Source organism: Enterobacter cloacae complex sp. SYL003, from assembly GCF_049236925.1.
Lineage (GTDB): Bacteria > Pseudomonadota > Gammaproteobacteria > Enterobacterales > Enterobacteriaceae > Enterobacter > Enterobacter intestinihominis.
In genome coordinates this window covers 1-113,923 of the sequence record NZ_JBMKJK010000011.1, presented here as the reverse complement: position 1 = coordinate 113,923, position 113,923 = coordinate 1, and the positions used below count along the sequence as shown (strand labels likewise).

General features: G+C 55.4%; 103 protein-coding genes and 2 pseudogenes. 55 read left to right on the top strand and 50 right to left on the bottom strand.

Features of this window, described 5'->3' with window-relative positions:
• The first annotated feature begins 31 nt into the window (after positions 1 to 31).
• From ACOT1A_RS15410 to ACOT1A_RS15400, 3 genes are all read left to right on the top strand, one after another.
• The gene (locus tag ACOT1A_RS15410; protein WP_017382277.1) at positions 32 to 607 is read left to right on the top strand and encodes a helix-turn-helix domain-containing protein; all 576 of its coding nucleotides are present in this window, start codon (positions 32 to 34) and stop codon (positions 605 to 607) included.
• A 66-nt stretch (positions 608 to 673) separates the two neighbouring features.
• A complete protein-coding gene (locus tag ACOT1A_RS15405; RefSeq protein ID WP_276170147.1) occupies positions 674 to 1,708 on the top strand; it encodes an NADP-dependent oxidoreductase in 1,035 nt (344 codons plus the stop codon).
• Positions 1,709 to 1,964: 256 nt separating this feature from the next.
• The gene (locus ACOT1A_RS15400) at positions 1,965 to 2,633 is read left to right on the top strand and encodes a GntR family transcriptional regulator (protein WP_022648238.1); all 669 of its coding nucleotides are present in this window, start codon (positions 1,965 to 1,967) and stop codon (positions 2,631 to 2,633) included.
• Positions 2,634 to 2,765: 132 nt separating this feature from the next.
• Here the strand turns inward: ACOT1A_RS15400 and pqqU are convergent, their stop codons facing one another.
• Complete coding sequence (gene pqqU / locus ACOT1A_RS15395; protein ID WP_276170146.1) at positions 2,766 to 4,883, bottom strand: TonB-dependent receptor PqqU; 2,118 nt, start codon at positions 4,881 to 4,883, stop codon at positions 2,766 to 2,768.
• A 247-nt stretch (positions 4,884 to 5,130) separates the two neighbouring features.
• Here pqqU and ACOT1A_RS15390 point away from each other — a divergent pair, with 247 nt between their 5' ends.
• Entirely contained in the window at positions 5,131 to 6,192 is a 1,062-nt protein-coding gene (locus tag ACOT1A_RS15390; protein WP_206227662.1) for a YncE family protein, read from the top strand.
• Positions 6,193 to 6,284: 92 nt separating this feature from the next.
• Here the strand turns inward: ACOT1A_RS15390 and ansP are convergent, their stop codons facing one another.
• Positions 6,285 to 7,781: an L-asparagine permease gene (ansP, locus tag ACOT1A_RS15385; protein WP_022648235.1), complete on the bottom strand. Its 1,497-nt coding sequence runs from the start codon at positions 7,779 to 7,781 to the stop codon at positions 6,285 to 6,287.
• 327 nt (positions 7,782 to 8,108) lie between these two features.
• Positions 8,109 to 8,999: a LysR family transcriptional regulator gene (locus tag ACOT1A_RS15380; RefSeq protein WP_276170145.1), complete on the bottom strand. Its 891-nt coding sequence runs from the start codon at positions 8,997 to 8,999 to the stop codon at positions 8,109 to 8,111.
• A 112-nt stretch (positions 9,000 to 9,111) separates the two neighbouring features.
• Between ACOT1A_RS15380 and ACOT1A_RS15375 the strand changes: the two genes are divergently transcribed.
• The 12 genes and pseudogenes from ACOT1A_RS15375 to ACOT1A_RS15320 all read left to right on the top strand — a co-directional run bounded on the left by ACOT1A_RS15375 (position 9,112) and on the right by ACOT1A_RS15320 (position 20,092).
• Complete coding sequence (locus ACOT1A_RS15375; RefSeq protein ID WP_032624190.1) at positions 9,112 to 9,510, top strand: (R)-mandelonitrile lyase; 399 nt, start codon at positions 9,112 to 9,114, stop codon at positions 9,508 to 9,510.
• Between the two features lie 108 nt (positions 9,511 to 9,618).
• On the top strand, positions 9,619 to 10,620 hold the full coding sequence (locus tag ACOT1A_RS15370) for an MsnO8 family LLM class oxidoreductase (protein WP_023306275.1): 1,002 nt from the start codon (positions 9,619 to 9,621) through the stop codon (positions 10,618 to 10,620).
• Positions 10,617 to 11,738, top strand: a complete 1,122-nt coding sequence (locus tag ACOT1A_RS15365; protein ID WP_017382285.1) for an amidohydrolase — start codon at positions 10,617 to 10,619, stop codon at positions 11,736 to 11,738. The genes ACOT1A_RS15370 and ACOT1A_RS15365 overlap by 4 nt, the downstream gene beginning before the upstream one ends.
• Positions 11,739 to 11,754: 16 nt before the next feature.
• A pseudogene (locus tag ACOT1A_RS15360) lies at positions 11,755 to 14,018 on the top strand (NtaA/DmoA family FMN-dependent monooxygenase).
• A gap of 9 nt (positions 14,019 to 14,027) precedes the next feature.
• Positions 14,028 to 14,537, top strand: coding sequence for a GNAT family N-acetyltransferase (locus ACOT1A_RS15355; RefSeq protein WP_058646550.1), 510 nt, complete (start codon positions 14,028 to 14,030; stop codon positions 14,535 to 14,537).
• 9 nt (positions 14,538 to 14,546) lie between these two features.
• The gene (locus ACOT1A_RS15350; RefSeq protein WP_276170144.1) at positions 14,547 to 15,473 is read left to right on the top strand and encodes an amino acid ABC transporter permease; all 927 of its coding nucleotides are present in this window, start codon (positions 14,547 to 14,549) and stop codon (positions 15,471 to 15,473) included.
• Positions 15,457 to 16,230, top strand: coding sequence for an amino acid ABC transporter ATP-binding protein (locus ACOT1A_RS15345; protein WP_022648226.1), 774 nt, complete (start codon positions 15,457 to 15,459; stop codon positions 16,228 to 16,230). The genes ACOT1A_RS15350 and ACOT1A_RS15345 overlap by 17 nt, the downstream gene beginning before the upstream one ends.
• A 9-nt stretch (positions 16,231 to 16,239) precedes the next feature.
• Positions 16,240 to 17,127, top strand: a complete 888-nt coding sequence (locus ACOT1A_RS15340) for a transporter substrate-binding domain-containing protein (RefSeq protein ID WP_022648225.1) — start codon at positions 16,240 to 16,242, stop codon at positions 17,125 to 17,127.
• 166 nt (positions 17,128 to 17,293) lie between these two features.
• Positions 17,294 to 17,911: a glutathione S-transferase family protein gene (locus ACOT1A_RS15335; protein WP_022648224.1), complete on the top strand. Its 618-nt coding sequence runs from the start codon at positions 17,294 to 17,296 to the stop codon at positions 17,909 to 17,911.
• Between the two features lie 37 nt (positions 17,912 to 17,948).
• Positions 17,949 to 18,179, top strand: a complete 231-nt coding sequence (pptA, locus tag ACOT1A_RS15330) for a tautomerase PptA (protein WP_058646552.1) — start codon at positions 17,949 to 17,951, stop codon at positions 18,177 to 18,179.
• Positions 18,180 to 18,364: 185 nt separating this feature from the next.
• A complete protein-coding gene (locus ACOT1A_RS15325) occupies positions 18,365 to 19,366 on the top strand; it encodes a Kdo(2)-lipid IV(A) acyltransferase (RefSeq protein ID WP_045308161.1) in 1,002 nt (333 codons plus the stop codon).
• A gap of 90 nt (positions 19,367 to 19,456) precedes the next feature.
• Positions 19,457 to 20,092: a helix-turn-helix domain-containing protein gene (locus ACOT1A_RS15320; protein ID WP_032624847.1), complete on the top strand. Its 636-nt coding sequence runs from the start codon at positions 19,457 to 19,459 to the stop codon at positions 20,090 to 20,092.
• Between the two features lie 140 nt (positions 20,093 to 20,232).
• On the opposite strand, the gene ACOT1A_RS15315 is transcribed toward ACOT1A_RS15320, so the two are convergent.
• Positions 20,233 to 20,709 (bottom strand): GNAT family N-acetyltransferase, encoded by a 477-nt coding sequence (locus ACOT1A_RS15315; protein WP_022648220.1) that lies wholly within the window; start codon positions 20,707 to 20,709, stop codon positions 20,233 to 20,235.
• Positions 20,710 to 20,794: 85 nt separating this feature from the next.
• Between ACOT1A_RS15315 and ACOT1A_RS15310 the strand changes: the two genes are divergently transcribed.
• Complete coding sequence (locus ACOT1A_RS15310; RefSeq protein WP_276170143.1) at positions 20,795 to 21,730, top strand: LysR family transcriptional regulator; 936 nt, start codon at positions 20,795 to 20,797, stop codon at positions 21,728 to 21,730.
• Here the strand turns inward: ACOT1A_RS15310 and ACOT1A_RS15305 are convergent.
• Positions 21,725 to 22,027 carry an ArsR/SmtB family transcription factor gene (locus tag ACOT1A_RS15305; RefSeq protein WP_022648218.1) on the bottom strand — a complete coding sequence of 101 codons (303 nt, stop codon included), beginning with the start codon at positions 22,025 to 22,027 and terminating at the stop codon, positions 21,725 to 21,727. The genes ACOT1A_RS15310 and ACOT1A_RS15305 overlap by 6 nt on opposite strands.
• Positions 22,028 to 22,188: 161 nt before the next feature.
• Between ACOT1A_RS15305 and fusA the strand changes: the two genes are divergently transcribed.
• Positions 22,189 to 24,288, top strand: a complete 2,100-nt coding sequence (fusA, locus tag ACOT1A_RS15300; RefSeq protein ID WP_023330144.1) for an elongation factor G — start codon at positions 22,189 to 22,191, stop codon at positions 24,286 to 24,288.
• 48 nt (positions 24,289 to 24,336) lie between these two features.
• Here the strand turns inward: fusA and ACOT1A_RS15295 are convergent, their stop codons facing one another.
• The gene (locus ACOT1A_RS15295) at positions 24,337 to 24,909 is read right to left on the bottom strand and encodes a flavin reductase family protein (RefSeq protein WP_023300182.1); all 573 of its coding nucleotides are present in this window, start codon (positions 24,907 to 24,909) and stop codon (positions 24,337 to 24,339) included.
• Positions 24,910 to 25,014: 105 nt separating this feature from the next.
• Between ACOT1A_RS15295 and nhoA the strand changes: the two genes are divergently transcribed.
• Entirely contained in the window at positions 25,015 to 25,860 is an 846-nt protein-coding gene (gene nhoA / locus ACOT1A_RS15290) for an N-hydroxyarylamine O-acetyltransferase (RefSeq protein WP_276170142.1), read from the top strand.
• A 76-nt stretch (positions 25,861 to 25,936) separates the two neighbouring features.
• On the opposite strand, the gene narI is transcribed toward nhoA, so the two are convergent.
• From narI to ACOT1A_RS15260, 6 genes are all read right to left on the bottom strand, one after another.
• A complete protein-coding gene (narI, locus tag ACOT1A_RS15285) occupies positions 25,937 to 26,617 on the bottom strand; it encodes a respiratory nitrate reductase subunit gamma (protein ID WP_022648214.1) in 681 nt (226 codons plus the stop codon).
• On the bottom strand, positions 26,614 to 27,309 hold the full coding sequence (narW, locus tag ACOT1A_RS15280; protein WP_023306264.1) for a nitrate reductase molybdenum cofactor assembly chaperone: 696 nt from the start codon (positions 27,307 to 27,309) through the stop codon (positions 26,614 to 26,616). Before narW ends, narI begins: the two co-directional genes overlap by 4 nt.
• The gene (gene narH, locus ACOT1A_RS15275; RefSeq protein ID WP_022648212.1) at positions 27,309 to 28,853 is read right to left on the bottom strand and encodes a nitrate reductase subunit beta; all 1,545 of its coding nucleotides are present in this window, start codon (positions 28,851 to 28,853) and stop codon (positions 27,309 to 27,311) included. Before narH ends, narW begins: the two co-directional genes overlap by 1 nt.
• A complete protein-coding gene (locus tag ACOT1A_RS15270; RefSeq protein ID WP_276170141.1) occupies positions 28,850 to 32,590 on the bottom strand; it encodes a nitrate reductase subunit alpha in 3,741 nt (1,246 codons plus the stop codon). The genes narH and ACOT1A_RS15270 overlap by 4 nt, the downstream gene beginning before the upstream one ends.
• A gap of 67 nt (positions 32,591 to 32,657) precedes the next feature.
• On the bottom strand, positions 32,658 to 34,043 hold the full coding sequence (locus tag ACOT1A_RS15265; RefSeq protein WP_058646716.1) for a NarK family nitrate/nitrite MFS transporter: 1,386 nt from the start codon (positions 34,041 to 34,043) through the stop codon (positions 32,658 to 32,660).
• Between the two features lie 210 nt (positions 34,044 to 34,253).
• Positions 34,254 to 34,829 carry a TetR family transcriptional regulator gene (locus ACOT1A_RS15260; RefSeq protein ID WP_015570471.1) on the bottom strand — a complete coding sequence of 192 codons (576 nt, stop codon included), beginning with the start codon at positions 34,827 to 34,829 and terminating at the stop codon, positions 34,254 to 34,256.
• A 116-nt stretch (positions 34,830 to 34,945) separates the two neighbouring features.
• Here ACOT1A_RS15260 and ACOT1A_RS15255 point away from each other — a divergent pair, with 116 nt between their 5' ends.
• Positions 34,946 to 36,436 carry an MFS transporter gene (locus ACOT1A_RS15255; protein WP_276170140.1) on the top strand — a complete coding sequence of 497 codons (1,491 nt, stop codon included), beginning with the start codon at positions 34,946 to 34,948 and terminating at the stop codon, positions 36,434 to 36,436.
• Between the two features lie 44 nt (positions 36,437 to 36,480).
• On the opposite strand, the gene ompC is transcribed toward ACOT1A_RS15255, so the two are convergent.
• Positions 36,481 to 37,554 carry a porin OmpC gene (gene ompC, locus ACOT1A_RS15250; RefSeq protein ID WP_022648207.1) on the bottom strand — a complete coding sequence of 358 codons (1,074 nt, stop codon included), beginning with the start codon at positions 37,552 to 37,554 and terminating at the stop codon, positions 36,481 to 36,483.
• 625 nt (positions 37,555 to 38,179) lie between these two features.
• Positions 38,180 to 39,058 (bottom strand): aromatic amino acid DMT transporter YddG, encoded by an 879-nt coding sequence (yddG, locus tag ACOT1A_RS15245; protein WP_032624206.1) that lies wholly within the window; start codon positions 39,056 to 39,058, stop codon positions 38,180 to 38,182.
• A gap of 220 nt (positions 39,059 to 39,278) precedes the next feature.
• On the opposite strand from yddG, the gene fdnG reads away from it, so the two are divergent.
• Genes fdnG through fdnI form a run of 3 tightly spaced genes read left to right on the top strand, consistent with a single transcriptional unit; the run spans position 39,279 to position 43,871 of the window.
• Positions 39,279 to 42,326 (top strand): formate dehydrogenase-N subunit alpha, encoded by a 3,048-nt coding sequence (gene fdnG / locus ACOT1A_RS15240; RefSeq protein WP_105322756.1) that lies wholly within the window; start codon positions 39,279 to 39,281, stop codon positions 42,324 to 42,326.
• 11 nt (positions 42,327 to 42,337) lie between these two features.
• Positions 42,338 to 43,222 (top strand): formate dehydrogenase subunit beta, encoded by an 885-nt coding sequence (gene fdxH, locus ACOT1A_RS15235; protein ID WP_003857048.1) that lies wholly within the window; start codon positions 42,338 to 42,340, stop codon positions 43,220 to 43,222.
• On the top strand, positions 43,215 to 43,871 hold the full coding sequence (fdnI, locus tag ACOT1A_RS15230) for a formate dehydrogenase-N subunit gamma (RefSeq protein ID WP_003857050.1): 657 nt from the start codon (positions 43,215 to 43,217) through the stop codon (positions 43,869 to 43,871). The genes fdxH and fdnI overlap by 8 nt, the downstream gene beginning before the upstream one ends.
• Before the next feature lie 51 nt (positions 43,872 to 43,922).
• Here the strand turns inward: fdnI and ACOT1A_RS15225 are convergent, their stop codons facing one another.
• The 3 genes from ACOT1A_RS15225 to ppk2 are packed head-to-tail and all read right to left on the bottom strand — an operon-like array spanning position 43,923 to position 45,354.
• Positions 43,923 to 44,246: a CcdB family protein gene (locus ACOT1A_RS15225; protein WP_022648204.1), complete on the bottom strand. Its 324-nt coding sequence runs from the start codon at positions 44,244 to 44,246 to the stop codon at positions 43,923 to 43,925.
• A complete protein-coding gene (locus ACOT1A_RS15220) occupies positions 44,246 to 44,539 on the bottom strand; it encodes a hypothetical protein (RefSeq protein WP_126514228.1) in 294 nt (97 codons plus the stop codon). The genes ACOT1A_RS15225 and ACOT1A_RS15220 overlap by 1 nt, the downstream gene beginning before the upstream one ends.
• The gene (gene ppk2, locus ACOT1A_RS15215) at positions 44,536 to 45,354 is read right to left on the bottom strand and encodes a polyphosphate kinase 2 (protein WP_032671172.1); all 819 of its coding nucleotides are present in this window, start codon (positions 45,352 to 45,354) and stop codon (positions 44,536 to 44,538) included. Before ppk2 ends, ACOT1A_RS15220 begins: the two co-directional genes overlap by 4 nt.
• 161 nt (positions 45,355 to 45,515) lie before the next feature.
• Between ppk2 and araJ the strand changes: the two genes are divergently transcribed.
• Positions 45,516 to 46,691, top strand: coding sequence for an MFS transporter AraJ (gene araJ / locus ACOT1A_RS15210; protein WP_023306256.1), 1,176 nt, complete (start codon positions 45,516 to 45,518; stop codon positions 46,689 to 46,691).
• Between the two features lie 39 nt (positions 46,692 to 46,730).
• Here the strand turns inward: araJ and ACOT1A_RS15205 are convergent, their stop codons facing one another.
• Positions 46,731 to 47,933 carry an NAD(P)/FAD-dependent oxidoreductase gene (locus tag ACOT1A_RS15205; protein ID WP_276170139.1) on the bottom strand — a complete coding sequence of 401 codons (1,203 nt, stop codon included), beginning with the start codon at positions 47,931 to 47,933 and terminating at the stop codon, positions 46,731 to 46,733.
• Positions 47,934 to 48,063: 130 nt separating this feature from the next.
• Between ACOT1A_RS15205 and ACOT1A_RS15200 the strand changes: the two genes are divergently transcribed.
• The gene (locus ACOT1A_RS15200) at positions 48,064 to 48,573 is read left to right on the top strand and encodes an RrF2 family transcriptional regulator (RefSeq protein WP_022648200.1); all 510 of its coding nucleotides are present in this window, start codon (positions 48,064 to 48,066) and stop codon (positions 48,571 to 48,573) included.
• A 39-nt stretch (positions 48,574 to 48,612) separates the two neighbouring features.
• On the opposite strand, the gene adhP is transcribed toward ACOT1A_RS15200, so the two are convergent.
• The 9 genes from adhP to ACOT1A_RS15155 all read right to left on the bottom strand — a co-directional run bounded on the left by adhP (position 48,613) and on the right by ACOT1A_RS15155 (position 57,279).
• Positions 48,613 to 49,623, bottom strand: a complete 1,011-nt coding sequence (adhP, locus tag ACOT1A_RS15195; RefSeq protein ID WP_154051299.1) for an alcohol dehydrogenase AdhP — start codon at positions 49,621 to 49,623, stop codon at positions 48,613 to 48,615.
• Positions 49,624 to 49,828: 205 nt separating this feature from the next.
• Positions 49,829 to 51,538 (bottom strand): ABC-F family ATP-binding cassette domain-containing protein, encoded by a 1,710-nt coding sequence (locus tag ACOT1A_RS15190; protein ID WP_023300168.1) that lies wholly within the window; start codon positions 51,536 to 51,538, stop codon positions 49,829 to 49,831.
• A 586-nt stretch (positions 51,539 to 52,124) separates the two neighbouring features.
• Positions 52,125 to 52,607, bottom strand: a complete 483-nt coding sequence (locus ACOT1A_RS15185) for a DUF2778 domain-containing protein (RefSeq protein ID WP_022648196.1) — start codon at positions 52,605 to 52,607, stop codon at positions 52,125 to 52,127.
• The gene (locus ACOT1A_RS15180) at positions 52,604 to 53,089 is read right to left on the bottom strand and encodes an Hcp family type VI secretion system effector (protein ID WP_063148916.1); all 486 of its coding nucleotides are present in this window, start codon (positions 53,087 to 53,089) and stop codon (positions 52,604 to 52,606) included. The genes ACOT1A_RS15185 and ACOT1A_RS15180 overlap by 4 nt, the downstream gene beginning before the upstream one ends.
• Positions 53,090 to 53,390: 301 nt before the next feature.
• Positions 53,391 to 55,088 (bottom strand): NAD-dependent malic enzyme, encoded by a 1,698-nt coding sequence (locus ACOT1A_RS15175; RefSeq protein WP_022648194.1) that lies wholly within the window; start codon positions 55,086 to 55,088, stop codon positions 53,391 to 53,393.
• A gap of 176 nt (positions 55,089 to 55,264) precedes the next feature.
• Complete coding sequence (gene sra, locus ACOT1A_RS15170) at positions 55,265 to 55,402, bottom strand: stationary-phase-induced ribosome-associated protein (RefSeq protein WP_023300167.1); 138 nt, start codon at positions 55,400 to 55,402, stop codon at positions 55,265 to 55,267.
• A 95-nt stretch (positions 55,403 to 55,497) separates the two neighbouring features.
• A complete protein-coding gene (bdm, locus tag ACOT1A_RS15165) occupies positions 55,498 to 55,713 on the bottom strand; it encodes a biofilm-dependent modulation protein (RefSeq protein WP_022648192.1) in 216 nt (71 codons plus the stop codon).
• Positions 55,714 to 55,854: 141 nt separating this feature from the next.
• Entirely contained in the window at positions 55,855 to 56,376 is a 522-nt protein-coding gene (locus ACOT1A_RS15160) for a VOC family protein (protein WP_023306248.1), read from the bottom strand.
• A 51-nt stretch (positions 56,377 to 56,427) separates the two neighbouring features.
• Complete coding sequence (locus tag ACOT1A_RS15155; protein ID WP_276170138.1) at positions 56,428 to 57,279, bottom strand: Vmh family MBL fold metallo-hydrolase; 852 nt, start codon at positions 57,277 to 57,279, stop codon at positions 56,428 to 56,430.
• A gap of 111 nt (positions 57,280 to 57,390) precedes the next feature.
• Between ACOT1A_RS15155 and ACOT1A_RS15150 the strand changes: the two genes are divergently transcribed.
• Positions 57,391 to 58,278, top strand: coding sequence for a LysR family transcriptional regulator (locus tag ACOT1A_RS15150; protein WP_072201089.1), 888 nt, complete (start codon positions 57,391 to 57,393; stop codon positions 58,276 to 58,278).
• A gap of 69 nt (positions 58,279 to 58,347) precedes the next feature.
• Positions 58,348 to 58,776, top strand: coding sequence for an OsmC family protein (locus ACOT1A_RS15145; RefSeq protein WP_003857069.1), 429 nt, complete (start codon positions 58,348 to 58,350; stop codon positions 58,774 to 58,776).
• A gap of 30 nt (positions 58,777 to 58,806) precedes the next feature.
• On the opposite strand, the gene ACOT1A_RS15140 is transcribed toward ACOT1A_RS15145, so the two are convergent.
• Genes ACOT1A_RS15140 through ACOT1A_RS15110 form a run of 7 tightly spaced genes read right to left on the bottom strand, consistent with a single transcriptional unit; the run spans position 58,807 to position 65,635 of the window.
• A complete protein-coding gene (locus tag ACOT1A_RS15140) occupies positions 58,807 to 59,733 on the bottom strand; it encodes an oligopeptide/dipeptide ABC transporter ATP-binding protein (RefSeq protein ID WP_154051295.1) in 927 nt (308 codons plus the stop codon).
• Entirely contained in the window at positions 59,726 to 60,712 is a 987-nt protein-coding gene (locus tag ACOT1A_RS15135; RefSeq protein ID WP_022648186.1) for an ABC transporter ATP-binding protein, read from the bottom strand. The genes ACOT1A_RS15140 and ACOT1A_RS15135 overlap by 8 nt, the downstream gene beginning before the upstream one ends.
• A complete protein-coding gene (gene ddpC, locus ACOT1A_RS15130) occupies positions 60,709 to 61,605 on the bottom strand; it encodes a D,D-dipeptide ABC transporter permease (RefSeq protein ID WP_022648185.1) in 897 nt (298 codons plus the stop codon). Before ddpC ends, ACOT1A_RS15135 begins: the two co-directional genes overlap by 4 nt.
• Positions 61,602 to 62,624 carry an ABC transporter permease gene (locus tag ACOT1A_RS15125; RefSeq protein WP_003857077.1) on the bottom strand — a complete coding sequence of 341 codons (1,023 nt, stop codon included), beginning with the start codon at positions 62,622 to 62,624 and terminating at the stop codon, positions 61,602 to 61,604. The genes ddpC and ACOT1A_RS15125 overlap by 4 nt, the downstream gene beginning before the upstream one ends.
• A gap of 23 nt (positions 62,625 to 62,647) precedes the next feature.
• On the bottom strand, positions 62,648 to 64,180 hold the full coding sequence (locus ACOT1A_RS15120) for an ABC transporter substrate-binding protein (RefSeq protein WP_276170137.1): 1,533 nt from the start codon (positions 64,178 to 64,180) through the stop codon (positions 62,648 to 62,650).
• Between the two features lie 15 nt (positions 64,181 to 64,195).
• On the bottom strand, positions 64,196 to 64,768 hold the full coding sequence (ddpX, locus tag ACOT1A_RS15115; RefSeq protein ID WP_276170136.1) for a D-alanyl-D-alanine dipeptidase: 573 nt from the start codon (positions 64,766 to 64,768) through the stop codon (positions 64,196 to 64,198).
• A 12-nt stretch (positions 64,769 to 64,780) separates the two neighbouring features.
• Positions 64,781 to 65,635: a MurR/RpiR family transcriptional regulator gene (locus ACOT1A_RS15110; RefSeq protein WP_023300159.1), complete on the bottom strand. Its 855-nt coding sequence runs from the start codon at positions 65,633 to 65,635 to the stop codon at positions 64,781 to 64,783.
• A 267-nt stretch (positions 65,636 to 65,902) separates the two neighbouring features.
• On the opposite strand from ACOT1A_RS15110, the gene ACOT1A_RS15105 reads away from it, so the two are divergent.
• From ACOT1A_RS15105 to dsbG, 11 genes and pseudogenes are all read left to right on the top strand, one after another.
• Positions 65,903 to 67,378 carry an alpha/beta hydrolase gene (locus tag ACOT1A_RS15105; protein ID WP_276170135.1) on the top strand — a complete coding sequence of 492 codons (1,476 nt, stop codon included), beginning with the start codon at positions 65,903 to 65,905 and terminating at the stop codon, positions 67,376 to 67,378.
• An 87-nt stretch (positions 67,379 to 67,465) separates the two neighbouring features.
• Positions 67,466 to 68,677 (top strand): diguanylate phosphodiesterase, encoded by a 1,212-nt coding sequence (locus tag ACOT1A_RS15100; RefSeq protein WP_276170134.1) that lies wholly within the window; start codon positions 67,466 to 67,468, stop codon positions 68,675 to 68,677.
• Positions 68,678 to 68,765: 88 nt separating this feature from the next.
• Positions 68,766 to 69,662, top strand: a complete 897-nt coding sequence (locus tag ACOT1A_RS15095; protein WP_276170133.1) for an aminoimidazole riboside kinase — start codon at positions 68,766 to 68,768, stop codon at positions 69,660 to 69,662.
• A gap of 171 nt (positions 69,663 to 69,833) precedes the next feature.
• Complete coding sequence (locus ACOT1A_RS15090; RefSeq protein WP_276170132.1) at positions 69,834 to 71,351, top strand: carbohydrate porin; 1,518 nt, start codon at positions 69,834 to 69,836, stop codon at positions 71,349 to 71,351.
• A gap of 66 nt (positions 71,352 to 71,417) precedes the next feature.
• The gene (locus ACOT1A_RS15085) at positions 71,418 to 72,788 is read left to right on the top strand and encodes a sucrose-specific PTS transporter subunit IIBC (protein ID WP_038416083.1); all 1,371 of its coding nucleotides are present in this window, start codon (positions 71,418 to 71,420) and stop codon (positions 72,786 to 72,788) included.
• Complete coding sequence (locus tag ACOT1A_RS15080; protein WP_276170131.1) at positions 72,788 to 74,194, top strand: sucrose-6-phosphate hydrolase; 1,407 nt, start codon at positions 72,788 to 72,790, stop codon at positions 74,192 to 74,194. The genes ACOT1A_RS15085 and ACOT1A_RS15080 overlap by 1 nt, the downstream gene beginning before the upstream one ends.
• Positions 74,195 to 74,222: 28 nt before the next feature.
• Positions 74,223 to 75,239: a LacI family DNA-binding transcriptional regulator gene (locus tag ACOT1A_RS15075; RefSeq protein ID WP_017693400.1), complete on the top strand. Its 1,017-nt coding sequence runs from the start codon at positions 74,223 to 74,225 to the stop codon at positions 75,237 to 75,239.
• A 95-nt stretch (positions 75,240 to 75,334) separates the two neighbouring features.
• Complete coding sequence (locus tag ACOT1A_RS15070) at positions 75,335 to 76,885, top strand: methyl-accepting chemotaxis protein (RefSeq protein WP_276170130.1); 1,551 nt, start codon at positions 75,335 to 75,337, stop codon at positions 76,883 to 76,885.
• Between the two features lie 191 nt (positions 76,886 to 77,076).
• Positions 77,077 to 77,491 (top strand): annotated as a pseudogene (locus ACOT1A_RS15065) (hypothetical protein).
• Between the two features lie 5 nt (positions 77,492 to 77,496).
• Positions 77,497 to 78,054, top strand: a complete 558-nt coding sequence (locus ACOT1A_RS15060; RefSeq protein ID WP_276170157.1) for an RNA polymerase sigma factor — start codon at positions 77,497 to 77,499, stop codon at positions 78,052 to 78,054.
• 41 nt (positions 78,055 to 78,095) lie between these two features.
• A complete protein-coding gene (dsbG, locus tag ACOT1A_RS15055; protein WP_045308134.1) occupies positions 78,096 to 78,872 on the top strand; it encodes a thiol:disulfide interchange protein DsbG in 777 nt (258 codons plus the stop codon).
• A gap of 37 nt (positions 78,873 to 78,909) precedes the next feature.
• Here the strand turns inward: dsbG and ACOT1A_RS15050 are convergent, their stop codons facing one another.
• From ACOT1A_RS15050 to ACOT1A_RS15040, 3 genes are all read right to left on the bottom strand, one after another.
• Positions 78,910 to 80,199 carry a glycoside hydrolase family 10 protein gene (locus ACOT1A_RS15050; protein ID WP_276170128.1) on the bottom strand — a complete coding sequence of 430 codons (1,290 nt, stop codon included), beginning with the start codon at positions 80,197 to 80,199 and terminating at the stop codon, positions 78,910 to 78,912.
• A 7-nt stretch (positions 80,200 to 80,206) separates the two neighbouring features.
• Entirely contained in the window at positions 80,207 to 80,494 is a 288-nt protein-coding gene (locus tag ACOT1A_RS15045) for a VF530 family DNA-binding protein (protein ID WP_023300148.1), read from the bottom strand.
• A gap of 129 nt (positions 80,495 to 80,623) precedes the next feature.
• Entirely contained in the window at positions 80,624 to 82,105 is a 1,482-nt protein-coding gene (locus tag ACOT1A_RS15040) for a UbiD family decarboxylase (RefSeq protein ID WP_276170127.1), read from the bottom strand.
• A 111-nt stretch (positions 82,106 to 82,216) separates the two neighbouring features.
• Between ACOT1A_RS15040 and ACOT1A_RS15035 the strand changes: the two genes are divergently transcribed.
• Positions 82,217 to 83,101: a LysR substrate-binding domain-containing protein gene (locus tag ACOT1A_RS15035; protein WP_276170126.1), complete on the top strand. Its 885-nt coding sequence runs from the start codon at positions 82,217 to 82,219 to the stop codon at positions 83,099 to 83,101.
• Here the strand turns inward: ACOT1A_RS15035 and ACOT1A_RS15030 are convergent.
• The 4 genes from ACOT1A_RS15030 to ACOT1A_RS15015 form a co-directional block, all read right to left on the bottom strand.
• Positions 83,092 to 84,000, bottom strand: coding sequence for a LysR family transcriptional regulator (locus ACOT1A_RS15030; RefSeq protein ID WP_199008560.1), 909 nt, complete (start codon positions 83,998 to 84,000; stop codon positions 83,092 to 83,094). The two genes, ACOT1A_RS15035 and ACOT1A_RS15030, sit on opposite strands and share 10 nt — an antisense overlap.
• Before the next feature lies 1 nt (position 84,001).
• Positions 84,002 to 84,979, bottom strand: coding sequence for an MBL fold metallo-hydrolase (locus ACOT1A_RS15025; protein ID WP_063163034.1), 978 nt, complete (start codon positions 84,977 to 84,979; stop codon positions 84,002 to 84,004).
• Between the two features lie 107 nt (positions 84,980 to 85,086).
• The gene (locus tag ACOT1A_RS15020; protein WP_063163035.1) at positions 85,087 to 85,971 is read right to left on the bottom strand and encodes an SDR family oxidoreductase; all 885 of its coding nucleotides are present in this window, start codon (positions 85,969 to 85,971) and stop codon (positions 85,087 to 85,089) included.
• 111 nt (positions 85,972 to 86,082) lie between these two features.
• Positions 86,083 to 86,610, bottom strand: a complete 528-nt coding sequence (locus tag ACOT1A_RS15015; RefSeq protein WP_022648161.1) for a GNAT family N-acetyltransferase — start codon at positions 86,608 to 86,610, stop codon at positions 86,083 to 86,085.
• Between the two features lie 131 nt (positions 86,611 to 86,741).
• On the opposite strand from ACOT1A_RS15015, the gene treZ reads away from it, so the two are divergent.
• The 3 genes from treZ to glgX are packed head-to-tail and all read left to right on the top strand — an operon-like array spanning position 86,742 to position 93,085.
• On the top strand, positions 86,742 to 88,529 hold the full coding sequence (gene treZ, locus ACOT1A_RS15010; protein WP_063163036.1) for a malto-oligosyltrehalose trehalohydrolase: 1,788 nt from the start codon (positions 86,742 to 86,744) through the stop codon (positions 88,527 to 88,529).
• A complete protein-coding gene (gene treY, locus ACOT1A_RS15005) occupies positions 88,526 to 90,994 on the top strand; it encodes a malto-oligosyltrehalose synthase (protein WP_276170430.1) in 2,469 nt (822 codons plus the stop codon). Before treZ ends, treY begins: the two co-directional genes overlap by 4 nt.
• A 15-nt stretch (positions 90,995 to 91,009) precedes the next feature.
• On the top strand, positions 91,010 to 93,085 hold the full coding sequence (glgX, locus tag ACOT1A_RS15000) for a glycogen debranching protein GlgX (RefSeq protein ID WP_276170431.1): 2,076 nt from the start codon (positions 91,010 to 91,012) through the stop codon (positions 93,083 to 93,085).
• Here the strand turns inward: glgX and ACOT1A_RS14995 are convergent.
• Entirely contained in the window at positions 93,082 to 93,630 is a 549-nt protein-coding gene (locus ACOT1A_RS14995) for a winged helix DNA-binding protein (protein WP_022648157.1), read from the bottom strand. The two genes, glgX and ACOT1A_RS14995, sit on opposite strands and share 4 nt — an antisense overlap.
• Positions 93,631 to 93,854: 224 nt before the next feature.
• Between ACOT1A_RS14995 and ACOT1A_RS14990 the strand changes: the two genes are divergently transcribed.
• The 3 genes from ACOT1A_RS14990 to ACOT1A_RS14980 are packed head-to-tail and all read left to right on the top strand — an operon-like array spanning position 93,855 to position 96,565.
• Entirely contained in the window at positions 93,855 to 94,577 is a 723-nt protein-coding gene (locus ACOT1A_RS14990; RefSeq protein WP_022648156.1) for a DUF969 domain-containing protein, read from the top strand.
• Entirely contained in the window at positions 94,574 to 95,560 is a 987-nt protein-coding gene (locus ACOT1A_RS14985) for a DUF979 domain-containing protein (protein ID WP_038416071.1), read from the top strand. Before ACOT1A_RS14990 ends, ACOT1A_RS14985 begins: the two co-directional genes overlap by 4 nt.
• 9 nt (positions 95,561 to 95,569) lie before the next feature.
• The gene (locus ACOT1A_RS14980; protein ID WP_023300138.1) at positions 95,570 to 96,565 is read left to right on the top strand and encodes a DUF2891 domain-containing protein; all 996 of its coding nucleotides are present in this window, start codon (positions 95,570 to 95,572) and stop codon (positions 96,563 to 96,565) included.
• A gap of 3 nt (positions 96,566 to 96,568) precedes the next feature.
• On the opposite strand, the gene ACOT1A_RS14975 is transcribed toward ACOT1A_RS14980, so the two are convergent.
• The 4 genes from ACOT1A_RS14975 to ACOT1A_RS14960 are packed head-to-tail and all read right to left on the bottom strand — an operon-like array spanning position 96,569 to position 101,546.
• A complete protein-coding gene (locus ACOT1A_RS14975) occupies positions 96,569 to 97,642 on the bottom strand; it encodes a fimbrial protein (RefSeq protein WP_276170432.1) in 1,074 nt (357 codons plus the stop codon).
• Between the two features lie 15 nt (positions 97,643 to 97,657).
• Entirely contained in the window at positions 97,658 to 100,162 is a 2,505-nt protein-coding gene (locus tag ACOT1A_RS14970) for a fimbria/pilus outer membrane usher protein (protein ID WP_276170433.1), read from the bottom strand.
• A 44-nt stretch (positions 100,163 to 100,206) separates the two neighbouring features.
• A complete protein-coding gene (locus tag ACOT1A_RS14965) occupies positions 100,207 to 100,875 on the bottom strand; it encodes a fimbrial biogenesis chaperone (RefSeq protein WP_023300135.1) in 669 nt (222 codons plus the stop codon).
• Positions 100,876 to 100,934: 59 nt separating this feature from the next.
• Complete coding sequence (locus ACOT1A_RS14960; RefSeq protein ID WP_276170434.1) at positions 100,935 to 101,546, bottom strand: fimbrial protein; 612 nt, start codon at positions 101,544 to 101,546, stop codon at positions 100,935 to 100,937.
• 367 nt (positions 101,547 to 101,913) lie between these two features.
• Here ACOT1A_RS14960 and ACOT1A_RS14955 point away from each other — a divergent pair, with 367 nt between their 5' ends.
• From ACOT1A_RS14955 to ACOT1A_RS14930, 6 genes are all read left to right on the top strand, one after another.
• Positions 101,914 to 102,441, top strand: a complete 528-nt coding sequence (locus ACOT1A_RS14955) for a fimbrial protein (RefSeq protein WP_022648149.1) — start codon at positions 101,914 to 101,916, stop codon at positions 102,439 to 102,441.
• Positions 102,442 to 102,485: 44 nt separating this feature from the next.
• The gene (locus ACOT1A_RS14950) at positions 102,486 to 103,169 is read left to right on the top strand and encodes a fimbria/pilus periplasmic chaperone (protein ID WP_022648148.1); all 684 of its coding nucleotides are present in this window, start codon (positions 102,486 to 102,488) and stop codon (positions 103,167 to 103,169) included.
• A gap of 38 nt (positions 103,170 to 103,207) precedes the next feature.
• The gene (locus ACOT1A_RS14945; protein WP_276170435.1) at positions 103,208 to 105,790 is read left to right on the top strand and encodes a fimbria/pilus outer membrane usher protein; all 2,583 of its coding nucleotides are present in this window, start codon (positions 103,208 to 103,210) and stop codon (positions 105,788 to 105,790) included.
• Entirely contained in the window at positions 105,790 to 106,368 is a 579-nt protein-coding gene (locus ACOT1A_RS14940; protein WP_022648146.1) for a fimbrial protein, read from the top strand. Before ACOT1A_RS14945 ends, ACOT1A_RS14940 begins: the two co-directional genes overlap by 1 nt.
• Before the next feature lie 23 nt (positions 106,369 to 106,391).
• Positions 106,392 to 107,528: a type 1 fimbrial protein gene (locus tag ACOT1A_RS14935; protein ID WP_241512393.1), complete on the top strand. Its 1,137-nt coding sequence runs from the start codon at positions 106,392 to 106,394 to the stop codon at positions 107,526 to 107,528.
• A 120-nt stretch (positions 107,529 to 107,648) separates the two neighbouring features.
• Positions 107,649 to 108,206: an OmpH family outer membrane protein gene (locus ACOT1A_RS14930; protein ID WP_023300131.1), complete on the top strand. Its 558-nt coding sequence runs from the start codon at positions 107,649 to 107,651 to the stop codon at positions 108,204 to 108,206.
• On the opposite strand, the gene ACOT1A_RS14925 is transcribed toward ACOT1A_RS14930, so the two are convergent.
• Positions 108,185 to 109,573 (bottom strand): MFS transporter, encoded by a 1,389-nt coding sequence (locus ACOT1A_RS14925; RefSeq protein WP_276170436.1) that lies wholly within the window; start codon positions 109,571 to 109,573, stop codon positions 108,185 to 108,187. The two genes, ACOT1A_RS14930 and ACOT1A_RS14925, sit on opposite strands and share 22 nt — an antisense overlap.
• A 129-nt stretch (positions 109,574 to 109,702) precedes the next feature.
• Here ACOT1A_RS14925 and ACOT1A_RS14920 point away from each other — a divergent pair, with 129 nt between their 5' ends.
• The 3 genes from ACOT1A_RS14920 to ACOT1A_RS14910 all read left to right on the top strand — a co-directional run bounded on the left by ACOT1A_RS14920 (position 109,703) and on the right by ACOT1A_RS14910 (position 111,435).
• A complete protein-coding gene (locus ACOT1A_RS14920; protein WP_063148893.1) occupies positions 109,703 to 110,632 on the top strand; it encodes a LysR family transcriptional regulator in 930 nt (309 codons plus the stop codon).
• Between the two features lie 63 nt (positions 110,633 to 110,695).
• Positions 110,696 to 110,962, top strand: a complete 267-nt coding sequence (locus ACOT1A_RS14915; protein WP_003857131.1) for a DUF1778 domain-containing protein — start codon at positions 110,696 to 110,698, stop codon at positions 110,960 to 110,962.
• Positions 110,950 to 111,435 carry a GNAT family N-acetyltransferase gene (locus ACOT1A_RS14910; protein ID WP_063137753.1) on the top strand — a complete coding sequence of 162 codons (486 nt, stop codon included), beginning with the start codon at positions 110,950 to 110,952 and terminating at the stop codon, positions 111,433 to 111,435. Before ACOT1A_RS14915 ends, ACOT1A_RS14910 begins: the two co-directional genes overlap by 13 nt.
• Before the next feature lie 25 nt (positions 111,436 to 111,460).
• Here the strand turns inward: ACOT1A_RS14910 and ACOT1A_RS14905 are convergent, their stop codons facing one another.
• Positions 111,461 to 112,030: a hypothetical protein gene (locus ACOT1A_RS14905; RefSeq protein ID WP_154051269.1), complete on the bottom strand. Its 570-nt coding sequence runs from the start codon at positions 112,028 to 112,030 to the stop codon at positions 111,461 to 111,463.
• A 133-nt stretch (positions 112,031 to 112,163) separates the two neighbouring features.
• Between ACOT1A_RS14905 and ACOT1A_RS14900 the strand changes: the two genes are divergently transcribed.
• Positions 112,164 to 112,493, top strand: a complete 330-nt coding sequence (locus ACOT1A_RS14900) for a hypothetical protein (RefSeq protein ID WP_063849048.1) — start codon at positions 112,164 to 112,166, stop codon at positions 112,491 to 112,493.
• Here ACOT1A_RS14900 and ACOT1A_RS14895 read toward each other — a convergent pair.
• Entirely contained in the window at positions 112,468 to 113,271 is an 804-nt protein-coding gene (locus ACOT1A_RS14895) for a DUF4225 domain-containing protein (RefSeq protein WP_154051268.1), read from the bottom strand. The genes ACOT1A_RS14900 and ACOT1A_RS14895 overlap by 26 nt on opposite strands.
• A gap of 10 nt (positions 113,272 to 113,281) precedes the next feature.
• Entirely contained in the window at positions 113,282 to 113,572 is a 291-nt protein-coding gene (locus ACOT1A_RS14890) for a hypothetical protein (protein WP_232934494.1), read from the bottom strand.
• Positions 113,573 to 113,923: the final 351 nt, after the last annotated feature.

Genomic DNA, 113,923 nt, shown 5'->3' with positions numbered 1-113,923 from the left:
AAAAACCATCCGTACACTATAGTATGACGTCATGAATACAATGACAGACAATATGAATCAACGCATTAGCGCCCGCATACGCCTTGAACGCGAGTCGCGGGGCTGGTCATTAAGCGAACTGGCCGAACGGGCAGGTATCTCACGCGCCATGATCCACAAGATTGAACGGGGAGACAGTAGCCCAACGGCGACGCTGCTTGCGCGGTTATCCGGTGCCTTCGGTATTAGCATGTCTACGCTTATTGCGCGCGCGGAAATGCAGGAGGGCAAACTGTTACGTCTGGCGAATCAGCCCGTCTGGCGCGATCCGCAAACCCACTATTTGCGTCGCCATGTGTCGCCGCGCAGCGATATGCCTATCGACCTCGTCCAGGTGGAGCTACCCGCAGGTAGCGATGTGCCGATGCCCGCCTCCTCTTATGCGCTGGCACGACAGCTGATTTGGTTGCAGGCAGGTGAACTGGTCTTTCTGGAGGGGGATACTCGCCATGAAATGAAGGCCGGAGATTGTCTGGAACTCGGGCCGCCGAACGACTGCCGGTTTATCAACGAAACGGATGAATCGTGCCTTTATCTGGTCGTGCGGCTTAATCAGTCCGGCTCATAATGCACAGGCGATCCGCAGGATAACGTGCCAGACTTGAATGACATTTTCAGCAGTAAGGAGCGATGAATGAGTCAATCTACTACGCAAAACCGACGCTGGGTACTGGCTTCCCGTCCACACGGCGCGCCGGTTGCCGATAATTTCCGCCTGGAAGAGCAGCCGATCCCCGCGCCCGCAGAGGGGCAGGTGTTATTACGCACCGTATGGCTCTCGCTTGATCCGTACATGCGAGGCCGTATGAGCGATGCGCCATCCTATTCACCTCCGGTCGAGATTGGCGCGGTGATGGTGGGCGGCACGGTAAGCCGCGTCGAGACCTCCCGTCATCCGGATTATAAAGAGGGTGAATGGGTTCTGGGTTACAGCGGCTGGCAGGAGTATGAACTATCCGACGGGCAGGGGCTGGTTAAGTTGGGTCAAAACCCGTCGCATCCTTCATGGGCACTCGGCGTGCTAGGGATGCCGGGCTTCACCGCGTATATGGGGCTGCTCGATATCGGCCAGCCTCAGGCAGGGGAAACCCTTGTCGTGGCGGCGGCCACGGGGCCGGTCGGCGCAACGGTGGGGCAGATCGGTAAAATCAAAGGATGCCGGGTCATCGGCGTGGCTGGCGGGGAGGAGAAATGCCGTCATGCTGTCGACGTGCTCGGTTTCGATGCCTGTCTGGATCACCATGCGGATGATTTTGACGAACAACTGGCTAAAGCCTGCCCGCAGGGCATTGATGTGTATTACGAAAACGTCGGCGGTAAAGTCTTTGACGCCGTGCTGCCGCTCTTGAATACCTCCGCGCGCGTGCCGGTTTGCGGACTGGTCAGCGGCTACAATGCGACCAACCTGCCGGAGGGTCCGGACCGCTTACCGCTACTGATGGGGACCATCCTGAAAAAACGCATCCGTATGCAGGGTTTTATTATCGCGCAGGACTATGGTCATCGTATTGACGAGTTCCAGCAGGAAATGGGCCGCTGGGTGCAGGAAGGCAAAATTCACTATCGCGAGCAGGTTACGGAAGGGCTGGACGCGGCGCCGGACGCCCTGATTGGCCTGCTTGAGGGGAAAAACTTCGGCAAGGTTGTGATCCGCGTGGCGGCCGACTAAACAGAGCATCGGTTATGGCGGGCAGTGTCCGCCATAATTATTTGTGAAGATACGATATATTGTCTTTAATTAATCCATAAGCTTTGCGCGCCTCGGCCCAGCTGAGCCAGAAGTGAAAAATGCAATATTATTTGAGCGATTTTAATATTACGCGCGCCCCTCATACCAGGCATGACGATACAGGATATATCTAACCGGCGATGTTTTTTTAAACAGACGCTGAAAATGGCATTTTGTTTGGCTACGGGAATTAAACATGCTTGATTTGGAACATATGGAAAAAGCACAAAGAATCAGTCTGACTTTGCAAGTAGAGAACAGTTTAAAGGGAGCATTAATTACGGGCTCATTAAAACCTGGGGCTCGACTCGTTACAAAAGAGATTGCGGATAAATTGGGCACCAGTATCACACCGGTGCGCGAAGCCCTGCTGCGCCTGGTGTCGGCGGGGGCATTACAGGCCACGCCAGCGCAGGCGTTTTTGGTGCCAGAAGTGACGCTGGAACGCTATAACGAAATTAACGCCATCAGAAAGCAGCTTGAACCGATGGCCGTTGCGGCGGCGTGCCAGAATATGACCGAGACCAAACTGGATGCGTTACGCGCGCTGTCAGATAACTTCAGTGCCGCCATGCATCAGGGCGATGTACAGAAAGCGATCCATGCCAACCGCGTGTTCCGGTTCACGCTCTATCAGTATGCCGAGATGCCGACCCTTCACTCGCTGATTGAGCAGCTCTGGGTACGGATTGGTCCGTGCATTCACTATCTGCATGAAGAGTTAAGCGAGGTTCCCGCAGCGACCTATCATTATGACGATCTGCTTTCTGCGCTTGAGCAAAGGGATGTGACGGCCAGCCGGGAAGCGATCGACAAAGCCATTGATGAAGCCAATATTCTTCTGCAACGGCAATACTACAGTTAAGGATCCCTCTGGCGCACTTATTTGTTTATTTGTATCAAACGTCCTTGATTATATTCCCGGCGCATCAGGCAACCGGGAATGATGTTATTTTGCTTATTTTTTTACCGGCAACGTGCGCTGCCGGAGAATGGTTTACTCAAAACGATAAGAGACCGACAGGCCCACGCCATAGTTGCGACCAGGGGCAGGTTCGTAATAGCGGTTGTAGCCAGCGTTAACAATCTCTGAACCGGCGTAATCTTTATCGAACAGGTTATCGACGCGACCAAAGACGTCCATTCCCCATTTGCCGTAGTTGAGTTTATAGCCGGTATTCAGGCCCACAACGGTATAAGAGGGCGCTTTAGCGGTGTTGGTATCGTTGGCCATGACATCGCTCATGTAGCGGGCATCTGTCCCCGCGTACCAGCCTTCCTCAGGCTCCCAGCCAAACGACACATATCCCATGTTACGGGCGATCCCCGGCATCCGGTTGCCGCTACAGTCTGCATTGCTACAGACGTTGGTGCGGTAGGTGGCATCAAGATAGGTCCACGCCATCTTCAGCTTCCAGTTCTCGGCAAACTGCTGGTCGAGCGCAATTTCCACACCCTGGCGGCGCGTTTTCCCCGCGTTTTTATAAGTCGTGCGACCATCCTTGCTTTCGTCCACCACGATCTCATTGTCGGTATCCGTGCGGAACAGCGCCGCCGTCAGGATGCCATTGCCGATGCGGGTTTTGCTGCCAATCTCATAGGTGTTGTTGGTGGACGGTTGCAGGTTCATATTGAGGCCACCTTTGCCATCAGAACGGTAGGAAAGTTCGTTGATGGTCGGCGTCTCAAATCCCCGTCCTGCCGCGGCATACAGGTTCCATGCGTCGGTCACGGCGTATTTCACCGCACCTGCCGGGAGCCATTTGTGGTAGCTGGCGTCGCCGCTGTCATCACCGTTTTGCGGGGTAATGTAACGATCGTTGGAGTCAAACCAGACGGAGCTATAACGTACGCCCGCCTCTAAGGACAGTTTTTGCGTTAGCTGCCACTGGGTTTGCAGGTAGGGATCCAGGTTCCACATCAGATTGCGTTCGTCACGGCGTTTATTACCCTTCACGCCATAATCTGGCACGCCGTTGTCCATAACGAAGTTCTCATACCCGCGACGATTTTCGCTCATGTTTTCGTAGTTCAACCCGGTGGTAAATGTCACCGGAACCAGCAGTTCGCCGCGGTGGGTCCAGCGCGTATCAATACCCTGATAGTGACGCTGCATATCAATCACACCGCCCGAATGCGCAGGATTCTCGCGCTGAGTGGACGCCGGAATGGACTGGTACTGAGTCATTTCACGCTCACCGGCATACATCATCACGCTGAGGTCGTCCTGTTCGCTCAGCTGACGGTCGTAGCGGATCCCGGCCTGGGTCTGCTTAATGGTCTTACGCGTGTTGTACTGATCGCCACGTGGTGACTGGCGCGGGTTATTCTGCCACTCCTGATAGCTCAGTCCGCCTGGATCGTTGGCTTTCATGTCCACGCTGTTAAAAATCAGCGTCAGCTTGCTGACATCATTAATGCGCACGCCCAGTTTCGCGTTGGCGAGGTTTTTGCGCGCGCCGCTGTGGTCGCGATAGCCATGGGTGGTAAAACGGGTAGTGGATACGGCGTAATCCACATCGCCCGCCTGAGTACCATCACCCACCGCCCCGGTGGCCTTCATACCGTAACGCCAGGTGCCGTAGCTGCCGTAATAGCTGCTGGCTTCAATGGTGGCTGGCTGTTGTCCGGTCTGGGTGTTGATGTTGATCACGCCGCCGGAGGCATTACCGTACAGGGCAGAGAAGGGGCCGCGCAGCACGTCGACGCTCTCTATGCTGTTGAGGTCAATGTTTGATGTCTGCCCCTGGCCGTCGGGCATGGTTGCCGGAATGCCGTCCACGTACATGCGGATCCCGCGTACGCCGAAGGTTGAGCGCGCGCCGAATCCGCGAACGGAAAGTTGCAGATCCTGAGCATAGTTCTGGCGGTTCTGGATTTGCAGGCCAGGTACGCTCCCAAGGGATTCAGAAAGGTTGATGCGCGGCGTGGCATGTCGCATATCCTCGCCGCTCACCACGCTGACTGCGGCCGGGGTGTCCAGTTCTGAGACGGTTTGCGGCGTGGCGCTGACGATCAGGGTCTGTTCATCCGCGGCCATCGCACTCAGCGGGCCAAAAATGACGGGAACGAACAACAGGGGTAGTGAGGCCTTATGGGCAGTAATAATTTTCATGGAGTAAGCCGGTTAAGAGAAAATTCGAACCAAATCAACTGGAACCTGTGTATATATGTTAAATCCTTTGTAAATGTTATGAAAACTATAACCGCACATTTCGTGAATGTAAGGTTTTGCAGGAAAGAAATACTCCACATTCAACTCATTAATGATTACTATTCTCATTAAAATAACGGCAAAGCGATGACTTTGCCCGCCGGAAGCGATGTCAGCGGTAAATCTCCTCATTTAAAAAGGAATTGTTATGTCTTTACGTCATCTGTGCTCGCCGCGCCTGCGTGGGTCTCTGCTGTTGGGCTCTTTACTGTTTGCCGGTACGTTCCAGGTTCATGCCGCTGAAGAGATGCTGCGCAAAGCGGTCGGCAAGGGCGCGTATGAAATGGCCGTCAGCCAGCAGGAAAACGCGCTGTGGGTTGCGACGTCACAAAGCCGCAAAACCGATAAGGGCGGCGTGGTCTATCGTCTGGATCCGGTCACGCTGGAAGTGACGCAGGCGATTCATAACGATCTCAAGCCGTTTGGCGCCACGATCGATAACGCCACCCAGACGCTGTGGTTCGGTAACACCGTCAACAGTGCCGTGACGGCGATTGACGCCAAAACGAGCGAGGTGAAAGGGCGCCTGGTGCTGGACGATCGCAAACGTAGCGACACGGTGAAGCCGCTTCAGCCGCGCCAGCTGGTGGCCGATGACACGACCAATACGGTATACATTACCGGCATCGGCAAGGAGAGCGTGATCTGGGTTGTTGATGGCGCAACGCTGAAGCTGAAGGACACCATCACGAACACCGGCACGTTCAGCACCGGACTGGCGCTGGATTCGAAGGCAAAACGCCTGTATACCACCAATGCGGACGGTGAGCTGGTGACCATTGATACCGCGACCAACAAAATCCTCAGCCGTAAGAAAGTACAGGAAGACGGAAAAGAGCACTTCTACCTGAACCTGAGCCTGGACACTGCTGGCCAGCGTGCGTTTGTGACGGATTCAAAACAGCCTGAAGTGCTGGTGGTGAATTTGAAAGATGGCAGCGTAATGCAGAAAATCGCCGCGCCAGAATCGCTGGCCGTACTGTTTAACCCGGCGCGTAACGAAGCCTATGTGACGCACCGCGAGGCGGGCAAGGTGAGCGTGATTGACGCCAAAACTTACAAAGTGACCAAAACCTTCGATACGCCGGTTTACCCGAACAGCCTGGCGCTGTCTGCGGACGGTAAAACGCTGTACGTGACGGTGAAACAGAAGTCCACCCGTCAGCAGGAAGCCACTCAGCCTGACGATGTGATTCGTATCGCGCTTTAAGGTGGGAATTGCCCGGTGGCGCTGCGCTTACCGGGCCTGGAAAACAATGAAATGCAGGCCGGGTAAGGCGTAGCCGCCACCCGGCTTTTTTATTAACGCGACGTCTCTTCCACCAGCGGACCATCCTGTTTGTCATCTCCAGGATGAACCGGGGCGGTACTGTGGATTTCATTCACGCGTTTACGCACGCCAAACCAGCCAGCAATCAACAGCACCGCCAGCAGCGGGATTGTAGCGATGGTGTAGGTGCCGTTAGGGTAGTCGAACGCCATCAGCACCAGCACGCTCAACAGGAATAGCAGGGTAAGCCAGGATGTTACCGGCGCGCCCGGCAGCTTGAAGCTGACGTCAGCCGCTTTCCCTTCTTTAATTGCTTTGCGCAGACGCATCTGACACACCACGATAAAGGCCCAGGAGGCGATGATGCCCAGCGCAGCGACGTTCAGCACGATCTCAAACACCTGAGACGGCACGAGATAGTTCAGGAACACGCCAAAGATATACACCACCAGCGTAGCCAGAATACCCGCGTAAGGCACCTGCTGCTTGCTCATCTTCGACATAAACTTCGGCGCAGAGCCCCCCATCGACATGGAGCGCAGGATACGGCCCGTCGAATAGAGCCCGGAGTTCAGGCTGGAGAGCGCGGCAGTCAGTACCACGATGTTCATGATGCTGCCCACGTACGGCACGCCCAGCTTAGAGAAGAAGGTCACAAACGGGCTTTGCCCCGCCTGGTATGCATTCCACGGCAGCAGCAGTACCAGCAATACCACGGAGCCCACATAGAACAGACCGATACGCCAGATCACGCTGTTGATGGCTTTTGGCACCATCGTCTGCGGATCTTTACATTCACCTGCCGCCGTACCGACCAGTTCGATGGAGGCAAAGGCGAACACCACACCCTGGACCAGAACCAGCGCTGGCAGCAGGCCGTGCGGGAAGAAACCACCGTTATCGGTAATCAGGTGGAAGCCGGTGGCGTTGCCGTCCAGCGGTTTACCGGTGCCGAGGAATACGGTCCCGACCACCAGGAAGATCACAATGGCCAGCACCTTCACCAGCGCGAACCAGAACTCCATCTCGGCGAACCATTTCACGCCGATCATGTTCATGGTCCCGACGATTGCCAGCGCCCCGAGGGCGAACACCCACTGCGGCACATCGCCAAACGCGCCCCAGTAGTGCATGTACAGCGCAACGGCGGTAATATCGACGATACCGGTCATTGCCCAGTTAACGAAGTACATCCAGCCCGCGACATACGCGGCTTTTTCACCGAGAAATTCACGGGCGTAAGAGACAAAGCTACCGCTGGAAGGGCGGTGGAGCACCAGCTCGCCGAGGGCGCGAAGAATGAAGAAAGAGAAGATACCGCACACCAGATAGACCAGGGCGAGAGCGGGGCCAGCCATTTGCAGACGTGCGCCTGCACCTAAAAAAAGACCTGTACCGATAGCGCCGCCGATGGCGATCATCTGAACCTGACGGTTGCCCATCGCCTTGTGATAGCCCTCTTCATGAGAGTTCAACCAGCGACGTTTAGCAGCATGATGATCGGCTGCGCTTTTATTGCTTGTTTTCATTGAGTTACCTGTTTGCCTGTCTGAACCATTAACGTGATAGTCCTGCCTGGAAGAAGCCGAAACAAACGATTGCTTCTGCGCAGACACATGCTGCCTTTCCAGTCATTCTGTGTATGGATAAGGCAAAACATGGCGAGGCATCCTACCCGCAATTGATAAGCGACGCAAAATATAACCGTGCCGAAAGTGATGCTCGTCGAAGGAAATCGTGTGGTCAGAGCAGACTGCGATCACAACGCGCTGAATCGTGACGTTTTTTTAGGCAAAAAGGTCGGCGAATGCTGATTTAATCATCAGGTTTACTTAATAGTTACCTATAGGTAGAGCTTATGGATGCCGCAGAGCTGCGATAAGTAATGAAAACGCGGAAGTGTGCTGGCGGCGGCTCGGATAAAAGAGATGATAACCGGCAAAAGCCGGACACCAGGCTTCAAGCACACGCACTAACCGGCCCTCAGCAAGGGCGTCCTGAACCGCATCTTCCGGGACGTACGCCAGCCCCAGACCGTTTTCGGCGGCATCAATGCGTTGCGGCAGGCTGTTGAGGATCAATTGGCCGTCAACCCGCACGCGCAGCTCACGTCCGTCCCGTTCAAATTCCCAGGCATATAATCCGCCGCGTGTGGGCAGGCGCATATTAATGCAGCGGTGCTGATCAAGCTGCTCCGGCGTTTCCGGTACCCCGAAACGATGCAAATAGTCTGCCGACCCGACGACCGCCATGCGCATGTCCGGGGCAATACGTATCGCAATCATATCTTTCGCCACCTGCTCACCCAGACGCACCCCCGCGTCAAAGCGGCCATCGACAATATCTGTCAGCCCATCGTCCACCGTGACTTCAACGTTGATGTCAGGATACTGCGCCATAAAGGGTTTAAGCACAGGCCACAGCACGGCAGACATGGCGTGCTCCCCGGCGGTTAGGCGAATATTCCCGGCAGGTCTGTCGCGGGTATCACGCAGCGCGGTAAGTTCCTGCTCGATCTCCAGCAGATGGGGGCTTAAGCGCATGAAAAGTTGCTCGCCGGCCTCGGTAGGGGCCACGCTGCGGGTGGTGCGGGTTAACAGACGGACTTCCAGCCTCGCTTCCAGATTGCGCATTGCGTGACTGAGCGCCGACTGAGATACCCCAAGCTGCGCCGCGGCGCGGGTAAAACTGCGCTCCCGGGCGACAACCATAAAGGAGAGCAGATCGTTGAAGTTGTCTTTTAACATGGCGGCTTATCCTATTTATGAATTGAACTCATAGTTCCTTTCTGATTATGCACTCTAATGCTCCCCATGGCTTTACGCTACTGTTAACGCAATAGCAAACGAGGAGTAGATCATGAAAATTATCCGTAGCGGTTCGCTACCTTCCGTTCATGGGCCAGAGGCCTGGTTTACCGGCAGCGTGCGCATTGACGCACCTTTCCAGGCGACTGAACCGGCAAAAGTCGGCGGCGCGACCGTCACCTTTGAACCCGGCGCACGTACCGCCTGGCATACGCATCCTCTTGGACAAACGCTGATCGTGACGCAGGGGCGCGGCTGGTTACAGGAGTGGGGGAAAGAGGCGGAACCGCTGAATCAGGGTGATATCGCCTGGATCCCACCCGGCGTGAAGCACTGGCACGGTGCAAGCGTGCAGACGGCCATGACCCATATCGCCATCGCAGAAGCTGTCGACGGGAGCCCGGTGGCATGGCTGGAGAAGGTCACCGACGAGCAGTATCCGAACGAGTAGCGGTAAGCTATAGCTGATTTCCGGCAATCCAAATGTAAATTAATTGTTTCTCAGAGGTGAAATCCGCCTTTAATAATGACGACATGTTAAGTCAAACGAGAACGCAACATGTCATGGCGAATCAGCATTCTGGATAAAAGCCCCGTCGCAGAACACGAAACAGCCGCCGATGCGCTGGCGCGAACCTTAGCACTGGCGCAACAGGCAGAAACGCTGGGTTATCACCGCTTCTGGATTGCCGAACACCACAATACCCCGCAGCTTGCCAGCCCCTCGCCGGAGCTGCTGATTGCCTGGATCCTCGGGCAAACAAAACGTATTCGCGTGGGCTCAGGCGGCGTCATGCTGCAACATTACAGCCCCTATAAAGTCGCCGAAAATTTTAACGTACTGGCCGCCATTGCGCCGGGCCGGGTTGATCTGGGCGTTGGCAAAGCGCCCGGCGGTCTGCCGCTCTCTACCCGCGCCTTGCAGTACGGCCTAAATCCGCAGGAAAAAGGCAGCTTTACTGAACAACTGACGCAGCTTGATCGCTGGATCCGCCCTGAAAATCAGTCAGCGGAGGAGGACGTTCGCGCCACGCCGCTGCCGCCGGTGCCTGCCCGGGGATTTCTGCTGGGCGCCAGTACCGAAAGTGCGCTACTGGCGGCCTCCCTCGACTGGCATTTTGTCTTTGCCGCCCATCTGAACGGTGATCCTGAGCTGCTGCGCGAGGTCGTCACAGCGTGGCGTCAACACAGCGTCCGGGAGGTGATTGTGGCCGTGCAGGTCATTGTTGCCCCAACCCAGGCTGAGGCCGATGCGCTGGCGCAGAAGGTTGAAGTGTGGGGCGTGGAGCTGGTAAACGGACAGCGCGTCACCGTGGCCAGCGAAGAACAGGCCTACGCCTTTGCGCGGCAGGCGGGGAGTGACCCGGTGCGCATCGCGCGTCGGGCGCAGTCTCTGCTGGCCGGAACGGCGGATTCGGTGCTTGAACAGCTCAACGCGCTGCATCAGCAGTGGGGAATTGACGAATTTATCATCGACACGCCGGTCGCTGATGGCGCAACGCGCGTGCAGTCACTGCGACTGCTGGCCGAGGCGCGATTTAACAGGGAGGTGACCGTATGAGCTTTAGCGAACAACTGATTGCCTGGCGCCGTGAGCTGCACCAGAACCCTGAACTCTCCGGTCAGGAGGTCGAAACAACGGCGCGCCTGCGCGAGTGGCTGACGGCGGCCGGGATTGCACCGCTGCCTTACGATCTCCAGACCGGGCTGGTTGCGGAGATCGGCACGGGCAACGCACTGGTTGCGCTGCGCGCCGATATCGACGCGTTACCCATCGACGAGCGCAGTGGGGTGCCGTTTAGCTCCCGGCGTGCGGGGGTGATGCATGCCTGTGGCCATGACATCCACACCAGCGTGATCCTCGGCGCTGCGTTAAAGCTAAAGGAGCGGGAAGCCTCGCTCAACGGTCGCGTGCGGATCCTGTTCCAGCCTGCGGAAGAGAATTTCGGCGGAGCAAAAAGTATGGTGCGGGCCGGGGCGTTACGTGACGTACGCGCGATTTTCGGAATGCATAACGAGCCTTCACTGCCGGTCGGCGAGTTTGCTACGCGCGGCGGCCCATTCTATGCGAACGTCGATCGCTTCGTTATTCATGTTACCGGCAAAGGCGCGCATGCCGCACGTCCCCATGAAGGCAACGACGCCATCGTGCTGGCAAGCCAGCTGGTGACCGCGCTGCAAAGCGTTGCCAGCCGTAACGTCAATACGCTGGATTCGGTTGTTCTGAGCGTGACGCGCATCGCCGGGGGGAATACCTGGAACGTGCTGCCGGAAAGCGTTGAGCTGGAGGGCACGCTGCGCACGCACCGTACGGAAGTGCAGCAGAACGTCAAAGCGCGCGTCGGTGAAATCGCCGCCGGATTTGCCAGCGCCTTTAGCGCGCAGATCAACATCACTTGGTACGCCGGGCCCACCGCGCTGGTGAACGATGAACACTGGGCCGGGTTTGCCACCTCGGTCGCGCGCGAAGCGGGATATGAAACCCGGCATGCGGAACTGCACATGGGCGGGGAGGATTTCGCGGTCTATCTGCAAAACATACCCGGCGCGTTTGTCAGCATTGGCAGCAACAGTCCGTTTGGGTTACATCACCCGGCATTTAACCCGGACGAAGCATTAATCGAACCCGCTGCCCGCTATTTTGCTCAGCTCGCGGAAAAAGCCCTGCAACACGTTTAATTAATTTGAGGTGAATATGTCTGCACATCGTCAATTGCGGCTGGGGACCATTTTGCATGGTGCATCCGGAAATATGTCTGCCTGGCGCCACCCGGCGGCGGTCGCGGATGCCAGCATTAATTTTGATTTCGTCAAAGAAACGGCTTTAAAAGCAGAAGAGGGCAAGCTCGACTTTATATTTGTGGCCGACGGTCTTTATATTAACGAGAAATCCATTCCGCATTTTTTAAACCGCTTTGAGCCGCTGACGCTGTTGTCCGCGCTGGCGAGTATCACCTCGCGCCTGGGGCTGGTCGGCACGTTATCCACCTCGTACAGCGAGCCTTTCACCGCTGCACGCCAGTTCGCCAGCCTCGATCACCTGAGCAACGGACGCGCGGGCTGGAACGTGGTGACGTCGCCGCTGGAAGGGTCAGCGAAGAACTTCTCCCGCGAAAAACACCCGGAGCATGCGCTGCGCTACCGCATTGCCGATGAGTATCTCGACGTGGTGAAAGGGCTGTGGGACTCCTGGGAAGGGGATGCCTTTATCCGCAATAAAGAGAGCGGACAGTTCTTTGATGCGTCGAAACTGCATACTCTGGATCACCACGGTGATTTCTTCCAGGTTTCCGGCCCGCTGAATATTGGCCGCACCCCGCAGGGACGTCCGATTGTCTTTCAGGCTGGTGCGTCCGACGACGGTAAAAAGCTGGCGGCAAAACATGCTGACGCGATTTTTACCCACCATGACACGCTGGAAGAAGCCCAGGCTTTTTACCACGATGTTAAACAGCAGCTGGAAAGTCACGGCCGCCGCGCAGGGGATTTATATATATTCCAGGGCGTCAGCGTGATTGTTGGAAACGACGCCGATGACGTAGAAAACCAGTATCAAACCACGGCGGCACTGGTCTCCATTAATGATGCGCTGAATTACCTTGGACGTTATTTCGAGCATCACGACTTCAGCCAGTATTCCCTCGACGCGCCGTTCCCGGATATTGGCGATTTGGGCAAAAACAGCTTCCGCAGCACCACCGATGAAATCAAGCGTAACGCCCGTGAGCGCAACTTAACTCTGCGTCAGGTCGCGCTGGAAGCCGCATCGCCGCGCCCGCGTTTTTCCGGCACACCGGAGCAGGTGGCCGATGGTTTACAGGCCTGGTTCGAGGAGAAGGCGGCGGATGGCTTCATCATTCAGGGCGGTACGCCGGACACCTTCCCGCGCTTTGTCGACCAGGTGGTCCCCCTTTTACAGGCGCGCGGCCTGTTCCGCACCGACTATCCCGGCACCACGCTGCGCGAAAGTCTGGGCTTAGACGAGCCCAAAAATCAGTTCACACAACAATAAAAGAGAAAAACGCTATGCAGAAATCATCGCTTATTCTGGCGCTTGCGCTGGCTTTTACCCCTGCCGTCTGGGCAGAGAACGTCAATATTAACGGCACCGGCGTGAGCATTGAGGCCAATAAAACGCCGATCAATACCGCCAAAAACAGCGATGCGATCGCGCAACTGCCGAAAGACTATCGCTTTGCCGTGCCGGGGAAATTTACCGTGGCGGTAGCGGGACTGAATCAACCGCCGCTGACGGTCTTTTCCGACGACAACAAGACCCTGCTGGGAAGTGAGGTCGACATTGCGCGTCTGGTGGCGGACAGCCTTGGGCTGGAGCTGAACGTGGTTCCCACCTCCTGGGAGGACTGGCCGCTGGGGGTGGCCTCCGGGAAATACGATGCGGCTATCAGCAACATCACCGTCACCAAAGCGCGCAAAGAGAAGTTCGACTTCGCCACCTATCGCAAGGATTCACTTGGCTTCTACGTGAAATCCACCAGTCCCATCAACTCGCTTGTGAAGGCAGAGGATATCGCCGGGCTGCGCATCATCGTGGGTTCCGGCACCAACCAGGAAGCCATTCTGCTGGCATGGAACGAAGAGAACCTCAAAAAAGGGCTTAAACCCTTTACGCCGATCTACACCAAAGACGACGCGGCCCAAACGCTGGCGCTTCAGTCGGGACGCGCGGACGCCTACTTTGGCCCGAACGTGATCGGCGCCTGGAAAGCGGCGCTTAACGGTAAAACCAAACTTGTCGGCAGCGTCGACGGCGGCTGGCCGAAGGCGGCGCATATCGCGGTGACGCTGAAAAAAGGCAGCGGCCTGGTCGAACCGGTACAAACCGCGCTGAACGGCGCGATCAAGAACGGAGATTACGACAAAGTGCTAAACCGCTGGGGGGAAGGCGTGGAGCGTATCTCCAGTTCCGAAGTTAACCCGGCGGGTCTGGGCGATTAAGGAGGCGCTATGCGCGAACAATTTCGTGACGTTTCGCCGGAAGATGCCGATCTTCAGCCCATTATCGCGGGGCTTTTCGGTGAGTACGCCGCTCGTTACGGCGACTACTTTTCAAAGGATGCGGAAGTCGAGCTGACAGAGTGGTACCTGGCGCCGCAGGGGCTGTTTATCGTCCTGGAGCGCGAGGGTGAGATCGTCGCCACCGGGGCGTACAAGCCCTTCGACGAACATACCGCAGAGATCAAACGTATCTGGACGAATAAAACGCTGCGCCAGCAGGGACTGGCCGCGCGCGTGGTACAGGAGCTGGAGCGCCGGGCGGTGCTGGCGGGCTACAGCCACATCTACCTGACTACGGGGTTTCGTCAGCCGGAGGCGGTGCGGCTCTATCTCAGTCAGGGGTATCAGCCGCAGTTCGATCTCAACCGCGACCCCGAAGAGTATAGCCAGCCGCCGTTCGACGGTCGGCTGCGTTTCACCAAGACGCTGATCCGCGAAGCGCTCAGCAAAACCGCATAAGGAGCGACGATGAGCAACGTTGAAACCATAAAAGTGGTCCCGGCACGTTATCCGCTGCGCGCTGCTGGCGCCGTGGTGGCGCTGTTTGTGCTGGCGGTCGTGATCCAATCCGTGGCCTTTAATCCGCGCTGGGAATGGGCGGTATTTGCCCGCTGGTTCTTTGACCCGGTGATCCTCGAAGGCGTCGGACAGACGCTGCTGCTGACGTTGATAAGCACCGTACTGAGCGTGGTGATTGGCGGCATGCTGGCTCTGGCGCGGCTCTCGTCATCATGGCTGTTGAGCAGCCTGGCGTGGGGTTACATCTGGCTGTTCCGATCGCTGCCGCTGATCGTGGTACTGATTATCCTCTATAACTTCTCCTATCTCTACGACACGCTCTCTCTCGGCGTGCCTTTTACCGGCATTACCTGGGGCAGCTTTGAAACCATCAACGTTCTCGGGCAGTTTTCTACCGCCATCATGGGGCTGACGCTGGTGCAGAGCGCCTATACGGCGGAGATCATTCGCGGGGGCTTCCTTGGGGTCGACCACGGTCAGTATGAGGCGGCCGCTGCGCTGGGTCTGCCGGCGTGGCGTCGCACCGTGCGCATAATTCTCCCCCAGGCGCTGTGTACCATCCTGCCGTCCGGGTTTAACGAAATCATCAGCCTCGCCAAAGGGACGGCGATGGTTTACGTGCTGGCGATGCCGGAACTGTTCTACACGATCCAGATGATCTACAACCGCACCCAGGAGGTGATCCCGCTGTTGATGGTGGGGGCCGTCTGGTATCTGGTGATCACCACCGTACTGTCTGCCATCCAGCATGTTATTGAGCGTGGACTCGCCCGCAGCGAGCGCCGCTCCGCCGTAAACCAGAGCCGGGCGACCAGCCGCGCGCGTTCCGTCACCACTTCGTCAGCACAGGAGCCCGTTCATGCAAGCCTCTCCTGAAGGACACATTTCCATAACCGGCGTCAGTAAGTTTTTTGGCCGACATAAAGCGCTCGATAACGTCACGCTTGAGATCCCACCGGGCTCCGTGACGGTGATCCTCGGACCCTCTGGATCGGGAAAATCGACGCTGCTGCGCACTATTAACCATCTGGAGCGCGTAGACGAAGGCTTTATCCAGATTGACGGGGATTACATCGGCTATCGCCGTCAGGGTGACAAACTCTACGAGCTCAAAGAGAAAGAGATCCTCAAACAGCGCGTCAACGTTGGGTACGTGTTTCAGAACTTCAATCTTTTTCCGCATCTTACGGTGCTGGAAAACCTGGTTGAAGCACCCATCGCGCATAAAAAGTTCAGTAAAAAAGAGGCTATTGAAAACGCCTACAGCCTTCTGGATGTGGTAGGTCTGCGCGATAAAGCCGATGCCTGGTCGCGTCACCTCTCCGGCGGCCAACAGCAGCGCATTGCCATTGCCCGCGCGCTGGCGCTGCGCCCGCGCGTGATGCTGTTTGATGAACCAACCTCGGCGCTGGATCCGGAACTGGTTGGCGAAGTGCTGGACGTGATTAAAAAGCTCGCCCGCTCCGGCACTACGCTGGTGGTGGTCACCCATGAGATCGGCTTTGCACGGGAAGTGGCGGACCAGGTGGTATTTATGGTCGACGGTAAAATTGTGGAGCAGGGCAGCAGCGACGACGTGTTAAACCGACCGTCGCATCCGCGAACGCGCCAGTTCCTCTCAAAAGTGCTGTAAGGAGCGCAGATGAAATATGGACTCCTGGCGGGGCTGGTCTTCACGACAGCGAGCCACGCCAGCATTGATTTAAAGGCCAACGAACAGCCGCTGCCAGTGACGGTTGATCAACAGGCAGTGGCGAAAATCCCGGCGAACTATAAATTTGTTGAGCCGGGTACCCTCACGGTGGCGATTTCAGCCCTGAATTCTCCGCCGCTGGCGCTGCTGGCCAGTGATAACCGCACCCGTATTGGCAGCGACCCGGATATCGCCCGGTTGCTGGCGGGCAGTCTGGGGCTGAAGCTGAAGCTGGTGCCAACGGCGTGGGAAGACTGGCCGCTGGGGATCACTTCCGGGCGCTATGACGTGGCGTTGGTGAATATCGCCGTCACCGAGCAACGTAAGGAGAAGTTCGATTTTGCAACCTATCGCGTCGATTCCCTGGCCTTCTCGGTGAAATCCACCAGCAACGTACAGTCGATCACCAGTGCGAAAGATCTGGCCGGTAAAAAGGTGATTGTCGGGTCAGGCACCAATCAGGAACGTATTCTGCTGGGCTGGAACGAAGAGAATAAAAAGGCCGGACGCGAGCCTGCGTTGCCGGTTTATCTGACCGACGACGCCTCAGGCAATCTCTATATTCAGTCCGGCAGGGCGGATGTCTTCTTTGGACCGCAGTCCGTTTCGGCCTACAAAGCCGCGTTAACCGGCAAAACCCGCGTTGTGGGATTAGGCCCGAAGAAAGCCTATGTCGCCACCACAACCAAAAAAGGCAATGGGCTGGTGTATGCGTTGCAGGCTGCGCTGGACGGTGCGATTAAGCGCGGGGATTATCAAAAGGTGCTGGCGCGCTGGGGGGAAGCGGGCGAAGCGGTGACGTCTTCAGACGTTAATCCACCCGGGATAACCTACTAATGGTGCTCTATACCCTAAATAATTCGAGTTGCAGGAAGGCGGCAAGGGAACGAATCCCCGGGAGCGTACATAAGTACGTGACTGGGGTGAGTGAATGCAGCCAACGCACCTGCAACTTGAAGTATGACGGGTATACACTTAGGGTTTTCATCCCTGAGGAGGCAACATGATCAAACTCTATGGCGTACCCGGCTGGGGATCGGCAATCAGTGAGGTGATGCTGACTCTGGCAGACATCCCGTATCAGTTCGTCAACGTGGATGGGTTTGACCAGCCCGGCCCGCAGCGCGAATTGCTGTTGAAACTGAACCCGCTGTGCCAGGTGCCGACGCTGGAGCTGGAAAATGGGGCGATCGTGACGGAAACCGCGGCGATCGCCCTGATGGTGCTCGACAGACGACCCGACCTCGCGCCGCCCGTTGGGCAGGCCGAGCGCCAGCAGTTTCAGCGCCTGCTCATCTGGTTTGTGGCGAACGTCTATCCCACCTTTACGTATGCAGATTACCCGGAACGCTGGGTGCCTGATGCCCCGGAACAGCTGAAGAAAAACTGTATTGAGTACCGGAAATCCCTCTATCTGTGGTTTGACAGCCAGCTCAGCGCCTCGCCTTATGCCTTTGGCCAACAGCTTACGCTGCTTGACGTCTATATTGCCGTCGTGCGTACCTGGGGGCCAGGTCATGAGTGGTTTACCACCAACGCACCTAATATCACCGCCATCGCGGATGCCGTCTGCGCGTTGCCAGAACTGCACAAGGTGCTAAAAGCTAACGACATAATCTGATAACGTGGAACGCTAACCTATAAAAGGAGCCCTGCCCATGCCTCACGTTGATATCAAATGTTTTCCACGCGATATGACTGACGAACAAAAAACGGCCCTGGCGGCGGATATCGCCGAAACGATAGTCCGTCATCTGAACAGCAAAGACCGCTCAATCTCCGTGGCGCTTCACGAAGTCCAGGAAGCTGACTGGAAGGCGCAGGTCTGGGATACCGAGATTGGACCTAAACTGGATGAACTGATTAAGAAGCCCGGCTATTCGATGTAACTCGCCTGCCGGGTGGTGCAGTATCACCCGGCGATCCCCGCCTTTCATTCCTTTCGCAAAAATCGATAATAAACAGCACAACGTTTCCGCTACAATTCACTCCTCCGAACAATATTCGTTAAATCAGCAGGTAAGCACTACAACTGCACCAGATTAAGTACAGATAGTAAAAGGATAATTTTTTCATGACAAAATTACCTCGGTTTTCACTCGCCTTTATTCATCCTCGTTACTGGCTCAGTTGGGCAGGCATCGCCGCACTCTGGTGTACGGTCCAGCTCCCATATTCGCTTCTGTTAAAAGCAGGGCACGGACTCGGGCGTCTGGCCATGCGTCTGCTTCCACGCCGCGTGGAAATCGCCAGACGAAATCTTGAGCTTTGCTTTCCGGAGATGAAAGAGGGTGAGCGCGAGCGTTTGCTTGAGCGTAATTTTGAATCGGTTGGAATGGGCGTCATCGAAACGGGCATCGCGTGGTTCTGGCCTGACTGGCGCGTGCGCAAACACTTCAGCGTGACCGGCTACGAACATATGGAACAGGCAAGGGCGCAAGGAAGGGGCGTGGTGCTCATTGGCATGCATTTTCTCACGCTGGAATTAGGCGCACGCATCTTTGGCATGCTCAACGCGGGTATTGGCGTCTATCGTCCCAACAACAATGCATTGCTCGACTGGCTACAGACGCGCGGTCGTCTGCGTTCCAATAAAACCATGCTCGACCGTTACGATTTGAAGGGCATGATCCGCGCGCTTAAGCAAAACGAGATCCTGTGGTATGCCCCGGATCACGACTATGGAAAAACGAATAGCGTGTTTGTGCCGTTTTTTGCCGTCCCGGACGCCGCGACAACTGCCGGGAGCTATATGCTGGTGAAAAGTGCCAGACCGGCCGTGATCCCGTTTGTACCACGCAGAAAAGCAGACGGCACAGGGTATGAGCTGATTATCCTGGACGATATTAGCGATACCTTGCAGGGAGGCGATAAAGTGGCCGTGGCTACGCAGATGAACAGGGCGATTGAGCGTGCGGTGATGATGGCACCCGAGCAATATATGTGGCTGCATCGTCGCTTCAAAACGCGTCCTGAAGGGCAACCGGACCGGTATGCGCGAAAAAAACAGGTCCAGTCCTCAGTCAGAACTTTCGCTGCCAGCGATATGTCGGATCGGTCGAGTATCCAGCAGTAACACAGGGGGCGGATGCCGTTGCGCTCCGCCCTTTATAAAATCTGCGCCGCTGGATAGAATTACCGCATCCACCTTGTCGGGATGCAAAATATGACCGGAAGAGTCGACTATCACCTTGAAAAATATCTCCTCACCGAAGTCGCCGAGCCAGAACGTCTGACCCGCCAGTGGGCAGAAGTGATGCGCGAGTGTCGCGAGCAAAAATCCGGTGCGGAAGAGCGTTTGCGTCTCGCGCTGCTGAATGTGGATTATGTGACCAGCTTTGAGCTTCCCTTCCGGTTACTCCTCACCCGCGCCCCGCAGTTGATTGATGGGATCAGAAATGAGTTCCAGCTCAGTCAAAAAAATGTCCTGTTCAACGGCAAGCGGTTTGGCTGCGTTTACAGCCTTAAACAGGACCTGGAAAGCGTTCCTGACGAATTTACCTATCACCTGAAAACGCGGATCCAGCGAAGCGACAGCACTGGCGGAAGTGAAGTACCTTACCGGCAAATTGCACAGCAGGTGAAAGCGCCCAGGGAACGACTCAAACTGGCACTCGAAAATGGACTATCTGTAACGGCGCTCGACGGGCTTTTCTGGTTTGGCATTCAGCGCATCGCGGCCGATGTGCAGAGGCTAAGAAAAACGGGCACGAGGATTGTGACGTCAGAGACTGAGGTGTTTGATACGCTAACGATGACAACCCGGCGGATCCCTGTCTACAGCCTGACGCAGCCGGAATGAGCCTCGGTCGCTGAATCGTCGAGCGTCTCAGAGAAAACAAAAAAAGACGGTAAGCTCTTTCTCAGATATACCGTGCTTCAGCGACGCTTTCATTGACATTATGCCCCTTAGAAAGAGGGGCGTTTCACGCGATGGCATTGCTACTCAGCAAATGCCCGCAAAGCCTCGCCATCAAGACGATAGCGTACCCATTCGGACTGCGGTACCGCGCCGATGCTCAGATAAAAATCAATTGCAGACTGGTTCCAGTCAAGCACGCTCCATTCCAGCCGGCCGCAGTGACGTTCCACTGCGCATTGCGCGATATTTTTAAGCAGTGCTTTTCCCGCACCCTTGCTGCGGTATTCCGGGGAGACATACAAATCTTCCATATAGATGCCGTTGCGGCCAAGCCAGGTGGAATAGCTGGTGAAAAAAACGGCATATCCCACAGCATGGCCTGCATATTCGGCAACCAGCGCTTCGGTTTTACTGTCTGCACCAAACAGCGTTTTACGGATTTCGTCCGGCGTGGTGACCACTTCTTCTGGCGCTTTTTCATAGACTGCGAGTTCGTAAATCATATCGTATATTGCCGCTGCATCTTCAGGTCGCGCCTGACGAATCGTAATGCTCATTCCTTTCCCTTTATCTTTGTTTGTAGTTGATGGGGATAAGCATAAAGGCTAATGTCAGAAGAATTAAGTGCAATGAAATCAATAAATGATGAATATTATGCATCCAGCCTTAAGGCGCCTTGATTTAAACCTTCTGCCGGTTTTTGACGCGATTTATCGCCACAGTTCCGTTCGACTTGCGGCAGATGAGCTGGCGATGAGCACCTCGGCGCTCAGCCATGCCCTGTCACGGCTGCGTGTTTCGCTCAACGACCCGCTGTTCTACCGGGAAGGACATCGAATGTGTCCCAGCGTCTATGCCACCCAGCTTGCGCCAGTTATTGCATCGGCCCTGAAATATCTCGACCAGGAGCTGTCGCCGCAGCCGGAATTTGATCCTGCTATTAGTACAGCGTGTTTGCAGATCGCGATAACGGACTTTACCGCGTTCTGCATATTCCCTGCGCTCATGAATACGCTTCAACATGCGGCGCCTGGCTTGCGTCTGGAATTGCGATATTTGCCGCACAGCCCGGCGTTGACGGAATTACTGGCAGGCGAGGTGGATTTGGCCCTGGGATTCAGCACCATTGAGGATCGCCGGTACCCTGAGCTGGAAGAGATCAGCTGGTTCGAAGATGAATATGTGGTGATTAGCAATGCGAGCCGGAGCGCGCTCACGCTGGAGGATTATCTCGCCGCCCGGCATCTTGTGGTTACGCCGTGGAATGAGAAGCAGGGGGTGCTGGATTTGCAGCTGGAACGCATGGGTTATACCCGACACATTGCAATCAAAACCCCGTCTATGCTCAGCGCCCCGTTTGTTATTGCAGAAAGCGATCTGCTGATGGCGTTACCTCGATTCGCCGCTGAAAAGCTGCTGCCAGCTACCCGTATTAAAATTTTTGATTTACCGTTCCAAATCAGTCCGTTTGAAGTAAAAATTTATTCGCACAAGCGCAGCGGGAAACGAGGCGTCACGAACTGGCTCAAAGCTACGCTGCGCGCGCTGGCCGAAGGGCAACAGTCAGAGCGCTTATGATTTCGACTGTAACAGGATTGCCATCAGCCCCGGAAAGCGGGCGTCCAGATCTTCTCTTCTCAGTGAAATCATATTCTCGCGCCCCTGCGGGCGCTGCCAGATCACGCCGCTGTCGCGCAGTACACGCCAGTGGTGAGTCATGGTTGATTTCACCACCTCGTCCGGGCGCAGCGCGTTGCAGCTCAGCTCACTGCCGTCGGCCAGCCGTCGAATAATCGCCAGCCGCAGCGGATTGCCGAGGGCGAACAGCACATTTTCCAGCAGTATTTGTTCAGGTTCCGGGTGGTTTGGGATCATCGTTTTCCTGCGTCTCGCGTGAGATTGAGCTATATCAACAATAGGTCAACCGTTAAAAAATAGTTCGATAATACTCGTACAATAGGACTATTATAACAAACGAACAAACACGCGACTATCCTGGTCGTCACAAACCCGTCATGAAGACGTAAGGAAATATCATGCCCCGACCCATTCCACTCGAACGTTATCGCAACATCGGTATCTCCGCGCATATCGATGCGGGCAAAACAACCACCACTGAGCGCATCCTGTTTTACACCGGGATGAGCCACAAGCTGGGTGAAGTACACGATGGCGCGGCAACCACCGACTGGATGGCGCAGGAGCAGGAGCGCGGGATCACCATTACGTCGGCGGCGGTGAGCTGTTTTTGGCCCGGCATGGACAGAGGCTTTGAACCGCACCGCATCAATATTATCGACACCCCCGGGCATGTGGATTTCACCATTGAGGTGGAACGTTCCATGCGTGTGCTCGACGGCGCGGTGATGGTTTATGACTCCGTCGGCGGCGTGCAGCCGCAGTCGGAAACCGTCTGGCGTCAGGCGAATAAATATCACGTCCCGCGTCTGGCATTCGTCAACAAAATGGACCGCCCGGGTGCGGATTTCTTCCGCGTGGTGCGGATGATGCAGGAGCGGCTGAAAGCTAATCCGGTCCCGATTGTGATCCCCGTGGGCGCAGAGGAACACTTCACCGGCGTGGTTGATCTCATCAAGATGCGCACCATTCTTTGGGATGATGCGACCCAGGGCATGGCGTTCACCTACGCGCCGGTGCCCGACGATCTGCTGAGCACCGCGCAGACGTGGCGAGAAAAAATGGTCTCGTCTGCGGCAGAAGCCAGCGATGAGCTTATGGATAAGTACCTTGAGACGGGTGAACTGGATGAAGCGGAAATCATCAAAGGGTTACGGATCCGGACGATCTCCGGTGAAATACAGCCCATGCTGTGCGGCAGCGCTTTCAAGAACAAGGGTGTGCAGCGCATGCTCGACGCGGTGATTGAATTGATGCCGTCTCCACTGGACGTGCCCGCTATTGATGGGGTAGACGAAGACGGACAGCACGCTGAGCGCCACCCAAGCGATGATGAACCATTCTCTGCGCTGGCCTTCAAGCTGATGAGCGATCCGTACGTCGGACAGTTGACCTTTATTCGCGTCTATTCCGGCATACTGCGCAAAGGCGACGCGGTTTATAACCCGGTGAAGGGCAAAAAAGAGCGAATCGGGCGCATCGTGCTGATGCATGCCAACGACCGCCATGAGGTGGACGAGTTGCGCACAGGGGATATCGCAGCCTGTGTCGGGCTGAAAGACGTCACCACCGGTGACACGCTGACCGACCCGAATGCGGTGATCACCCTTGAACGGATGGAGTTCCCGGACCCGGTTATTTCGCTGGCGATTGAGCCGAAAACCAAGGCCGATCAGGAGAAAATGGGGATCGCCCTACAGCGCCTGGCGGCGGAGGATCCGTCTTTCCGCCTGCACACGGACGAAGAGTCCGGTCAGACCATTATCTCCGGGATGGGCGAACTGCATCTCGAAATCATCGTTGACCGCATGAAGCGTGAGTTTGGCGTTGAGGCAAACATTGGTCGTCCACAGGTCACCTACCGTGAAACCCTGCGTAAAGCGGTGAAGGATATTGAAGGTAAATTTGTCCGACAGTCCGGCGGGAAAGGGCAGTACGGTCATGTGGTCCTGAGTCTGGAGCCGTTAGCAGCCGGAAGTGGTTTTGTGTTTGAAGATGCCACCAAAGGCGGGGTAGTGCCGCGGGAGTACATCCCGTCGGTGGAAAAAGGCTTGCGAGAAGCCATGAATACGGGTGTGCTGGCGGGCTATCCGGTTGTCGATGTGAAAGCGACCCTGACGTTTGGTTCCTACCATGACGTTGACTCCTCGGAGATGGCCTTCCGCATGGCGGCGATCCTCGGCTTCAAAGAGGGCGCGCGGCGGGCGGATCCGGTTATTCTTGAGCCGGTGATGCACGTTGAGGTGGAAACGCCGGAAGAGTATGCCGGGAACATTATGGGCGATCTCTCCTCCCGCCGCGGCATGGTGCAGGGGATGGCAGAGCAGTACGGCAGCCAGATTATTCGCGCTGACGTCCCGCTGGCTGAAATGTTTGGCTACGCCACCACGCTGCGCTCGATGTCCCAGGGGCGCGCGACGTATACGATGGAGTTCCATCATTTTGCGGAAGCTCCGCGGAATGTGGCGGATGAGATTATTGCGAAGCGTGTTAAGTAATAAAAAGCCCTCTTCCTCAGGAAGAGGGCTTTTCTTTTTTGAGATGCGTTAATCCAGCGCCTTCACCATCTTCCCACTCGTCACAAACGTCCCGGCCCCCAGATGATGCAGCGTATTCAGCTTATCCCCGTCAAACTGCCAGCGTCCGGCGACAAATGCGCGTTCATCTGCCGCGGCGGAAACCACTTCGCCAAACAGGGTGTCATATTTCTCGGCCGCAGAAGTGACAGGTAATAACCGACACTCCATCCACGCCAGACATTTCTCTTCTATAACCGGCAGACCAAGCTCAGGGCCATGAATAACCGGGATCCCGTAGCAGTTAAATTTATCCTCGTCGCGCCCGCTGACGCTGCCGACCGCCCAGGTCCAGTTGGCTGCCGCCACGCCGGGGATCACAATACCGAATTTCCCGCTGCGTTCGATCAACTCCCGTGACCACGCGCTTTTGTCTACCACGATCGCGATACGCGGGGGTTCAAATTCCACCGGCATAGACCATGCGGCGGCCATGACGTTGCGACGATCGATGGTCTCATCCCGGCTGGTGATGAGCACGGTTGGACCGTGATTCAGAAGACGGCTGGCATGACGTAATTCAACAGGACGAAAGTGGCTCATAGGATCTCCTCATGTACACGATGAGTATGGCGAAAAAGCACTTTTGCGCATATGCATAAGGGAAAATAGTTTATAAACAGGGGATATCACATCATGGAGCAAATCATGTCCCCATTTCTGAGAGCTTATTTTGCCCGCACGGGCTGGCAGCAGCCCGTACAGGTTAATATCGATACCCTGCGGGGGCTCCATTTACACCATAACTGCGCGATCCCTTTTGAAAATATTGACGTCGTTTTGCCGCGGGAAATCCATCTGGACGACGGGTGTCTGGTGGATAAACTGGTCACCGCGAGTCGGGGGGGATATTGCTTCGAGCAAAATGGCCTGTTTGAACGGGTGTTGCGCGAAGTTGGGTTTACGGTACGCAGCGTGCTGGGGCGGGTTGTGCTGGCGAATCCGTCGCAGATGCCGCCGCGCACGCACCGGTTGCTGCTGGTTGAGCTGAACGGCGAGCGCTGGATCGCCGATGTGGGATTTGGCGGACAAACGCTGACGGCGCCGATTCGTTTGATCGCCAACGAGGAGCAGGAAACCCCGCACGGGTGCTATCGTTTGCTGAGTGAGGGTAACGACTGGGTACTGCAATTCCGCCATCACGAGCACTGGCAGTCAATGTACCAATTTGACCTGGGGACGCAGTACTTCAACGATTACGTGATGGGTAACTTCTGGTCGGCGCACTGGCCTCAGTCCCATTTTCGTCATCACCTGCTGATGTGTCGCCACCTGCCGGATGGGGGCAAGCTGACGCTGACCAACTTCAATTTTACCCACTGGCAGAACGGTCATGTGGAGGAGCAGATCCATTTGCCGGATGCGGAGGCGCTATATAAGCTGATGCAGGAGCGGTTTGGCCTGGGCGTTGATGACCCGAAGCACGGCTTTACACTGGCAGAGCTGACGGCAGTAATGGCAGGGTTTGATACGCATCCGCAGGCAGGGAAATAGCCCGGTGGCGGCTACGCCTTACCGGGCCTACGGGAGTATACGTAGGTCGGGTAAGGCGTAGCCGCCACCCGACAAATCAACGGCGCGATCTTACCACCTGATACCGACGCGTGAAGTACTCAAACGGCGCGCTCCACACGTGCACCAGGCGGGTGAACGGGAAGATGAGGAAGATCGTCATCCCCAGCACCAGATGCACGCGGAAGATCGGCGCGACGCCGCTCAGCATTTCCGACGAGCCGCCCTTAAACGTGACGATACCCTGCGCCCAGCCGACCAGCTTCATCATCTCGCTTCCGTCAGGGTACTGAGCGGAGAAAGGAATGGTCGACAGCCCAAGGATGCACTGAAGCAGCAGGATACTCATGATGATAATATCCGGCGTGGTGGACGTGGCGCGCACCCGCTGGTTGAACAGGCGTCGGATCAAAAGCATCGACCCACCGATCAGCGTCAGCACCCCGCAAATACCTCCTGCAATCATGGCTAACTGCTGTTTAACCGCGACGGGTAAAAACCAGGCGTACATCCAGTGCGGGGTTAACATGCCGAACAGGTGCCCGAAGAAGATCCCCAGAATCCCAATATGAAACAGGTTCGAAGCCCAGTTCATCCCGCGCTTGCTGAGCATCTGGCTTGATGACGCCCGCCAGGTGTACTGCCCATAGTCGTAGCGCAACCAACTGCCGAGGAAGAAGACGGTGGCGCAGATGTACGGATAAATGTCATAGAAAAACACGTTCAGGTAATGAGTCATTTTGGGCCTCCGGCGCTGACGTCCACGTACTGCGGCGCGACGTCCTGGCTAAAGCGTCGTTGATATTGCTGCATCGGCGAACTGTCGCACGATGTGGCGTTGTCTTCGATAAACTTGACCTGTTCCTCTTCCCACACGGCGTCCAGCGCCTGACGGGTATCATCACGTTTTTCACCGGATACCTGTTTCGCCACGCTGTCGCTGGAAAGCCGTGTTTCCGCCAGCGACAGCAGGGCGTCAAACAGCTTGTAATGCGCTACCTCGCGCTGTTTCAGGCGGCCTCCAATCAGCGCCAGTATAGGCGCGACGTTTTGCAGCCCTTCACGCGCCTCGTCGTCGCTGACGATACTGAGATATTCCAGATATAGCGGCAGATAGTCCGGCAGCTCGCGGCAATCCAGCTCCAGCCCGGCTTTCTCATACTGGCTCATCAGGTCGACCATCGCCTGACCGCGATCGCGGGACTCGGCGTGAACGTGCTCGAACAGCAGTAGTGAAGTCGCGCGCCCCCGCTCGAAAACTTCACACCATTCGGCCTGCTTATCCAGCAGCGGGGCGCTCAGGTGCTGCTGCGCAAACGGCAGTAGCATGGGCGCATCCTGTTCCACCAGGGAAAGCGCTTCTTCACGGTTATCCCAAAGCAGCTCATCGGGATACTCAATCAGTAGCGCGATGATTTTAAGGATCTGCATTATTCTCCCTCCCCGTGATCGCGCACCTCGGTAATGTTGATCGCGTCGATGCGGCTGCTGTTGAAGAGGTTGAATTTGGTGTCGGAGCCGTGACAGCCGTCACCGAAGGTGAAGCCGCAGCCGTTTTTCTCCGGGAAGGCGTCGCGCGCCATTTCGCGGTGGCTGGTCGGGATCACGAAGCGGTCTTCGTAGTTAGCGATGGCCAGATATCGGTACATCTCCTCAACCTGCGCTTCGGTCAGGCCCACTTCCTCAATGGCGCGGGTATCGGTCACGCCTTCCACGGTCTGGGAGCGTTTGTAGTGGCGCATCGCCATCATGCGCTTCAGAGCGCGCAGCACCGGGCCGGTATCGCCCGCGCTGAGCATATTTGCCAGGTATTGCACCGGGATGCGCAGGCTTTCGACCGCAGGCAGTACACCGTCGCTCTGCGGCAGACCACCCGCGTCCGCGTAGGACTGAATCGGTGACAGCGGCGGCACATACCAGACCATCGGCAGGGTGCGGTATTCCGGATGCAGCGGCAGGGCGAGCTTCCAGTCCATCGCCATTTTGTAAACCGGGGAACGCTGCGCTGCGTCGATGACGTTCTGCGGGATGCCCTGCTTCAGGGCTTCTTCAATCACCGCCGGATCGTTCGGGTTAAGGAACACGTCGCACTGGCGCTCATACAGATCGGTTTCATGCTCGGTGCTGGCCGCCTCTTCAATACGGTCCGCGTCATACAACAGCACGCCAAGGTAGCGGATGCGTCCAACGCAGGTTTCTGAGCAGACGGTCGGCTGGCCGGACTCGATGCGCGGATAGCAGAAGATGCACTTCTCTGACTTGCCGCTTTTCCAGTTGAAGTAGATTTTCTTGTACGGACAGCCGCTAATACACAGACGCCAGCCGCGGCATTTGTCCTGGTCGATCAGCACAATGCCGTCCTCTTCGCGTTTGTAAATCGCACCGCTCGGGCAGGTGGCGACGCAGCTCGGGTTGAGGCAATGCTCGCACAGGCGCGGCAGGTACATCATGAAGGTGTTTTCGAACTGGCCGTACATCTCTTTCTGGATCTTCTGAAAGTTTCGATCGCGGGCGCGTTTTTCGAACTCGCCGCCCAGCAGCTCCTCCCAGTTTGGTCCCCAGACGATCTTATCCATCCGCTTACCGTCAATCAGCGAGCGGGGGCGGGCGGTAGGGAGGTGATCCCCCTCCGGGGCGCGGTGCAGATCCTGGTAATCGAAGGTGAAAGGTTCATAGTAATCGTCAATCTGCGGCAACACGGGGTTGGCGAAAATTTTCGACAGGACGCCCATTTTTCCGCCGAGGCGCGGGGTCAGCTTGCCGTGAATACTGCGGATCCATCCGCCTTGCCACTCATCCTGATCTTCCCAGTTTTTCGGATAGCCGATACCCGGTTTGGTTTCGACGTTATTAAACCACGCATACTCCATCCCTTCGCGCCCGGTCCAGACGTTCTTACAGGTGACCGAGCAGGTGTGGCAGCCAATGCATTTATCGAGATTCAGTACCATGCCAACCTGTGAGCGTATTTTCATTTTTTCGCCTCCTGAACCTGATCCCGACCTTCGCCGTCCAGCCAGTTAATGTTTTTCATTTTGCGGATCATAATGAACTCGTCGCGATTCGAGCCGACGGTGCCGTAATAGTTAAAGCTGTACGCCAGCTGCGCGTAGCCGCCAATCATGTGGGTCGGTTTCGGACAGACGCGCGTGACCGAGTTGTGGATCCCGCCGCGCCGTCCGGTCACTTCTGACCCCGGAATGTTCAGAATGCGCTCCTGAGCGTGGTACATCATGGTCATGCCCGGCGGCACGCGCTGGCTGACCACCGCGCGGGCGGTGAGGGCGCCGTTGGCGTTGAAGGCTTCGATCCAGTCGTTGTCCTCAATCCCCAGCTCGCGCGCGTCGGTTTCGCTGATCCAGACGATTGGCCCCCCGCGTGACAGGGTCTGCATCAGCAGGTTTTCGCTGTAGGTGGAGTGAATGCCCCATTTCTGGTGCGGCGTCAGGAAGTTAAGCGCTTTTTCCGGGAAGCCGTTCGGCGGGATCTCGCGCATATGGGTGACGCTGCGGGTATCAATCGGTGGACGATAGGCCACCAGACTTTCACCGAAGGCGCGCATCCAGGCGTGATCCTGATACAGCTGCTGGCGGCCGGAAATCGTGCGCCACGGGATCAGCTCGTGAACGTTGGTATAGCCTGCGTTATACGACACGTGCTCGCTCTCAAGGCCGGACCACGTTGGGCTGGAGATAATTTTGCGCGGCTGCGCCTGAATATCGCGGAAGCGAATTTTCTCGTCTTCTTTGTTCAGCGCCAGATGGGTGTGATCGCGCCCGGTCAGTTCGCCGAGGGCCTCCCAGGCTTTGACCGCGACCTGACCGTTGGTTTCCGGCGCAAGAGCGAGGATCACCTCTGAAGCGTCAATGGCGGTTTCAATGCGCGGTCGGCCTTTGGCCGGGCCGTCGAGCTTGACGTAATTGAGCTTGCCGAGGAAATCGACTTCGTTTTGCGTGTTCCACGATATGCCTTTTCCGCCGTTGCCGAGCTTGTCCAGTAGCGGACCGAGAGAAGTGAAGCGCTCGTAGGTTTCCGGATAGTTGCGCTCGACGACCGCAATGTTTGGCGCGGTTTTACCGGGGATGAGATCGCACTCGCCTTTGCGCCAGTCCAGAATATCAAAAGGCTGCGACAGTTCCCCCGGGGAGTCATGCTGTAGCGGCTGTAGCACCACGTCAGTTTCGGTGCCGAGATGCCCGATGCACACTTCAGAGAAGACTTTGGCGATGCCTTTGTAGATCTCCCAGTCGCTGCGGGACTCCCACGCCGGGTCAACGGCGGCAGAGAGCGGGTGAATAAACGGATGCATGTCCGAGGTATTCATATCGTCTTTTTCATACCAGGTGGCGGTCGGCAGGACGATATCGGAGAACAGGCAGGTGCTGGACATACGGAAATCGAGCGTCACCAGCAGATCCAGCTTGCCCTCAATGGCGGCGGTTTGCCATTCCACCTCTTCAGGTTTGACATCATCCGTTGAGCCTAAATCCTCGCCCTGAATCCCGCTCTCGGTGCCAAGCAGGTATTTGAGCATGTACTCATGGCCTTTTCCGGACGAGCCAAGCAGGTTAGAACGCCAGACAAACAGGTTGCGCGGGTGGTTCTTGCCGTTGTCCGGCTGTTCGCAGGCAAAGCGAATATCGCCCGATTTTAACGCCTGCACGGTGTAATCCTGCGGCGACATCCCGGCGGCGTCGGCGCGGGCCTTAACGTGCAGCGGGTTGAGGTTGAGCTGCGGCGCGGAAGGGAGCCAGCCCATGCGCTCGGCGCGGACGTTGAAATCAATCAGATGTCCGGTGAATTTCGACGCGTCTGCAAGAGGAGAAAGCAGCTCCTGTGCGGTGAGCTTCTCATAGCGCCACTGGCTGGCGTGGTTGTAGAAGTAAGAGGTGCTGTTCATCTGGCGCGGCGGACGGTTCCAGTCCAGCGCGAAGGCCAGCGGCAGCCAGCCGGTTTGCGGACGCAGTTTCTCCTGGCCGACATAGTGCGACCAGCCGCCGCCGCTTTGCCCGACGCAGCCGCAGAAGACCAGCATGTTGATCATCCCGCGGTAGTTCATGTCCATGTGGTACCAGTGGTTCACACCGGCCCCGAGGATGATCATCGAACGACCATGGGTTTTGTGCGCCGTGTCGGCAAATTCACGGGCGATTTTTTCTATCAGGTAAGCGGGTACGCCGGTAATTTGTTCGCCCCAGGCTGGGGTGTAGGCTTTGATCTCGGCGTAGTTTGCCGCCGCGTTACTGTCTTCCAGACCGCGATCGAGGCCGTAGTTTGCGAGCACCAGATCGTACACGCTGACCACGCGTCTCTGGCTGCCGTCGGCCAGCGTCAGGGTTTTACTCGGTACGCGGCGCGTCAGCACCGGCTCCTGCTTCACGCTGCGGAAATGCGGGTTCTCGTTGCCCCCGAAGTAAGGGAAGGCCACGTCTGCCACACTGTCGTGGGTGATGAGCAGGGAAAGCGTCAGCTCGGTCTCCTGTCCCGCGGCCAGCGACTCCAGGTTCCATTTGCCTTTTTCGCCCCAGCGGAAACCGATAGAGCCGTTCGGCGCCACCAGATTTCCGGCGACGTCAAAGGCGATGGTTTTCCACTCCGGATTATTGGTTTCACCCAGCCCGTCGGCCAGATCCGACGCGCGCAGCATGCGGCCCGGCACCACGCGACCGTCAGCCTGTTCATCCAGCAGGACCAGCATCGGCATGTCGGTGTAGCGGCGGCAATAGTTGAGGAAGTAATCGCTCGGGTTATCAAGGTGGAACTCTTTGAGGATCACATGCCCCATCGCCATGGCAAGGGCACTGTCGGTACCCTGTTTGGGGGCCAGCCACTGGTCGCTGAGCTTCGCCACCTCCGAGAAGTCCGGCGTAATGGCGACGGTCTTGGTGCCTTTGTAACGTACTTCGGTAAAGAAGTGGGCGTCCGGGGTACGCGTCTGCGGCACGTTCGAGCCCCAGGCAATGATATAGCTGGAGTTGTACCAGTCCGCCGATTCCGGCACGTCGGTCTGCTCGCCCCAGGTCATCGGCGATGCCGGAGGCAAATCGCAGTACCAGTCATAGAAGCTCAGGCAGGTGCCGCCGAGCAGGGAGAGATAGCGCGTACCGGCGGCATAAGAGACCATCGACATGGCCGGGATAGGGGAAAAACCGGCTACCCGATCCGGGCCGTAGTTTTTGATGGTCCAGACGTTGGCGGCAGCAATCAGCTGGTTAAGCTCTTTCCAGTTTGAGCGGATAAACCCGCCTTTACCGCGCGCCTTTCTGTAGCTTTGCGCTTTTTGCGGATCGTTCTGAATGGCATCCCAGGCCAGCACCGGATCGGTATGCTGCACCAGCGCCTCGCGCCAGAGCTCGATCAGCCTGCGGCGTACCAGCGGGTACTTGAGACGGTTGGCGCTGTAGAGATACCAGGAGTAGCTTGCGCCACGCGGGCAGCCGCGCGGTTCGTGGTTAGGCAGGTCAGGGCGGGTACGCGGGTAGTCGGTCTGCTGGGTTTCCCATGTCACCAGGCCATTTTTGACATAAATCTTCCAGCTACAGGAGCCGGTGCAGTTAACGCCGTGGGTGGATCGCACAATCTTGTCGAACTGCCAGCGCTGACGGTAGCTGTCCTCCCAGTCGCGGTTGGTGTGGTACACCTGGCCGTGTCCATCGGCGAAACTGTCGCCTTTTGTTTTGAAGTAACGGAAGCGGTCCAACAGTTTGCTCATGACATTTCTCCTGCTTCGATAACATGGCCGGAGGGTGAGGCATCACGCTCCGGCGAAGAGGTAGTTATTATTTTTGTGAGGATTTGCGGCCGTACACCAGCCAGGTGACGAGCACGCAGACGATGTAAAACACGAGGAAGACTTTCATGGCGCCCACCGGGGAACCGGTCATCGCCAGGGAGGTGCCAAAGGCTTTGGGAATAAAGAACCCGCCCACCGCACCGATGGCAGAGATAAAGCCCAGCGCCGCAGCCGTTTCGGTCACCGCTTCATGCTGTGCCTGTTCATCGCTCCCGCCCTGTTTTTTCACGCGGTCGAGGGTGATTTGGCGAAAGATAATCGCGATCATCTGGAAGGTCGAGCCGCTACCCAGGCCTGCGGTCAGAAACAGGCCCATAAAGACCAGATAGAAGGCGATAAAGCTGCCTGAACCAGACCCGGGGAGCGTCAGGAAAATCAGGGCGCTAAAGATGGCCATAAAGACGAAGTTGATCAGCGTCACCCTTACGCCGCCCAGCCTGTCTGAAATCATCCCGCCAGCCGAACGCGCCAGGGCGCCGATCAGTGGGCCAAAGAAGGCGAGGTGGAGGATATTAACGTCCGGAAACTGGGTTTTCGACAGCATGGCAAAGCCTGCCGAGAAACCGATAAACGAGCCGAAGGTTGCCAGATAAAGCAGGCTCAGCAGCCAGAGATGAAAGCGCTTAAGCACCGGAAGCTGGCTGGCAATGGACGCTTTCGAGCTGGCGATGTCATTCATGCCAAAAAACGCCGCAATGGTGGCCAGAATCAGCAGCGGCGCCCAGATCCACGCCGCGTTCGCCAGCCACATCGTCGAGCCATCCTCCTGCGGTACGCCGTGCACGCCGAGGAAGGTAAACATCGGCAGGAAAATCACCAGCGGCGCAACCAGCTGCATCACACTCACGCCCAGGTTACCCAGCCCGCCGTTAATGCCCAGTGCGCTACCCTGTCTGGCTTTCGGGAAGAAGAAGCTGATGTTTCCCATACTGGAAGCGAAGTTGGCACCGGCAAAACCGCACAGCAGTGCGATGATGATGAAGATCCAATAGGGCGTGGCGGTATTCTGGATGGCGATCCCAAGCCAGACACAGGGTACGACCAGGATAACGGTGCTTAACACGGTCCAGTAACGCCCGCCAAATATCGGCACCATAAAAGAGTAGGGGACACGCAATATCGCGCCGGAGAGAGAAGGTAATGCCGTTAGCATAAAAAGCTGATCGGTGCTGAAATTAAATCCGACCTTATTAAGATTTACCGCAATAGCGCTAAACAACATCCAGACACAAAATGCGAGCAGCAAACATGCCACGGAAATCCACAGGTTTCTTCGTGCGATATGTTTCCCTTTATTCTCCCAAAATTGCGCGTTTTCCGGTTTCCAGTTACTCAACAGATGCTGATTACTCTTCTCGCTTTGATGTGACATATCACCCTCTTGCTTACCGAAGTGGAGAGAAAAAAGAAGGAAAAACAGAAAGATACCTGTCAGTGGCGTCTGAAATTTATAGGATGTTATGGGATACATCTGAAAGGATAGATAAAAAAGCGAAACCCTGAGTTTGGAATGGGAATCAGGGTTCGCTTTATGTGTTACTAATTGTAACTATTTGCGGAAATTAATACTCCGATGGGAGTATTAAAACAATTCGAGGGAGATAAGTTTATCCAGATGCTTATTAAATGCCGCGTCGTCCATTTCAGGCATATTTAAGACGTATATGCCATCCAGGCCACATACCAGACCAATTAAACGCCAGGCGATATTTTCCGGCTGATCAGCAAGCGTAAAGGCGTTGGCCTCCGCCCCGGCGCGGATAATTGCGACCGTTTCCTGGTGCCACATCTCCATGGTCAAAACGTAGGCGCCTTTGATATCGCTATCCCGGCTGGCGAGAATTTGCGCCTCCCGCCACAGTCGAATGTAAGGCTCAAACCCACCGTCATCGCTGCCGAGCATGGCATGCAGGCGCTCGCGCCAGCCTGCGTTTTCGCCAACGATTTCAGCATCAAGCAAATCGCGGATCAGCCTGACAAACGCCAGCGATTTAAGCTCGCCCGCCGACGCAAAGTGGTGATGCACCTGCCCGGTGGCAACGCCCGCTTCGGTAGCGATTCGGCGCACGGTCATCGCAGCGAATCCTTCGGTCAGCGCCACGCGCATTGCGGCCTGTAGGATCTCTTCCCGCCGCTCGTCCTTGCTCAGATAACGCATAATTTCTCACTCTCAATGGCAACGAAACGAGTGTAACAAAGAGCTGGACAAGTGTTCAACTTTACGTAGGATCGCAATCTGGACATGTGTCCAGTTTTTAACTGAAAAGGAAATTTATGTTTCGTCAGTGGTTAGCGTTAGTGATTATCGTGCTGGTGTATATCCCGGTGGCGATTGACGCGACGGTGCTGCACGTGGCGGCGCCAACATTGAGCATGACGCTGGGTGCCAGCGGCAACGAATTGCTGTGGATTATTGATATTTACTCGCTGGTGATGGCGGGGATGGTGCTGCCGATGGGCGCGCTGGGCGATCGCATAGGTTTTAAGCGCCTGCTGATGATCGGCAGCGTGCTGTTTGGCCTGTCATCGTTAGCGGCGGCTTTTGCGCCGTCCGCGGGCTGGCTGATTGCCGCCCGCGCGTCGCTGGCGATTGGCGCGGCGATGATCATTCCGGCTACGCTTGCAGGGATCCGCACGCTGTTTATTGACGTGCGGCACCGTAACATCGCCCTTGGCGTCTGGGCTGCCGTTGGGTCGGGCGGCGCGGCGTTTGGCCCGCTGATTGGCGGCATGCTGCTGGAGCACTTTTACTGGGGTTCGGTCTTCCTGATTAACGTGCCGATCGTGCTGATCGTGGTTTCGCTTACTGCGCGCTATGTGCCTGCTCAGCAGGGTCGGCCCGAGCAGCCGCTCAATATCAGCCATGCCATTATGCTGATTGTCGCCATTTTACTGCTGGTCTACAGCGCCAAAACCGCCCTGAAAGGGGTGCTGTCGCCGTGGATGGTGGCCTCTACGCTGCTTACCGGGGCGGTGATGCTGTTTATTTTCGTCCGTATCCAGCTGCGCGCGCGCGTGCCAATGATCGACATGCGTCTGTTTTGCCATCGCATTATTTTAAGCGGCGTGGTCATGGCGATGACCGCCATGATTGCGCTGGTGGGCTTTGAACTGCTGATGGCGCAGGAGTTGCAGTTCGTGCATGGTTTTACGCCGTTTGAAGCAGGGATATTTATGCTGCCGGTGATGGTGGCGAGCGGATTTAGCGGGCCGATCGCGGGTGTGCTGGTCGGGCGTCTGGGGCTGCGCATTGTCGCGGCCGGAGGCATGGGGCTAAGCGCGATCAGTTTTATCGGCCTGTCGACGCTCGATTTCAGCACCCAACAGTGGCAGGCGTGGAGCCTGATGGTGCTGCTGGGCTTCAGTGCCGCCAGCGCACTGCTGGCATCGACGTCAGCGATCATGGCTGCCGCGCCGAAAGAGAAAGCGGCCGCCGCAGGCGCGATCGAAACCATGTCCTACGAGCTGGGCGCTGGTCTCGGGATCGCCATTTTCGGTCTGCTGTTAACCCGCAGCTTTTCGGCGTCAATTGTACTGCCGCAGGGGCTGAGCGCGTCGCTGACCGATAAAGCCTCGTCGTCCATCGGTGAAGCGATGAAGGTCGCGCAGGAGCTGACGCCGTCACTGGCCGAGCCGGTGATGACGGCGGCGAAAACCGCGTTCATCACCTCGCACAGCGTGGCCCTGGGCAGTGCGGGAGCCATGCTGATGATTCTGGCGATCGGGATCTGGTTTAGTCTGGCGAAGGTCGGAGGGCAGCAGTAAAAAAAAGGCCAGCCGCGAGGGCTGGCCTTTTGAACTAACACATCTTAGAACTGGTAGGTCAGACCTACAGCCACGATGTTGTCGGTAGCCACTTTGGCATCTTTGGTGAACTGGCTGTCATCCACGAGGTTGATTTTGTAATCAACGTAGGTGGACATGTTTTTGTTGAAGTAGTAGCTCGCGCCAACGTCAACGTATTCAACCAGGTCCTGGTCGCCATAAGAACCGATGTCTTTACCTTTGGATTTCAGGTAAGCGATGGATGGACGCAGACCGAAGTCAAACTGGTACTGAGCCACAACTTCGAAGTTCTGTGCTTTGTTGGCAACGTGACCGCTACCGAACGCCGTCATGTTGCGGGTTTCAGAGTAGGTGGTTGCCAGGTAGATGTTGTTCGCATCGTACTTCAGGCCAGCAGCCCAGACTTCTGCGTTTTCGCCACCGGCGTTCAGGTTGCTTGCAGCACGAACCTGACGGTCAGTACGGTCAGATTTCGCGTAGGTCGCACCCACACCGAAGCCGTCGAATTCATAGGTAGAAGACAGACCCCAGCCGTCACCGTTGGATTCGGTGATCTCTGAACGGTCGTTTTTACCCTGGTACTGGGCAGCCACGTTCAGGCCGTCAACCAGACCAAAGAAGTCGGTGTTACGGTAGGTGGCAACGCCAGTGGTACGACCGGTCATGAAGCCGTCAGTCTGCGTCCAGGTATCGCCACCGAACTCTGGCAGAACGTCAGTCCATGCGCCGATGTCATAAGCAACACCGTAGTTACGACCGTAGTCGAAGGAACCGAATTCATCGAATTTCAGACCAGCGAAGGCCAGACGGGTTTTGTTGCCGTCGGAACCCTGAGCTTCAGAGCGGTTGCCCTTGAACTCATATTCCCACTGGCCGTATCCGGTCAGCTGATCGTTGATCTGAGTTTCACCTTTGAAGCCCAGACGAACGTATGTTTTGTCGCCGTCGCTACCAGCATCATCAGAAAAATAGTGCAGACCAGTAACTTTGCCGTACAGATCCAGTTTGTTACCGTCTTTGTTAAAAACTTCAGCCGCGTTAACAACGCCAGCCGCCAACATGGAAGTCACTGCCACTGCAACTAATTTAAGTTTCATCTTAACTAACCCTTATAATTTTATTTAGGTATTTCCTAAGCCACCTGAGCGATTTTTAAACGAGGCTTATCGTCAATGGCAGACTATTTTTAAAATTCCGTAGACTGCTTTCAATAATAAGTTTCAAAATATTAAAGATAATTTCAATTAGTGTGATCCTGATCCGATAAATTTCCCTTAAATCGCTCAATAAGGTTAATTTATATACATAAATTGATTATTAACAAAACACGATAATAAGGCTGGAAATAGTTGCCATGCGTTTTTGTTTTTAGAGGGAGATAAAAGGGCTTGGCAGATAATCTCAAGGAATGGGGCGCGTTATTGACTTTTAAAACAGTGGTTTGTGGATTTGTCCGGAAGCCAGCAACTGCTTTTTAAAAGAAACATCCAGAAATAAACTATTGCACTATGTGCTATATAGCGCGGGAATATTGGGGTTGAATTAATTACCTGCGTTGTCAGTTTATGTCAATTTCCACAACGGATCTGACTTTCTGTGAATACTCTATACAGAAATAGAAATACACACGAATGTTATAAATAATATTCTTTACTGTGATCACATATTAAAATAATGTTAATTTTTACCGGGCATAATTCGTGCCCGGTAAAAATAAAAATGCTATTTGCGGGTGGCATACCAGCAAAGTAATGACCCTGCGCAAACCATTAATGCCCCTTGCCAGAATGAGAATGAAAGCGGTGAGCTCAGCATAATAGCCGCCAGCGCGGCAGAGAGTACCGGGGTGAAGTAGGAGACGGCCGCAAGCACCGTGACGTTACCGTGGAGGATCCCAATGTTCCAGGCGGCGTAGCCAAAGCCAAGGGCAACACCACACATCAACAGTTTCACGACTACCGGCACGCTGAATACCATTTCGGGCTGATCGCTGACGGCATATTTGACCCACAGGCTCAGGGCGGTCAGCAGGACGAAAAGAGTAATGCCATTTTGCCCTCTGGCATACCTGCTGGTGACGGTGCAGTAGGCGGCCCAGATAAAGGCACCGGCAAATGCCAGCCCGTAGCTCAGCGGGCTGGAAACGATGTTAAGCATGATGTCGTGAACGTGTAGCCCGTTTTCGCCGCCTAAGACCCAGCCCACGCCCAACAGGGAGATCGCTAAGCCGGGGATCACCCACAGGGTGGATTTTTGACCGTTGAACAAAATGGCGAACACAATCGTCAGGCTTGGCCAGAGATAATTGACCATGCCCACCTCAATTGCCTGCGAGCGCGTCGCGGCAAAGCCAAGCGACAGGGCAAGACACATTTCATAGCTGACAAACAGGACGCTGCCCGCAATGAGATAGCCTTTCGAAAACCGTTTAATATCAGGGAAACCTACCGTCGCCAGACACAATAATCCGCTGACGGTGTAGATCATCGCTGCGCCCCCCACCGGGCCAAGTCCCTCACTGACGCTTCGGATGAGACCCACCATGGTGCTCCACAGCAGTATGGCCACCAGGCCAATCAGCGTTGCTCTTTTTCTGTCCATTACCCTGCCAGTCTCATAAAAATCAAAGGGTAAACTTATAGCATCTAACCCATTCACCATGCGAATTTTCTGTTTCGCGGTTAACCCGAAAGGAGTAATAAATCATACCGGCGGTGACTATTAAGGGGGCGAAGTTCGGCGACCTTGATTTGACGCAAAAAAAACAGGGGCTTTGCTGTTAGTTTGCGGCGCGAAGTCTTATCAGATAACGAGGACAGCAATGGACGTCAGCCGCAGACAATTTTTTAAAATCTGCGCGGGCGGTATGGCCGGAACAACAGCCGCAATGCTGGGATTCGCTCCCAAAATGGCGCTGGCTCAGGCACGCAACTATAAACTGCTGCGCGCGAAAGAGATCCGTAACACCTGCACATACTGCTCCGTGGGTTGTGGGCTATTAATGTATAGCCTGGGTGATGGCGCGAAGAACGCCAAAGAAGCGATTTATCATATTGAAGGGGACCCGGACCATCCGGTGAGCCGCGGGGCGCTTTGCCCGAAAGGGGCGGGGCTGCTGGACTACGTCCATAGTGAAAACCGTCTGCGCTATCCGGAATATCGTGCGCCGGGCTCTGATAAATGGCAGCGCATCTCCTGGGACGAGGCCTTCTCACGTATTGCAAAACTGATGAAAGCGGATCGCGACGCCAACTTTATTGAAAAGAACGAGCAGGGCGTTACGGTAAACCGCTGGACCTCCACCGGGATGCTGTGTGCATCTGCGGCAAGTAATGAGACCGGCATGCTGACGCAAAAATTTGTGCGCTCCCTCGGCATGCTGGCGGTTGATAACCAGGCGCGCGTCTGACACGGACCAACGGTAGCAAGTCTTGCTCCAACATTTGGTCGCGGTGCGATGACCAACCACTGGGTTGATATCAAAAACGCAAACGTCGTGGTGGTGATGGGCGGTAACGCCGCTGAAGCCCATCCGGTGGGATTCCGCTGGGCGATGGAAGCGAAAAACAACAACGATGCGACGCTGATTGTCGTCGATCCACGCTTTACGCGTACGGCATCGGTGGCTGATATTTATGCGCCGATCCGCTCCGGTACGGATATTACGTTCCTTTCCGGCGTGCTGTTGTACCTGATCGAAAACAATAAGATTAACGCGGAATACGTTAAGCATTACACCAATGCCGGCCTGCTGGTGCGGGAAGATTTCGCCTTCGAAGATGGCCTGTTCAGCGGCTATGACGCAGAGAAACGTCAGTACGATAAATCGTCCTGGAACTATCAGTTCGACGAAAACGGCTACGCGAAACGCGATGAGACCCTGACCGATCCGCGCTGCGTCTGGAACTTGCTGAAACAACACGTTTCCCGTTATACGCCAGACGTGGTGGAAAACATCTGCGGTACGCCGAAAGCAGACTTCCTGAAAGTATGTGAAGTGCTGGCCTCCACCAGTGCCGCCGACAGAACAACCACCTTCCTGTACGCGCTGGGCTGGACGCAGCATACCGTGGGCGCGCAGAACATCCGTACCATGGCGATGATCCAGCTGCTGCTCGGCAACATGGGGATGGCCGGTGGCGGCGTGAACGCCCTGCGCGGACACTCCAACATTCAGGGCTTAACCGATCTCGGCCTGCTGTCGACTAGCCTGCCGGGTTACCTGACCCTGCCGTCGGAGAAGCAGACCGACTGGCAAAGCTGGCTTGACGCCAACACGCCAAAAGCGACGCGTCCGGACCAGGTGAACTACTGGAGTAACTACCCAAAGTTTGCCGTCAGTCTGATGAAATCGTTCTACGGCGATGCGGCGCAGAAAGAGAATGACTGGGGCTTTGAGTGGTTGCCGAAATGGGATCAGGCTTACGATGTCATCAAGTATTTCAACATGATGGATAAGGGCGACGTCACGGGGTATATCTGCCAGGGCTTTAACCCGGTGGCGTCATTCCCGGATAAAAACAAAGTCGTTCGCAGCCTGAGCAAGCTGAAGTACATGGTGGTTATCGATCCGCTGGTCACCGAAACGTCTACGTTCTGGCAGAACCACGGCGAGTCTAACGATGTCGATCCGGCATCCATTCAGACCGAGGTGTTCCGACTGCCATCGACCTGCTTTGCGGAAGAGGACGGTTCTATTGCCAACTCTGGCCGCTGGCTACAGTGGCACTGGAAAGGTCAGGATGCGCCGGGTGAAGCGCGTAATGACGGCGAAATTCTGGCCGGGATTTACCATCGTCTGCGCGAAATGTACCGCACCGAAGGCGGCAAAGGCGCAGAGCCGCTGCTGAAGATGAGCTGGAACTACAAGCAGCCGGATCATCCTGAGTCCGAAGAGGTGGCAAAAGAGAACAACGGCGTGGCGCTGGCCGACCTGTACGATGCCAACGGCAATCTGGTGGCGAAGAAAGGCCAGTTGCTCAATAGCTTCGCGCTGTTGCGTGACGACGGCACCACGGCCTCGTCATGCTGGATCTACACCGGCAGCTGGACGGAGCAGGGTAATCAGATGGCCAACCGTGATAACGCCGATCCGTCAGGCCTGGGCAACACGCTGGGCTGGGCATGGGCGTGGCCGTTGAACCGCCGCGTACTGTACAACCGTGCCTCCGCAGACGTGAACGGTAAGCCGTGGGATCCGAAACGCATGCTGATCGAGTGGAACGGCACGAAGTGGACGGGGAACGATATCCCGGACTTCAACACCGCCGCGCCGGACAGCAACACCGGGCCGTTTATCATGCAGCCGGAAGGGTTGGGGCGTCTGTTTGCCATCGACAAGCTGGCGGAAGGGCCGTTCCCGGAACATTACGAGCCGATGGAAACGCCGCTCGGCACTAACCCGCTGCACCCGAACGTGGTCTCCAGCCCGGTAGTGCGTATCTATGAAGATGACGTGATGCGTTTAGGTAAAAAGGACAAGTTCCCGTATGTCGGAACTACCTACCGCCTGACTGAGCATTTCCATACCTGGACCAAACATGCGCGGCTTAACGCCATCGCGCAGCCGGAACAGTTTGTGGAGATAAGCGAAACGCTGGCGAAGGCGAAAGGCATTGCCAATGGCGATCGCGTGACGGTGAGCAGCAAGCGCGGCTTTATTCGCGCGGTAGCGGTGGTCACCCGTCGTCTGCAAAGTCTGAACGTACACGGCCAGCAGGTAGAAACCGTCGGCATCCCGCTGCACTGGGGCTTTGAAGGGGTGGCGCAGAAAGGTTACATCGCCAATACCCTGACGCCAAACGTCGGCGATTCCAACTCACAAACGCCGGAGTATAAAGCGTTTCTGGTCAACATCGAGAAAGCGTAAGGAGCGATTAAATGGCGATGGAAACACAAGACATTATTAAACGCTCCGCGACCAACCCGATAACGCCCGCGCCTCGCGCGCGGGACTACAAGGCAGAAGTCGCCAAGCTGATCGATGTCTCCTCCTGCGTGGGCTGTAAGGCCTGCCAGGTGGCCTGCTCGGAGTGGAACGATATCCGCGACGAGGTGGGGCACTGCGTTGGCGTTTACGATAACCCGGCTGATCTGAGCGCCAAGTCCTGGACGGTGATGCGCTTTAGCGAAACCGACCAGAACGGCAAGCTGGAGTGGCTAATCCGTAAAGACGGCTGTATGCACTGTGAAGATCCGGGCTGCCTGAAGGCATGCCCGTCTGCGGGTGCAATTATTCAGTACGCCAACGGGATCGTCGACTTCCAGCAGGATAACTGTATCGGCTGCGGCTACTGCATCGCAGGCTGTCCGTTTAATATCCCGCGCCTCAATAAAGAAGATAACCGGGTCTATAAATGCACGCTGTGTGTCGATCGCGTCAGCGTCGGACAGGAGCCTGCCTGCGTGAAGACCTGTCCTACCGGGGCTATCCACTTCGGCACCAAAAAAGAGATGCTGGAAGTGGCACAGCAGCGGGTGGATAAGCTCAAAGCGCGTGGCTATGACAAGGCCGGGATTTATAACCCGCAGGGCGTGGGCGGTACGCACGTCATGTATGTTCTGCACCACAATGACCAGCCGGAGCTGTATCACAATCTGCCGAAGGATCCGGCGATCGATACCTCAATCAACCTCTGGAAAGGGGCGCTTAAGCCGCTCTCAGCGGCGGGCTTTATCGCCACCTTTGCCGGGCTGATTTATCACTACATCGGTATCGGGCCGAATAAAGAGGTGGATGACGACGAGGAGGAGCATCATGAGTAAGTCGAAAATGATAGTGCGCACAAAATTTGTCGATCGCGCCTGTCACTGGACGGTGGTCATCTGCTTCTTCCTGGTGGCGGTATCCGGCATTTCGTTCTTCTTCCCGACGCTACAGTGGCTAACGGAAACCTTCGGGACACCGCAGATGGGGCGCATTCTGCATCCGTTCTTCGGCGTACTGATTTTCGTGGTGCTGATGTTTATGTTTGTACGTTTCGTTCATCACAACATCCCTGACAAGCAGGATATTCCGTGGCTAAAAGGGATTGTTGAGGTTCTGAAAGGCAACGAGCATAAAGTCGCGAAGGTGGGCAAATATAACGCCGGGCAGAAGATGATGTTCTGGACCATCATGAGCATGATTTTTGTGCTGCTGGTGACCGGGGTGATCATCTGGCGTCCGTATTTTGCGCACTATTTCCCGATTCAGGTAGTGCGTTATGCGCTGCTGATCCACGCGACCTCGGCCATTATTCTGATCCACGCCATTCTGATCCATATGTATATGGCATTCTGGGTGAAAGGATCGATCAAAGGCATGATTGAAGGGAAGGTGAGCCGCCGCTGGGCGCAGAAGCACCATCCGCGCTGGTACCGCGACGTTGAGCGTCTTGAAGCGCAAAAAGAGAGTTCGGAAGGGTTGAAGTAAACCTCGCGCCGTCGGCATTGTCCGGCGGCGCTGCGCTTGCGCGGCTTTTAGCTACGTATTGGTAATTAACGCATCAATTCCTGCAAGAACACTGCTTCTTGCACTGCGCAGATTACATACATAATCCTTATTATTAAGTTTTTTTGTCTCCACGTGTGTGATGTTGGCTGTATTAAGAAAATATGTCTGGAATTCAAGGTTCACCAGTGGCGTTGCAGCGTTTGAATATCCTCTTAAATGATTGTGATAGCTTAACGGGACAATAAGTCTCGTTGATAAGTCGTCATAATAATCGTGCTGAATAATCATAAAATAGGGTTGATATTCACACGTTCTGTTTGATGGATTGCGGTAAACGTCAAACTGAAAACACATCAAAGCCCTCCGAAATAAGGGTCATCCGATAATAACCCGGCTTTGGCCGTTAATTCATTCATTGCTTTAATAAATCCTTGATCCTGTTGACGCTGCCGCTTGAGCTCTCCTGCTGTAGAGAGTGGGCGAGGTCTATTCCCCGTAGGGCGCTCTGTCGTAGCACATCTTTCTGTGCGGTTCGGTTTCATGTTTTCTCCTTTGTTGGTGCGGTCATTATCAACCGCAGCCAACAAAAAACAATACTGTTTCCCCTGGTAATCTACATTATGCGAGCCGTCTTCCAGTAATATCAAAACCGCTCTGCAATATACCGGAAGGGATATTTTGTTGGCTTCACTTTGCCGATCTTGCGTTTCGGTAAATCCACCTTGTCAACGTGAATTTCTTTATAGGGGATCTGTGAAAGCAGATGCGAAATAATATTCAACCGAACCCGTTTTTTATCTTCTGAGCGCGCCACAAACCACGGCGCCCAGGCGGTGTCGGTCGCTTTAAACATCGCATCACGGGCGAGGGTATATTCATCCCACAGATTGAAAGATTTTATGTCCATTGGAGACAGCTTCCAGATCTTGCGACCATCATTAATGCGATCGCGCAGGCGGCGTTCCTGCTCTTTTGGCGTTACTTCAAGCCAGTATTTCAACAATATGATACCGGCATCGACCATCGCTTTTTCCATTACCGGCGTTCCATCAAGAAATTTTTCGGCCTGCTCTTCGGTACAGAAACCCATTACTCTTTCCACGCCTGCGCGGTTGTACCAGCTGCGGTCAAAAATGACGATTTCACCAGCAGAGGGCAGATGGGGAACGTAACGCTGAAAATAGAGCTGACTTTTTTCTTTATCGGTGGGGGCCGGTAATGCAACAACGCGAAACACCCGGGGGCTGACGCGTTCGGTGATGGCTTTGATGGCGCCGCCTTTACCCGCGCCGTCTCGCCCTTCAAAAACAATACAGACCTTTAACCCTTTGGCGACCACCCATTGCTGGAGCTTAACCAGTTCAACATGGAGGCGGCGAAGCTCTTGCTCGTACGCTTTGGTTTTGAGCGGCGCGTTTTTAACGACATCATCAACAACACGGGTTTTCTTCTTACTGACCATGGCGGGTCTCCCTATGGGGCCGGTCGCGGGATCGAGGCCGTACTAAGCGTGTAATCGGCCTGAATGAATGGATTAATGTGTCAGAAAGCTGATTTGAACTGGTTCACCATACAAGTTTAATCAATAATGCACGCTGCGTATTTTTTAACAGTGGTCGCGGTATGAAAAAAACAATTTTTTCGTTAGCACTGGCTACCTTTGGCCTGGGTATGGCTGAATTTGGCATCATGGGCGTGCTGACAGAACTGGCTCATGATACGGGCATTTCGATTCCCTCCGCCGGAAATATGATTTCGTTTTACGCTTTTGGCGTAGTGATCGGCGCGCCGATTGTGGCGCTGTTCTCCAGTAAATTTTCGCTGAAAACAACGCTGCTGTTTCTGGTGGCGATGTGCGTCGTCGGTAACGCGCTCTTTACCTTCTCTGACACCTACATAGGGCTGGCGGCGGGGCGCTTAATCTCTGGTTTCCCGCATGGCGCGATTTTCGGTGTGGGGGCGATAATCCTGTCAAAAATTGCGCCACCGGGTAAGGTGACGGTTGCTGTAGCAGGGATGATTGCCGGGATGACCGTTGCCAATTTGCTTGGCGTCCCGCTCGGGACGTGGCTGGGACATGAATTTAACTGGCGCTACACCTTCTTTTTGATTGCCGTCTTTGATGCGCTGGTGATCCTCTCTGTTCTGCTGTGGGTGCCAGACATTCACGACACGACAACCACCCGGCTGACAGAACAATTCCACTTCCTGAAAAAACCGGAACCGTGGCTAATTTTTGCCGCAACGATGTTTGGCAATGCCGGGGTGTTTGCCTGGTTTAGCTTCGTGAAGCCGTTTATGGTCAACGTGTCAGGCTTTTCCGAGGGCGTCATGACCGCGATCATGATGCTGATGGGGCTGGGCATGGTGCTGGGTAATGTCTTCAGCGGCAAGCTGTCGTCGCGCTTTAGCCCGCTGCGCATTGCTGCCACCACCGACATGGTGATTGTGGCTTCGCTGCTGTTACTGTTCGCGTTTGGCGAGCTTAAAACAGCTTCACTGGTAATGGGGTTCGTCTGCTGCGCCGGGCTGTTTGCGCTCTCTGCGCCGCTGCAAATACTGCTGCTGCAAAATGCGAAAGGCGGCGAGATGCTGGGCGCCGCAGGCGGGCAAATGGCGTTTAACCTCGGCAGCGCAATAGGCGCGTATTTCGGTGGAATGATGATTACGCTCGGCTTTAGCTGGAGCTATGTCACGCTTCCGGCAGCGATCTTATCCTTCTCAGCAATGACCTCTCTGTTGATGTACGGTTTTTTATGTGCCAAAAAGCGTCAGGCCAACGCAGGAGCGCTGGCCTGATTTCACGCTTTGCCCGCTGGTCGCGGGCACAGGAGGGGACTACACGAATTTCGCCAGCGGGTCAGCGGCGGCAAATGCGACTGCTTTGTCTGCTGCTGGCGGGTAAATCAGTTCGTTGGTGATGGCGACTTTGATCTTTTTGCCTTCCTCGCGCACGGATTTAACACGCTGTTCCCAGCCCTCGGTGTACACCGCGCCCCAGCCACCCAGATCCAGACAGGTGACGTAATTCACCTGACGGTAAGGGTACGGCTCCAGATTTAACAGGCTGGCAGCTGCGTTATGTCCGGCGAATTTCCCCAGCTGGATCGCGTGCTGGCAGGTCATCAGTGCCGTGTTGCCCGCATCGTCCGTTTTGGCGTGCGCCATATCACCCGTCGCGTAAACCTCCGGATGCGCAGGGACCTGCAACGTGTCGGTGACGATAAGGCGTCCCTGAGTGTCGCGTTCCCCGTCAATTTGCAGGCTGAGGGGGTTAGCTTCTACCCCTGCCGTCCACACTACAGTCGCGCTGGCAATGCGCTCTCCGTTTTTCAGCGTCACGCCGCTGGCATCAATAGCTTCAATTTCACTGTTTAAACGCCATTCAACGTCCAGAGCGTTGCTTGCTTCTTCAATGGTGTTACGCAGCGCCTCGCTGTAACGCCCGCCAATGGTTTCACCCCTTTCAACTACGATTACTTTAGTCTTTGTATTGGCGCCGAAGCGGGTGCGAAGACGAGCAGGGAGTTCCGTTGCCAGCTCAATGCCGGTAAAACCGCCGCCACACACGACCACGGTATTGCGTTCTGGGGTGGAGGGGCGCGAAACCAGCGAATCAAGATGTTGCTCGAACAGCCTGGCGGAGTCGAGTTGGTCGATATCAAATGCGTATTCAGTCAGACCGGCAATCGGCGGACGTTTAGTCTGGCTACCGGTTGCGAGGATCAGACGTTCCCAGTTGACTTCGGCAATGGCGCCGTTTGAATCGCGATACAAAACGGTTTTAGATGAGGTATCAATACGTTGTGCTTCGCCCGAAATAAAGGCAATACCCAGCTCAGCAAACAGTTCGGTCAGTGGCGCGACCATCGTCGACACGTTCTCTTCATAAAAACGTGGACGAACGCGCAGTTCCGGCACCGGGGCCAGCACGGCAATGCTGAGGCTATTATTACCTTCCAGAGCAGAAAGACGCGCGGCGCTGACCGCAGCCCACATACCGGAAAACCCACTACCCACAATTAAAATCTGCTTTTTCATACTCGATCCTTTTGTTCGTCAGGCTGTGTGTCTGACATAACTGCCACTATACTTGTCGGAGTTAACTGCGACAACTTCTTTCTGAGTTAAAATTCGTTATAATGCAGCGAACAATAACCCGGAGTGAGCCATGGCGTTTTACAGTTCTGGTGTGGAATATGGCATTCATAGCCTGATGTGTATGGTGGATGCAAAAGGCAATGAGCGTGAGATGAGCGTCCGGGAAATGGCGGCCTTGCAGGGCGTACCGTACGACTATCTTGGGAAGATTTTCACTCGTTTGTCACGCGCGGGGCTGGTTATCAGCACTGAAGGCAAGGGGGGAGGATTCCGGCTGGCGCGTCCGGCAGAGCTGATCAGCGTGCTGGACGTGGCGCACGCCATCGACGGCGATAAGAATATGTTCGAATGTCGGGAAGTGCGTCAGCGCCTGGCGGTATTTGATGAAACGCCACCGGCCTGGGTCTGTGACGGACCGTGCGGGGTGCGATCGGTTATGGACAGCGCGCAGCAGCGGATGGAAGAGGAGTTAGGGCGCCATACCATCCTGGATCTGGCGCGGAAGATGTATCGAAAAGCGCCGGACACGTTCCAGATCGAGGTTCAGGAATGGATTTCCGATCGCCGTTCGTCCACGTGAAAAGCCGGGCAGGGCAGAGCCGCTACCCGGCCACCGCGGTTAAGAACGTAAATCAATCACCATACGGCCACGGATCTGGCCCTGTTCCATCTCTTTAAAGATGGCGTTGATATCTTCCAGTGGGCGCAGCGTAACTTTCGGTTTCACCTTACCTTCAGCCGCAAACTGGAAGGCTTCGAGCAGATCCTGACGGGTACCCACCAGGGAACCCACTACCTGAATCCCATCCAGGACCAGACGTGGAATATCCAGGCTCATCGCTTCCGGCGGCAGGCCAACAGCCACCACGCGGCCACCGGCGCGAACTGCGTCAACGGCAGAGTTGAAGGCCGCTTTCGCTACCGCCGTCACCACCGCCGCATGTGCACCGCCGGTTTTCTCCTGAATCACTTTTGCCGCATCTTCACTGCGGGAGTTCACGGTTAAGTCTGCGCCCATGCTGGCAGCGAGCTTCAGCTGCTCGTCATTCACGTCAATGGCGATAACTTTCGCATTGAAGACATTTTTGGCGTATTGCAGCGCGAGGTTGCCCAGACCGCCCAGGCCATAGATCGCAATCCACTGGCCGGGTTTGATGTCAGAGACTTTTACCGCTTTGTAGGTGGTGACCCCGGCGCAGGTGATGCTGCTGGCCGCCGCAGAGTCCAGTCCGTCCGGAACTTTAACCGCGTAATCCGCGGTTACGATGCACTCTTCCGCCATGCCGCCGTCAACGGAGTAACCCGCGTTTTTCACGTCACGGCACAGCGTTTCGTTGCCGGTATTACAATATTCACAGTGGCCACAGCCTTCGAAGAACCACGCCACGCTTGCACGATCGCCTACTTTTAGCGACGTGACGCCAGGACCAATCTCTTTGACGATACCAATCCCTTCGTGGCCGAGGATCACCCCGGTTTTGTCGCCAAAATCGCCATTCTTAACATGGAGATCGGTATGGCAAACGCCACAGCACTCCATCTTCAGCAGCGCTTCACCATGTTTGAGCGCGCGTAAGGTTTTTTCTGTGACATTAACCTGATGATCCTGAGTGACAACAGCAGCCTTCATGTGTTTCTCCTTTTACTAATGAGTATCTGCATAGCAGGTGTAATACCCATTAAGGATTAATACTTTGGCGCTGTAATGCAAGGCAACCGCAACATAATGTCATCAATTAATTCAGTTTCAGATTAAGAATACGGTGATCCTCTAATAATCAGTAGGGGAAAACGCTAACGTAAAAAACCCGGCGTAACGACCGCCGGGTACAGATTTATAGTTGGGCTTCTATCTCCTCAATCTCTCTTCGCCATTGCGCCTGCAACTGCGGTTTTTGGTGTTTTGGCTTGCGCGCCAAATCCTCTTCCAGCAGCATTTCCAGGGCAACCAGGCGTTCGAGCAGATCGTCAGACGCTGAAGGTGGTGCCTTCGATGCAGTCTTCGACGCCTCAGGCACCACCGGACCGGTGCCCGCACGCAGGCGCTCAAACACCGCCTCCGCATCGTGCCATTCGTTAAGCCTGCCGTCCTCAATCAGCCAGTAGCGGTTACAGCTCTGGCTAATTAACTGACGATCGTGGCTCACCAGCAGCACTCCGCCTTCAAACTGTTGCAGTGTTTCCGCCAGCGCCTCTTTGCCTTCCATGTCCAGGTGGTTGGTTGGCTCATCCAGCATCAGAAGGCTATAGCGAGCAAGCGTCAGGCCGATGAACAGCAGGCGCGAACGTTCCCCACCGCTCAGCGTACTGACTTTTTGTCCGTGACGCGCCCACGGGAACCCGGCACTGATGAGGGCCATTTTACGGGTCTGCGGATCTGGCGCGAAAGGCTCCAGCGCGTCAAAGATTGTTGCCTCCTCCGAAAGCTGATTCAGCGTCTGATCGTAATAGCCTGGCGACACGCGAGGATGAAGTTTCAGGCCAGCCTCTGAAGGTTCACCTGAAAAATGCCGCCAGATAAGCTTCATCAGTGATGATTTGCCGCAGCCATTACGCCCGACGATAGCCACGCGATCGCCACTTCTAAGCCGCGCAATGTCGACGTGAAACAGCTCAGACAGGCCAGGCTCAGGCGCTACGCTTAGGTTTTCCATCTCCAGTAGCCGGTCTGCCCGCAGGGCGTCACCGCGCAGGGTTAATGTCCACGGACTGCCTGCGGTGAGCTCTGTCTGACTCTCCTTAAGCCGTTCGACCTGCTTTTCCATCTGTTTGGCTTTGCGGGCCAGATCTTCGTTATCGTAGACCTTGCCCCAGGTGGCCAGCCGTCTGGCACTGGCGGTTACGCGATCAATCTCCTTTTGCTCCGCCTTATGCCGCAGCGCATCACTTTCGTCTTTGGCTACGAGCGCCTGACGCGCGGCGGTGCAGGGAAGGGCGAAGTAGTGCAACATCTTATCGCGCAGGATCCAGCTGCCGTTGGTGACGGCATCCAATAGTTGCCTGTCGTGTGAGACCAGCACAAAGCTGCCGGACCAGTTCTGTAAAAACTGTTCCAGCCAGAGCAGGGTCGGCAAATCGAGGTGGTTACTCGGTTCGTCCAGCAGTAACAGATCTGGATCGCCGATCAGCGCCCGCGCCAGCAGGAGACGCGTGTGCTGCCCGCCGCTCAGCGTTGCCGACGTTAAGGCCATGTCCTGCGGTGTAAAGCCCATACCCGCCAGCAGCGTTTCAGCTTTCCAGTGCAGACTCTCGCGTTCAGTCGCGGGCAGTTGCGCCAGCACGGCATCCAGCATGGTCAGGGGATAAATGGCTTCTGGCAGGTGTTGCTCAACGCGCGCCATCAGACAGTATCCGGCCAATGCGACGGTTCCGGCAGCAGGGGAGTCTGTGCCGTCCAACACCTTCAGCAACGTACTTTTGCCGCAGCCGTTGTCGCCCAGCAGGCCAATACGGTCGCCTTTTTTCAGCGTAAAGGAGAGGGAGTCGAATAGCGTGCCAAACGCCGTATCAACACGTAAAGATTGTGCAGTGAGTAAAGTGCTCATTGTTGCTTACCCAAGAGTTACAGGCATGTTTATGCCTCGTCAAACATCGCTGACGATAACTCAGTAAGCCCGAGAGAAGGGATTTCAGGGGTTGGTGTCTTCGCTCAAGCGGAAGTTATCGCAGCACGATACCGATAACGCTTGAGCTGGTGCGATCACCAAATGTATGTGAAACATTGAAAATTTCACAGTACAGCATAATTGGCCTCCTTATAAGTTAAGTGATTATTAGTAACCATCACTATACAACATTTTCATAGAATGAACATACTACTGCGGCAAAAAGCGATATCTTCGGTTGCGGATACAGAACTAAGCGCGTGATGTGATAAAAGGAAGGGCAGCGTCGCTGCCCAGAATCATCTTTTTCGTATAAGCAAATACAGGGATAGCGTGATTACAGACGCAATGAATATGGCCATGCCGAAGAAAACATACAAAACAAAATCCATTATCCTTTCGTCGCCATATATTCCAAAAAGCTCCACAAAATCGTACTGCGTTTCTGGTGGAACAATCTTGTAGAGTGTGAACATTGATAGAAACACGGCTATACACCACAACAACACAAGGAATGCCGCCTTCATTAATAGACCTGCACAACGCCATGTGCAATCATGTAGTTTCCCAATTGCTGCCCTCCAGTTCGAAGTAAGGCTGATGCCAGAATCTTAAAATCGCTCTGACTATAAAGTGTAATACAACCCTTACTTATGCCAGATGGCCCGATAGGGTGTAACCGGAATTCACCTCGCCTTACGCCTTTCACAAAAGTCTCATCATTTATCAATCCGTCATCGCGATATAATGCAAACCATTCGTTCCGATTCGAACCGGTGAAAAATGCGTTAACACTATCCTTAGTTTGAGTATACCAACCCCCTAATCCACGTAAAAGTATGTAATAGCGACCAGGTGGGAGTGGGCCGATATCAGGTATATTTGCGCTTTCTGCACGGTTCGTCGCGTCACCATTCCCTGAAAATGCAGGAAAAAAGCCAACTCCGGGCACAGACAAAGTAGCGTACGTACCTCCGTTCAGGTGGAAAAAGCACTGTAGGAGATTCATGATCTGTCATTCCAGGAATCAGCAAAGATGATATTACCGTCACAGTGTCGCCATGTGATCTTCTCGTAACGGAGGGAAATATTTTCTAAATGATTATGTTTTTCCATTGCTGCATTTTTTACGTCATGCATCACCGGGCATATTGAGACCACTTTAACGTTCTCAAGGAACATGTTGAAGTATTCGACCTCTTGACCAGCATCATTGATTTTGTACCACTTAAACTCGGCACTTTTTAGCGTTTGGCCTTTTGCTACAGCCTTGTATAAGTAAGGGCTGGAACTGTCGAACTCCTTTTCAAAAACCAGAGCGCTATGCATGCGCGTACCCGTGATTTTTCCTGTCATATTATCTGTCGGTAGATGCAGTCCATGACCGAATCCTAATACTTCAATACTGCCCTCGCGATATTGCACATCAACCGCGCCTTTGATATCTGCGCCGCCGTCATCTTTCAGCCATAGATATGCTGGGATTGCCATTTCAAAACTCCTTTTTCAATAAATGAATTTAGTGATGCAAAACGTTACTAAACTCTTAAGAAAAACTATTTGTTAGGCAAGAAGTGTTATGTAAAATTTATATATTTTAAAAGAATATAGATTTTTGATTAGGTATGCATTTTTCAAATGATCGATCCTGCTGCATTTTTAAAGCCAAATTATCATGAGTGACTTTCAACAAAGCATTTATAGGCAGGATTAAGGGAATTAGAGGAAAAAGGGAGAAGGGACTTCACGTTCCCTCTCCCTTGTGAAGAGAGGGAACGTTCAAAACTCCGATTTAAATCGAAGTACGACGATAGCTACGGTATTCCGGCATCCAGAAGTTATCATCAATCGCCTGCTGCAATGCATCGGCAGAGGTTTTCACCGCGACGCCTTGCTGCTGCGCCATTTTGCCTACCGCGAAGGCAATTGCGCGGGACACTTTGTGAATGTCTTTCAGCTCCGGCAGTACCAGGCCTTCACCGTTATTCACCAGCGGAGAGTGACCTGCCAGCGTTTCGCTCGCGGACATAAGCATTTCGTCGGTGATGCGGGACGCGCCGGAGGCGATAACTCCCAGACCAATACCCGGGAAGATATAGGAGTTATTGCACTGCGCGATGGGGTAGAGTTTGTCCTTCCACACCACCGGATCAAACGGACTGCCGGTTGCGACCAGTGCCTTACCTTCGGTCCATGCGATGATGTCCTGCGGCGTTGCCTCCACGCGTGAAGTCGGGTTAGATAGCGGCATCACGATAGGGCGTTCGCAGTGCTTGTGCATCTCGCGAATAATCTCCTCCGTGAAGAGGCCGGTCTGCCCGGACACGCCGATCAGAATGTCCGGCTTCACGTTGCGCACCACGTCAAGAAGCGAGAGCACTTCGTTATCCGTATCCCAGTTTTTCAGGTTTTCGCGCTTCTGCACCAGTTTGGTCTGGAACGGGAGCAGGTTTGGCATGCCGTCGGTCAGCAGGCCAAAACGGTCCACCATAAAGACGCGGGAGCGGGCCAGCTCTTCGCTTAAGCCTTCGCGCTGGGTCTGGGCAATAATTTGCTCGGCGATGCCGCAGCCCGCGGAGCCTGCACCCAGGAAGACAATTTTCTGATAGCTGAGCTGGCTGCCTGCCGCACGGCTCGCAGCAATCAGCGTACCGACGGTCACTGCCGCAGTGCCCTGAATGTCATCGTTGAACGAGCAGATCTCATCGCGGTAGCGGTTCAGCAGCGGCATGGCGTTTTTCTGTGCGAAGTCTTCGAACTGCAACAGCACGTCAGGCCAGCGGTGCTTCACGGCCTGGATGAAATCATCCACAAACTGATAGTACTCGTCGTCGGTAATGCGCGGGTGACGCCAGCCCATGTACAGCGGATCGTTCAACAGTTGCTGGTTATTGGTCCCCACGTCAAGTACCACCGGCAGGGTGTAGGCCGGGCTGATCCCGCCGCAGGCGGTATACAGCGAGAGCTTACCGATGGGGATCCCCATCCCGCCAATGCCCTGGTCACCGAGGCCCAGAATACGTTCGCCATCGGTCACCACGATCACCTTGATGTTGTGGTTAGGCACGTTTTGCAGAATGTCATCCATGTTGTGACGGTTCTGATAAGAGATGAACACACCGCGGGAACGACGGTAGATCTCTGAGAAGCGTTCACACGCCGCGCCGACGGTGGGGGTGTAAATGACGGGCATCATCTCTTCAAGATGGTTCTGCACGAGGCGGTAGAAGAGGGTTTCGTTGGTGTCCTGAATATTACGCAGGTAGATGTGTTTATCGATTTCGGTTTTAAAGCCCTGATACTGGATCCAGGCACGTTCTGCCTGTTCTTCAATGGTTTCAACCACTTCAGGCAGCAGGCCCAGCAGGTTAAAGCTGCTGCGCTCTTCCATGCTAAAGGCGCTGCCTTTGTTCAGAAGGGGGAACTCCAGTAAAACCGGACCGGCGTAAGGAATATAAAGGGAACGATGTTTTTTCAGTTTGTTGTCCATGTCACTCACTCTTTTTAAGAAGATCCGTCCCTGACACTGCTGTTTGTCATCTTTCTGGCCTGTGCTACGGGGTGCGGTCGGTTGGTATTATAAAGGAGCTGAATATTAATTACCGCAACACATAAACAAAAACACCATCGGGATTACCGATGGTGTTGTGAATTTCGTGCCGGAACTTACTTGCCGGAAGGGCGTTTCCTGCCGGTGGCGTGGGTAACTTGCGTTTCGCTACCCTCCTCAATAACCACTTTACGCTGGTTAGAAAGCTTGTAGTTCAGTCCCAGAATATGGCGTGCCTGACGGTTCGATTTCATGTTAACTCCTCAATCCTGTTGATAGTTTTAAGGACAAGCTTGCTTACGCAAACGAAATGTAACCCCTTAGGTTGCAGATCCAGCATAGCAGGTTTTTACAGAGGTGCGTTTCGCCCACTAACCACATAGTTGATGGTTTGCTGGTAGATGTCACTGAGGATGTCATTGTCCGTGGCTTCCACCCACTTGGTCAGTTCCATCAAAATGTCATCTTCAGTAACAACACCGTGCTCGGCGTGAAGACCTTGTGCGATCGCGTTAACAAGTTCCGGTTGTGCTGCTGTGGTATGTGCCGGGTAATAAGTAAACATGCTGCCTCCGTGTCGTTGTCTGTTTAATGTTACGGCGTGCAAAATCGTAATTCACATTCAGATTGGCAAATATTTTTGCCGTTGTGGTTCAGATTCGTCCTGGAATTAAAAATAACATCTCCCGTAGCACAGAAATAAAACTCAGGGTTTCCAGCGGCGTAAATTCGTGGTTTTTTCATAAGGCATGGGCGTCGGCCAGGAGATCAATTCCACAATGCTGCCCCAGGGGGTTTGACCATAGCAGAAAGCATTGCCTTCACCTTGCTCATCCGGAAAGCTAAGCGGCTTCGGCGCGGTGAACATCTCGCCGCCGGCGGCGGTGAAAGCCGCGATGGCACTATCAAAATCATCAACATAAACAGCAAAATGCTGAAGTCCAAAGTCGCTGGCGCGAGCGGGCATTCCCTGTTCAGGGCCATGCATTTCGAAAAGTTCTATGCCGGGTCCGTGCGGCATAACAAGCATGCGAATGGCATGAATTTTAGTGCCGGGAAATAATTTTAAGGTGTGCTGCTGGGCGGGCTGATCGATATTATCGGTTTCTGCATCGACAGAATGATATAAAACCTGTGCGCCGAAAGCGCGTTCAAAAAATAGGGTGGCTTTTTCAATGTCGGGCACCGTAATACCGATATGGTCAATACCCCTTACTGATGATGTCATAGTAAACTCCTGCTATAAAAAATTTAAATATAGCAGGAGATAATCAGCTTATTACCACTTCATTTCGCCGGTATTCACTTTGGCACTCAGTTCCAGCGAACTGGCTTCCGCAAGGTTCGGCCACTGTTTTTTCATCGCGATGATGACGTCGGTAGACGCTTTATGTGTCGTGAGGGCCTGTTCAAACTGCTGTAGATAGCGACGGGTAAAGTCGATAGCGCCGGTACCCGCTGGCGGTGTCCCAAGGTAGTGGCCCGGAATAACGCGTTCGGGCTTAAGGGCAGCCATGCTATCCAGCGTCTGCTGCCACTTTTTACGGCTTTCCGGCGTTTGGGTATCCGCCGTCCAGACGTGAATGCCCCATGAGACGCCCGTGCCGCCGAGGATGGTTTTGGCGGATGGGATCCAGACGTACGCCGCATAGCTTTCAGGCTCTTCAATGCTTACTCTCTCACCGTCAATCATAAAGGTGGTTGAGGCAAGCACTTGCGGCACGTAGAGCTGCGTCGGCGCGCCATCTTTCATCTGTGGCCCCCAGAAGGCGAGCTTCGCGTCTTTTGTGGCCCTGATATGGTCCACCACCTGTTGCGTGGCGACAACTTTGGCATTAGGGAAGGCTTTCATCAGCGGTTGCAGGCCGAAATAGAAATCCGGATCGCCGGAAGTAATCACGATTTTGTTCAGCGTTTTACCGCTGTGGCGAATTTTTTCTACCAGCGCTTCGCCATCTTTCACGCTGAACTGGGCGTCAAACAGTACCGCCTCTTTCGGACCAGATACCAGCGTGGAAGAAACGGCAAAAATGCCTTTTTCCTGCGGGTTATACGTATCAACGGCCAACGGCGCGGCAAAGACGGCCGGAGTGAAAAGGGTTGTCAGCAAAGCAAGGCGGGCGATTGTCATGGTCAGGTCTCTGTTCTTCAGGAAAGTCTCTATTGTACGGATCTCTTCATTTGCCAGAATTCCTGAAACAGGAGATGCTTAGTTTCGTAGATCGAGCAAATGGAGGTCAAAATGGATCGCGTTATTGCCGCCCAGGTGTACAACCGCATCTGTGAGCTGGGGAGTTTAAGCGCGGCGGCGCGGGCGCTGGGGATCTCCCGTCCGATGGTGAGCCGTTATCTGGAGCAGATGGAGAAGTGGGCTGGGGCGCGGCTGGTTAACCGCTCCACCCGCAAGCTGACGCTGACGGCGGCGGGGGAGAAAGTCCTGCAAAAGACGCGCACGCTATCGCAAATTTCTCAGGAAATTGAAGATCAGTCAGTGAAGGATTTACCCTCAGGCACGCTTCGTGTCGCCTGCGCGCATTTTACCGCGATGCAGATTATCGCTCCGGTGCTGCCCGATCTGTTGCAGCGTTACCCTCAACTGCGCATTGAGCTGGATGTTAACAACCATCCGGTGAGCCTGGTGGGCGAGCGAATTGACGTGGCGATCCGCATTACCGATAACCCCGAACCGGGTATGATCGCTCGCCGGTTGGGAGAGTGTCGGTCCGTGCTTTGCGCTTCGCCGCACTACCTTGCAAGCCGGGGCGTTCCAGAGGAGCTGGAAGACTTAGCCCGGCACAACTGCCTGCATTACAGCTTTTTTGCCGGTCAGTCGTGGCGTTTTTTAACGCCGGCAGGGGAGCCGATCACGACGGCGGTCAGCGGCAATCTCAGCGCCAGCATCTCATCTCTGCTGATGGAGGCGGCGATAAATCACTGTGGTATTGCCATGCTGCCCGAGCGCGAGGCCGACGCGGCGCTACGGCAGGGAAGCCTGGTGCCGGTGCTCAGCGCCTATACGCCAAAACCGATCGGCATTTTTGGTATTTATCAGTCGCGAGACTATCAGCCTGCGGCGCAGCGTGTGTTCCTCGACGCGCTGGCAAACCACCTTGCCACGCGATCGGACTAGTCTGTCTTCCCTGCAAAATAGATTATGCGTCCTATACTTATCCCTTTGTAAGCCAAAAGGAGAGCAAGAATGACGATTCATAAGCACGGTTCAGCACACTGGTCTGGCGACATCAAACGCGGCAAAGGGACGGTATCGACCGAAAGTGGCGTCCTTAACCAGCAACCTTACGGCTTTAACACCCGCTTCGAGGGCGAGAAAGGGACTAACCCGGAAGAGCTGATTGGCGCAGCGCACGCGGCCTGTTTCTCTATGGCCCTGTCGCTAATGCTGGGCGAAGCGGGTTATACCGCCGATTCCATCGATACCACGGCGGATGTCTCGCTGGATAAAACCGACAGCGGTTTTGCCATCAGCAAAGTCGCGCTGCAAAGCAAGGTGACGGTACCGGGTATCGATCCGCAGCAGTTCGACGGCATTATCCAGAAAGCCAAGGCCGGTTGCCCGGTCTCGCAGCTGTTGAAAGCGGAAATCACGCTGGATTACAAACTGAACTGATATCGGGCCGGGCGCATGCCCGGCTCATTTTTAACGGTTACGCCAGCAGCGCACGTTTCGGCTTGCGGAAGAGGGCTGGAGTTGTTGCGGCTGTTCACATCCCTGCGTCGCCAGCGAACAGCGGTCGCGGAAATAGCACCCAACGGGCAGGTGGCGATTACCGGGAAGATCGGTTTTTCGCAACGCAAGATCCTCATCCAGCGGTTCTCCGGTCCGGGGAACGGAGTCAAGCAGTAGCTGCGTATACGGATGGCGCGGCTGACCCAGCACCTGGTCCGTCGGCCCCAGTTCCACGATTTGCCCCAGATACATTACCGCCACCCGGTCGCTCATGTGCCGGACCACCGAGACGTTGTGCGAGATCAGCACGTAGGTCAGATTTCGCTGCTGTTGCAGGGCAACCAGCAAATTGAGGATCTGTGCCTGGACGGAAATATCCAGCGCGCTGGTGGGTTCATCCAGCACGATGATGTCCGGATCCGAAGAGAGCGCCCGGGCAATAGCGATTCGCTGGCGCTGTCCGCCCGAAAACGCATGCGGCAGGCGGTCAAGATATTCCGCTCGAATCCCAACCTGCTGCGCCAGCGTTTCAGCCAACTGACGACGCTCCCGTTCGCCGCGACGTTGCTGTATCCACACCGGCTCGGTGATGGTGCGCCAGACGGGTAAACGCGGATCGAGGGACGAGAGCGGGTCCTGAAATACCATCTGCATACCACCCGCCGCATTCGCGCGCTGACAGGCACCGGTACTCGGTTTGAGCATGCCCATCAGCAGCTGCGCCAGCGTGCTCTTTCCACAGCCGGATTCCCCCACAACGCCCAGCGTTTCGCCGCGATGGATCCGGAGATCCATGCCGTTAAGGGCGTGTACCTGTTCCGTCACGCGCCCCAGCCAGTTTTTGCGCGCAGGAAAATTCACATGCACGCTATCCAGTTCCAGCAGTACCTCAGACATGGCGTCTCTCCTGTTGTGGGTACCAGCAGGCAGCCTGCTGGCCTTCTGCGCCCGTGGAAATTAAGCGCGGCGTTTCGCTGCATTTCGCCCCGGCAGCAAAACAGCGTTCGCGAAAAGCACATCCGCGCGGGAGGTGGCTGAGGTTAGGTACCGTGCCGGGAATGGCCGGGAGGATCTCGCGCGGTTCACCATTTTCCGGGGCACACCGCAGCAGGCCAATCGAATAGGGGTGCACAGGATGGTGGATCAAGGTCTGCGTGCTGCCGCTTTCGATCACGCTGCCCGCGTACATAACGTACATCCGGTCACAAAGCTGCGACACCACCGCCATATCGTGACTGATAAACAGCACCGACGTTCCGCTGGCGCGCGCTTTATGTTTCAGCAGACGCAGCACCTGAAGCTGGACGGTCACATCCAGCGCGGTAGTGGGTTCATCAGCGATGATCAGCTCCGGCTCGCAGGAGAAGGCAAGGGCGATCATTACCCGCTGGCGCATACCGCCGGAAAGCTCAAACGGATAGCGATCCATTACCTGCGCCGCATCCGGGATTTGCATTTCGCCCAGCAGGGAGATCGCCTTCTGCCGCGCGTCGCGGCGGGAAAGCGACTGATGCTGGCGGATCACCTCCACCATCTGCCTGCCAATCCGGCGCGTGGGGTTAAGCGCCGTCATCGGCTCCTGAAAAATCATCGCCACCCTGGCGCCGCGCCACTGACGAAGCTGTTTTTCCGACGCGTTCAGCACATCTTCCCCGAGCAGCGTGACACGGCCATGGTGAACATGGTAACTGCCTTCCGGCAGCAGGCGCATCGCCAGCATCGCGGTGACCGATTTTCCCGAGCCGGATTCGCCCACCACGCCGACAATTTCACCCCGGCCAATCTCCAGCGAGACGTGGTTGAGCGCGTGGACGTCACCGCGAAAAATGGGGAAGCTCAGGTGCAAATCTTCAATCGATAATACGGAATCACTCATGACTGCTTCCCTCCTGATTTGGGATCCAGCAGGTCGCGAAGACCATCGCCAAACAGATTAAACCCAACTGCCGTGATCAGAATTGCCGCCCCCGGAAACGCGCAGTACCACCACTGGTCAAGCACGTAGTTACGCCCCACGGCCACCATCGCGCCCCATTCGGCGGTGGGCTGCTGCGCGCCTAATCCAATAAAGCCCAGCGTGGCGGCCATCAGAATGGCGCTGCCGATATCCAGCGACGCTTGTACGATCAGCGGCGGCAGGGCGTTACGCAGGATATGCCAGCTGATCAGGTGCCAGCGCGATGCGCCAAAGGTGCGGGCGGCCAGCACGTAGGTGAACTGGCGCACCACCAGCGTTTGCCCGCGTGCCAGCCGCACGTAAAACGGAATGCGTACAATCGCAATCGCCAGCATCGCGTTAAACAGGCTTGGGCCGAGCGCGGCGGCCAGGGCCATCGTCAGCACCAGCGAGGGGATGGAGAGCATAATGTCCATGATGCGCATAATGATGGCGTCGCCGCGCCCGCCAAGTACGCCGGACAAACAGCCGAGCAGCGAACCGATGCCGCCCGCAATCACCACCACCGCCAGCCCCGCTGTGATGGACTGCTGGCTGCCCACCAGCACGCGGCTGAACAGATCCCGGCCCACCTCATCGGTGCCAAACCAGTGCTGGGCTGACGGTGCCTGCAAGCGCGCGGTCAGATCCAGCGCGTTCGGATCGTGCGGGACTATCCACGGCGAGACCACCATCATCAGCAGCATCACGATCATAATGACCCCGCCGATCAGCGTGAGCGGGCTTTTGCGTAACATCCAGAACAGCTTTGCCCAGTTGATGCGCTGTTTAGCGGTGCTAACAGGGACGGGCGTTTCCTGAGTTAACATCATTCGGCACCTCCGCGCCCGATTCGCGGGTCGATCCACAGGTACAGCAGATCCACCACCAGATTAACGAAGACATAGGCCAGCGATACCACGACCGCGAAGCCCATGACGGCGGGGAAGTCCAGCGCCTGAATGGAGGTCACCACCCAGGCCCCCATTCCCGGCCAGGCAAACACGGTTTCGGTAAGCACCGCCCCGTACAGCAGATCGCCCAGCGCCAGCCCGAGCACGGTAATGGAGGGGATCATGGCGTTGGGTAAGGCGTAGCGCAGGACGATGTACCAGCCCGGCAACCCGCTCGCGCGGGCGGTACGAATATAATCCTCGCTCAGTTGCTCCAGCATCGCGGAACGCACCTGACGCGCCACAATACCCAGATGCACGAAGGCCAGGGTCAGGGAGGGTAAAATCAGGTGCTGCAGGGCGTTGAAAAACACCTCGCCGTTGCCTTCCAGCAGAGCGTCCAGCAGATAAAAACCGGTAACGTGGGCGGGCGGATCGAGCCAGTCGTCCAGCCTGCCGCCGCCGGGCAGAATTTGCAGTTGCCCGTAGAACAGAACGATAACTCCCAGTCCCAGCCAGAAGGCAGGCGTCGAGATGCCCGTCATCGCCATCAGTCGCACCAGGTGATCCAGCCAGCGGTTACGGTACACCGCCGATAAAATGCCCAGCGGCACGCCAATCACCAGCGCCAGCAGCAGGGAGCAAAAGGCAAGCTCCAGCGTAGCGGGGAAAAAAGCTTTCAAATCTTCCGCAACGGGGCGACCGGTGCGAATAGACGTGCCCAGATCGCCATGTGCCAGCGCCTCAACGTAGCGGCCAAACTGAATATAGAGTGGTTGATCCAGCCCCAGCTGCTGGCGGATGCCCTGCACGATTTCATCGCTGGCGCGATCACCGGCCAGCAGGCGGGCCGGATCGCCGGGGATCAGGTGTGAAATAATAAAAGTAATAATACAGACACCGGCCACCACCAGGATTAACCCCCAGCAGCGCTGGCGCACAATGCTCCAGAACGTCATACACTTCCCCCCGGCGTGGGCCGTTACTTACTCATGGTGGCGATGTTAAAGACCTGCTCAAGCATCGGATTAAAGGTGAAGCCTTTGACCTCTTTGTTCATCGCCAGCTGGTAGTTCTTCTGGAACAGATAAACGTAAGCCGCCTCGTCAATCACCACTTTCTGCGCCTGCTGGTAATCTTTGGTGCGTTCCGCCTGATCGGTGGTTTTCAGTGCCGCCTGCAATAATGCATCGACCTCTTTGTTCTCATAGAATGAGCGGTTCCCCGGCAGCCCTTTTTTGTCCGATTCGAACCAGTAGTTCATGAACATGTACGGGTCAGCGAAGTCCGGGCTCCAGTTACCAATCGCAATGTCATAATCACCTTTGCCGACGCGGTCGCGCATGGTGGCGTTCGCCAGTTTCTCGAGCTTGACGTTAATCCCCAGCTTGCCCAGGCTCGCCTGCGTGGAGAGGGCGATAGGCTCCCAGTTCGGGTCGTTATCGGAGTAGAGGAACGTCAGGCTGGCAGGTTTATCTTTGACTTTCTCCAGCGCCGCTTTGGCTTTGGCCTCGTCAAAGCTGTACTGCATGGCGTTCGCATCGAAGCCCCACATGCCCTCCGGGATCGGGCCGCGCATCTGCTTGCCGTTCCCGCTGAGAATGCCTTTCACCATCCCCTGGTAATCGGTCGCCCAGGAGACCGCGCGGCGCAAATCCACCTGATTCATTGGAGGCTTACTGTTGTTCAGATAGAGGTAGGTCACCCGCAGGGACGGGTATTCCGCCACGGCCACTTTGCCTTCCTGCTTCAGAGCAGCAAGCTGATCCACCGGCAGGGCGTCGGCGATATCCAGATCGCCACGGGAAAGTTGCAGGCGACGCGAGGCGCTTTCACCGATAATCTTCACCGAGACGCGCTTAAAGTGCGGCTTATCACCTGGCCAGTGTGGGTTGGGCACCATCACCAGCTGTTGACCTTTCCGCCAGCTTTTCAGCATAAACGGTCCGGAACCCGCGGTGTTTTGCGCCAGGAAACCGCGTGCGTCGTCGGCGGCATTGGCCTTCAGCACCGCCGGGTTGATGATCGACGCGCCGTCATTGGCCAGCGTGTAGAGGAACGGGGCAAACGGCTGGCTGAGGGTGAATTTCACCGTATGCTCATCCACTGCGTCCACTTTCAAATCTTTCGGGAACGCTTCGGAAGGTCCCTGGTTGATTTTAAGCAGACGTTCAAACGACAGCTTGACCGCTTCGGCGGTCACCGGCGTGCCGTCGGCGAATTTTGCATTATCTGCCAGGGTGAACGTCCACACTTTCTGGTCGTCTGACGCCTTCCAGCCCGTCGACAGATCGCCTTCCACCTCCGTGGTGCCAGGCTTGTATTTCACCAGACGCTGGTACGAGGGGTAGGTCACCGTCCAGTCGTTGTTATCGATAGTGACCGCCGGATCCAGCGTTTGCGGATCGGCAGCTTTCCCTATCACCAGCATATCTTTTGGCACCGCCGCCAGAGCGGGAAGGGTGCTCAGGGCGAGCGTAGCGGCAATCAGGGTTGTAAGCAGCGTTGTTTTCATGGCCGGGCTCCAGAATTACAGTGAGTGTGTGGTCGGATAACAGGCGAACTGGTCATCTAACAGCGGATAGCTGGCGGCGTTCGGCAGCTCGAAATGCCACCACTCGCTGCTGATGCCCACAAAACCGCCGCCGTACATCACGGCGTTCAGGAGCAGACGATTTCGCTGCGCCTCGGGCGGAACGGAAGGGTGCCAGGCATGAGAACGGTCGTGCATTTCGTCAAACCCGGCGCCCATATCCAGCACGTTGTCGTGTTCATCCATCAGCGTGACGTCAATGGCAGTGCCCCGGCTGTGGTTCGAGCCAATCGCGACATCCACCACGTATTCCGGATTGGGGCAGGCATCCCACAGTTGCGCCTGTGCCTGCTGGGGGCGATAGGCGTCGTAGACCACCAGCTTCAGACCGGCCAGCGCGGCGATACTGATCGATTTCGCCAGCGCGGTGGCGGCATCCGTGTGCAGCAGGCACGCGGCGTGCTGATAGATCGGGTGGCCGGTAATGTTATCGGCGGTCGCGTATTTCAGATCGATATGCAGCGTGGGAAAAGTTTTCGCCACATCAATCAGTTGACTCTCTTCAGGCATAGCTCCGCTCCTTTAGCGTTCAAATTGACCAAATTCTTGTTGTAGTTGTCGGTTGATTGCCAGACGTTCCGGCAGCGCTTCCCCCAGCGCCTCCACAACGCCCGACAGCAGCAGGTTGAACAGACAGCTCACCGGCGCCAGCGAGTCCCAGAAATGGCCGGTATCGGTCTTCACCTGGAGTAAATCAATCGGGTAATCCCGCGCCCACGGGCACCAGATATCGGTGATCAGCGCCATCGCCAGGCCTTTTTCGCTCGCCACGCGGCAGTACTGGCGGGCAATTGCGGAGTAGGCGCGGGTATCGGTCAGCACGATATACGGGTTAGCAAAGCCGGAGTTAAGCGACTCCACCCAGCTACCGGAGAGCCCTTCGGAATAGCTTACCCGCGGGCGCAGATACTCCAGATGGCTGAAGAACGCATTGGCGATCCCGCGCGTGGACTGGATCCCCAGCACGAAGACGGCGTCGGCATGGGAAAGTTGCTGGACCACCTGCCTGAACGTTTCGCTTTGCGCCAGCTGGTAGACATGGGCAATGGCGTCCACCTCCAGTGACAGGGAGTGCTGAAGGCGATCCGACAGCGGCTGTTGCTGTTTCCAGGAGTCCAGACGCTCGTTAATGCCCCAGGGCTGATGGGGATCGCGCAGGCTTTTTTTGGCGTCATCAAGGTTGCGATAGCCCAGCTTGCGCAGAAAGCGTCCGACGGTGATCCCGCTGGTGGCCGTGGCCAGCGCCACGCTCTCAGCCGTTTCAAAGGGGATCTGCCCGACATGCGCCAGCATCCAGCTTGCCACCCGCTTTTCGCTCGGGGTGAGCTGGCTAAAGGTCGCTTCGATACGGCTCAACACCTCAGGTTTGGTCGTCATACCGCCTCGCTGTTAACTGGCTGTCAAAGGCCGGGTTTCTGTTATCAGATTAACAATGCAGGACGCGTGCCATGTTCACATTGCGGCGAAAACGCGCTGTGCAGCAAAGTTAATGCAATATTTGTTTAACATATGCTCAACATTTGTGCAGCGTAGTTCACTTTTGGTGCAGTGTCCGGCCTGAGCGGTATCTATTTGGTGAATACGACAGCCTCTTCACATTTTTTGGTAAGATGAAAGCTCTGTGGATAAGAGAGGGAGCCTTACATGGCGAATTTGCCCTGGCGGGTCAGCGTGCGCCTGATGGCTCTCGCAAAAAAAATAGCGATGGTCATCGGGATCATTGTGCTCGTTCTGCTGGCGGTGCGGGTTTATCTTTCGCAGCAGGGGCCGGCTCTGCATCACTGGCATACATGGCGGGCTGACGAAATGTCCGTGCAGGAGATGGATAACGCGACCTTCGCAGCCTATGTCGCGCGGGAAAACGCCATCTTCACCGCTCTTGATGCTGAGGTGACGGCGAAAGTCACCCCCGCAGAGCGCACGCCGCTGAACCGCTATTACCGTCAGAGCCTGGTGTGGCCAGGACACTTTACTCCGGATGCAAACCGGTCGTTTGTGCTGATGCCTGCCGGAAAGCCGCGCGGGGCGGTAGTGTTGTTGCACGGTCTGACGGATTCGCCCTACAGCGTCAGGCGTCTGGCCGTGAATTATCAAAAGCACGGCTTTGTGGCCGTAGTGCCTCGTTTGCCCGGACATGGCACGGCGCCGGGCGCGTTGACAGACGTTGACTGGGAGGCGTGGCTGGCAGCTACGCGCCTTGCGGTTCGTGAAGCAACACGCCTGACGGGGAACGATCTTCCCCTGCACCTGGTGGGCTATTCCAACGGCGGGGCGCTGGCGATGAAATACGCCCTCGACGCCCTTGATGCGCCTGAACTGCGTAAACCTCAGCAGATCGTTTTGCTCTCACCGATGATTGGCGTCACGGCGTTTGCGCGCTTTGCCGGATTCGCCGGGCTACCGGCTATGTTACCGGCGTTTGCCAAAGCCGCGTGGCTCAACATTTCGCCGGAATATAATCCTTATAAATACAATTCGTTCCCGGTGAATGCGGCACGTCAGTCCTGGCTGCTTACCCGGGCGCTGCATGAGCAGATAAACCGCGATGTTCATGATCACAAACTAACGCAGCTTTCGCCGGTACTGGCGTTTCAGTCGGTCATGGATTCAACGGTCAGTACCCGCGCCGTAGTCAGCGGGCTGTTTGACCAGCTTCCGGCAAATGGCAGCGAACTGGTGGTATTTGACATCAACCAGGCCGGGAGTTTCCGTCCACTGTTCAGGCCATCATCCTGGACGGCGGTGGCTGACCTGCTGCCCGAGGCGAAAAGACGTTACAGTGTCACAATCGTGACCAATGCCAGCCCTGACAGGTTTGATATGGTGGCAAAGACAACGCCTGCGGGCAGCACCCGGGAAACGGTGACGCCGCTGTCGGTCTCGTATCCGCAGGAGGTTTATTCCCTGTCGCATATTGCCATTCCGTTCCCGCCTGAAGACGATCTGTATGGCCGCCATCCTGAGGTGAAAAACCGCTATGGAATCAGTCTCGGGACGATAGCCCTGTGGGGAGAAACATCGGTTCTGAGTGTCGGCAAAGATGCGCTGATGCGCGTGACGTCGAATCCGTTCTACGACTATATGCAGACGCGGATCGACAGCCGTATCGGGGAGAATTAAGCCCGACGTGGAATAGATTAGGTCACACCGGGGAACTGTGTTAAACAATACCGTTCAGGCGTATACCCCATACCGGACCCCGTTTCTGTGCTGACAACTCTCATTTATCGAAGCCAGCTGAGCTTAACCTGCACCTCCGCAGCGTTAAGCTCGCTGGTTGAAAAGGCCAGGATCCGTAATACGGAGCAGGGCATCTCAGGCATTCTTCTCTCCAGTGGACGTGACGTTCTGCAAATTCTCGAAGGCACGGAACAGAACGTCGTCGCGCTTTTTAACATCATCCGTGCGGACAACCGGCATACCGGCGTGGTGGAGCTGATGCGCGATTACGGTCCGCGCCGACGTTTCGAAGACGTGGGAATGCTGCTGTTTAACATGGACGTTCAGACCCCGAAAGCGGTTCTGGCATCGGTTCTGCATTACAGCAAGCTGGAAAGCTACCTGACTTCTGAGGATCGGGTCTTCAAATTTATTCAGACCTTTATCACCGGCAAAACCGCTATCCCACCCGCTTCGGACTATGAGCCTGATAAATGGACGCTTTCGCGAGAGCGCGCGCCGTTTGGTAAAGGGTTAGGTCTGCTGGCGGGACAGCCCTGCCAGTTTGCGCTGCAACCCATTGTCGAGCCGTCCGAAGGCAAAATCAGTTCTCTCGAAGCGCTTATACGCGGAAACGACGGCGGCAGCCCGGAGCATTTCTTCCATAGTCTCGATCGTGAACAGATTTACGAAGTCGACCTGCAAACCAAAGCCTGGACCTTTGCGCTGGCGCAAAAGCTCGGCATCGGCAGCCACAAACTGGCGGTGAACCTGCTGCCAATGTCGCTGGTTAACGTGCCGGGTGCGGTAGAGTTCCTGGTAACGCAGATCAAAAAGCACAATCTACAGCCAGAGCAGGTGATCATTGAAGTCACTGAGAACGAGATGATCTCTGGCTTCAACCAGTTTAACAGCGCCATTAAACAGCTGCGCGCGGAAGGGGTTGGGCTGGCGATAGATGATTTTGGTTCCGGCTATGCTGGTCTTTCACTGCTCACGCGGTTCCAGCCGGATAAGCTCAAAATCGACAGAGAGATCGTCAGCGATATCCACCTGAGCGGACCCAAGCAGGCGATTGTGAAGTCGATAATCAGCTGCTGCACCGATCTGGAGATTACGCTGGTCGCAGAAGGCATTGAGAAGGTAGAAGAGTGGTGCTGGCTTGAATCCGCCGGTATTCGCCGCTTCCAGGGCTTTTTGTTCGCCCGCCCGCAGCTCAATGGCGTGGGTGATATCCACTGGCCCCAACGGGTAGGTTAAGCAAATTTTCCCTCGCCATATTTCCCCGACACCCTGCCTGTGCTTAAATAGCTAAACCGGTTTAACATGATTTAGCTAAGAAGGTGATATGGAGACGATCTGGGTACTTGGCGATGCAGTGGTGGATCTGTTGCCCGACGGAGAGGGCAAACTGCTGCAATGTCCGGGCGGCGCACCGGCCAACGTCGCGGTTGGGATTGCGCGTCTGGGCGGCAGAAGCGCCTTTATAGGCCGGGTGGGCGACGACCCCTTCGGGCGCTTTATGCAAAAAACGCTTGCGGATGAGCAGGTTAATACAGAATGGCTGCGCCTGGACCCGCAGCATCGCACCTCCACGGTGGTGGTGGATCTCGATGACGACGGGGAACGTTCATTTACCTTTATGGTTCGCCCGAGTGCTGATCTGTTCCTCGACGCCGCCGATCTCCCGCCATTCCGCGCCGGGGAGTGGCTGCACGTCTGCTCTATCGCGCTCAGCGCCGAACCCAGCCGTTCCGCGACGTTTCAGGCGATGTCCGCTATCAGACTGGCGGGGGGATTCGTCAGCTTTGACCCCAATATCCGCGCCGATCTCTGGCACGATGAAGTCGAGCTGCGTCAGTGTCTTGAGCGGGCATTAGCCTGTGCAGATGTGGTGAAAATCTCGGTGGAAGAACTGGCGTTCTTAACCGGAAATGCGCAGGTCCATGAGGGGCTGGCGGCGCTGATGCGCACCTGTCCGGCCAGGCTGGTGCTGGTGACGCAGGGAAAAGAGGGCGTCACCGCCTGGCAAAAAGGTGCCTTGACGCACTATCCTGCATCACCCGTGGAATGCATTGATACCACCGGCGCGGGGGATGCTTTCGTCGCCGGGCTGCTGTTCGGTCTGGCTCGTGATGGCCAGGCCCGTCTCTCAGAGGTCATCACGCTGGCGCAGCGCTGTGGGGCGCTGGCGACAACCGCAAAAGGGGCAATGACCGCGCTGCCTTATCATCACGAACTGTAATTCACCTCTCCAGGCCTCCGGTCGGCGGCCTGAATTGTCGCCTCGATCACACTTACTAAAACGGTTTAGCAAAAAACGTTGCCGATTCAAAATTCAACGGTTTAGTATCATCAGCCTAAACCGGTTTAGCAATTTAGCACTTTCACCGATAGTTATTAGGGATGCGACAAAATGTATAAAAAACGCAGACTTGCCGTGATGATAGGCATGCTGGCCGGCAGTACCTCTGTTTTTGCCCAGACGGATATGACCCGTATCGAAGCGCGCCTGGCGGCGCTGGAGCAGCGTTTGCAGGAGGCGGAAACCCGCGCGCAGGTTGCTGAAAAGCGCGCCACGGCAGCGGAACAGAAAACACAGCAGCTGGTGGCTGCGCAGCAGGAAGCGCAGACCTCCACACAGGCGGTGGCGCAACGTACTACGGTGCTGGAAGAAAAAGCCGACCGGACAGGCGGTTTTGAATTTCACGGTTACGCCCGTTCCGGCCTGCTGATGAACGACGCGGCCTCCAGCAGCAAAAGCGGCCCTTATCTGACGCCCGCCGGGGAAACGGGCGGGGCCATTGGGCGTCTGGGGAACGAAGCGGATACCTACGTTGAGCTGAATGTTGAGCACAAACAGACGCTGGAGAATGGTGCGACGACGCGCTTTAAGGCGATGCTGGCCGACGGTCAGAAAACCTATAACGACTGGTCGGCAGACAGCAGCGACCTGAACATTCGTCAGGCCTTTGCCGAGCTGGGCAATTTGCCGGACGTTACCGGTGCGCTGAAAGGCAGCACCTTCTGGGCGGGTAAGCGTTTTGACCGCGACAACTTCGACATTCACTGGCTGGATTCCGACGTGGTATTTCTCGCCGGGACCGGCGGCGGCGTCTACGACGTGAAGTGGAACGATACGCTGCGCAGTAACTTCTCCCTTTATGGCCGTAATTTCGGCAGCGAAGAGGAGATCGACAACAACGTCCAGAACTACATCTTAAGCATGAACCACTTCGCCGGGCCGGTGCAGTTGATGGTCAGCGGCTTACGGGCAAAAGATAATGACGACCGTAAGGACAGCAACGGCGATCCGATTAAAACCGATGCGGCGAATAACGGGGTGCATGCGTTGGTGGGTCTGCATAACGAGAGCTTCTACGGCCTGCGGGAAGGTTCCGCCAAAACGGCGCTGCTTTACGGCCACGGTCTGGGGGCCGAGGTGAAAAGCATTGGTGCAGACGGCGCATTGCTGTCAGAAGCCGATACCTGGCGTTTTGCAAGTTACGGTGTCACGCCGCTGGGCGGTGGCTGGCACATTGCGCCCGCCGTACTCGCGCAAAGCAGTAAGGACCGCTACGTGAAGGGCGACAGCTATGAGTGGGTCACGCTCAATACGCGTCTGATCAAAGAGGTGACCCAGAATTTCGCCCTCGCGTTCGAGGGCAGCTATCAATACATGGAATTAAACCCGGAAGGCTACAAGGATCGCAATGCGGTTAACGGTAGCTTCTACAAGCTAACCTTTGCCCCGACGTTAAAGGCGGGCAAGATTGGCGATTTCTTCAGCCGTCCGGAGCTGCGCCTGTTCGCCACCTGGATGGACTGGAGCAGCAAGCTGGATAACTACGCCAGCGATGACGCCTTTGGCAGCAGCGGCTTCAACGCGGGCGGGGAATGGAACTTTGGGGTGCAGATGGAAACCTGGTTTTAACCCTTCACGCTCCCGCATTGCGGGGGCGTTTCGAACATCATAAAAAGAGGTCAGGAAGAGGTATCTATGGATTTTAATCATATTGCGCGCGAGCTGATTCCGCTGCTCGGTGGCAAAGAGAACATTGCCAGCGCGGCACATTGCGCCACGCGCCTTCGTCTGGTGCTGGTCGATGATGCGCTTGCCGACCAGCAGGCTATCGGCAAGGTTGAAGGCGTGAAAGGCTGTTTTCGAAATGCCGGGCAGATGCAGGTGATCTTCGGCACAGGGGTGGTGAATAAGGTTTACACCGCGTTTATTCAGGCGGCAGGGATTAGCGAGTCCAGTAAATCGGAAGCGGCGGATATTGCAGCCCGCAAGCTGAACCCGTTTCAGCGCATCGCGCGTCTGCTCTCCAACATCTTCGTGCCGATTATTCCGGCGATCGTGGCCTCGGGTCTGCTGATGGGCCTGCTCGGGATGGTTAAAACCTACGGCTGGGTTAATCCGGATAACGCGCTCTATATCATGCTGGATATGTGCAGCTCGGCGGCGTTTATTATTCTGCCGATCCTGATTGGCTTCACCGCCGCGCGGGAGTTTGGCGGCAACCCGTATCTGGGCGCAACGCTCGGCGGCATCCTGACTCATCCGGCGCTGACCAACGCCTGGGGCGTAGCGTCCGGCTTCCACACCATGAACTTCTTCGGTCTTGAAATCGCCATGATTGGCTATCAGGGAACCGTCTTCCCGGTACTGCTGGCGGTGTGGTTTATGAGCATTGTGGAAAAACAGCTTCGCCGGGCGATCCCGGATGCGTTAGATCTGATCCTGACGCCGTTCCTGACCGTCATTATCTCCGGCTTTATCGCGCTGTTGATTATTGGCCCGGCGGGACGCGCGCTGGGCGACGGGATCTCCTTTATTCTTAGCACCCTGATTGCCCACGCGGGCTGGCTGGCCGGGCTGTTGTTTGGTGGGCTCTATTCGGTGATTGTCATTACCGGCATTCACCACAGCTTCCACGCTATTGAGGCCGGACTGCTGGGTAACCCGTCGATTGGCGTGAACTTCCTGCTGCCGATCTGGGCGATGGCGAACGTGGCGCAGGGCGGGGCATGTCTGGCGGTGTGGTTCAAAACTCGTGATGCCAAAATCAAAGCCATTACCTTACCGTCGGCGTTTTCCGCGATGCTGGGCATCACCGAAGCGGCAATTTTTGGCATCAACCTGCGTTTCGTGAAGCCGTTTATCGCGGCCCTGATCGGTGGCGCAGCGGGCGGGGCCTGGGTAGTGTCGGTGCATGTCTACATGACCGCCGTTGGGCTGACGGCGCTTCCCGGTATGGCGATCGTTCAGGCCAGCTCGCTGCTCAACTATATTATCGGCATGGTGATTGCCTTTGGCGTGGCGTTCACCGTCTCTCTGCTGCTGAAATATAAGACGGACTCTGAATAATGACCTTACCTTCCCGCTGGCCTGCCGTGTTGCAGGCCGTTATGCAAGGCCAGCCGCGTGCGCTGGCGGACAGCCACTATCCGCAGTGGCATCCCGCACCGGTGACGGGGCTGATGAACGATCCGAACGGCTTTATCTGGTTTGCCGGACGTTACCATCTGTTTTATCAGTGGAACCCGCTGGGCTGCGATCATCGCTACAAGTGCTGGGGACACTGGAGCTCAGCAGATCTGGTGCACTGGCAGCACGAGCCAATGGCGCTGATGCCTGACGAAGAGTATGACCGCAATGGCTGTTACTCCGGTAGCGCCGTGGATAACAACGGCGTGCTGACCCTGTGCTATACCGGCAACGTTAAGTTTGACGATGGCGGCCGCACCGCCTGGCAGTGTCTGGCGGTGCAAAATGACGACGGCACGTTTGCCAAACTGGGACCGGTGTTGCCCCTGCCGGACGGGTATACCGGGCACGTCCGCGACCCGAAAGTGTGGCGCCATGACGGGCAGTGGTACATGGTGCTCGGGGCGCAGGATCAGCATAAGCGCGGCAAGGTGCTGCTGTTTACGTCAGCCGATTTGCACACCTGGGCGTCCTGCGGCGAAATCGCCGGTCACGGCGTCAACGGACTCACGGATGCGGGCTATATGTGGGAGTGCCCGGATCTGTTTGCGCTTGATGGCACACACGTCTTGATCTGCTGCCCACAGGGGCTGGCGCGCGAACCGCATCGCTATCTCAACACCTATCCGGCCGTCTGGATGAGTGGGGCATTTGATTATCAAACGCCTGCATTTGCGCACCGCGAATTGCATGAGCTTGATGCCGGTTTCGAATTTTACGCGCCGCAAACCACGGTGGCAGAAGACGGCCGCCGCATCCTCATCGGCTGGATGGGCGTGCCGGACGGCGAAGAGATGCTCCAGCCTACACGGGTCCACGGCTGGATCCACCAGATGACCTGTCCGCGCGAGCTGCGCTACCGCGACGGCAAGCTCTGGCAAACGCCGGTCCGTGAGCTGGAAACGCTGCGCGAGGATGAACATCACTGGCAGGGACGCGCCAGCGATGCCCCGGTGCTGGAGGGAACGCGTCTTGAGTTCGAACTGAGCGCATCGTGCGTAAACGTGGATTTTGCCGGCGCGTTGCGGCTGATTATGGATGATGCGGGGATCCATCTGGAACGCGCCAGCCTGGAAACCGGAGAGACGTTGACCCGCTACTGGCAGGGCACTGTTCATCATTTACGCGTGCTGTGTGACCGTTCCAGCGTCGAAATTTTCATCAATCACGGTGAAGGCGTCATGAGCAGCCGCTATTTTCCTGACCATCCGGCCCAGGTTCGCTTCGAAGGTGCGTCCGACATCACATTACGCTACTGGTCGCTGCGCAGCTGCATGATAGAATAGGGGTTTTGGCAGCCGGATCTAAGTCGTTGTGAGAAAAACAAAACGCGTCACCATTAAAGATATCGCGGAGCTGGCGGGGGTATCAAAAGCCACCGCCAGTCTGGTTCTGAACGGCCGCAGCAAAGAGCTTCGGGTGGCGGAGGAGACACGCGAGCGTGTGCTGGCGATTGCCAAAGAACATCATTATCAGCCCAGTATTCACGCCCGTTCGTTGCGGGACAACCGCAGCCACACCATTGGTCTGGTGGTGCCGGAAATCACCAACTACGGGTTTGCCGTTTTTTCTCATGAGCTGGAGACCCTCTGCCGCGAGGCGGGTGTTCAGCTGCTGATCTCCTGTAGCGATGAAAATCCGGGCCAGGAGACGGTGGTGGTCAATAACATGGTGGCCCGCCAGGTGGACGGGCTGATTGTCGCCTCCAGCATGCTCAACGACGCGGATTATCAAAAGCTGAGCGAGCAGTTGCCCGTTGTGCTCTTTGACCGTCATATGAACGACAGTTCTCTGCCGCTGGTCCTCACCGATTCAATTACCCCGACCGCCACGCTGGTGGCCGACATTGCGCGCCAGCATCCGGATGAGTTCTACTTCCTCGGCGGCCAGCCGCGGCTTTCCCCGACGCGTGACCGTCTGGAAGGGTTTAAGCAGGGGCTGCGTGACGCTGGCGTCGAGCTACGTCCGGAGTGGATTATTCATGGTAATTACCATCCGAGCTCCGGCTACGAAATGTTTGCCGAACTTTGCGCGCGCCTGGGCCGCCCGCCAAAAGCACTTTTTACCGCCGCCTGCGGTCTGCTGGAAGGGGTGTTGCGCTATATGGGGCAACATAATCTGCTGCAAAGCGATATGCGTCTGGCCAGCTTTGACGATCACTATCTCTATGATTCTCTGACCATTCCTGTCGATACCGTTCGACAGGATAACCGTCAGCTCGCCTGGCACTGCTTTGATCTGATTGGCAAACTGATTGAAGGGGAAACGCCGGAGCCGATCCAGCGTAAACTGGATGCCACACTGCAACGGCGGTATAAGGCCGTGGAGTGACAGGGTAAAGTCTGACGGATATATCAATAACTTTAATTAATTAAAGATCGTATTCAGCCGATAACCAAAGGGAAATTAAATCCCTGAGGTGTGTTATGTCGTTGAAAAAATCATCCCTGATTATCCTGTTTTCTCTGCTTTTCTTCTTTGTGGCCAGCACCATCACCAGCGTTGGGCTCATCATTAAAAGTAATACTTCGCTGGATAATGTGAACAAAGAAATTCAGGTAGTCCTGTCCATTATTGATCCCATTAACCATAGCCGAACCTTGCGCGTCAGGGTTATGGAGTATGTAAAAATGGTGGAAGCGGGGGACGCCACCGACTCGTCTGCGAAACTGGCCTCGGTTAAAGAGGCGCTGACCAAAGCCGATAGTGCATTTTCGGCGTTTATGGCCTCGCCGCGTTTGCAGGACGAAGCCCCGCTGGTCACTGCCTACCAGGAGGCGTGGCAAAACTACCGTAACCAGGGACTGGCACCGCTGATTGCCGCTGCCGCCGCTCAAGATGTGTCGCGGTTCAACGCTCTTATTCCCGTGGTGTCTCAACTCGATCGCCAATATGAAATTGTGCTCGATCAGGTTCTCTCCGTTCACCAGAAGTACGCCAAAACGCTGAACGAGGATGCGAGCCATAATTTTGTGTCGGGTCTGGTTATTATCGCCTGCATTGCGGTGCTGTTCGTGGTGGTGATTTTCGCCGTCAGCCTGCTGATGAAACGCGTGGTCTTTGCGCCAGTGAACCTGGCGCGCGAGCACTGTCGACAGATTGCGGCCGGGAAGCTGGACGTACCGGTACCGATCAAGCGTGATTCCGGGAATGAAATCGATCACCTGATGTCCTCGATGGAGCAGATGCGCCAGGCGCTGCTCTCCACCATTTCTCAGGTGCGCGATGCCAGCCACACCGTAACGCATGCGGCGCAGGAAATTGCCTCCGGCAATATCGACCTGGCCTCCCGTACCGAGCAACAGGCTTCTGCCCTGACCCAGACGGCCGCCAGCATGGAAGAGCTGAGCGCGACGGTGGCGAATAACACCGATAACGTGTTCCAGGCCGGTAAGCTGGTGCAGGATGCCGTGAAAAATGCCCATACCGGTGAAGCGGTAACCCGTGAAGTCATCGAAACGATGAATACTATCGCGTCCAATTCGAAGCGTATTGAGGACATCACCAGCGTCATCAACAGTATTGCTTTCCAGACTAATATTCTGGCGCTGAACGCGGCCGTTGAAGCGGCGCGTGCCGGTACGCAGGGGCGAGGATTTGCCGTGGTGGCAAGTGAAGTGCGCACCCTGGCCCAGAAAAGCGCGGTGGCGGCGAAGGATATCGAAAGCCTTATCGCCCAGTCTGTTTCCAGCGTGAAAAACGGTGCGGAACTTGTGAATCGTTCGGGAGAGGTGATTGATTCTATTATCAGCTCTGTGAATAAAGTGCATACGCTGATGGAACAGATTTCGGTTGCCTCAGAAGAGCAGAGCCGTGGAATTGGTCAGGTTGGGCAGGCCGTAACGGAAATGGACGGTGTGACCCAGCAGAACGCGGCGCTGGTGCAGCAATCCGCCGCAGCCGCGGCCTCGCTGGAGGAGCAGGCGCAGCAGTTGTCGCAGAGTATTTCGAGTTTTCGTCTGCCGGCAATTGCGTGATTAAATGAGGAAGGCTCCTGTTGGAGCCTTTTTAATGTCTGCATTCAGCCGATGCACAATCTCCTTCAGCCATTACTGTTATCCGTACAAAGCCGCTATCACATAAATTTTATCTTTCCCCGGCAATATTTCTGTTCCTCATCCGTCTACCTCATCAGAGACCATAATCATTCAACATAAACGAGGTACACATGAGAAATTTTGATATACACGGAAAAGGTCACGGACGTGGTTTGGGCCGCCATCGTATGTACAAGGGCATCGTGATAGGCGCAGTCCTGTTCGTGGTGCTTGGCCTGCTGGTCATGTCCCTGTGGAACGCGTTGCTCCCGGCCATCCTGGGGGGTTAAAGCCATTGGCTTCTGGCAGGCGCTGGGGATCCTGCTGCTGAGCCGCATTCTTTTTGGTGGGCTGGGTTTTCGTCCAGGCATGTTCGGTGCACACCGCCGTATGCACGCACAATGGATGAATATGACCCCCGAACAACGGGAGGCCTTCATTCAGCAGCGTCGGGCAGGATTTGGTCGTCACGGTCATTGCCGGTGGCACGATGACCGGGATGAGAAGCGAGATGATAACGCTGCGAAAGCGCCGGAAGCCGAGTGAGCGATATGAAAGCCGGTGACGCGGGGGAATCATTACTGATCTCGGCACTCAATGCCTGCCGCGCACGGCTAAAAGCCTTCATTCGCGGACGGACTGCGGTTCGTGATGATGTCGATGATATTCTTCAGGAAGTGACCTGGCAGTTGATGAAAGTGGAACAACCGGTGGAGAACGTCGCCGCCTGGCTGTTTCGCGCCGCGCGGAATGAGATGATCGACCGGGCGCGAAAAAAGCATGAGGTTTCACTGCCGGGGTACCTGACGGCAGATGATGAGGACTTTCCGGAGCAGGAGATTGCAGAAACGTTATTCGGCGTACCGCAAACGCCGGAGGAGGAGTATCTCAACATGCTGCTGTGGGAAGAGTTGGGGCAAGCCCTGTCGGAACTGCCGCCACCACAGCGCGAGGTGTTTGAAAAAACGGAATTTGAGGGATACACCATGAAGGTGCTGGCGGAGGAAACGGACGACAGCGTGCAGGCGTTATTATCCCGCAAACACAAAGCTGTGCGATTTTTGCGTAGTCGCCTCAAGGATATTTATGAAGCGTTGACAGGGCAATAAAGTTCGACCACTCTGAAAAACAATATCTTAGAGGGGTCGTTATGCTTCAACTGTTAGCAAAGAAAAAGATGCTGTTACTCTCTGCTCTGCTGTTTTCAGGGCTGGTCAGGGCAGAGGAGTCGCTTCCGGATGTGGTAAAGCACTTCAGTGAGCAGCAGGATATCAAAATCATTAAGAAAATTGATGCCCCCGGCGGCGCGCCAGCGTGGCTGGGGCAGTATCAGGACATGGGCGTGACGCTCTTTCTGACCCCTGACGGAAAGCACGTGGTGTCTGGCTATCTGTATGATGAGAAGGGAACCAACCTCAGCGAGGCCTTTTTCCAGAAAGAGATCTACGCCCCGATGGGCCGCGAGATGTGGAAAAAGCTCAATGCGGCGCATCCGCTGAAAGAGGGCGCGGAGAGCGCCCCGCGCAAAGTCTTTGTTTTTGCCGACCCGTTCTGCCCGTACTGCAAGCAGTTCTGGGCTGAAGCGCAGCCGTGGGTGAAGGCCGGCAAGGTCCAGCTCAACACGCTGCTGGTTGCGTTTCTTAACCCGAACAGCGGGCGTAACGCCTCCGCGATCCTGAATGCCAAAGATCCGGTGTCGGCCTGGAAAGAGTACGAGCTGTCCGGCGGTAAAAAGCTGCCTAAACCTGAAGGGGTGGCTTCACGGGAAACCGTTGAGATCCTGCAAAATCACCAGACGCTTATGGACAGTCTCGGCGCAAATGCCACACCGGCTATTTATTACCTGAATGAGCAAAACGAACTGCAGCAGGTCGTGGGCATGCCAGACGCAAAACAGCTTGAGGCGATGTTCGGGCCGAAGCCGTAAAAAAAGGCAGAAACAGGACGTTTCTGCCTTTTGTCAGTCAACTACCCCAGCGCCCCCGGAGGTAATCTACGGCCTCCTGCGTCTGCGGCTGGTTAAGATAGTCTTCACGGAACAGGATGGTGCCTTTTACGTCTGGCAGTGAATCGTTGAGGTCGAGCTGTTTTTTCAGCTCCGGTACGCCGCCGTTCACCGTCCAGTCCGGTTCGTTTCTGGAAGGCGCGCCCACTTTGTAGAATGCGATCCCGATATACAGGCGGGTATGGGTCGGTTTCACCACGTCAGCCCACCATTTTGTCAGCACATCGTATCGTGCCGCGTCGCGGGCGAAGGGCCAGTAGATCTGCGGCGCAATGTAATCCAGTAAACCCTGCTGTACCCACTTACGCGTGTCAGCGTAGGATTCATCGTAGGCTGCGGCACCGCGCGTGTCCGATCCTGCCGGGTCGAAGGAGCGGTTGCGCCATACACCCGCTGGGCTGACGCCAAATTCAACCTCAGGCTTTGCCTGCTTGATCGCCCTTGATACCTGCACAATCAGCTGCTGCGTATTGTGCCGACGCCAGTCAGCTTTCGACGCAAATCCCTCGCCGTAGCGCCTGAAGGTCCAGGCATCGTTCAGGGTTGAGCCCGGCGTCTCGGTGTAAAAATAGTCATCGAACTGAACGCCGTCGACAGGGTAGCGATTCACCACTTCCATCACCACCTGGGTTATCCAGTCCCGCACCTCGGGAATGCCCGGGTCGAGAACAAAACGATCCCCCGAGGTGCGGATCCACTCCGGATGCTGGACATAGACGCTGGAGGGATGAAGCGACGAGGTACGGTTAAGCGCGGCAATGGTCGAGGGCTTCGTGTTGGTGGAGACGCGGTAAGGGTTGAACCAGGCGTGAACCTTCATCCCGCGCTTGTGCGCTTCATCCAGCATAAACTGGAGCGGATCGTAACCGGGGTCTTCCCCGATAGTCCCGGTCAGGGTATCTGACCACGGCAGTATTTCAGAGGCCCACAGCGCCGTACTGTCCGGTTTTACCTGAAAGAAGACGGTGTTGATCCCAAGCTTTTTCAGCTTATCGAGCTTGTCCGTCAGCGCCTTCTGTTGCTGGGCGATACGCTGGTCCGCGCTGCGGCCATTCACTGATGACACGGGGGGCCAGTCGAGACGGGAGACGGTCGCCAGCCAGATCCCGCGCATGGGTTCGTTAGTCTGCTGTACAGGTTTCGCCTGCGGCAGCGGGGTAACGAGTGATTTGGGTGGTTTGGAAGTGCAACTTACCAGTAAAAGCGCGCAGCCAAGCAGCGCGCCAGTCCGTTTTACGTGTCGCATCATTTGCGTGTTAGCTCCTGGGTGTCCGGCCATCCGTCCAGGGATTAAACGCCGGTTCGTCCTGTTCCTCGTTACCGTCATCGTGAAGGGAGTCGAGGTAGAGGGCTTCAACTTCCGCCCGCGCCCATGGGGTCCGGCGCAGGAACTTCAGACTCGATTTAACACTCGGGTCCTTGCGAAAACAGTTGATTTTGATTCGGTTGCCCAGTTCATTCCAGCCATATCGCGCAACCAGCGCGTTAACCTGCATTTCAAGCGTTACGCCATGCAAAGGATCGTTGGAAATATGTGCTGTCATAGGCGTCCGGTAGTCTCATTTTTTATGGGGATGTGATAAACGCTCAAAGGTTACAAGAAAGCAGGGGACGCGGCAATTTCAGCGTGAGGTTCTTCACCCGTAAAGGGTGAAGAGGATTTCCGGTTAATACTATTTTTTAAACAGTTCAGGTGCCCACGGCGTCGGGTCTACCTCCATAAAGGGTGCACGCTCAAAGCGGGACTTCAGCGCCCAGGGCACCGTACAGTCGAAAATCGTTTTGCAGGTGATCCCGTTGCCACGAATGGAGGGACTGTAATCCGGTGCCTGAGACGGATCGAGCTGGTGACCGCGGATCCCCGGCAGATGGGTGATGCTGACATCGCCCTGCATACGGGTCGTCATCGCCCACAAAATGTCGTCGCTGTCGAAAATATCCACGTCTTCGTCGACGAGAATAATATTTTTAAGCTCGGAATAGGTGGCTAACGCGATGAGGGCCGCCTGACCCTGACGCCCTTCGTCAGAAGGCTGGCGTTTTTTAACCTGCAATACCCCAAGGAATTTGCCCCCGCCAGCGGTATGCGCATAGACGTTTTGCAGGAAACCGGGGATGGCTTCTTCCACCGCATTCCGGATGCTGGCCTCCGTTGGCAAACCGGCCAGCGTGGTGTGCTCTTCGCCCGGTCCTACCAGGGTTTGCAGGATCGCCTGATGCCGCATCGTGACGGCCTTCACTTTAATTACCGGCAAGGAGGGGTTAGCCTCCCCGCAGTAGCCGGGAAATTCCGGCATCGCGTGCCCGGTGTGGGTATGCTGATCTTCTTCTACACGCACGCCCGGCAGCAGTTCGCCTTCGATGATGATTTCCGCACGCGCAATCGCTTTTTCATTTACGGCCACACCCTGCACCAGCTCGACAGGGGCCTGACGTAACGCGCCGGCGACACCCAGCTCGTTGTAGCCGAAGGGCGTGGTAGGGGCTTCGAAACAAGCGCCAATACAGATAGCGGGATCGAGACCCATATTGATCGTGACCGGCAAGGGTTTGCCCGCCTCTTCGGCTTTCTTACGGAACACTTCAATATGGCGGCCCGCGGCAAGGAACATGGAGAGCTCATCGCGCTCCTGAACGCAAAGACGGTGAATAGTGACATCGGTCAGCGAGGCGTCTTCCGGATCGCTTGCCAGCACCAGCCCCAGACAGAAGAACGGACCGGCATCTATCGGCGTGTTGGTCGGTGCCGGAAGCAATTTACGCAGATCGAAGTCCGGATCGTCAGCATAAAACACCTGCTCCTGACACGGCGCCTGGGCCGCCGGGACGACAACGGGAGCAATCGGGTTTTTCACCGCCTGGCCGACATGTTTTGCCAGTTCAGAGGGCTCGCAGCCCAACAGGAGCGCCGCCCGCTCGCGGCTGGCGTGCATACCGACCAGAATACGGGAGTCGGGATACCCCTTAATAGCGTTAAACATCATGGCCGGGCCGATGCGCGTCGGACGTTTTACCGTGCCGCCAGCACCAATGTGCCGGTACACACCCGCCAGCTCCGCGTCAGGATCGACCGGATGGTTGGTTTCAAGGTATTGACCTTCATGGCGTTTGAGCAGTTCGATAGCACTTCTGAGATCGTTGATGTGGTTTTCCATATTTTCCCCCTCGGATGATTGCATCCATTCTTAACCGGACGAAGAAGGCTATCAATTGCATCATTCATGCTATTTTAATATGAATTTTATTATCAATAATGAAGGCACAGTATGCAGTTTCGACTGATGCGCAATTTTATCGTGGTGGCGGAAGAGCTTCACATGCATCGTGCGGCGGAGCGCCTTAACATGGCGCAACCGGCACTAAGCCAGCAAATCAAAACGCTTGAAGATCGTCTGGGGGTAGTGCTCTTTAGCCGGGCGAATCGTCGCCTGACGCTGACGCCAGCCGGTGAGGCGTTTCTCAGTAAAGCCAGAGTGGCGATTTTTATGACCGATCAGGCCATTCTGGATGCCAGACAGACGGCCAGAGGGGAACAGGGCGTGCTGAATCTCGGATGCGTTTCAAGCGCGATATTCGACAGTAAGCTGCCCGACGCGCTGCGGCTTTTACATGAGAAATGGCCAGCCATCAGCCTTTCCATGATGACGGGAAACGTGCAAACCCTTTATACCGGCGTGCAAAGCAACCAGCTGGATGTGGCCATTATGCGTGCCCCGTTACCGCTGCTGCCTGACGATCTTCAAAGTCGTCCTTTTACAACGGAAAAAGCCGTGCTGGCCTTACCTCGTCAACACAGTCTGGCGGGCTCCGCCGCGCTGACGCTTGCGTCGGTGAAAGAGGAGAAGTGGATCGCCCTGCGCGACCCGGAGGGGATGGGGCTGGAGCAATATTTCTATGATGCCTGCCACAGCGCGGGCGTACAGCCTGACGTTGTGCAAAATGCCACCGATGTCCCCACGGTGATAAGCCTCGTCTCGGCAGGGTTTGGCATCGCCATGCTGCCAGCTTCAGCGAAGGCGATATGCGTACAAAACGTCGTCTTTGTGGATATTCTTGACCGACTCCGGGAGAGCGAGCTGACGCTGGTTTGCCACCGGATTATTCGCTCTGAGGTCCTGAAAAAATTGCTGAGTATCCTCGATCATACCTGACGTCCGGCGGCCTGAAGAAGCTGTTCTCGCAGCCAGCGATTAGCCGGATCCTGACTGTTTTTCGGGTGCCAGTACATACCGATGACGATCGGCGGGAGATCCAGCGGCGGCGGAAAAATTTCAAGCGTTTGCGTAAAGCGTAGCAACATGCGCCTGGGTAGGGTGCAGAGCAAATCGGTACCGGCAACAATCGCAGGCGCCATCGCATAGCTTTGTGTCGACATCACCACGTTACGCTGGTGGCCAAGCCCCGCCAGATGCTGATCGACAAAGCCCGCGAACGGGTCGCCCTCGGATGAAACCACCAGGTGTGAAAGACTACAATAGCTTTCCAGATCCACCGGCCCCGTACCGCGCGGATGGCCTTTCCGCTGGGCTGTGGCATATTCATCGTCAAACAGTTTGCGTCTGACCCATGCATCGTGCGCCCCCGCGTTAACGCCGATATAAATATCCACATCGCCATTTTCCATCTGCGCTGACAGCAGCTGGGTTTCCGGGAGCGCAAAACGCAGGCGGATACCTGGTGCCGCACTGCTAATCTGATTCTGCAACTCTGCCCCCAGCATTAGCGCCGGGTTTTCGTGCAGGGCAATAACAAAGGTGCGGTTGCTGTTCTGCGCGTTGAACGTGGTGGGTTCAAGCATCGCCGATATACCCTGCAAAACCGTCGCGACCTGCGGCCTTAACGCTTCGGCGCGCGGCGTCGGTAACACCCCACGTCCGTGTGGGGAAGGGACAAACAGCGGCTCACCAAACAACACGCGCAGGCGTGCCAGGCGGGCAGACATTGCTGGCTGGCTGATGCCCAGCCGCGCGGCCGCATGGGTGATATTCTGGTCCCTGAGTAACGCATCCAGCGTCAGGATCAGGTCCATATCCATATCGGAGGGGGACATCTTATTTTGCGTCACGGTTGGTATAGGTCACCGGGACCCACGCGTAGCCTTCCCGCTCACCTTTCGTCACATAGCCGATCCCGGGGAAAGGCAGATGTGGCGCCGCAATCAGATCTTTGTTTTTCACAAACTCAGCGAAAGCTGCGTTGCGCACCCGGGCGGCGCCGTCCTGATCCTCATCGTAAGCAATCGTCACGTTGGGCTGCGGGAACTGAACTGCGGCGACGTGGATGATGTCGCCGACAAAGGTAATTTTTTCACCTTTGCTCTCCAGCGTGTAAAACGCGGAACCTGGGGTGTGGCCCGGGTGAACCGTACCGCTGATGCCCGGCAGAAGCTGTTCGGTGCCTGAGAAAGTCTTCACTTTTCCGGCATCCAGATAAGGCTTTAAAGTCTTGTGCGCGACATCGAAGTAGTTCTGGTCATAGCCCGATTTTTTCTGGTTCTCGACGTTAAAGAAGAAATCGATATCCGGTTTGCCGACATAGACCTGCGCGTGGGTAAACACGCGCTGACCGTCTTTGACCAGACCACCGGCGTGATCGGAGTGCGCATGGGTGATTAGAACATCGGTAATATCTTCGGGTTTGATGCCCTGGGTCGCCAGGCTTTCAATCAGCCGCCCGCCTTTGCCGGGGCCAAAGAGCTGACCGGAACCGGTATCCACCAGGATTTTGTGACCGGGCAAAGCGATATAAAACGCGTTAATCGATGCTTCCACCGGATTGGCCTGAAAGTTTTTGGCCAGTAACGCATCGGTATTTTCCGCCGTCGTCCGGCGCAGTAAGGCGTGCAGATCCTGCGGCACGCTGCCGTCCGTAAAGGCGGTGATAATCCTGTCGCCAACCTGAACGCTGTAGCCGCCAGCCTGCTGTTTCACCACATGTTGCGGAACGCTGGCCACCGCGTGGATCGCTGGAAAGAATAAAACTGAACCGGTCAACAGGGTTGATATCGCAAGTTTTTTCACAGTAAACATGATGGGCTCCTTAATAGTAAGTTCATCATAGTTCAACTGCGATTTTTGAGAACAGCAGGGGAGTGAATGTGACCTATCCATGAAATGGATAGGTCTGAGAGGATGCTTTACAGCACGCCGGTACCGCCATCAGAGCACCACACTTGCCCGGAAGCGTATGAGCAGGAATCGGAGGCAAACAGCACATACAGCGGTGCGATTTCAACCGGCTGGCCCGGTCGGCCCAGGGGCGTATCTTCCCCGAACTTCTGAACTTTGGACTGCGGCTGACCGCCGCTGGACTGAAGAGGCGTCCAGTATGGACCTGGCGCGACGGCATTTACCCGAATACCACGCGGTCCCAGCTGCTGGGCCAGAGACTTGGTAAAGGCCACGTTACAGGCTTTGGTCTGCGCATAGTCCACCAGGATCGCGCTCGGTTTAAACGCCTGAACGGAAGTGGTGTTGATGATCACGGCACCTTCCTGCAAATGGCGCAGCGCAGCTTTGGTGATCCAGAAGGGGGCATAGACGTTGGTCTTAAACGTCGCGTCAAAATCTGCCGAGGTGAGATCGTCGATAGATTCACAGTACTGCTGGCGTCCGGCGTTATTCACCAGGATATCCAGGCCGCCCAGTTCGGCAACGGCTTTTTCCACCAGCGTGTCGCAGAAGGACTCCACGCGAATGTCGCCGGGAATGGCGACCGCTTTACGGCCTTCGGCCTGAATCAGCGCAATGACCGATGCCGCATCGGACTCCTCTTCCGGCAGATAGCCAATAGCGACATCTGCACCTTCACGGGCATAGGCGATGGCTACCGCGCGACCTATGCCGGAATCACCGCCGGTAATCAGCGCTTTTTTTCCTGCCAGTTTTCCTGACCCGATATAACTTGTTTCACCATGATCCGGTATTGGCTTCATTTCCGATGCCAGCCCGGGAGCCCTTTGCGGTTGTTCTGCAAACGGTGGACGAGGGTAATGCAGCGTGTGATTATTTCCTGTAGACATACCGGCCTCCTTAATAGTGAATTCCAAGATTAGTCGTTAATTAAACGTAAGCGGGCAAAATTGACAAATTCAGACAAATCTATATTCCAGTGGCGGATATAAAATATTTTCTCAAGCCAGCATGTAATACCAGAAAAGGGCGACCTCATCTTTTTCCGGCAGGGCGTTGTAAAGGTAACGATCGTAACCGCCCAGAATAAACCCATAGTGACGATAGAAAAGGCAGGCAGAAACATTAACGTTCTGCGTCTCCAGCCGTAAGCCGGGCGCATTGAGGCTTCGCGCCCAGACGTGGGTGGCAGACATCAGCTTGTGCGCCGCGCCCGTTCGGCGTTTTGAACGCTCCACGGCAATGTAATCCACCGAAATAAATTTATTCCAGTTGCAGGACGCGGTAATAAAACCGGCGATTTCACCGTCATCCGTTTCGGCGATAAGAAATATTGAATCGGGATTAACGCAATGATTTTCCAGCGTCTGGAGATCCAGTTCATAGGTTTTATGATAAGGATCGGTTAGCGCCTCGATATGCAAATCACCATTGAGAAAAGGTTCTCTGGCAATCTCATCGACCGTAAAAGAAAAATCACAACATTCAAGACGGGCGAGGTCGGTGCTTAATCCTTTTCGAATATGCATAGTATTCCTTAAGTGGGAGTTATAAATAGATAATAGACGAAGCGGCATACCTTGCTGGCATAACACTCTGTTCATCCTGGTCTAAGCTTGTATTTCGTTCCGCGTAAAATGTGGTCATTCGAGGACAATGAATGGAGTTCAGAACATGTCGCAGGCACTGGGGTGCTGAGTTTATTTCCGATGACGTTGTACGTTTTCGCGTCTGGGCAGAAGGGCAGAAAGATCTCACGTTGCGTTTAACCGACACCGACATTCCGATGGCGGCGGTGGGCGACGGCTGGTTTCAGGTTGACGTGCCCGGCGTCAGACACGGTACGCCGTATCAGTTTGTTTTACAGGATGGAATGGCGGTGCCGGATCCGGCCTCCCGCGCGCAACAGGCTGACGTCAACGGCCCGTCGGTGGTGATCGACCCGCGTCGCAGCCTGCCCACTCAGCGGGAATGGCAAGGACGACCGTGGGAAGAGACGGTGATCTACGAGATGCATATCGGCACCTTCACCGGGGAAGGAACCTTCAGGGCGGCCATCGATAAATTGCCTTATCTGGCCGAACTGGGTATTACGCAACTGGAAGTGATGCCCGTGTCCCAGTTCGGGGGCGCGCGCGGATGGGGGTATGATGGCGTACTGCTGTATGCCCCGCACTCAGCTTATGGCACACCGGATGATTTTCATGCCTTCATCGATGCCGCCCACGCGCTCGGGCTTTCCGTGGTGCTGGATATTGTACTCAACCACTTTGGCCCGGAAGGGAACTACCTGCCGTTGCTCTCGCCGGCGTTTTTCCATCAGGATCGTATGACCCCGTGGGGCAACGGTATAGCCTATGAGGTTGAAGCCGTCCGGCAATACATCGCTGAGGCGCCGTTATTCTGGCTCTCGGAGTATCATCTTGACGGTCTGCGCTTCGACGCCATCGACCAGATCCATGACAACGCTGAGACCCATATTCTTCCCGAGATAGCGCAACGGATCCGCGACGCCTTTCCGGATCGGCATATCCATCTGACCACCGAAGACAGTCGCAACGTGATTTTCCTGCATCCGCGCGATGAGCATGGTCAGACGCCGCTTTTCACCGCCGAATGGAATGATGATTTTCACAACGCCGCACATGTCTTCGCGACCGGGGAATCACACGCCTATTATCAGGATTTTGCCTTTGAGCCGGAGAAAAAGCTGGCGCGGGCGCTGGCAGAGGGCTTTGTCTACCAGGGGGAAATCTCGCTTCAGACCGGGAAATCGCGCGGGGTAGAGTGTCGCGAGCAACCACCGCAGTTTTTTGTCGATTTTATTCAGAATCACGACCAGGTCGGCAACCGTGCCCAGGGGGAGAGGCTTATCTCTCTGGCTGGGGCGGAGAAAACGCGCGTGCTGTTCGCGGCGCTGCTCCTGTCGCCACATATCCCGCTGCTGTTTATGGGTGAGGAGTATGGCGAAACGCATCCGTTCCTCTTTTTCACCGACTTCCACGGCGACCTGGCGAAAGCCGTGCGGGAGGGGCGCGCGAAAGAGTTTACCGGCCATGCCGGGCACGATGAAACCGTACCGGATCCCAATGACGTAAATACCTTTATGCGGTCGAAGCTTGACTGGAACAAGGCAGACACAGAGGAAGGCAGGGCGTGGCTGCACGTTACGCGCGAACTGATTGCGCTGCGTCAACGCTTTATCGTCCCGTTACTGAAACAGCGAGGCGCCGTGGAGGGTAACGTCCTGCAAACGGCGCTCGGCATGGTTGCCGTGAGCTGGCGTTTTCCGTCCGGTACGCTGTCGCTGGCGCTGAATATCGGCAAAAAGCCCCTCGCCTTAGCGGACCTGCCCGGAAAAACGATCTTTAGCTGGCCGGAGGCAGTCGAAAACCTGCCGCCGCACAGCATTGTTGTTCGCTTTGCTGATGGAGAAGCAGCGCTATGATCCCTTCCTCTACTTACCGAATTCAGTTTCGCAACGGCATGACCTTCGATCGCGTGGTAGACCTGATTCCGTATATGAAAGACCTCGGAATTAGCCATCTTTACGCGTCGCCTGTTTTCACCGCAACCACGGATTCCACCCACGGCTATGACGTTACCGACCCCAACGAAATCGCCCCGGCGATTGGCGGGCGGGAAGGGTTTGACCGCATGGCGGCAGCGCTGAAACAGGCGGGGATGGGGCTGATTCTGGATATCGTTCCTAACCATATGTCGACCTCGCTGGAAAACCGCTGGTGGCGCGATGTTATCGAGCATGGTCGGCAGAGCCGCTATGCGGCGTATTTTGATATCGACTGGTCCCGACCGCTGACGTTGCCGTTTCTTGGCGACACCTTTGAAGCCGAGCTGGAGCGGGGGGCTATCACCCTGAAACGTGACAGTGTCACCGACAGCGCGGCGTTGGTTTACTATGATACCGCCTATCCGCTTAATCCCGGCACGTATGCCGAAGGCAAGAGCATCGCTGAGATCCACGAGGCGCAAAGCTGGCGGCTGATGTCCTGGCGGGAAGCGCCGAAACAGCTTTCATGGCGGCGCTTTTTTGAAATCACCGGGCTGGTCGGCGTGCGGGTAGAGGATGAGGCGGTATTCGCAGACACGCACCGCCTCATCCTTGAGCTTGTCCACGCCGGGGTTGTCGACGGCCTGCGCATTGACCATGTGGACGGGCTTGCCGATCCGCTGGGCTATTTGCAGCGACTACGTGCGGCGACCGGACCGGATTGCTACATCACGGTAGAGAAGATCCTCGCCAAAGGGGAACAGCTTCCTCCGGAGTGGCCCATCTCAGGTACTACGGGCTATGAGTTTATCGCCTCCCTGGCGGAAGTGCTGGTGGATGATACCAACCTCTCGCGGCTGGAGACGCTCTACGACGAGACACTGGGTACGACCGTTGACAGGCAGGTGGAACTTCGCAACGCCAAAGGGCTGATGACCGATCGTAATTTTGAAGGTGAATTTACCACGCTGCTCAAAATCGCCAGCGAGCTGGCCGGGCATAACGGTGCCGAAGTGGAGCATGAGGATATCCGCCATGCCCTGCGCGAGCTGCTTATCGCGTTTCCGGTGTATCGCACCTACGGCACCGCACAGGGGCTGACGCCACCGGATGTGGCGCTGCTCAGTCGCGTGGTCGCCAGCGTCAACACCTCTGAACCCGCTCTGAGCCTGATTGTGCGTATTCTTTCCGGCGATCTGCCGGCGCATGACCACGCGCTGGCCTCGCTTTTCCGCACCCGTTTTCAGCAGCTGACCGGGCCGCTGATGGCGAAATCGGTAGAGGATACGCTGTTCTTCCGCCATAACCTGGAGCTGGCCCTGAACGAAGTCGGCGCCGACCCGACGCCGCGCGCGTTTTCACTTTCCCGTTTTCATCAGGAGATGCGCATTCGACTTGCCCGCCAGCCCGATGCGCTGCTGGGAACTTCCACCCACGACACCAAACGCGGCGAGGATGCACGAGCTCGTCTGTATACGCTGACGGAAGCGCCAGATCTGTGGGGAGAAAATCTGGCGCGCTGGCGGCAGATGAACCAGACGCAGGTCCGATTCCTCAACGATGGCACCGCGCCGAACGCCGCCGACACCTGGATGATCTTCCAGGCGCTGGCGGGCGTCTGGCCAGCAACCCTGTCGCCTGAGGATCGTGATGGCCTTAAGTCACTGGAAGAGCGTTTCCTCGGCTTTATCGAGAAAGCCCTGCGCGAGGCCAAGCAGCGTACCGACTGGATCGACAGCAACGAAGGTTACGAGAGCGTGGTCCTGGACTACGTGCGCCATCTGCTTTCCCCGGATAACACCCTGTTCCTGCGTGATTTCAGTGCCGCACTCCAGCCGTTTATTCGGGCTGGGTTAATGAACAGCCTGAGCCAGACGGTGATCAAACTGACTGCGCCTGGCGTACCGGACATCTACCAGGGCAGCGAGGGGCTTAACTTCAGCCTCGTCGACCCGGATAACCGCCGCGAACCGGATTTTGCCGCACTGGCGGAAAACCTCAGCGTAGCGGATGGCACCGTTTTTAACGATGCGCAACGCTGGCGAGACGGCAGCGTGAAGCAGTACGTCACCGCCACGCTGTTACGGCTTCGGCCACATTACCCCGCGCTTTTCCGCTACGGCGACTGGCTGCCGCTGAAGGTAACCGGCGAGCGGGAGGAGAATCTGATCGTTTATGCCCGCATCAAAGATGACGAGGCGCTGATCGTCGCCGTGCCGCGCCTGGTGTTTGACGTCACCGATAATGCGATGCTGTGGGCCAATACTACCGTGGCCATACCCCAGGCGCTGGCCGGGAAGCACTACCGGGATCTGTTTACCGGTGAGCGTCGCCTTCTGCCAGAGACGCTGGATTTAACGTCTGAAAAGGGATGTTTGTTGGTTCTGCTTACCTGCGAATAATCGAGGAGAACAAAAATGCCAAAGGATACAACGTTTGAAATTCGGGCCGGTCATGGCCAACAGTTGGGCGCAAATTATGACGGAAAAGGGGTGAACTTCGCCCTGTTTTCCGCCCACGCGGAGCGGGTGGAGCTGTGTCTGTTTGATCCTTCGGGAAAAACAGAAATCGCCCGTCTGGAACTGCCGGAATATACCCATGAGGTCTGGCACGGCTATGTGCCGGACCTGAAACCGGGGGCGCTGTATGGCTACCGCGTTTACGGCCCCTACGATCCGGAGAAGGGTCACCGCTTCAACCCCAATAAGCTGCTTATTGACCCCTATGCCCGTGAACTGGTGGGTGAAATTGAGTGGAACGATGCCCACTTCGGCTATGAGCTGGGACACGACGAGCTGGATCTCAGTTTTGACACGCGAGACAGCGCGCCGTTTACGCCCAAATGTAAGGTCATCGACCCCAATGCCGTTGACTGGCAGGACTCACGCCGGCCCGATATCCCGTGGCCGCATACCGTGGTCTATGAAAGCCACGTTAAAGGCTTTACCCAGCTTAACCCGGCTATTCCGCCTGAACTGCGCGGTACGTTTGAGGGGATGGGGCATAAAGCCTCGGTGGAGTACATCAAAAGCCTCGGCATTACCTCGGTCGAGCTGCTACCGGTTCACTGGTTCCCGGACGATCAGCACCTGCTCGATCGCGGCCTGAAAAACTTCTGGGGCTATAACTCGCTCGGTTTCTTTGCGCCAGCGTCCCGCTATTACGGCCCGGCGGGGATCCAGGGTTTCCGCGACATGGTGCGTGCTTATCATGACGCGGGCATCGAGGTGATCCTAGACGTGGTCTATAACCACACGGCGGAGGGCAACGAGCTGGGACCAACCCTGTCGTTTAAGGGGATTGATAACTTCTGCTATTACCGCACCATGCCGGATCAGCACCGGTATTACATCAACGACACCGGCACCGGGAACACCGTTAACACCTCGCACCCGCGCGTGTTGCAGATGGTCATGGACTCCCTGCGTTACTGGGCGGAATCGATGCAGATTGACGGTTTCCGCTTTGACCTCGGAACCATTCTCGGACGCGAGCCGGAGGGATTTGACCCGCGCGGCGGCTTCTTTGATGCCGTGACCCAGGATCCGGTGCTGTCGAAGCTGAAGCTTATCGGTGAACCGTGGGATATCGGCCCAGGGGGATATCAAGTGGGGGGCTTCCCGCCAGGCTGGGGCGAGTGGAACGACAAATACCGCGACACGGTACGTGAATACTGGAAGGGAGATAACGTTTCTAACGATTTTGCCGCCCGTCTGTTAGGGTCCGGTGATTTGTACGATCTGCGCGGACGTCGTCCGTGGGCCAGCGTCAATTTTATCACCGCGCATGACGGCTTTACGCTGAACGACCTGGTATCCTACAACGAGAAGCATAACGCCGATAACGGGGAAGATAATAACGACGGACATAACGATAACCGGTCGTATAACTACGGTGAAGAAGGGCCAACGGAGAACCCCGATATCATCGCCACCCGCGAGCGGCAAAAGCGCAACTTCCTCACCACGCTCTTCTTCTCCCACGGCACGCCGATGCTGCTGGCAGGTGATGAGTTTGGCCGGACGCAAAAGGGAAATAATAACGGCTATTGCCAGGACAGCGAGATCTCCTGGATAAACTGGGAAGGACTCTCTGAAAACGACGAGAAGCTGCGCGACTTTACCCGTCGGTTGATTGCTCTGCGCGCTGAGCAGCCGCTGCTGCGCCGTGAAAACTGGCGCGACGGGCTTGAGATCCGCTGGTTTAACGCCGGTGGCGGACCGCAGCAGTCTGAGCAGTGGGACGAGGGTTCCACCCTTGGTCTTGCCATCAGCCGTCCGGATCTTGAGCAGGAAGAGGGCATCTGGCACGACGTGCTGATGCTGTTTAACCCGTTTGAAGGCACGGTGCCATTCCAGATCCCGCAGTTTGGCGAAGGGGGCTGGGTGCTTGAGCTTTCGACGGCGGATGATGCCCCCACAGGGGAAATCATCACGGAATCCGTCGATTATGAACTGGCCGGGCGGAGCATAACGCTTTTCCGCCGTCCTTAAAGTGAGGCCGCCGCACGTGCGGCGGTATCATACAGGGAGGAGATCGCGCGGAGTAACTGCGCGGTCTCACCAATCGACGCGCCTGGAATGCCGCTTTCCGCATGAATGTTGATCAGGCAGGCTTCCCGTACCTCCCGGTACTTCATGCACAGCGCTTTACCTTCCTCCGTCGTCGAGAAAAAGAGCTCTTTCCCCGCTTTTTCACTGGTGACGTAACCCGCCTTTACCAGCTTTTTCAGCGCATACGTCACCACGTGGGTATCTTCCACGTTCAGCACAAAGCAGATGTCGGCCAGCTTTTTCTTGCGGTTGCGGTGGTTTACGTGGTGCAGAAGCGAGACGTCGAAAGCGCCCATATCCGGTTCACCTGCTGCGGTCATGCAGCGCACCATCCATTTGTTAAACGCATTGCTGGTCATGATCAACGCGTATTCCAGCTCCGACAGTTCGGCACACCGCTCTGAGACGAGATGGCGGGAAGAGACGATACGCCCGTCCGCAATGTCGTCGTGGTTTAACGCTGTTTTCGTTTTCTTTGTCGTCATACCGATCCTTTCTCCAGAATGTAAACCCGTCGATAAAATAAGAACATTTTATTGATAAATTGTTTACATGTTTTTGACGTTCAGATATAGCTTTTTAGTGCAGGTTCTGTGGAGCCTCACGCAACACACAACATCGCGCGCCGTAATGCACCGGCTTCGCTCTGCTGCGAAGTATAAAAAATAGCCGTCGGCGCGCAACGCTCACTTTGGATAGGGTAACGTTTATGGACAGTTCTACACTGTTGCCACTTATCGGGATTCCGGTGGTGGTTATTGGTTTTGCACTGCGTTTCAACCCGCTGCTGGTTGTCGTGGTGGCGGGGCTGGCAACGGGCCTGCTGGTAGGCATGGATTTCGGTATGCTGCTGGAAACCTTTGGCGAAAAGTTCGTGAATAGCCGATCGCTCGCCACTTTCATTCTGATCCTGCCGGTGATTGGCCTGCTGGAGTATTACGGGCTGAAAGAGCGCGCCCAGGCCTGGGTCGCGAAGATCGCCAGCGCCACCTCGGCGCGTATCCTGATGCTCTACTTTGTTGCCCGCGAAGGGACGGCTGCGCTGGGCCTGATGTCGCTTGGCGGCCACGCACAAACGGTGCGTCCTCTGCTGGCGCCGATGGCCGAAGGGGCGGCCCTGAATGAATACGGCGAACTGCCGCAGACTATCCGCGACAAAATCAAAGCCCATGCCGCCGCGTGTGACAATATCGCGGTTTTCTTTGGGGAAGATATCTTTATCGCCTTTGGCGCGGTACTGCTGATTGATGCGTTCCTGAAAGAGAACGGGATCGAGGGGATCGAACCGCTGCATATCGGCCTGTGGGCCATTCCGACCGCTATTGCGGCACTGATCATCCATATGACGCGTCTGCTGCGCCTCGACGCCAGCATTCGTCGCGACGTGATGGCCTGGAGAGCAGAGCAGGGTACGCAGGAGATCGCACCATGATGACCTTTATCACCATTAACCGCGTGTACTACCTGATCGGCTTTGTCGTGATGCTGCTGGTTGTGATGACCCTTCGCGATCGCGCTAACCCGAAACGCTATACCACCGCGCTGTTCTGGTTTCTGTTTGGCGGGATCTTCCTGTTTGGCGATCTGATGGTGCAGGAGCTGGGTAAGTCGCTGGCGTATCGCATTATTGGCGGCGCCGTTATCGTGATTGCGCTACTGGCCGGTTTCGGGCTGGTCGGGAAGGGGCATTATAAAATGTCCACCGAGGAGGAGCGGGTTGCCTCATCACACCGGCTGAAAAACTGGCTATTCTTGCCCGCGCTGATGATCCCGGTGGTGACGGTCATCGGGACGCTGTTTCTGAAAGGCGTGTCGATTGGCGGTGTCTATCTGCTCGACCAGAAGCAGCTTACGCTGGCGGCGCTGTGCGTGGCCTGTGTGGCGGCTATCCTCACCGGCTGGTGGCTGACAAAAGGTACGCCGCTGCATGCGGTTCGTCAGTCGCGTCGGCTGGTCGATACCATTGGCTGGGCGGTGATCCTGCCGCAGATGCTCGCCATGCTCGGCGGGGTGTTTGTGGTGGCGAATACCGGCGAATCGGTACAAAAGGTGGTCAGCCTGTTTGTGAACCCGGACAGCCGCTTCATGCTGGTGGTCATTTATTGCGTGGGGATGGCGCTGTTTACCATGATTATGGGCAACGCCTTTGCTGCCTTCCCGGTGTTAAGCGCCGGTATCGCTCTGCCATTCCTGATTAACGTCCATCACGGTAACCCGGCACCATTGCTGGCTATCGGCATGTACGCAGGCTATTGCGGCACGCTGATGACCCCGATGGCCGCCAACTTCAACATCGTGCCCGCCGCGCTGCTGGAGCTAAAAGACAAATATCAGGTTATCAAGATCCAGATCCCGACCGCGTTAACCTTGCTGGTGGTGAACGTGTTCTTAATGTATTTCCTCGTGTTTCGCTAAGGAGCTGCAATGGAATTAACGCAACATCAGGCTGACGCCTTCGCCAGAATGCCGTTGACCTATTTACGTCAGGAATATCCGAACCACATTATGCATCTGCTCAACGATGACGGCGACGTTCTGCCGCCTCGCGAGCTGCACCCGATCTTTTACGGCTGTTTTGACTGGCACTCTGCGGTGCACGGCTACTGGCTGCTGCTGCGCTGCCTGCGTCTCTGGCCCGAACTGCCGTGTCGGGAAGAGATCATCACTCTCTTCGAAGAACACCTGACCGACGAGAAGGTGGCGAAGGAGCTGGCCTATTTTACCGCGCCGTTCCGCGCGTCGTTTGAGCGACCTTATGGCTACGGCTGGCTGCTGGCGCTGGCCCAGGAGCTGAAACAATCGTCACTGCCGCAGGCGGAGCGCTGGTACCAGACGCTGCAACCGTTAACGCGGGATATTCGCCAGCGGCTGGTGGATTACCTCAGCAAGCTTACCTATCCGATCCGCGTCGGGACGCACTACAACACGGCGTTTGCACTCGCGCTGGGGCTGGATTATGCCCGGGCGGTGAACGATGACACGCTTGAGCGCGCCATCCTGGACGCGGCAACGCGGTTTTACCTCGCGGACACGCATTATCCTGCGCATTATGAGCCGGGTGGCGACGAGTATATCTCCGGAGCGCTGACCGAGGCCCTGCTGATGAGTAAGGTGGTGGAGGATTTCCCGGCCTGGTTCGATGCGTTTCTGCCTGAAGTGGGCGCCATTTCTGCGCTCATGAACCCGGCTGAGGTGAGCGACCGCACCGACCCGAAAATCGCGCATCTGGACGGTCTCAACCTCAGCCGTGCCTGGTGTATGAAGCACATTGCCCGCGCCCTGCCGGAAAATCATCACGCCCGGAAGCCATTACGCGATGCCGTTGCGCGCCATCTCTCGGCAAGCGTGGAGCATGTTGTCGGCAGTCACTACAGCGGCGGGCACTGGCTGGCGAGTTTTGCGCTGCTGGCACTGGAGTAGCGCTTAGTTGTATATCAGACTAAATGTCGCCAGGCTGTCTGCCAGCCCCGCGGTGGCCTGGGTTTCGGTGCGCACATATTGTGCGTCGTAATCCAGGGAAAACGCGGTCTGCCGGGCAGCGTTGGCAAAAGGTTCGACACCGGTGCTGTTGAGAGGAACGGTTGTACCTCTGGCGGCACCGTAGTTATCGCCATACAGAATGCGGATCCCCACGCCGGTAGCGGCGCTCTCCTGTTGACTTAGCGCCAGCACATCGTGATTCTGCGCGTCTTTTTCAGTCGGACCAAAGAACCCGATCTTCACCGCTGCCGTTTGGGATGCGTCACAGACCAGAGGGATGATGAAGCGGTGTTTATCCCCATCCATTCCTTTGTTGAGATCGTTTACGCTACTTTGTCCCATATTGACGGTGATGTTGTTATCCGAGATATAACAGCTCGATTTATGCACTTTCAGGTCGGCGGCAGCGACTTCCACCGTCACGCCAGCTTCAGATATCACCGCGCCGTTAGCATCCTCCAGAATCAGCGTTCCTGCGCGAATTTGCCCGCTGTTCGGCTGTTCATAGACAATCTCCTGCGCGGTTTTATAAAACACGACGAAGAACTGGGTCGCCATTTGCGAGGGATCGTTTGTGCTGCAAATCGCAACGCTGTCATCCCCCGAGGCGATGTAATGCACGGGTTCGGCTGCACAGTGCGTGGTTTCGCGAACGCCCACCGCAAACCCGACGCCGGGAATATCTGGCACGTCATAAACGGAGGCCGGGGCGCCCGTACCGTTCGGCGCCACGCCGCTGACGGGCGCTACGGTTAAGGCGTTATTGGCCACAAAGCGCATCGTTACCGGGCCGGTTCCCTCAGGACAGTTATAAAACGAGCGGTTTTCCTGGCCCAGGATAGCGCCTGAAAGCATCGACCCCGGAGGGATCGAGGGGTTATCAGTGATCGAGTAGTTTTGAAAGTTAATGACCGCATCGCCCATGGTCGGCGGGCAGGTCTGAGACGCCCTTGCCGTAGCGTGAATCAGCAAAAAAGCGAGCATCAGGAGATTGATTAAACGGTTGATATTGTTCACAGGTATCTCAGTAAGTTATTGGCACTGAAGGTTCAGAAGCGTGACCGGAGTGCGGCCAGCGGTATCCGGAAGGCGTAATGGGGCGCTACAGCGCATATCCTGGCCTTTCTGCCGCCAGCTGGCATACAAGGTCCCGCGTAGCGGCACGCCGCTGAGATAGACCTGTCCTGCTTCGCCAACGATGCCGACGCTTGATTTCGCAGACGTCCCGTTCGAGACATACGCGCTGGCGCCAAATGGAAGCGGGCGCCCGTGTGCCGTAAGGGTGATGAGCGTTCTGATGCCCACGTGGGTATGGTAATTCGCCAGGACGACCGCGCCGCTGGTCGGCACAATCGTTCTGCTGTTCTGGTCCAGATCGACATTTTCTGCCAGCGTTTCGGTATCCAGCGAAATGGTGTTTTTGTGATACGCCGATAAGGTTGGCATCACGGCATAACCTCGGGAGTCGGTGTGAACATTGGTCGCCCCTTCAACCTGAACGTCCGACGCCTCGTCAGCGCGGATCAGCGCCAGGGTATCCCCAAGGCTTTGGCTCAACGTCACCCCATACTGTGTTGCCACAATGCCGCCTGCCGCGCCGTAGTTCACGCGGTTGCTATAGCGATCGTGGCTGTACCCGAGACTGGCGCTGCCATAACCGCCGTGATAAGCCAGCGCAAGGTTGCTGTTCGCGGTATTGGCCTGGTTGTCGAAGCCCTGCTGGAGGTTATAGTTCAGGCGATCGTGGGCCAGCGCCGTACCATACAGCGAAACCTGCCGGGTAGTATGGCCATCAAGGTTATTGTTGAGGCTGTAGCTGGTTGTTGCGCCGGGTAGCCAGCGGCTGAGTGGGACGCTGATGCTAAGGTTTATCGCCCGTTCGTTGTCGCTATCATCAGCGCTTGAGCGGGTGAGATAATACCCAACACTCAACGACACCCCTTTGTAGTTAGCGTAATAGCCAAGATGGACGGTTTGATCGACCGCCGAGGCGTTCCAGTAATCCTGACGGTAAAAGGATGCGCTGATATTGCCCAGCGCACCGAGATCCTGCGTCAAACTGAACTGTGTGCGGTTACGCCGGTTATGCACGTGCTGGTCTGGATCGCTGTCATCATTTGCTTCACTGAAACTGTAAAAGTCATGCGTCGTGTAATGGCTGGTCGAAAGGGTGAGCGACGTGTTCGTTTCAGCGAGATTTTTTTGGTACTGAGCGCGTATTTGCTGCCCGAGGGCCAGCCTGTCATCACTGAGGTGTGCTTTCGCCGCAACGGTGTCCACACCCAGTGCCCCAAACCGGCCAAAATCTTTACCTAATCCCAGCGCGAGAGCCTGATAGTGGCCGGAAAGCTCCGCTCCGCCGTACAGCGTCAGGCTTGAAGACAATCCGTAAAAGGCGGAGGCCTGAACAAACGGCGGGGTGTCGCCCTCGGCGTCAGGGCTGTTATACCGTCCGGCGCTGGCGCTGAATTTCAGTCGTTTCTCCCGTAGCATAAAGGCCACCGAGGAGTAGGGTTGGGTGAACGTGCGTTCGCTGCCATCACTTTCATGGACCGTGATCTCAAGATCGCCGCTTTGCGAAGTGGGGAAGAGATCGCTAATGACAAATGCGCCAGGCGCAACATAGGTTTCATAGATGGTGTAACCGTGCTGGCGAACGCTGACGCGGGCATTGCTGTGAGCGACCCCGCGGATCGTGGGCGCGAAACCGCGCTGGCTGTCCGGCAGCATATTCTCATCCGAGGCAAGCTGAAGCCCCGTAAACTGAAAACTGTCAAAAACCTCGCCAGACGTGTAGGCATTCCCTATTGTTAACGCGCTCTTCAGCGGCGTAATGGCCCGCTGGAGGGATGTTCCCTGAGACTGCCAGTGATGGGTATTACCATATTCAAACGTGGCGTAATTGCGTAAACGCCACGCCCCCAGGTTGATACCGGATCGCAGGCTCAGATAGCTGCTGTTGTCATGAATATTGTCGATGTTGGTTGTCGAGCCCGTAAGATTGTAATCGACAAAAGCAGCGGGGATGCCGTCGTCCCACTGTTCAGGAGGAATATAATCGGCACTTTTTTGCAACATGGCTGCCTGCGGAATGCTGAAAACCAGCCGATGATGGGTGAAGTCAAAATGCGTCGACGCATCGGGAATATATTTGCCGATGTCCGTAAATGTCTCCTCGTCATGCAGCGCATCGAACGAAGAGAAGGCCGCGATGTTTACCCCAAGTCTCTTGAGGTACGCCAGGTTGAGGACTGGTGAGAGCGTTCCCCCGGTATCAACGAATGCAATTTCGCGCTCATCCCGCTGCGTCTGGTTAACAACAACCGCGACACGATAATGTCCCGGCTGCTGACCGCCTTGTCGGGAAAAATAGCTTAAGTCGCTAGCCTGCTGCTGATCTGCTGTGATCTCCAGCGCCTGAGGATCGAAGTACTCATCGGCCTGTGCCCGGCGCACATGAATGCCAGACGTGACCGCACCCGCAAGCATCGCGAGCGTATAAATGCGGGGTAAATTGCGTGGGCCGAGAGAATGCATGTGCGGTCGTTGGCTACATTCGCCAAAGGCGTGTTGTCACAGCGTCAGGATTGCGTGGCGACTCTCGTCAGCCCGCCGTAATCGTTGATCGCCTGCCAGCGAATGGTCCCCGAGCAGGGAATGTGCCATTGACGATCGGAAAAGGGGTCAATCATTCCCGGCATTTCAACGTCGGTGTTCCCAACGCTGACCTTGTAAAACGATACAAACCAGGGCGAGGGGTTATGTGCGCTAAGCGTATTATTACGACAGGTAAATTTTAATTTTTTGTAGGCAAGTTCGGCATTGCCTTTCAACCCTGCGGGACGGAAAAATAACTTGAATTTTGACTTCACGTTAATCTGCAATTTGTTGCTGTTTGCTTTTTTGCTCGGGGCAATATTTTTGATGTTAAGCCAAAAAACAGATTCCCGGTCAGTGGGTAATGGCGTTCCAAGATAATTGATGCGCAGCGAGTTTTTCTGTTCCGCATCTAAACGAAATAACGTAGGCGTCACGATAAAGGGCGGCGCGGTTTTATTCTTACTGTCAATATTTTCAATCCACGACTGAATAAGATAAGGGGTTTCTTTTTCCATATTGGTAATGGAAAATGCCACTTCTCTTTGCCCCTCAAGGTAAACAACACGCGTACCGCCCATCACAACCCCCGCGTGTGCTGACAGACTCATGCCGAGCGAATAAAAGAACAGGGCCGCGGTGAGTTTCTTCATTTTCAGATCCCCGTAGAGGAAAAAGATAAGCAGAGAAAGCTCTGCTTATCATCAGTCGATCAGTTATAAACCATCAGGAAATTGGCATCTGCGTCGGCTTCTCCGGTGCTGACGACATCGGTGGTGGCATTATAATTGGCGTAGAAATTGAGTGTTTTTGAATCTTCCCCTTCGGCAAGGTCGATACTCTGAGAAATATCACCAATTTTAATCTGCGTGTCACGGTCGCTTTCATAGAGTTTAACGGCAACGCCAGTCGCCGTATTGCCATCGCTGTCCACGGAAGAATTTAAACCCAGCAGGGTATTATCATTCGTATCTTTGTTACCATCAAACAACACGGCAACGGTTTTAACGGAATCCGGGCAACCTTCAACTGAGATCTGGAAAGGCGTGCGCGTGGTCTCTTTTTGGGTGGCAAAGTAGCTTGCAGCCCAGGTGCCTAATTCAACGGTTTGCCCTGCTGAGTCGGTGGTGATATTACAGGATGCATCGGTAATCTTACCGGTAAAATGGACTACGCCGCCCGTGCCCTGAGTCCCCGCATCGTTCTCTGGGTTGGTATTAATATTATTGTCGCTGTCACCAGAAGGAAGGCCCGCCAGCGCACTGCCACTTGCCATCATCAGGCCACAAAGGGTTAATGCGATCATGTTTTTTTTGTTGATCATGCCTATTGTTCTCATTCGCTCAAATATGTCAGTCTGGATATGCTGCTAGCAACACTGCCGGTGGCGTTATTGCTCAGAAAAAACAGCGCGAATGCTAACAAAATGCCAATCCAGGCCATAACAAAAGGTTGTCTAAAATTAAATTACTTTATTTTACGAAACTCCGTAACTTTCTTGTAACCTTACTTCGGGTTTGCTGATGTCGTTTATTGATGTTGCGAATCTAATTCCTGCCTGAGGGTTTATATTTGCCTTGTCACAAACGGTGCATTATTCATTGTGAGCTCAGTGGAGCTACTTTGTTATTGTCTCGTCCTGGCAGGAATAAAAATGAAGATATTTATTATTTCTATTGGGATATCAACGAATGAAACTGACTAAAATTGGTGCGACGCTTATTCTGACTTTCTGTGGCGCGAGCGCGGCGACGGCTTCTAACACTATCACATTTAATGGAACGGTGCTCGATCAGGGTTGTGATATTGCCGTTGATGGCGGCACGGCAAATGCGACCGTTGATCTGGGCTCAACGGCGGCAACCGACCTCGCTACAAAAGGCGACCTTGGCGCGCCAAAACAGTTTGTGTTCGACCTGAATAACTGCCCAACCAGCACGACTGCAAATATTGTCTTCTCAGGCCCTGTTGATGCTGTTGCAGCCGATCCATCCTATTTTGCAAACACTGCTACGCTGGGTGCGGCAACCAACGTGGCCGTTCAGCTCAAGCAGGGCGGCTCAAATGGTACCATCGTCAAAAATAATGCAGATAACGATCCTATTACTTTCACCGATGGCACAGCGAGTCAAACCTATACCGCGCAGATGATTGCCACCGGGCAGGCCGTTGCCGGCGATGTTAACGCTGTTATTACCTACAACGTCCGTTATAACTGATTCCGCAGGAGGGGAAACCCTCCTTTTTAGTTTGTGAGTGCATTATGAAACCCATCGCCGCTGTTATTTTTTGCGTGGCCAGCGCCGCCAGCCTGAACGCGTCCGCCAGTATTGTTACCGGGAGTACGCGGGTTATTTTTGACGGCTCCCGCCAGGCCGCCTCTTTGTCCGTTGAAAACTCTGACAAGGTTACCAACCTGGTACAGTCGTGGATTAGCCCGGCTAAAGGCAGCCCGTTAAAAAAAGAAAATATGATTATTACGCCACCGCTATTCCGTCTGGAAGCCGGGAAAAAAGCGTCAATTCGTATTGTGCGTTCAGGTTTACCTGTTCCGGAAGATCGTGAATCGCTGTTATGGCTGAACGTGAAAGGGATCCCCGCTACCGACGGTAGTGAAGGTAAAAATACGATGCAAATTGCCATCAACTCAAAGATTAAGCTGATCTACCGTCCGGCAGCATTACAGGGGCAGACGCCAGAATCCAGTGCGGAAAAGCTTAAGTGGAACCTGACCGCGAAGGGTTTACAGGTCAATAACCCGACACCTTTTTATATGAACTTCTCACGAATTGAAATTAATCACCAGGCGTTAAGCGGGCAGTATTTTGTCGCGCCATTCTCCACGTTGAGTATTTCTGAAGGTGTTATGTCACCTCACGGCAAAGTAACCTGGTCGCTTATTAATGATTATGGCGTGAAAGGCCCGGACAAAGTCACCTCATATTAATCGACACCGTAAGTCTCCCGCACGGATACAGGGTTACAATGGAAAAAGTGAAACAAACCTACGTCCTTTCTTTAGGGCTCGGGCTCAGTGTTGTCTTTAGTTCTTTCAGCGCACGTGCGCAGGAACATTTCAACCCTCATCTTTTGGAAACAGACAGCGCAGAAGTGCCAGCAATGGATCTCAGTCTGTTTGCCAAAGATGAGGTGCCGCCCGGGGACTATAACGTCGACATTTTTATCAACGGCAATCTGGTAGACAGTAAAACCCTCTCTCTTCGACGGTTGAAAAGTGCCCCTACGTCAGACCGCACAGGGGTATGCTTAAACGTCACTCAGCTGAAAGCCTGGAACGTTCGTGTCGATAACTATTTTGGCGAACAAGAAAAAGCCAGCGAATGTGTGGATCTGTATACCATCCCCGGCGCGGACGAAAAAATCGATCTGGCGCAGCAGCGTTTCGACCTGATCCTGCCGCAGGTTGCTTTATTTAATACCGCAAGGGGTTATGTTTCACCGGAGCGCTGGGATGAAGGGATCACCGCGGGTTTACTTAATTACAGCGTCTCAGGTCAACAGGATCTGCATCAGCGCAACGGCACCGACAGCAGTAATCAGTTTCTTAGCCTGCAACCGGGGCTGAACGTAGGCGCCTGGCGCTTTCGCAACTATTCCACCTATACCCATTCCGAATCCGAAAATGACTGGGATTCCGTGTATACCTACGCCTCACGGGATATTAAATCTCTCAAAAGCCAACTGGTGCTGGGACAAGGAACCACGCGCGGCGGCATTTTTGATAGCGTTGGTTTTACCGGTGTACAGATGTACTCGGATAACGATATGAAGCCGGACAGCATGCAAGGCTTCGCCCCGGTAATACGCGGTATAGCCCGCAGCAATGCCGAAGTGACGGTATACCAGAACGGTCACAGCATTTATAAGGCTACCGTGCCGCCGGGACCGTTTGAATTCAGCGATATGTATCCGACCGGCAGCTCCGGCGATCTGCAGGTGGTGATCAAAGAGTCCGACGGTACGCAAAGTAGCTTTATAGTGCCTTACGCCACGCTGCCGGTATTGCAACGTGAAGGTCAGGTGCAGTATGGCCTGGTGGCGGGCAAAACCCGTCAGGACGGGTCGGGTTCACGTGCAGAGGATTTTAACTTTATTCAGGGATCAGCGGCCTGGGGCGTCGGAAAAGGGATCACGCTTTACGGCGGCTATATTCAGGCGGAAGACAATTATTCCAACCTGATTGCCGGAACCGGTTTTAATATGGGCAGCGCCGGAGCGCTCTCATTTGATATTTCCCAGTCGTGGGCGGATATCCCGCAGCCGGACAACATGCGACAACAGGAACACCATAGCGGCCAGTCGTATCGCGTGCGCTACAGTAAGACGCTTCAGCAAACCAACACCGATATTGCCGTCGCCGGTTATAAATTTTCAACCCGGGGTTATCTTTCGTTTCAGGACTTCCTCAATGACTGGGATCCGGGCAATAGCACTATTGATAATGGCCGGGAGCGAAACCGTTTTGATGTGACAATCTCACAGACGTTGCCTTTCGGCACCCTGTCACTGAGCATGTACGACGCCTCTTACTGGAACAGTGAACATGCGGACTCCATGAACCTGGGCTTCAGCAGCACGCTTGGACCGGTGTCGTACTCGCTGAACTATGCCCACTCTAAAAACGTCAATGGCGGTCACAATAACGATTCCGATAACTACGACGACGATAACGTCTTCTCGCTTAACCTGAGCGTACCGTTCAGCGCCTTCAGCCACAGTGAAGCGGCCCGGTCTGTTTCGGCTAACTATTCGATGAACAGTAGTAAAAACGGCGATACCACGCACAATATCGGAATTTCCGGTACCGCGATGCAGGAAAACCAGCTGAACTGGCAGGTTTCAGAAGGCTATAACGCCGATTCTGAAGCTACTAACGGCAATGTCACTGTGGGTTATCAAAGTACTTATGCCGATATGTCCGCAGGCTATAGCTACGACGATTACAGCCGACGACTGAATTACAGCCTGCGCGGGGGCATGGTGCTGCATCGCGACGGTATCACCCTGGCGCGTCAGCTGAACGATAGCGTAGCGCTGGTTGAAACACCGGGTGTTTCCGGTATGCCGATCAACGGGCAGACGAACGTTCATACCGATTATTTCGGTAACGCCATTGTGCCGTACGTTCGTCCGTATCACAGCAATTCGATCTCACTCAACACAGTGGATGCCAGCGATACTTCCGCGGCCATTGATAACATCGCCAAAACCGTGGTGCCGACCAAAGGGGCGGTAGTACGCGTGAAGTACAACACCTGGATTGGACAAAAGGCGATGATGACGCTGACCTACAACGGTAAACCGGTGCCGTTTGGCGCAGTAGTAACACAAACCAGCGGCGAGTCGGATGACACGCGCAGCAGTATTGTTGGCGACGGCGGGGAAGTGTATCTCGTCGGGCTCGCCGGGAAAGGGCGGTTAATTGTTAAGTGGGGGGAGACGGCGAACAAGCAGTGCGCCGTTGATTACACACTTGCCGGCGCTAAAACAGAGGCCGATATTTTATTCATCAACGGGGTTTGCCATCCCGTATCGGGAGCAAATTAATGTCACGCTTCATTATTCTCCGTTCCGGCCTTAAATCGCTCATCGGCCCGGGAATGGTATTCATGCTGAGCGTGTCGCCGGCAATGGCGTACACCGATCGCAATGATATTGAGTTCCATGTCACCGGAAACATTATTGATGGCTCATGTAACGTCACTAAACCGGAGGCAGTCGACCTCGGGAAATATTACTGGAAAGACTTTGCCGTAGCGGGGGGGAACACAGGAAATGTGCCAGTGACCATCGCGTTTGACAGCTGCACCGCAGGGTTAAGCCAGGCAACGGTTACCTTTACAGGCGCACCTTACGCTGAAGATCCGGCTTATGCTTCTGTCATTTACGCCAATCAGGTGGCGGCAGATGCAGGCGGCGCGACCGATGTCGGCCTTCAGTTATTTATCCGTGATCACGAACATCCCATCAGCGGTGTCGCGCTGGCCAACGGCGTGAGCTACCCGGTTGCGCTCGAAAACCAAACCGGCGCGATGACTTTTACTGCCCGAATGTATACCCCACATGGGACCCCAACACCGGGTGCATTCAGCAGTGCGATTACACTGAATGTTGTTTATAACTGAGCTTAAGTGAGCAGACTAATTTCATGTCAAAATATTTATATTATCTGGTGTTATTGCTGGGGACAGTCCCACTATTAAGTCATGCAGCCTGTAACCGGGATAACGGCGATGATGTTACCGTTACGACGATCCCATTACCCTCGAAACTGTTGGTCAGTGCGAAAAATTATACCTTTGGCGAAGTGTTATACGATTCTGGATATATCAGCGGGACGGATGGGGATGTCACGATTAAAAACTGTAGCAGGGATTATTACGTAGGATTTCATTATAACCCGACTCATTTAGCGTCGGCGTCGCCGGTAGGAGATAATATCTACCCGACCACGATACCGGGTATCGGCATTAAGACCTACACGCTTAACCAGGCCGGTCCGTATGATTATGAACGTGCGGTTGATAACTCATGGCAGTCCGGCGATGGCGAGAGCAGCCATACGCTGGCGGGCTCGGCCTATCGTGTGCAGTTGATTGCGACGGGGGGTACAATCCCGAGCGGTAATCTGGCCCTCGAGAGCGGCAAACTGGCGACGGTGGAATTTCGTGAAGGGCAGAGCAGTTCGGATAACGGTGATAATGCGTCAGAAGTCTATTTGTCAAATACGCAGATAGAAGTCTATGCGATGGGATGCTCAGCATCCGTTTCTTCCCTGCTGTTTAATATGGGCGATGTGGATACCTCTGCGTTTGATAATCTTAAGATGGTGGAAGGACCCGAACAGGATGTTGGTCTGAGCTGTCAGCCAGGCACCAACGTGACCATGACCATCAACGGGCCGCTTGCCGAGGGCGACAATGATAATGGCTCAGTGATTGCCTTAGACCAGTCTGAATCGGGTACGACGGCGACCGGTGTGGGGGTCGTGATATCAGCCTATCAACCGGCGCTACGCAGTTTTACCTACTGGGCCATTGGTCAGGAGGTGCAAGCTTTTAATTCCAGTCGTGTAAAAGCCGCATCACAAGGCAGTGGGCTGGCTGCCGATGGTACCGCGATTTCTGATATCGGCTCCGCAACAACCTATAGCGATCCGGCAAATGCAGGCGGGGCCGGAGAGTCTGAAACCTTACGTTTCAAAGCGTGGTATTACAAAACCAGTGACGTTGTCACGCCAGGGCAAGCAAATGCCACCGGGACAATCACCCTTAAATATAATTGATACCTTTGATCATGACAGGGGGTAGCGCTGCGGTTTATTTTTGTACACCTCTGCGCTACCGTTATGTGTTTCTGTCGTGTACATTTCCTCTGCGACCCTATTTATTCGGTGGAACTGACAATGATTACTAAACGGTCTGAGCCACGCTTTTCATTCATTCTGTTAATTTTTGTGTGTCTTGTAGGATTATATTCTTTTAACGGTCACCTTAAGCCTCACGCCGGACAAAAAGGGGTTGCATGTATTTCTTACAAGCGGATCCTGCGTGAATCACCGTTACTGGCACAGGAAAAAAAGCAGAACGAAATACTTCTCGCATTAGCTAAAAAATCCGCGCTTGAAGTTGAGAAAAAATATTACGCTCTGCCAGAACCCTTGCGCCGTGAAATGAAAGCGATCGATGATATGAGTAAAAACACGCAACTGCGGGCAGAGCAGGGTCGCCTGCGGCATATAAGCCAGCGAGTCATATCTGATACCGTTGAAAAATACAGAATAGATCATCACTATTCGGTCGTTTTCAATAAAGATAGCGCCTCTACAGTGGATTATGGTCACGACATCAGTAATGAAATCATTAATGAATTACAGCATGTAAAAGTGGTTTACGGGCCGCGCCCTAATTTTGAAGATGCGACCCGGGAGCTTTTGCTCGCTCAACCTGTTTCCGCAGGATGAGTGATTTTACGCAGTCGGCTCGCGCTGACGATGACCGCTATCGCAGAAGCCGCCGCAGCGATCCACAGTGCAGCATGAATTGCTCTCTCATTTGTCGCCAGCAGTACGCCCACAGCGGCGGCCCCCAGACACTGCCCGAACGTGCGCATAATGGATAACACACCGGATGCATAGCTCGCATAGTCACGACTAACGTTTGAGAGCATTTCCCGGTTATTGGGACTCTGAAAGCAGCCAAATCCCATCCCGCAAACCAGGTTTCGCAGGCAGATATCCCACATCGAAGGGCTGGCGGGTAACGTTGCCAGCAGAATCAAACCGACGACAAAAATCATCAGCCCCAGGGTTGAAATCACCGGGGCTGAAATCGTGTCCGCCCACCGGCCTGCATGCGGCGCAATCAGCACGATCCCGAGCGGCCACGGCGTAAATAGCAGGGCAGAAATCACCGGACTGTAGCCGTATTCGCTCTGAAACAGGAAGGGTAGCGCAATAAAGGTGATACCCTGGCTGACAAAAGCAATCATCGACGTTAAGGCCGCGAGGGTAAAACGTTCATTTTTGAATATGGCTGGCGGCAGTAAGGGGTTATCCGTGCGGCGGATCTGCCAGATAAAAGCCATGCTGCTCAGCGCAGCGAGAACCGTCCAGCAAAGACTACCTGTGTGATAAGTAGCATCATGGAGGCTGTTCGCCGCCACGATCGTCGAACCCAACAGCAGCGCCGACAATATGGCGCCCAGGGTGTCAAAGGGCGCTTGCTTTCGAACCGCATCCCGCGGCAGCGTTTTGACCGCCAGCAGCAAGGCGAGGGTGCCGGGAAGAACGTTTATCGCAAAAAGCCATTGCCAGCTCAGGGTGTGAAGGATCGTACCGCCCAATACCGGGCCGATAGCGGAGCTGGAGGCGATGAGCAGGGCGTGCAAACCCAGAATGCGGCCAAGCAATTGTCCGGGAAATACGGACCGCAGTATCGCGGGAGCAATACTCAGCGTCGCTGCGCCGCCGATCCCCTGAAGCACGCGCATACCGATAAGCACTTCGGGCGTTTTCGCCAGCGCGCAACCCAGCGATGTCAGGGTAAAGGTCGTCAGGCCTGCCAGAAATACGGGGCGATAACCCAGGCGGGCCGCAAGCGCCGCGAATATCGCCAGCGTCATTGCAGCCGCCAGCAGATACCCGTTGGCGAACCAGACGGCATAACTGGCTGGCACCTGCATCTCCTGAGCCATGGAGGGCAGGGCAATATTGATCATGGTGCCATCAAACACGCCCATTAACGTGGTGGTCATTATCGCGGCCATCACCCGTGCGCGCGTCGGACCAGGCAGTCCATCGTCCCCGGGTTGGCTGGAAAAAAGCATCATCTTGTTGTCCTTAGAGAAGAGTGTGTGGATGACAAAACTATAAAGATGGCTTTTGCAGGGCGGAAGGCGCACCATTTACACTTTATCGTTGCATGAAACGCCTTATCTGAATATGCAGGGAGGAAGGAGATGTCCGAACCCGATTTTAATTTGTTGATAGCACTCGACATATTGCTGAGCGAAGCGAGCGTGGCAGGCGCGGCACGTCGTCTGAACCTCAGCACCTCGGCAATGAGCCGGACATTAAGCAGGTTACGCGACGTCACTGGCGACCCGATTCTGGTGCGCGCCGGACGTAACATGGTACTGACCCCGTGGGCCGAAGCGACCCGGGATCATGCCAGGCGTGCAGTGCACGAGGCCAGGGCGGTATTACAGCCCTCAACTGAAACGTTCAGCGCGCGAAGCCTGGCGCGACTTTTTACCATCAGGGCAAACGATGGTTTTGTGGTGGCGTTTGGGCCTGCGCTTATAGCGGCTGTGGCCGACGCCGCGCCGGACGTCTGTATACGCTTTGCGCCTAAGCCGGAAAAAACATCGCGCTATCTTCGGGAAGGGCTGGTTGATCTGGAGATTGGCGTCCAGAGTAATATGGGGCCTGAAATACGGCTGCAACGACTGTTTGAGGATCGGTTTGTGGGCGTCGTGCGTAAGGGGCATCCGCTGGCTAAGCAGGCAGAAATAGGGGTGAAGGATTATGTCGCCTGGGGCCATGTGGTAGCGTCACCCGAGGGTGCACTGCACGGATCCGTTGACGATGCGCTGGCCGAACTCGGAACAAAACGTAAAATCGCGAGCGTCGTACCGGGATTTCCGACGGCGCTGTCCGTGGCGGTGGCATCGGATCTTATCGCCATGATACCCGCTCTCTATTTACTCAATCAGCAGGTAACGGACCAGGTACAGGTTTTCGAGCTGCCGTTCAAAAGCCGTCTAATTACGGTATCACAGATGTGGCACCCAAGAATGGAACGCGATCCCGCGCACCGCTGGCTGAGAGAGCAAATTCTTGCGATATGCAGAGTGAAGAAGTCAGACATGATTAAGGGACCTGTATAGCGATTGCTATACGCGCCGCTTATGCTATGCTTGTAAAGCAATTGCTATACAAGAGGTATACCCATGAAATCAGATGTTCAACTCAATCTTAGAGCCAAAGAATCCCAGCGGGCGCTTATCGATGCCGCCGCAGAGATCCTACATAAATCACGTACTGACTTCATTCTGGAGATGGCCTGTCAGGCAGCCGAAAATGTGATCCTCGATCGGCGTGTATTCAATTTTAACGATGAACAGTATGCAGAGTTCATTGATATGCTTGATGCCCCGGTCGCCGACGATCCTGCCATAGAAAAACTGCTGGCAAGGAAACCTCAGTGGGACGTGTAACCGCCCCAGAGCCCTTATCCAGCGTCCATCAACTGGCGGAGTTCGTCAGTGGAGAGGCCGTGCTTGACGAATGGTTAAAACAAAGAGGTCTGAAAAACCAGGCGCTTGGCGCAGCCCGAACGTTTGTCGTTTGTAAAACGGGCACAAAGCAGGTCGCGGGATTTTACTCTCTGGCTACCGGCAGCGTTAACCATACGGAAGCGACAGGTAATTTGCGGCGTAACATGCCGGATCCCATTCCCGTGATTATTCTTGCCCGTCTGGCTGTCGATGTCTCAATACGCGGAAATGGGTTGGGAGCCGATTTACTCCAGGATGCGGTTTTACGCTGTTATCGGGTAGCAGAGAATATTGGGGTGCGGGCGATCATGGTTCATGCACTCACTGAGGACGCCAAAGCGTTTTATATCCACCATGGTTTTAAAGCATCGCAGACTCAGGAACGGACACTGTTTCTCAGGCTTCCTCAGTAGCGGCGGGATTTTATGGAATGAATGTTCAGCCCGTCTGGCTGATAAGCTTGCGCCAGACTCTGTTATACAAAGTAAATAGCAGCATCTTATAGAAAGCGGTAGAGAGGATACAGCTGCCGCTAAGCCCAAGCATGACAATACTTACCAGTGCCGCGGTCAGGCTGACGCCCGGAGAAGAAGTACCGCTCAGCGCAGCCAGCAGATAGGCTGCCGTTAATACCAGGCTTAGCACCGCCAGCGTAAGATGTAACCGCACGGCGCGCATGCTACCTTTGCCAATCATAAACATCGTCACTCCGTTGATGCCGGCAAAGAGTAGGGCGATCAGCACAACCCACACGAAAACGCGCTCTGCTGGCTGGCCGAGCGCGGTGAGTACGCCATACCCCAGCCACAGTTGCGGAATGGCGAAACTGACAATCACCCCGAGCGTACTAACCGCTGCCGGAATACCCATGGTATGAAGCCCCACGGGCTTAACCATATCATCAGCCAACTGCGTCTTCAGCTGCTGCAACTGTTTCGGGGCGGCATTTTTTATGCTGGCGGACACCTCATTACAATATTGCAGGCGACGGGTTAAAACTTTAAACATTTGAATACTCGGCGTTTATTTTCTAGATCCAAACTGCCCCCCAGTACAACAATCCGGAAAGTTTAAAACAAAAGCAGCAAGGAACCGATCTTTTAAATAGTGTATTCTTTTTATCAGGTTAAAGGAGACGTGAATGACAGTGAAAAACCAGGAACTTATAGCGGCAGGATTCACCAGTAAGGATATCGAGCGAATCAAACGTCACCAGGCGACGGGGGAATCGCAGGAAAAGGTTCTGAAGGATCTGGCCGGTTATTTTCTGTCGGTAGCCTGGATCACCGGCGGGATGGCCATCATCACCTTGGTCACCGCGATCTTTGGCAGCGCCAGCCATGTTATCTCCTGTGTGGTTGCCGTCGTCTTTTTGCTAATTGTTCTGCTTCTGGTGATGCCGGTCAGACTTGGCTATAAATCATGGAAGCTGATGAGAACACAGATCAGCGACTCCGGTCATCACGGGTAAGGAGTTCCAGTACCACCTTCGCGCTGACCCCCCATCCCATAACCTTCATCGTCAGTTTGCCCGGAGACATGGTTTCCACCTTGCGGTAATAGTCTCCGGGAAGATAACGGAAAAGACGCCAGGCCTCAGCTTTACCAGTCATACCAAACACCCCATAAACGCTGGCTGCAAGCGTGGTTGCATTAAAGATCCCCAGGCCAACATCGCGACTGAACCCCATAAATTCCGCTATGGACATAGCGCCGTCCGCTATTATCCCCTCAGAAGCCGGTTCATTCAGGAACTGACGGGCTGCCTCCCGTGATACCGTATTAAGAGCATCACCGACCAGAACGGCACCGGCAAGCATACCAGCAGGCGTCATGGTGGCGATCATAACACCGCCAAACACTGCCTGAACGCCGGCAAGAACGACCTTAATTCCGGATATGAAATACCCGACTATTTTATTCTGCTCTGTTACATACTGAATATCAGCGTAGATCCGGGCATAGCCTGTTTTCAGCATGCGCGACTGTTCAAGCAGGTACTCATTCTCAGCTCTAAGGTTTTTCAGGCAGGTAATGCATTCTTCATCGTTCCTTGCTCGCCTCGCCACGTCAAACTGTTGCATTACAACCTGTCTTATTTCATCCACGAATTTCAGTCGGGTCAGTGAATCGCTGAGATGCATGGCCGCGACCATATTTGCGGTATTAACAAGCTTCCGGGCTTCCAGATTGATCATCGTATCAGCCCACTGACGCCGACTTTGTCCGGGAAAAAGCGCGATATCCATTACATATTCCTTATGTGTCGTCAGGACGAGAAGTCATTAGCCTGCCAGGCTCAAATACTGCAGTTGCGCGCCATGACTTCACGTCTTCAGTTTTCTTGCCATCAACAAAGTGCTGCTTCCCGAGCAGGTAGGTAAAGAAGCCATCAAGCTGCGTGATAAAACAGGAGATATTGTAGCCTGACCGATAGAAATCGTAGTCAAATGTTCGTATGTGCTTCTTATAGTAATAGACGTAAAAGAAACGCAGCGAACACAGAATGTTTTCTTGAATCCCCAGATGTTTCTTGCTCAGTTCATTCATTCCATAAATTGTGGCGAACATAACCGGTAGGGTAGTCACATCATCAACTATGAGATGAGTTCTCTGGTTGTTCCTCGATAAATGTTAGAGGGAATATGCCATGAACTTTGCGGATGCCCCGTAATTTTTGCGTTATGAAGTCATCGTAAGTCCACAACTAAATTTAGGCAATCGACTGATTCATCGGTAAGTTCCTGAAAGAGAGGAACTTATGAACTAAAGAATAAACCCACCGCATTTAACATAATATACATTGTGCGCACTTAGATTGTAATGGCTCAATAGTAATGTCCGCCTGTGGCTCAATTCAGATGTCCGCGCTATGGTAAGCTTCACTGGTCCGTTTAAACT

Bases quoted from the DNA above. Each gene is read 5' to 3' on its own strand.
- ACOT1A_RS15200 (WP_022648200.1), top strand. From the start codon at position 48,064: ATGGCGTTTTACAGTTCTGGTGTGGAATATGGCATTCATAGCCTGATG.
- ACOT1A_RS14955 (WP_022648149.1), top strand. From the start codon at position 101,914: ATGAAACTGACTAAAATTGGTGCGACGCTTATTCTGACTTTCTGTGGC.
- ACOT1A_RS14970 (WP_276170433.1), bottom strand. From the start codon at position 100,162: ATGCATTCTCTCGGCCCACGCAATTTACCCCGCATTTATACGCTCGCG.
- dsbG (WP_045308134.1), top strand. From the start codon at position 78,096: ATGCTTCAACTGTTAGCAAAGAAAAAGATGCTGTTACTCTCTGCTCTG.
- ACOT1A_RS15190 (WP_023300168.1), bottom strand. From the start codon at position 51,538: ATGAGCACTTTACTCACTGCACAATCTTTACGTGTTGATACGGCGTTT.
- ACOT1A_RS15140 (WP_154051295.1), bottom strand. From the start codon at position 59,733: ATGTCTGAGGTACTGCTGGAACTGGATAGCGTGCATGTGAATTTTCCT.
- adhP (WP_154051299.1), bottom strand. From the start codon at position 49,623: ATGAAGGCTGCTGTTGTCACTCAGGATCATCAGGTTAATGTCACAGAA.
- ACOT1A_RS15090 (WP_276170132.1), top strand. From the start codon at position 69,834: ATGTATAAAAAACGCAGACTTGCCGTGATGATAGGCATGCTGGCCGGC.
- ddpX (WP_276170136.1), bottom strand. From the start codon at position 64,768: ATGCCTGAAGAGAGTCAACTGATTGATGTGGCGAAAACTTTTCCCACG.
- ACOT1A_RS14930 (WP_023300131.1), top strand. From the start codon at position 107,649: ATGATTACTAAACGGTCTGAGCCACGCTTTTCATTCATTCTGTTAATT.
- ACOT1A_RS14950 (WP_022648148.1), top strand. From the start codon at position 102,486: ATGAAACCCATCGCCGCTGTTATTTTTTGCGTGGCCAGCGCCGCCAGC.
- ACOT1A_RS15305 (WP_022648218.1), bottom strand. From the start codon at position 22,027: ATGATCCCAAACCACCCGGAACCTGAACAAATACTGCTGGAAAATGTG.
- ACOT1A_RS14905 (WP_154051269.1), bottom strand. From the start codon at position 112,030: ATGTTTAAAGTTTTAACCCGTCGCCTGCAATATTGTAATGAGGTGTCC.
- ACOT1A_RS15310 (WP_276170143.1), top strand. From the start codon at position 20,795: ATGATGAATATTATGCATCCAGCCTTAAGGCGCCTTGATTTAAACCTT.
- ACOT1A_RS14995 (WP_022648157.1), bottom strand. From the start codon at position 93,630: ATGACGACAAAGAAAACGAAAACAGCGTTAAACCACGACGACATTGCG.
- ACOT1A_RS15050 (WP_276170128.1), bottom strand. From the start codon at position 80,199: ATGATGCGACACGTAAAACGGACTGGCGCGCTGCTTGGCTGCGCGCTT.
- ACOT1A_RS15095 (WP_276170133.1), top strand. From the start codon at position 68,766: ATGGAGACGATCTGGGTACTTGGCGATGCAGTGGTGGATCTGTTGCCC.
- araJ (WP_023306256.1), top strand. From the start codon at position 45,516: ATGAAAAAAACAATTTTTTCGTTAGCACTGGCTACCTTTGGCCTGGGT.
- yddG (WP_032624206.1), bottom strand. From the start codon at position 39,058: ATGGACAGAAAAAGAGCAACGCTGATTGGCCTGGTGGCCATACTGCTG.
- ACOT1A_RS15260 (WP_015570471.1), bottom strand. From the start codon at position 34,829: ATGCGTTATCTGAGCAAGGACGAGCGGCGGGAAGAGATCCTACAGGCC.
- ACOT1A_RS14900 (WP_063849048.1), top strand. From the start codon at position 112,164: ATGACAGTGAAAAACCAGGAACTTATAGCGGCAGGATTCACCAGTAAG.
- ACOT1A_RS14985 (WP_038416071.1), top strand. From the start codon at position 94,574: ATGATGACCTTTATCACCATTAACCGCGTGTACTACCTGATCGGCTTT.
- ACOT1A_RS15105 (WP_276170135.1), top strand. From the start codon at position 65,903: ATGGCGAATTTGCCCTGGCGGGTCAGCGTGCGCCTGATGGCTCTCGCA.
- ACOT1A_RS15145 (WP_003857069.1), top strand. From the start codon at position 58,348: ATGACGATTCATAAGCACGGTTCAGCACACTGGTCTGGCGACATCAAA.
- ACOT1A_RS15070 (WP_276170130.1), top strand. From the start codon at position 75,335: ATGTCGTTGAAAAAATCATCCCTGATTATCCTGTTTTCTCTGCTTTTC.
- ACOT1A_RS15370 (WP_023306275.1), top strand. From the start codon at position 9,619: ATGTCATGGCGAATCAGCATTCTGGATAAAAGCCCCGTCGCAGAACAC.
- ACOT1A_RS14895 (WP_154051268.1), bottom strand. From the start codon at position 113,271: ATGGATATCGCGCTTTTTCCCGGACAAAGTCGGCGTCAGTGGGCTGAT.
- ACOT1A_RS15335 (WP_022648224.1), top strand. From the start codon at position 17,294: ATGATCAAACTCTATGGCGTACCCGGCTGGGGATCGGCAATCAGTGAG.
- ansP (WP_022648235.1), bottom strand. From the start codon at position 7,781: ATGAAAACAAGCAATAAAAGCGCAGCCGATCATCATGCTGCTAAACGT.
- ACOT1A_RS15350 (WP_276170144.1), top strand. From the start codon at position 14,547: ATGAGCAACGTTGAAACCATAAAAGTGGTCCCGGCACGTTATCCGCTG.
- ACOT1A_RS15320 (WP_032624847.1), top strand. From the start codon at position 19,457: ATGACCGGAAGAGTCGACTATCACCTTGAAAAATATCTCCTCACCGAA.
- ACOT1A_RS15035 (WP_276170126.1), top strand. From the start codon at position 82,217: ATGCAGTTTCGACTGATGCGCAATTTTATCGTGGTGGCGGAAGAGCTT.
- ACOT1A_RS15080 (WP_276170131.1), top strand. From the start codon at position 72,788: ATGACCTTACCTTCCCGCTGGCCTGCCGTGTTGCAGGCCGTTATGCAA.
- ACOT1A_RS15185 (WP_022648196.1), bottom strand. From the start codon at position 52,607: ATGAATCTCCTACAGTGCTTTTTCCACCTGAACGGAGGTACGTACGCT.
- ACOT1A_RS15150 (WP_072201089.1), top strand. From the start codon at position 57,391: ATGGATCGCGTTATTGCCGCCCAGGTGTACAACCGCATCTGTGAGCTG.
- ACOT1A_RS14980 (WP_023300138.1), top strand. From the start codon at position 95,570: ATGGAATTAACGCAACATCAGGCTGACGCCTTCGCCAGAATGCCGTTG.
- ACOT1A_RS15110 (WP_023300159.1), bottom strand. From the start codon at position 65,635: ATGACGACCAAACCTGAGGTGTTGAGCCGTATCGAAGCGACCTTTAGC.
- ACOT1A_RS15180 (WP_063148916.1), bottom strand. From the start codon at position 53,089: ATGGCAATCCCAGCATATCTATGGCTGAAAGATGACGGCGGCGCAGAT.
- narI (WP_022648214.1), bottom strand. From the start codon at position 26,617: ATGACTCATTACCTGAACGTGTTTTTCTATGACATTTATCCGTACATC.
- ACOT1A_RS15365 (WP_017382285.1), top strand. From the start codon at position 10,617: ATGAGCTTTAGCGAACAACTGATTGCCTGGCGCCGTGAGCTGCACCAG.
- ACOT1A_RS15315 (WP_022648220.1), bottom strand. From the start codon at position 20,709: ATGAGCATTACGATTCGTCAGGCGCGACCTGAAGATGCAGCGGCAATA.
- ACOT1A_RS15390 (WP_206227662.1), top strand. From the start codon at position 5,131: ATGTCTTTACGTCATCTGTGCTCGCCGCGCCTGCGTGGGTCTCTGCTG.
- ACOT1A_RS14935 (WP_241512393.1), top strand. From the start codon at position 106,392: ATGTCAAAATATTTATATTATCTGGTGTTATTGCTGGGGACAGTCCCA.
- ddpC (WP_022648185.1), bottom strand. From the start codon at position 61,605: ATGATGTTAACTCAGGAAACGCCCGTCCCTGTTAGCACCGCTAAACAG.
- fdnI (WP_003857050.1), top strand. From the start codon at position 43,215: ATGAGTAAGTCGAAAATGATAGTGCGCACAAAATTTGTCGATCGCGCC.
- ACOT1A_RS15125 (WP_003857077.1), bottom strand. From the start codon at position 62,624: ATGACGTTCTGGAGCATTGTGCGCCAGCGCTGCTGGGGGTTAATCCTG.
- fdxH (WP_003857048.1), top strand. From the start codon at position 42,338: ATGGCGATGGAAACACAAGACATTATTAAACGCTCCGCGACCAACCCG.
- ACOT1A_RS15120 (WP_276170137.1), bottom strand. From the start codon at position 64,180: ATGAAAACAACGCTGCTTACAACCCTGATTGCCGCTACGCTCGCCCTG.
- ACOT1A_RS15155 (WP_276170138.1), bottom strand. From the start codon at position 57,279: ATGACAATCGCCCGCCTTGCTTTGCTGACAACCCTTTTCACTCCGGCC.
- ACOT1A_RS15345 (WP_022648226.1), top strand. From the start codon at position 15,457: ATGCAAGCCTCTCCTGAAGGACACATTTCCATAACCGGCGTCAGTAAG.
- narW (WP_023306264.1), bottom strand. From the start codon at position 27,309: ATGCAGATCCTTAAAATCATCGCGCTACTGATTGAGTATCCCGATGAG.
- ACOT1A_RS15410 (WP_017382277.1), top strand. From the start codon at position 32: ATGAATACAATGACAGACAATATGAATCAACGCATTAGCGCCCGCATA.
- ACOT1A_RS15265 (WP_058646716.1), bottom strand. From the start codon at position 34,043: ATGTCACATCAAAGCGAGAAGAGTAATCAGCATCTGTTGAGTAACTGG.
- ACOT1A_RS15040 (WP_276170127.1), bottom strand. From the start codon at position 82,105: ATGGAAAACCACATCAACGATCTCAGAAGTGCTATCGAACTGCTCAAA.
- ACOT1A_RS14915 (WP_003857131.1), top strand. From the start codon at position 110,696: ATGAAATCAGATGTTCAACTCAATCTTAGAGCCAAAGAATCCCAGCGG.
- ACOT1A_RS14945 (WP_276170435.1), top strand. From the start codon at position 103,208: ATGGAAAAAGTGAAACAAACCTACGTCCTTTCTTTAGGGCTCGGGCTC.
- glgX (WP_276170431.1), top strand. From the start codon at position 91,010: ATGCCAAAGGATACAACGTTTGAAATTCGGGCCGGTCATGGCCAACAG.
- treY (WP_276170430.1), top strand. From the start codon at position 88,526: ATGATCCCTTCCTCTACTTACCGAATTCAGTTTCGCAACGGCATGACC.
- ACOT1A_RS15405 (WP_276170147.1), top strand. From the start codon at position 674: ATGAGTCAATCTACTACGCAAAACCGACGCTGGGTACTGGCTTCCCGT.
- ACOT1A_RS15270 (WP_276170141.1), bottom strand. From the start codon at position 32,590: ATGAGCAAACTGTTGGACCGCTTCCGTTACTTCAAAACAAAAGGCGAC.
- ACOT1A_RS15325 (WP_045308161.1), top strand. From the start codon at position 18,365: ATGACAAAATTACCTCGGTTTTCACTCGCCTTTATTCATCCTCGTTAC.
- ACOT1A_RS15340 (WP_022648225.1), top strand. From the start codon at position 16,240: ATGAAATATGGACTCCTGGCGGGGCTGGTCTTCACGACAGCGAGCCAC.
- ACOT1A_RS15060 (WP_276170157.1), top strand. From the start codon at position 77,497: ATGAAAGCCGGTGACGCGGGGGAATCATTACTGATCTCGGCACTCAAT.
- ACOT1A_RS15225 (WP_022648204.1), bottom strand. From the start codon at position 44,246: ATGTGTTTTCAGTTTGACGTTTACCGCAATCCATCAAACAGAACGTGT.
- ACOT1A_RS14965 (WP_023300135.1), bottom strand. From the start codon at position 100,875: ATGAAGAAACTCACCGCGGCCCTGTTCTTTTATTCGCTCGGCATGAGT.
- ACOT1A_RS14925 (WP_276170436.1), bottom strand. From the start codon at position 109,573: ATGATGCTTTTTTCCAGCCAACCCGGGGACGATGGACTGCCTGGTCCG.
- ACOT1A_RS15135 (WP_022648186.1), bottom strand. From the start codon at position 60,712: ATGAGTGATTCCGTATTATCGATTGAAGATTTGCACCTGAGCTTCCCC.
- ACOT1A_RS15085 (WP_038416083.1), top strand. From the start codon at position 71,418: ATGGATTTTAATCATATTGCGCGCGAGCTGATTCCGCTGCTCGGTGGC.
- ACOT1A_RS14890 (WP_232934494.1), bottom strand. From the start codon at position 113,572: ATGAATGAACTGAGCAAGAAACATCTGGGGATTCAAGAAAACATTCTG.
- ACOT1A_RS14940 (WP_022648146.1), top strand. From the start codon at position 105,790: ATGTCACGCTTCATTATTCTCCGTTCCGGCCTTAAATCGCTCATCGGC.
- ACOT1A_RS15030 (WP_199008560.1), bottom strand. From the start codon at position 84,000: ATGTCCCCCTCCGATATGGATATGGACCTGATCCTGACGCTGGATGCG.
- ACOT1A_RS15255 (WP_276170140.1), top strand. From the start codon at position 34,946: ATGTTTCGTCAGTGGTTAGCGTTAGTGATTATCGTGCTGGTGTATATC.
- ACOT1A_RS15205 (WP_276170139.1), bottom strand. From the start codon at position 47,933: ATGAAAAAGCAGATTTTAATTGTGGGTAGTGGGTTTTCCGGTATGTGG.
- ACOT1A_RS15025 (WP_063163034.1), bottom strand. From the start codon at position 84,979: ATGTTTACTGTGAAAAAACTTGCGATATCAACCCTGTTGACCGGTTCA.
- treZ (WP_063163036.1), top strand. From the start codon at position 86,742: ATGGAGTTCAGAACATGTCGCAGGCACTGGGGTGCTGAGTTTATTTCC.
- ACOT1A_RS15375 (WP_032624190.1), top strand. From the start codon at position 9,112: ATGAAAATTATCCGTAGCGGTTCGCTACCTTCCGTTCATGGGCCAGAG.
- ACOT1A_RS15020 (WP_063163035.1), bottom strand. From the start codon at position 85,971: ATGTCTACAGGAAATAATCACACGCTGCATTACCCTCGTCCACCGTTT.
- narH (WP_022648212.1), bottom strand. From the start codon at position 28,853: ATGAAAATACGCTCACAGGTTGGCATGGTACTGAATCTCGATAAATGC.
- ACOT1A_RS14990 (WP_022648156.1), top strand. From the start codon at position 93,855: ATGGACAGTTCTACACTGTTGCCACTTATCGGGATTCCGGTGGTGGTT.
- ACOT1A_RS15380 (WP_276170145.1), bottom strand. From the start codon at position 8,999: ATGTTAAAAGACAACTTCAACGATCTGCTCTCCTTTATGGTTGTCGCC.
- pqqU (WP_276170146.1), bottom strand. From the start codon at position 4,883: ATGAAAATTATTACTGCCCATAAGGCCTCACTACCCCTGTTGTTCGTT.
- bdm (WP_022648192.1), bottom strand. From the start codon at position 55,713: ATGTTTACTTATTACCCGGCACATACCACAGCAGCACAACCGGAACTT.
- ACOT1A_RS15175 (WP_022648194.1), bottom strand. From the start codon at position 55,088: ATGGACAACAAACTGAAAAAACATCGTTCCCTTTATATTCCTTACGCC.
- ompC (WP_022648207.1), bottom strand. From the start codon at position 37,554: ATGAAACTTAAATTAGTTGCAGTGGCAGTGACTTCCATGTTGGCGGCT.
- ACOT1A_RS14960 (WP_276170434.1), bottom strand. From the start codon at position 101,546: ATGATCAACAAAAAAAACATGATCGCATTAACCCTTTGTGGCCTGATG.
- ACOT1A_RS15160 (WP_023306248.1), bottom strand. From the start codon at position 56,376: ATGACATCATCAGTAAGGGGTATTGACCATATCGGTATTACGGTGCCC.
- ACOT1A_RS15400 (WP_022648238.1), top strand. From the start codon at position 1,965: ATGCTTGATTTGGAACATATGGAAAAAGCACAAAGAATCAGTCTGACT.
- pptA (WP_058646552.1), top strand. From the start codon at position 17,949: ATGCCTCACGTTGATATCAAATGTTTTCCACGCGATATGACTGACGAA.
- ACOT1A_RS15355 (WP_058646550.1), top strand. From the start codon at position 14,028: ATGCGCGAACAATTTCGTGACGTTTCGCCGGAAGATGCCGATCTTCAG.
- ACOT1A_RS15015 (WP_022648161.1), bottom strand. From the start codon at position 86,610: ATGCATATTCGAAAAGGATTAAGCACCGACCTCGCCCGTCTTGAATGT.
- fusA (WP_023330144.1), top strand. From the start codon at position 22,189: ATGCCCCGACCCATTCCACTCGAACGTTATCGCAACATCGGTATCTCC.
- ACOT1A_RS15295 (WP_023300182.1), bottom strand. From the start codon at position 24,909: ATGAGCCACTTTCGTCCTGTTGAATTACGTCATGCCAGCCGTCTTCTG.
- ACOT1A_RS15045 (WP_023300148.1), bottom strand. From the start codon at position 80,494: ATGACAGCACATATTTCCAACGATCCTTTGCATGGCGTAACGCTTGAA.
- sra (WP_023300167.1), bottom strand. From the start codon at position 55,402: ATGAAATCGAACCGTCAGGCACGCCATATTCTGGGACTGAACTACAAG.
- ACOT1A_RS14920 (WP_063148893.1), top strand. From the start codon at position 109,703: ATGTCCGAACCCGATTTTAATTTGTTGATAGCACTCGACATATTGCTG.
- ppk2 (WP_032671172.1), bottom strand. From the start codon at position 45,354: ATGGTCAGTAAGAAGAAAACCCGTGTTGTTGATGATGTCGTTAAAAAC.
- nhoA (WP_276170142.1), top strand. From the start codon at position 25,015: ATGTCCCCATTTCTGAGAGCTTATTTTGCCCGCACGGGCTGGCAGCAG.